Raw genomic sequence first — 111378 nt, 5'->3', positions numbered from 1 at the left:
CAAGGAAGCTCCTGGTCGTCCTCAACGCTATCATTCGCGACAAAACCGCATTCGCGTGAACACAGTTGCCATGCCGTGACGCTAAGGCGTTGCAACGTATACAGAATTCTGCACCGCTGCGCCCTACGGCGTCGGTCACAGAATGGATCCTCGGGTCAAGCCCGAGGATGACGAAGGGATGGGCCTTTGCGCCAATCTCCAGCGTTCGCGATCGCCGCCAAACGGCGGCACACCCGTCAGGACATCGTGTCCAGCTTGCGCTGCATCGCCGCAATCTGCGCCTTCAATTCCTGCAGATCGTCGCCCTTCTCTTCCTTCTTCGCGGGCTCGGCGGCCGGCGCTGAATTGCCGCCGGCGGGCGGGAACGGCGTGAACATGCGCATGGCGTTCTGGAACATCTCGACATTGCGTCGCGTCTGTTCCTCGAGCGCCTTGATCGGCGTCTTCATCATGTCGATCGGCGTTTTCCCGAAGGTACCCTTGAGCTGCTCGCGAAACCGCTCCTGCTCCTTGGAGAAGGCGATCATCGATTGTTCGAGGAAGCTCGGCACGATCATCTGCATCTGATCGCCGTAGAAGGAGATGAGCTGGCGCAGGAACGGGATCGGCAGCATGTTCTGCCCATCCTTGTTCTCCAGCTCGAAGATGATCTGCGTCAGCACCGGGTGCGTGATGTCGTCACCGGTCTTTGCGTCCTGGACCGTGAATTCCTCGCCCTTCTTGACCATCTCGGCCAAGTCCTCGAGCGTCACATAAGTGCTCGTGCCGGTATTGTAGAGCCGGCGATTGGCATACTTCTTGATGACGATCGGGTCGTCTTTTGCGGCCATCCGTATCCTCCCCAGGACACCGGCACCTCTAGGAGTAAGCGGCCGGTAACGATTGCGCCCTTTATCGAGGATACGCGCAAAAGCCTCACAATTCCAAGCGGTTTGTGCACTGCGGCATCAATTAATGCTGCAGGGCATGACAAAATTCGCCGCGCGGTCAACGTCATGTTGCCGCAGCCGGCGCGCGCTCTGCTTGCCACGCATGGCGGCCATGCCCATTTCCGGTTTGACTCGGCTGCCTGAACCGGCAAGAAAGTCTTCAAGGATAGCCTAGAACACGACACCTCGAAGTCTGGAGAAGAAAATGTCCGCTTCCAATTCCATCGTCGTCGCCAGCGCCGCTCGCACCGCGGTCGGATCCTTCAACGGCAGTTTCGCCGCCACGCCGGCACATGAGCTCGGCGCCGTCGTCATCAGGGAATTGCTGGCGCGCGCGAATGTCGAGGCGGCGGAAGTCGACGAGGTCATCCTCGGTCAGGTGCTGACCGCCGCGCAGGGACAGAACCCGGCCCGCCAGGCCTCGATCAATGCCGGCCTGCCGAAGGAGACCACGGCCTGGGGCCTCAATCAGGTTTGCGGCTCGGGCCTGCGCGCCATCGCGCTCGGCATGCAGCAGATCGCCACCGGCGACGCCAAGGTGATCGTCGCCGGCGGTCAGGAATCGATGTCGATGTCGCCGCATGCCGAGCACCTGCGCGCCGGCGTCAAGATGGGCGACTACAAGATGATCGACACCATGATCAAGGACGGCCTGTGGGATGCCTTCAATGGCTACCATATGGGCAACACCGCCGAGAACGTCGCCCGTCAGTTCCAGATCACCCGCGAAACCCAGGACGAGTTCGCGCTCGCCTCGCAGAACAAGGCGGAGGCTGCGCAGAAGGCCGGCAAGTTCAAGGACGAGATCGTCGCCTTCACCATCAAGGGCAAGAAGGGCGACACAACAGTCGATCAGGACGAGTACATCCGGCACGGCGCGACGCTCGACGCCATGACCAAGCTGAAGCCTGCTTTCGACAAGGACGGCACGGTCACCGCCGCCAACGCGTCGGGCATCAATGACGGCGCCGCCGGCGCGCTGCTGATGACCGAGGCCGAGGCCGTGCGGCGCGGCATCACCCCGCTGGTGCGCATCGCCTCCTGGGCGACCGCCGGCGTCGATCCGGCAATCATGGGCACGGGGCCTATTCCCGCTTCGAAGCGGGCGCTGGAGAAGGCCGGCTGGTCGGTCAAGGACCTCGACCTCGTCGAGGCCAACGAGGCGTTCGCCGCGCAGGCCTGCGCCGTCAACAAGGGCATGGGCTGGGATCCCTCGATCGTCAACGTCAACGGCGGCGCCATCGCCATCGGCCATCCGATCGGCGCTTCGGGCGCCCGCGTCTTCAACACGCTGGTCTACGAGATGCGTCGCCGCGGCGCCAAGAAGGGCCTTGCCACGCTGTGCATCGGCGGCGGCATGGGCGTTGCAATGTGCGTGGAAGCGCTGAACTGAGCGAATAGCGAATAGGGAGTAGCGAATAGGGAAAACGGCGTCGGCGCAGCAGGCTTCAATCCCCTACTCGCTATTCGCTACTCCCTACTCGCTCCTCCGATCAACAGGGAGGAGCACACATGACCAAAGTAGCAATCGTCACGGGCGGAACACGCGGCATCGGCGCGGCGATATCGGTCGCCTTGAAGACCGCCGGCTATTCGGTCGCGGCGAACTATGCCGGCAATGACGAGGCGGCCCAGAAATTCAAGGCCGAGACTGGTATCCCCGTCTACAAATGGTCGGTCGCCGACTACGAGGCCTGCGCCGCAGGCATCAAGCAGGTGGAGGCCGATCTCGGCCCGGTCTCCGTGCTGGTCAACAATGCCGGCATTACTCGCGACACCATGTTCCACAAGATGACGCCCGCACAGTGGAAGGAAGTGATCGACACCAACCTGTCCGGCGTCTTCAACATGACGCATCCTTTGTGGAGCGGCATGCGCGACCGCAAGTTCGGCCGCGTCATCACCATTTCCTCGATCAACGGCCAGAAGGGTCAGATGGGCCAGGTCAATTATTCGGCCTCGAAAGCCGGCGATATCGGCTTCACCAAGGCGCTGGCTCAAGAGGGGGCTCGCGCCGGCATCACAGTCAATGTCGTCTGCCCCGGCTACATCGCCACCGACATGGTCATGGCCGTGCCGGAAAAAGTACGGGAGTCGATCATCGCTCAAATCCCGGTCGGTCGCCTCGGCGAGCCGGAAGAGATCGCGCGCTGCGTCGCCTTCCTGGCTTCCGACGAAGCCGGCTTCATCACCGGCTCGACCATCACCGCCAATGGCGGTCAGTATTTCGCCTGACACCCCAGTAGGTCGCCCGACACCATTTACCGCCAAAGGCGGCTCCGGCACCGGAGCCGCCTTTTTTGTTCGCCGGCAGGCCGGCGCGACACCTTGCCTCAATTCGGCACGCAAAAGTTAACGGCCGCAGCCACGCTCTGTGCATAACCGCTGCGACAAGCTGTGAATCCTCGGCGGGCAAGCTGTGGATAACACCATATCTAGGGGTGAACAAACCGGGAAAACCGCCGGATCGCTGATTCGTCGCCGATTCGTTCCGGCTTTGGCCGGAAAGTTAACAGTGGACGGTGCAAACGTCACCGAACTCGTTAAAAGCGATTAAGAAAAATCAACAATTTCATAAACTTGAAGTCGGCCCTCAGGTCGGGCCTGACCATTGCCCGGCAAAGGTTAACGACGACCCCGGTCCGGCCGAGGCCAAGCAGGAATTGGGCCAATTCGGCGATTCAGCATGTGGTGAGACTCACCGTCAAAAAATCCACATATAGCCGTGAACAAACCCTGAATCAGAACGAGTCACCGATTCGTCGCTGATTCGTTCCAGACTCGTTCCAGCTGTTAACAAGCGGCCGATTTTGGCTGCCCCCTCCGGCATAGCCAGTTCGCGAGGGAACATTCCGCTTTCGCTTCACGCCCGAAGTCCCTATGTGTCGCCTGTCACACGCGGCCAGCGCCGTGCTTCAGACTACGAGCGGCAGAAACCTTATTTCCGAGCCGATGAATATCCAGCCGAAACACTCCCAGCCGCTGATCCTTTCGGGCCGCGACGTGACGGCCGTGCTGGGCCCGACCAACACCGGCAAGACGCATCTCGCCATCGAGCGCATGGTCGCGCATGAAACCGGTGTCATCGGCCTACCGCTGAGGCTGCTCGCCCGCGAGGTCTATGCGCGCGTCTGCGAGAAGGTCGGCACCCACAAGGTGGCGCTGATCACCGGCGAGGAGAAGATCGTGCCCGCCGGCGCAAGATATTCGGTTTGCACCGTCGAGGCGATGCCGCGCGAGACCGACGCCGCCTTCGTCGCCATCGACGAGGTGCAGCTCGCCGGCGATCTCGAACGCGGCCATATCTTCACCGATCGCATCCTGCATCTGCGCGGCCGCCAGGAGACGCTGCTCCTGGGCGCGGCCACCATGCATGGCATCCTGCAGCGGCTGTTGAAGGGCGTGTCAGTGGTGACGCGGCCGCGGCTATCGCACCTTGCCTATGCCGGCTCGAAGAAGCTCACCCGGCTGCCGCGGCGCACGGCGATCGTCGCCTTCTCGGCCGACGAGGTCTATGCGATCGCCGAGCTGATCCGCCGCCAGCAGGGGGGTGCTGCCGTCGTGCTCGGCGCTCTTTCCCCGCGCACCCGAAATGCCCAGGTGGAGATCTTCCAGTCCGGCGATGTCGACTATCTCGTCGCCACCGACGCCATCGGCATGGGCCTGAACCTCGACCTCGATCACGTCGCCTTCGCTCAGAACCGCAAGTTCGACGGCTATCAATATCGCAACCTGACCGCCGCCGAGCTTGGCCAGATCGCCGGCCGCGCCGGCCGGCACCTGCGCGACGGAACGTTCGGCGTTACCGGCCAGGTCGACCCGTTCGACGAGGAACTGGTCGCCAAGATCGAGGGACACGATTTCGATCCGGTGAAGGTGCTGCAGTGGCGCACCGCCGATTTCGACTTTTCCAGTCTCGATGCGCTGAAGCGCTCGATCGAGGCCAATGCGCCGGTCGAAGGCTTGACCCGCGCGCTGCCGGCCGTCGACGCGCAGGCGCTGGAACAGCTGTCGCGCGACGGCGACATCCGCGATTTGGCCACCGGCAAGGAGCGCGTGGCGCTGCTTTGGGAAGCCTGCGCGCTCCCCGACTATCGCAAGATCGCGCCGGCACAGCATGCCGATCTTATCGCCTCGATCTATATGGACCTTGCGCGTCACGGCCATGTCGATGAGAATTACATGGCCGAGCAAGTGCGGCGCGCCGACACGACGGAAGGCGATATCGACACGCTGTCACACCGGATCGCGCAGATCCGCACCTGGACTTTCGTCTCCAACCGCCCCGGCTGGCTGGCCGATCAGCTACACTGGCAGGAAAAGACGCGCGAAATCGAAGACAGATTGTCGGATGCGCTGCATGAGCGGTTGACGAAACGCTTCGTAGACCGCAGGACTTCCGTCCTCATGCGGCGCCTTAGAGAAAATACCATGCCTGAAGCCGAAATCAGCCCGTCCGGAACCGTCCTCGTCGAAGGCCATCACGTCGGCGAGTTGCAGGGGTTCCGCTTCACCGCCGACCAGAGCGCCGGCGGCGAGGACGCCAAGGCGGTGCGCACCGCCGCCCAGAAGGCGCTCGCGGCCGAGTTCGAGGCGCGCGCCGAGCGCTTTGCCGCCTGCGCCAATGGCGACCTGGCATTGGGCTCGGACGGTGTCCTGCGCTGGATCGGCGCGCCGATCGGCACGCTGGTCGCCGCCGACGAGGCGCTGAAGCCGCGCCTGGTTCTGCTTGCCGACGAGCAGCTGACCGGCCCCGCCCGCGACAAGGTCGCGGCGCGCGCCGAGCGTTTCGTCAATTTCCAGATCGAAACGCTTTTGAAGCCACTGGTCGACCTGAAGAATGCCGACCAGCTCGCCGGCATCGCGCGCGGCATCGCCTTCCAGCTGGTCGAGCATTTCGGCCTGATCAATCGCCGCGACATCGCGGAGGAGATGAAGTCGCTCGACCAGGAAGGCCGCGCAGCGCTTCGCCGCCTCGGCGTCCGCTTCGGCGCCTACCATGTCTTCGTGCCGGCGCTGATCAAGCCGGCGCCGGCTGGCCTGGTGACGTTGCTGTGGGCGCTGAAGAACGACGGCAAGGACAAGCCCGGCTTCGGCGATGTGGTGCATGCGCTGGCCTCCGGCCGCACCTCCGTGGTCATCGACCCGGCCTTCGACAAGACCTTCTACAAGCTCGCCGGCTACCGCAATCTCGGCCGCCGCGCCGTGCGCGTCGATATCCTCGAGCGGCTTGCCGACCTCATTCGCCCGGCGACCAACTGGAAGCCCGGCCTCGGCCAGCGTCCAGACGGCGCCTATGACGGTCACGCCTTCATGGTGACGCCGCCGATGATGTCGATCCTCGGCGCCACGGCCGACGACATGGAGGAGATCCTGAGAGGTCTCGGCTATCGCTCGGAGGCCAAGCCGGCCGCCGAGGTTAAGGCGAAGCTCGACGCGCTGGACGACGCCGCCCGCGAAGCGGCCGCGGCCAAGCTCGCCGCGGATAATGCCGCGCGCGCCGCGCGGGAGGCAGAGGCACAAGCCGCGGCAACTGATACGGTCGCGGAGGTAACAGTCGGGGGCTCGGAGCCGGCTGCCGCCGAAGCTCCGGCTGAAGCCGTCGCGGACGTGGCGGTGGACGCTGCCACGGCAGAGCCGGCAGAAGCTCCGGCCGAGGTTACGGAAGAGGCCGCAGCGGTGGAAGACGCCGCAGCGGTGGACATTGCGGCAGCGCCCGAGTCGGCCGAAAGCGCCGACGCTCTTACCTCTCCCCACCACCAGGTGGAGGATAGTGCCGGCGGCGAGGCGCCAGCCGAAGCCGAGGAACCAAAACCTGTACTCCTGTGGCGCCAGGCGCGTTTCGACCATCAGCGTCCGCGCCATCGCCACGACAACCGTCGCGACAATCGCCCGCGCGGCGCCCAGCCCGCACGCGAGACAGGCGCCGCAAGCGGTCAGCCCGGCGATCGGCCCGCCCAGGAAGGCCGCCGCGAGCAGCGCGAAGGCGCCGGCAAGCCGCGCTTCGACCGCTCGAAGTTCAAGCCGAGGCCCGAGACGGGCGACCGGCGTGAGGGCGCTGAACGGCGCGAAGGCAAGCCGCAAGGCGAACGCCGCGAAGGCCGGCCGGACTGGAAGGGCGGCAGGCAGGACGGCAAGGGCAACGCCCCGGGCGGCAAGCCAGCCTTCCAGGGCAAGCCGCGCGAGGAACGCCCGCAGCGCTTCGATCCGGATTCGCCCTTCGCCAAGCTCGCCGCCTTGCGCGACCAGCTGAAGAAATAGGCTAGAGCATGATCCCGAAAAGTGGGAACCGGTTTTCGGGCGAGATCATGCTCCATCAAAGAGCCAGCATGATCCCGAACCGAAGGACCGCGTCAGCGAAAAGTGGGAACCGGTTTTCGGATAAGATCATGCTCCACCAAAGCTAGCCGCGATGGTTGGAGAAGGCCGTCAACGCATCGACAAATGGCTGTTCTTCTCGCGCGCGGTGAAGTCGCGGTCCTTGGCGGCAAAGGTCGTCGTCGCGGGACGCGTGCGCATCAATCGCGACAAAGCAGCGCAGGCCTCGGATCTGGTCAAGCCCGGCGACGTGCTCACCATCATGCTCGAGCGCCGTATCCTCGTCTGGAAGGTGCTGAACTGTGGCGCCAGGCGCGGCCCGGCCGACGAGGCGCGGCTGCTTTACGAGGACATGTCGCCGGCGCCGACACCCAAAGGCGAGGCGGTTCCGGACGCCATTCCAGCCTTGCGCGAGGCCGGCAGCGGCCGCCCGACCAAACGCGAGCGGCGGCAGACCGACCGGCTGCTCGGCGACGACTGAGATATAGCCGGGCCGCGGCACGGCTGCAGCAATTCCAGGAAAACTGCGCAAGGGTTGGGCTGGAGGACTTGGCGGAAGCTTTCCGGCTGGAATTCCATTCCGCGACACCGGCTCCGCCTGCAATCCCTGCCCTTGCATGCGGCGGGCAAAGGCGTTACCTCAGCCGAAAAGCCCAGCAAAATGGGACGTTCCGGAGCCTGCAATGACCTATGTCGTGACCGACAATTGCATCAAATGCAAATATATGGACTGCATCGAGGTCTGTCCGGTCGACTGTTTCTACGAGGGCGAGAACATGCTCGTCATCCATCCTGACGAGTGCATCGACTGCGGCGTCTGCGAGCCCGAATGCCCGGCCGACGCGATCAAGCCGGACACCGAGGGCGGCCTCGACAAATGGTTGCAGATCAATTCCGAATACGCCGAGAAGTGGCCCAATATCACCGCTAAGAAGGAGCCGCCGGCGGACGCCAAGACCTTCGACGGCGAGACCGGCAAGTTCGAGAAATATTTCTCGGCGGAGCCCGGCGAAGGCGATTGATATAGCGGCCGGGAATACCGGCATGACGCGGCGTAACCGGACCGATACAATTGCTGTCTTGACGGGCAGCGCTGCCGCTTGGCGTTAGCGAATGCAGCAAAACCTTGATTCTTCCGACTTTTTGTGTTACATCAACGAAACATGCCGGTGACACAACGTCGATTTATGGCGCTAACGCCCCAAATCACTGAAAGGTGAGCTTTTAGATCCGGACCAGAGCGATCTGGGGCAGGCGGTCGCATTCGTGCGATATGCCGACCCTTGGCTTTTCCGGTGGGTTCATCCTGTTGCGCGGCTAACGGTCGGCTTTGCCGACCTCGTGGGTTCGAGCCGGCATGATGCCGGCTGCACAACTTAAGGAGTTCAGGGCGTAATGGCAACGATCACCCCGCAGAAGAAGTCCAACGCGGCTCGCCACGGGTTCAAGACCGGCGAATTCATCGTCTATCCGGCGCATGGCGTCGGCCAGATCGTGGCGATCGACGAGCAGGAAGTTGCGGGTCACAAGCTGGAACTGTTCGTCATCGATTTCCAGAAGGACAAGATGCGGCTGAAGGTGCCGGTCGCCAAGGCGACCTCGATCGGCATGCGCAAGCTGTCGGAAGAGGATTATGTCGACCGCGCGCTGAAGGTCGTGCAGGGCCGCGCCCGCATCAAGCGCACCATGTGGTCGCGCCGCGCCCAGGAATATGACGCCAAGATCAACTCGGGCGACCTGATCTCGATCTCGGAAGTTGTGCGCGACCTCTACCGCGCCGACAACCAGCCGGAGCAGTCCTATTCCGAGCGCCAGCTCTACGAAGCCGCGCTCGACCGCATGGCCCGCGAGATCGCCGCGGTGAACCGCATGTCGGAGACCGAGGCGGTACGCCTCATCGAGGTCAACCTCAACAAGGGTCCGAAGCGCGGTGCCAAGGCCGACAACGAGGAAGCCGAGCAGGAAGAAGCTGCCTGAGCTTTTTCGCCTTTAAGTTTACGAAGAACCCGGCCTCGCGCCGGGTTTTTTGTTTCTGGTACCCAATTCTACACCCCGCTGCCGGCTTCCTTCTGCGCCTCCTCTTGCCTGAGCGAGGCGATGAAGCGCTTGGTGCGCGCGCGCTCCGGATTGTCGAACACGACCGAAGCCGGGCCTTTCTCGACGATGACGCCGGCGTCCAGGAACACCACCTCCTGAGCGATCTTGGAGGCGAGCCTGAGATCATGCGTGGCCATCACCATGGTCGTGCCTTCGCGGGCAAGCTGTCCGAGCACGTCGACCACTTCCTGCGCCAGTTCCGGATCGAGCGCAGAGGTAGGCTCGTCGCAGAGCAGCACGCGCGGCGACGGCGCCAGCGCCCGGGCGATCGCCACGCGCTGCTGCTGGCCGCCGGACAGCGTCGCCGGCCAGGCGTCGGCCTTCTCCGCCATGCCGACCTTTTCGAGCAGCGCCATCGCCCGCTCGCGCGCCCTCGGCTCAGGCCATTTCAGCACAGTCACCAGCCCTTCCATGACATTCTCGATCGCTGTGCGATGCGGGAAGAGCTGGAAATTCTGGAACACCATGCCGGTCTGCAGGCGGATGCGCTGGATATCCTTGGCCGGCACCTTGCCGCCCGGTTGGAACGCAAGCGTCTCGTCGCCGATGCGCAGGGAACCGGAGGTCGGGATTTCCAACAGGTTGATGCAGCGCAAGAGCGTGCTTTTGCCGCCGCCGGAAGGGCCGACCAGCGCAGTCACGCTGCCCTCGTCGATGGTGACGGTCACGCTCTTCAGCACAAGATTGTCGCCGAAGCGCTTTTCGATGTTGCTGAGGCCGATCATGCGTTGGCCTCCAGGAACCCGCCATAGCGGTTGAGCCGCACTTCCAGCCGCGCCTGCAGCGCCGACAGCACCGAGCTCAACGCGAGATAGAGCGCGGCCGCCTCGACATAGAGGATCAGCGGCTCATAGGTGGTGGCGACGATGCGCTGCGCGGCCTGGAACATCTCGGGCACCGTGATCGCCGCCGCCAGCGAGGTATCCTTGACCAGCGAGATGAAGGTGTTGGAAAGCGGCGGCACGGCAACGCGGCCCGCCTGTGGGAGGATGGTGCGCCGCATCGCCTGGCTCCAGGTCATGCCGATCGAATAGGAAGCTTCCCACTGCCCCTTCGGCACCGAGCCGATGACGGCCCGGATGATCTCAGACGTATAGGCGCCGATGTTGAGCGTGAAGCCGATCAGCGCAGCGGGAAAGGCATCGAGCAGAATGCCGACCGACGGCAGGCCGTAGAAGATCAGGAACAACTGAACGAGCAGCGGCGTGCCGCGAAAAATCCAGACATAGAAGCGCACCAGCGCGACCAGCGGCTTCGGGCCGAACAGCCGGATCAGCGCCGTCATCAGTCCGGCGATGAGCCCAAGCGCGAAGGACAGGAGCGTCAGCGGCACGGTGAAGATCAGCGCCGCCCACAACAGCGTCGGCAACGATTCCAGCATCAATTGCAGCCAGTGCGGCACGAAGCGCTTCTCCCTTCCAGATACGGCGGCGCGTCCCCCGTATGGACCGACTATCATGCAAAAACCGGCGGGCCGTCAAAGACGACCCCGATGAATGTCGTGCAAAAACAGCGGGCCGTCGAAGACGGCCCGCCGGTATCCGAGCAAGGGGACGATTGCCTTACTTCGAAACGTCCTGGCCGAAATACTTGTCGGCGATCTTCTGGTAGGTGCCGTCGGCCTTGATGTCGGCCAGCGCCTTGTTGATGGCCGCGACCAGCTCCGGATCGCCCTTGCGCACGATGACGCCGGAATAATCGGCATTCTCTTCCTGCGCCGCGATTTTCACATTGGCGTCCGGCTTGTGCTTCTTGAAATCGAGGAAGGACAGGCTGTCATTGATCGTGGCGTCGGCGCGGCCGGTGAGCAGAAGCTGGATCGACTGGTCGAACCCGTCGGTGCCGACGAGCTCGGCGCCGTTCTTCTCGGCGAGCTTGCCGAAATTGGAGGTCAGCGACTGCGCCGACTTCTTGCCCTTGAGATCGGCGAAGGTCTTGATGTCGGTGTTGTCGCCACGCACGATCAGCACCGCCTTCGAGGCGATGTAGGGATCGGAGAAATCATACTTGGCCTTGCGCGCATCGGTGATGCCGACCTCGTTGATGACGGCGTCGTAGCGGTTGGCGTCGAGGCCGGCGATCAGGCCGTCCCACTTGCCTTCAAGGAACTGAACCTTGACGCCGAGCTTGTCGCCGATGGCCTTGGCGATCTCGACGTCGAAGCCGACCAGCGCGTTGGACTCATCGTGATAGGTGAAGGGCGCATAGGTGCCCTCAGTGCCTACCTTGAGCACCCCGGCCTGCTTGATCTGGTCGAGATTGGCGCCGGCATAGCCGGCGGTGATCGCCAGAACCTGCAGCGTTCCGGCGAGAAGAAGCGGTTTGAGCCATTTCATTTTTCTGTGATCCCGTTTTGACCGGTGTCCCGGCGCGACTGTGCGAGCCGGAAACTGGCAGATAGAAGGCTGCAAAATAAGGAACCAGATTTCAAAAATCGGCTCTTCCAGAAATCTGATTCTCTAAACCGCCGAGAATTCACCAGAAGGCTTTCCCGGCAGATAACAGAATGCTTCCGTCGGCACCATCTACCCCCTCGGGCGGCGGAACCATCCATGCGCCTGACACGTTGCATGGCTGTTGTAGGGCGCGGCGGCATCTTTTCAACCGCTATACGCGCAATCGTCGCAAAAGGAGCCGGCATGATCGAAGACGCGGCAGGACGGACATTGGTCCGGGCGGCAATGAAGGCTCCATACCTCGAGCGCGACGAGGAGCATGTCCTTGCGCTTCGTTGGAAGGAAGAGAACGACCAGCACGCGCTGCACAGGATCACTGTCGCCCATATGCGCCTTGTGATCTCCATGGCCTCGAAATTCCGCCATTACGGCCTGCCGCTCGGCGATCTCATCCAGGAGGGCCATGTCGGCCTGCTGGAGGCGGCCGCCCGTTTCGAACCCGCGCGCGAAGTACGCTTCTCGACCTATGCCACCTGGTGGATCCGCGCCTCGATGCAGGACTACATCCTGCGCAACTGGTCGATCGTGCGCGGCGGTACCAGTTCCGCGCAGAAGGCGCTGTTCTTCAATCTCAGGCGTCTGCGCGCGCGCCTCGCCAACGGCGCCGAGCCGCTCTCCAACGCCTCGCTCTATCGCGAGGTCTCGGCGGCGCTGGGCGTGCCGGAGGCCGACGTGGCGATGATGGATTCGCGCCTGTCTTCCCCCGACAGCTCGCTCAACGCGCCTTTGGCCGACGAGAACGGCGCTGCCGAGCGGATGGATTTCCTGGTCTCCGAAGACCCGCTTCCCGACGAGATCGTCGGCGAGAGGATCGACGTCCAGCGCCGCGCTATCTGGCTGCGGAGCGCGCTCGGCGCGCTCAATGCCCGGGAGCTTCGCATCATCGAGGAGCGCAGGCTGAGCGATGACGGCGCCACGCTGGAATCGCTTGGCGAACAGCTCGGCATCTCCAAGGAGCGCGTCCGCCAGATCGAGGCGCGCGCCATGGAAAAGCTGAAGCTGGCGCTGGTGAAGCAAAATCCTGAATTCCTGGCCGAAGCCGCCTGAAGCTAGTCCGGGCCAAGCTCAAAGATTAAGAAATTTATTAATAAGAGCACGCCGTCATCGGGGCAATTTTCCTCGGCAATAACTAGGATTGTGAGCTCTTTAACAGACTGTTGCGCCGCAATCGGCTTTTTGACTCCTCCAGGTCACACCACATGGGGGATTTGCCATGCTGCGATGCTGCGCGCTGATTGCACTCTTGATCCTCGTGGGTCTCACCACGTTTCAAGCGCATGCCGAGCGAAGGGTTGCCCTTGTGATCGGCAATTCGCAATACCGCGAAATCCCGACGCTCAAGAACCCGGACAAGGACGCGGAGAACGTGTCGAGGACATTCCGGCTGGCCGGCTTCGAGGTGTTCGCCGCCAAGGACCTGACCAAGCTTCAGTTCGAAGAGCGGTTCCGCAACTATCTGGCGGCGGCGGACGGCGCCGATCTGGCGGTCGTCTATTATTCGGGGCACGGCTTCCAGATCGGCGGAGAGAATTTCCTGATCCCGGTCGATGCGTCGCTGAAAGATGCGGCCGACATGGAGGTCCAGGCCATCAAGGTCGACGACATATTGCGGCAGCTGCGCTCGAGATCGAAAGTCCAGATGATCATCCTCGACGCTTGCCGCAACGATCCTTTCCCGCGCAAGGACTATTGGCTGCGCGACCAGTTGATCGTCGCCGGCGGCAGCGGCCTTGCGCAGGTAACGGGCTCGCAGAACACGCTGATTGCCTTTGCCACCGAGCCCGGCGCTGTCGCCTATGACGGGTCCGGCGACCTCAGCCCGTTTTCGTCGTCCTTCTCCCGCCGTGCGCTGGCGCCGGACCAGGAGATACGCTCGGTGATGGCGGCCGTCCGCCGCGACGTGGTCAAGGCCACCAACGGCAAGCAGGTTCCATGGGAGAACTCCTCGCTGATCGAAGACGTCGTGCTGATGCGCGGGGCGGAGGAACCAGCGCCGTCACCGTTGGACGCCGAGCAGGGCCAGCAGACGGCGGAACGCGGAATCCAGGTCGCCGATGCCGCCGAAGCGATTGGAAGTCTCGACATCCGTGTCCCGCTCGGCGTCGGTCCGGTTCCGCTGAAACTGGAGCTTCCGGCCAAGGATGCCTCGGTCAGCCTCAAGCTTGCAAGCTACCCGGCGACCGGCACGCTGTCCCTGCCGGATCGCGTGCTTTCGCCGCAATCGAGCCTGACGGCCGCCGAGGTCGACAAACTGCGCTACGAGCCGCAGATAGGCTCGGTCGCGCCCGTCGAAGTCGGCATCGAGATCCGCGCGGGCAGCGCCGCGAAGCGGTCGACGATGCAACTCTCGCCGAGCGTCGACCCTTGCGACCAAGCCGCCGGCGAGCCGCTCGACCTGCAGGGCGTTGTCTCGGGCCGCTTGCCGAACGAGATCGGCGGCGGAGCTGTCGAAGCTTGCGAGGCGGCGGTGAAGTCCTATCCCGACATTGCGCGCTTCCGCTACGAGTTGGGGCGGGCACTGCTGGCGTCGGGCCGGATTGACGAAGCGAGGAATGTGATCCAGGAGGCGGCCGATAAGGGGCACGTCCGTGCCGTGTACGAGCTCGGCTACATCGCCGCATCCGGAATGAGCGCGGCTCCGGATTTGACCAAAGCCAACAGCCTCTATGCGCAGGCGTCGGACAAGGGAGATCCCTACGGCATGACTGCCTTGGGGCGCGCTTTGTTCGACGGTGTCGGCGTCCAGCGCGACACCGGCAAGGGACTGGACCTGCTGCTCCAGGCAGCGGCGATGGGGCATGTCGATGCCACCAAGGACCTTGCGGTGATCTTCAAGGAAGGCCGCAACGGCGTGCCCGCCGACCCGGCCCGCGCCTTGGCTTTCCTCCGAGCCGGCATCGACCGGCAGGAGGCTTATTCGATGGCCATTCTCGGTCTCTCACCCAAGCGAAGCGAAAAGACGGTCCCGGTGTGCAAGCCCAAGGTGGTGACCAAAGTGGTCACGAAGATAAAGGTGGTCCGTACCCCCGCGCCAAAAGCGCCGCCACCGGTCACCAAGATACCGGCCAAGGGCATACCGAACGGCACCGGATCGGCATCTTGGCGTGGCAATGGCGGCGATCACCCCGAGCCCCGCGGCGGCGGATCTGACAGCGGCAGCACCGACGGTGACAGCACCGGCAGCACCGACTCCGGCAGCACCGACACTGGAAGCACCGGCAGCACTGACTCCGGCAGCACCGGCAGCACTGATTCCGGCGGCACTGATACTGGCAGCACCGGCGGCTCTGACGGGATCAGATAGCAGCATCGATGGCGTGGACGCAGCCAGCCGAACGGCAGCGTCGAGAGAGCATGATCCCGATAAGTGGGAACCGGTTTCGGACGACATCATGCTCCAACAAGGATCGTGATGGCGATTCAACGAAACGCCGTCACCATCAAGCGGCCGCCGGAAAGCGGGGTGTCGGTCTTATTTGTCGGTGACGATCTTGACCTTGTCGCCGGACGACACAGTCGCGCCCGGCGACATGGCGTTGAGCACGCGGAACAGATCGAGCTTGCGGTCGACGCCGACCATCTGCGCGGCGAGCGAGCCCATGGTCTGGCCGGCCTGGACGGTGACGACCCGAATATGCAGCGGCTTCAGCGCCGCCTTCTCGGCCGGGCTCAGCACGCGGAAGGAACCGCTGACCGAGCGCGCCACCGGGTCCAGCGAAGTGCTGGCCGAGGGCGCGGCCGTCAGCAGCCTGTAGACCTGGCCGCCGGCGCGGATCACCGCGATGTCGAACTGCCAGCCTTGCGCGCTGGCATGCGCCGTCGCCGCATCGTTGCCGTTGATCGTGTCCTGGCGCACGCTGGCGTCTTCCAGCCCCGCTACCCAGCCGCTGCGGATGTAATCGGTGAGCGAGACGGACTTGTCGATCGCCACGCCGTCGAAGCGGATGGCGATGTCGCCCGGCCCGGTCGCGGTCACGGCGGCCGCCGAATTGTCGATGACGAAACCGTCCGGCACGGTGAACGAGACGCCGAGATTGGGATGCATGAAGGTCTGGCCGCGCACATAGCCTTCTTCCGGCGTGTCGCCGTAAAGCAGGCCGTCTATGCCGGCCAGAAATGCGTCGCGGTCGCGCGTGCCGACGCCGGGCGGGCCGAAATTGCGCGCCAGCCGCTGCGCCAATTCGATACGCTGCGGCGTGTTCGGGTGCGTCGCCAGAAAGTCGAGGCTGGCGTCGGTGGCGCCGCTCACCGAGCGGAAATCCGTATAGGCCGACATCGACTGCAGGAAGCGGCCGGCGGCATAGGGATCATAGCCCGCCTCGCCGATCGACTTGATGCCGATGGCATCGGCCTGCAGTTCCTGGTTGCGCGAGAATTGCGCGAGCCTGAGCTTGCCGCGGATCAGTGCCGCCTTGGCGGTCGGGCTGTCGCCGAGCACATCGGAAACCACCTTGGTCGCCAGGCCCTCCTCGGCTTCGAGCTGCTGCCGCTGCAGGCCGTGATTCGCGGTGACGTGCCCCATCTCATGCGCGATGACGGCGGCAAGCTCGGAGGAATCGTTGGCCAGCGCCAGCAGGCCCCGGGTCACATAGAGATAGCCGCCCGGCAGCGCGAAGGCGTTGACGTTGGGCGAATTGAGGATGGTGATGCGATAGGTCTGGGTCGGGTTGGCCGACACCACCGTCAGATTGCCGACGACCTTGGCCACCATACGTTCGAGCTTTGGGTCGGAATATTCGCCGCCATAGGTGGCCAAGATGCGCGGGTGCTGCGCCTTCGCCATCTCTGCGAGCTTGGCGTTGGCCACGACATTGTCGACGGTGATCGGCTTGTCAGAAGGTTGGAAGCCGCTCTCCTGCACGTCCGGCGGCGTGAACATCTGGCAGCTCGCCAGCACGGCGACGCTCGCCAGCGCGAGAAATCGTGCCAGCGGCTTCATCCACACCTTCTCAGCGCCGCTCGACAGGTCGGCTTCCTTCCAAATCTTTCGGCAAATCACGGTCCAGCCGGACCAGCATGGCCGGACCTAGCCATACTCCCCCGGACAAGGCAAGCAAACGCCGGATCGCCCATTGCCGGTTTGGCCATAAATTATGTCCGCTTCCGGGCAACATGTTGTGATCCGGCAACGGTGCCGCCTCGATCGCCGATATAGCGTCTGAACGCGTCCGGTCCAGACCGATCGAAGAAATCCTCGGCGGGCCCGGCTGCCGCGATCGTGCCTTCGTCGAGAAATGCCACGTCCTGCCCGACGCGGCGCGCATCTTCCGGCTGATGCGTGACGAACAACACCGTCATTTCGCGCTCGGCATGGATCCCAGCCACAAGGTCCAGCATATCGTCGCGCAGCGCCGGGCCGAGCGACGCGAAAGGTTCGTCGAGCAGCAAAACGGGCCGGTCGCGCAGCAGCACGCGCGCCAGCGCCACGCGCTGCCGCTCGCCGCCGGAAAGCTCGCGCGGCAGCCGCTTTTCCTTACCGGCAAGACCAACCCGCGCCAGCGCCTCGGCGACGTCGGCGCGATCGGCGTCGCCGAGTTTCAGCGACGGCGAGCGGCCGAGCCCGACATTGGCTTCGACGGAAAGATGCGCAAACAAATTGTTTTCCTGGAACACCATCGACACCGGCCGCGCCGAAGGCGGCGTGTTTCCGAGACCGACGCCGCCGATCAGGACCTTGCCCGCATCAGGCGCTTCGAAGCCGGCTATCAGATTGAGCAGCGTCGACTTGCCGGAGCCGCTCGGCCCCATGATGGCGGTGATCCTGCTGGCTGCGAATTCGGCGTCGAAGCGGAAGGAAGATTCGCCATAGCTGAACGAAACGCCATCCAGCGCGACGGGGAGGCCCTTTTGCGCGGCGATGCCGTCGATGGTCGTCGTCATGACTTTCCTTCCCGCCCCAGCCAGTCCGCGGCGACCACCAGCATCAGGCAGACGAGGCCGAGCAGCAAGGCAAGCCCCGCGGCGTCGGCTGTCCGGTAGCTGCTCATGCGCGCCAAAAGCAGATAGGGCAAGGTCTGCACGGAATCGCTGCCGAACAGCGCGATCACGCCGAGATCGCCGAGCGACAGCGCCATGGCGAAGGCGAAGCCGGTGGCCAAGGGCCGCCTGAGCGACGGCCAGTCTATCAGGCTGAGCCGGTTCCAGCCGGTTATGCCGAGCGCAAGGCAAAGCCGCTCGTGGCGCTCGCTCGCCGCGTCATAGGCCGGGCGAACAGCGCGGATGGCGAAGGGCATCGCCATCACTGCGTTGACGGCGACGACCATGACCGGCGCGATGGCAAAGACATCGGTGACGTGGCGCAGCGCCAGGAACCAGCCGGCACCGAGCACGATCGGCGGCACGACGAGCACGAAGCCGGCGCCGGTGTCGGCGGCATATTCGAGCAGGCCCATGGCCCCGCCTGCCCGGCGCCGTAGGGCCAGCGCGCGCCGTGCCGCGATCAGCGCCAGTGACAGCGTCACGCTGAGAAGCGCTGCAAGCAGGGCAAGGCCCGCGCTGGTGAGGGTGGCGCGGCGCACCGCTTCCTCGCCTGCCAGCCGGCCGAGATCGGCCTCCAGGCCTGAAAGCAGCGTCGCCGCCATCGGTCCGGCGACGAACAGCAGGGCAAGCATGATGAGGGCGGCATTCAGCGCGCTTTCGATCCGGCCCGCTGAAAGGTAGCGGCGCGGCGCGACCGGCAGATTGGCGTCGCCGACCGTGTTGGCGCCGAGCCGTGTGAGAGCGACGACCACGATGAAGGTCAGCGCGATCTGCAGCAGCGTCAGCACCACGGCGCGCGCGGGATCGAAATCGAAGCGCAGCGCCTGGTAGATGGCGACCTCCAGCGTCGTCGCGGCCGGACCGCCGCCCAGCGTCAGCACGATGGTGAAGGAGGTGATGCAGAGCATGAAGACCAGCCCGGCAATCCCCGGCAGGGCCGCGCGCACCACCGGCCATTCGATCAGCCGGAAGGCCGGCCAGGCACCCATGCCGAGCTGGCTCGCCAGCCGCCACTGGTCGGCGGGAACGGCGCCCAGCGCCTCGAGGAACAGGCGCGTCGCCAAGGGCAGGTTGAAGAAGACATGAGCGACAAGGATGCCGGAGAGGCCGTAGATCCCCGGCCACTCTCCGGCGCCAAGCCGGGCGAAAGCGCCGGCAAAATATCCGGCGCGACCGTAGAGCGCCAAGACGCCGAGCGCGACGACGATCGCCGGCAAGGCCAGCGGCAGGGTGAACGATTGCAGGATCAGGCCGCGACCTGGAAAGGCCGGATGCCTCGACAGAGCGCGCGCCACGAGCAGCGCCGGCGCGACCGACAGCAGCGTCGACAGAGCCGCCTGCCACAGCGTGAAGCGGGCGACGCGCAGGAGATAATTGTCGAAGGCGGCAGCAGCGCCGGAGAGATCGTGCGCGCCTTCGACGGCGAGGCCGGCGAAGGCACCGCCGATGAGGAGGGCGATGGCCGCCAGCGCGACGACGCCGGCGGTGACGCGGGAGTCACGTGCGGAGTGCACGCTGCACATACAGGGTTCGAGTTAACGCATGCCGCGTTCCTTCGCGCCCCCCTCTGTCCTGCCGGACATCTCCCCCTCTTGGGGGGAGATTGGCAGCTTTGGCGTCCCGCTTTTTCCTGCACTGTCGGCGGTTAGCGAAATCGCCGATGAAAGCTGATCTCCCCCCTAGAGGGGGAGATGTCCGGCAGGACAGAGGGGGGCGCCGTAGAACGATCATCCTTCGATCAATTGTCCAAAGTTATTTGCTCATCACCGCCAGCCACTCATCCACCCACGCCTTGCGGTTGGCGGCGACCTCCTGCGGGCTGAACAGCAAGGTCTTGGTCGGCTTGACCAGTTTGTCGAAGGCCGGGTTGAGCGGCTTGTCGGTCTTGCCGGCCGGGAACATCCAGTTGGTTTCCGGAATGACATCCTGGAATTTCGGTCCGGTCATGAAGGCGATGAACTTTTGCGCCAGCGGGTTCTTCGCGCCCGTCATGGTGATGCCGGCAACCTCGATCTGCAGGTATTCGCCTTCCTCGAACGAGGCGGCCTGGTAGCGCTCGGTGTTCTCGGCCACCATATGGTAGGCCGGCGAGGTGGTGTAGGACAGCACCATCGGCGCCTCGCCCTTGGTGAACAGGCCATAGGCCTCGCTCCAGCCCGGCGTCACCGTCAGGACCTTGGTCTTGAGCTTTGCCCAAGCCTCCGGCGCTTTGTCGCCATAGACTGACTTCACCCACAAAAGCAGCCCGAGACCGGGCGTCGAGGTGCGCGGGTCCTGGATGACGATCTTGTCCGTGCCGGCGCCTTCGATCAGCTCCTTCAGGCTCTTCGGCGGGACTTTAAGCTTCTGCGTGTCATAGACGACGGCGAAATAGCCATAGTCGAAAGGCACGAAAGTGTCGTCGCTCCAACTTCCAGGGACGTCGATGGCGGAGACTTCGCCATGCGGCGCGAACAGACCGCTCGACTTGGCGTCGGCGGTGAGATTGGTGTCGAGGCCGAGCACGATGTCGGCCTTGGTGCCGGCGCCTTCGAGCTTGACGCGGTTGAGGAGCGCCACGCCGTCGGCCACCGAGACGAATTCGAGATCGCAGCCGCATTCGGCCTCGAATTCCTTCTTCACCGCCGGGCCGGGACCCCAATCGGCGGTAAAGCTTTCATAGGTATAGACGGTGAGCTTGTCCTTCGCAGCGGCAGGCGCGACGCCCGCCAGAAGCGAAACAAACCCGGTTGCGAGAATGAGATGGGACAGTATTGCGCGCATATCGGCGCCTCCTTCGTTCGAGTGACAAGGAATTGAGGCGCCGGATGGTCCGAAACGTCTAATCCCTCCGCCGGTACAAACCGGATCAGGTTCAGCGGGTTGGCTTGATCGCCTCTCAGCCGGATCACGTCCGGCACCCCGTTAGAGCGTTTCGACAGATAGGCCCGGCCGAAGCGGCGCGCAAGCGGAAGTTTGCCGGTCAGCTAATGTTCGCCCGCAGGCCCGCAACCGAAGCGCACGGCATCCCGCTTCCGTTTCGCCCGACGGGCTGGTAAGGGCGACGGCCATGGGCACATTCACCATCCTGCTTGGCGGCGAGCTTATCCGCACGCCCCGGCTCGAACGCCAGATCGAAGGCTCGCGCGTCATCGCCGCCGATGCCGGCATCGGCCATGCCCGCATGCTTGGACTTGTCCCCGAACTTTGGGTCGGCGATTTCGACTCGGTGCCGGCGAACCTGCCGGATGATCTCGCCGCCGTGCCGCGAAAAGTCTTTCCGGCCGAGAAGGACATGACCGATGGCGAGCTCGCCATAGCGGAAGCGCTTCAGCGTGGCGCCACCAGCCTCGTGTTGGCCGGCGCCTTTGGCGGCAAGCGCGCCGACCATGCCTTCCTGCATCTGGCGCTGGCCGTGCGGCTGGCCGAGGCTGGCACGACCGTGCTGCTGACCAGTGGCGCGCAGGAAGGCGCTCCCATCCTGCGCGGCAAGGCCAGCTTCGACTATGACGACGGCACCTTGTTTTCGGTGCTCAGCTTTTCCGACCTGTCCGGCCTGACGGTCACCGGCGCCAAATGGCCTCTCGACCGGGTCGAGGTGGCGTTCGGTTCCTCGCTCACTATATCAAATGAGGTCAAAGGGCAGCTTGGCATCGCGCTGGAGCGCGGCCGGGCGCTGCTTCTGGCCCACCCCTATCCTCTTCCAGAAAGTTGACATGGCGCCGCCACTCCTCAACCTCGACGGCATTAAACTGACTTTCGGCGGCACCCCGCTGCTCGACGGCGCGGCGCTCAGCGCATCCGCCGGCGAGAAGATCGCGCTGGTCGGACGCAACGGCTCGGGCAAGTCGACGCTGCTCAAGATCGCCGCCGGGATGATCGAGCCGCAGGATGGCGAGGTGTTCCGCCAGCCTTCGGCCACGGTCCGCTATCTGCCGCAGATGCCGGACATGGACGGCTTCGCCGACGTGCGCGCCTATGTCGAGGCGGGCCTTGGCCCGGCCGACGATCCGCATCGCGCCACCTATCTGATGGACCATCTTGGCCTGACCGGCGAGGAGCGGCCGAACGACCTGTCCGGCGGCGAGGCGCGCCGCGCCGCCCTTGCCCGCGTCATGGCACCGGAACCCGACATCCTGCTCCTCGACGAGCCGACCAACCATCTCGACCTTTCGGTGATTGAATGGCTGGAAGAAGAGCTCGCCCGTACCTCCTCCGCGGTGATCCTGATCTCGCATGACCGCCGCTTTCTCGAGCGCGTCACGCGCGCCACTGTCTGGCTGGACCGCGGCCAGACGCGGCGGCTGGACAAGGGCTTTGCGCATTTCGAGGAATGGCGCGACCAGGTGCTGGAGGAGGAAGAGCGCGATCAGCACAAGCTCGGCCGGCAAATCGTGCGCGAGGAGCACTGGCTGCGCTATGGCGTGACCGCCAGGCGCAAGCGCAACATGCGCCGCCTGGGCGAGTTGCAGACCATGCGCCAGCGCTTCCGCAGCCATCGCGGCGCCGAGGGCACCGCCACCATGGTGGCGAGCGACGCTGCCGAATCCGGCAAGCTGGTGATCGAGGCCAGGAACATCGACAAGAGCTTTGGCGATCTCACCGTGGTCAAGGGGTTCTCGACCCGAATCCAGCGCGGCGACCGCGTCGGCCTGGTCGGCCCGAACGGCGCCGGCAAGACGACATTGTTGAAGATGCTGACCGGCGAGTTGGCGCCGGACGCCGGCACGGTGCGGCTCGGCGTCAATCTCGAGATTGCGACGCTCGATCAGAAGCGCGAGGCCGTCGATCCGCAGGAGACGCTGGCGCATTACCTCACCGACGGACGCGGCGAGAACCTTGTCGTCAATGGCGAGCAGCGTCATGTCGTCTCCTACATGAAGGATTTCCTGTTCAAGCCGGAGCAGGCCCGCACGCCGGTGCGCGAGCTTTCCGGCGGCGAACGCGCGCGGCTGCTTTTGGCCCGCGTGCTGGCTCGGCCGGCGAACCTTCTGGTGCTCGACGAGCCGACCAACGATCTCGACATGGAGACGCTGGAGCTGCTGCAGGAGCTTGTCGCGAGCTTTGCCGGAACGGTGATCCTGGTCAGCCACGACCGCGACTTCCTTGATCGCACCGTCACCAGCGTGATCGCGCCGGACGGCGGCGGCCGCTGGATCGAATATGCCGGCGGCTATTCCGACATGCTGGCGCAACGCGGCGGCTCCAGGCTGGAAGACCGCAAGGCAAGGTCCAAGACCGAGGCGAGCGAGGCTGGATCGAAAGCCGAACCGGCGGCGCCCAAAGGCGCCGCGAAAAAGCTCTCGTTCAAGCAGAAATTTGCACTGGATTCGCTGCCTAAGAAGATCGAAGCGGTGACGGCCTCGATCTCGCGACTGGAGAACAACATCGCCGACCCCTCCTTCTACGAGCGCGATCCCGCCTCGTTCCAGAAAACTGTCGCCGCGCTCGACAAGGAGCGCACGACGCTTGCCGCGCTCGAGGAAGAGTGGCTGGAACTGGAGATGCTGCGCGAAGAGATGGAAGGGTAGGCTTGCCTGCACGTTCTATGCGCTTATATTATGCGCATGGAATAGAGAGGCTGCCGTGCTCCAATCAACTGCGAAACCGCAACGCAAATCGGTAAACACCTCGATCGATTCGAGATTGATCGAGGAGGCCAAGGCATTGGGTATCAATATGTCCCGCGCCGCCGAGCAAGGAATCGCCAAGGCAATTTCTGCCGAGAAGATCCGGCGCTGGCAGGAGGAGAACAAGGAAGCGCTCGAAAGCTCTAACGAATACGTCAAGCGTAACGGTCTGCCTTTGGCCAAGTACCGGCTGTTTTGATGGCTCGCTACGATTTCTACCGAAGCACGGGAAGCGACGGTTATCTCCTCGATGTCCAGTCCGACATACTAGAACAGCTCGATACCAACGTCGTCGTTCCCCTTCTGCCCCCCAACATCGCACCGCTGCCGGCACGCAGGCTGAACCCGATCTTCAGGATCGATGGCAAGGAACACGTTATGGTCACTCAGTTCATTTCGGCTGTGACGGCTTCCGAATTGCGGGCGGCAGAAGGAAACCTTGGCAGGCATCATGACGAGATCGTCGCCGCTCTCGACATGCTGTTTCAGGGCTTCTGAGCGGCGGCTTAAAACCGCCGCTGCCATCACCCCGATGTCTTCGCCGCCCAGGCCTTCAGCGCCTCGTCAAAAACCTTCTCGCCGGGGATGCCCTTTTCCATGGTGAGCAGGGCGCGGCGTCCGGTCTTGTAGACTACTGGCACGTCGATCCAGGCCTGGCCTCTCAGCAGCGTCAGGTTGGCGTCCTCGTCGGCCTTGGTGTCGTTGAGCGCGACGAGGAAGAAGCCGTCGGCGATCTTGGCCGGGATGCCGATCAGCGGGCTGCCGGCATCCTGCTCGGAGCTCTTCATGGCGATGCGCAAGATGTTGTCGACGCCGCCGCCGTCGAACCCTTCCGGCGTTAGGAAGATCATCTCGATGATGTGGCTGGCGGGCAGCGTCTGGTCGGTGTTGCGCCGGATCGTCATGCGCAGCTGGATATTCTTGCCCGGGATCGTCGCCTCGGCGCGGATCGCCGGTTCCGGCGGCAGGTCGCCGCCGGGCGATTCCTGCACAAGCGACCAGACGATGCTGCCGGGCTCGGCCGTACCCTGCTGCGTGCTGGTGCGCTCCTCATAGAAGATCGCCTTCTGCCCGACGGGCACGGTCGCCTCGGCAGTCGCCGGCGCCGGCGCAGCCGGTGTCGCGCCCGCAGGCGGCGGCGTTGTCGCTGCCGCAGGTGGCGTGGCGCCGGCCGCGGGCGGTGTTGCCGCGTTAGCCGCCGGCGGTGTGGTTCCGGCTGCGGGCGGCGTTGGATTGGCCGCGTCAGTCGCCGGCGCTCCGGCGGCAGACGTCTCAGGCGTCGGCGTGGCCGGAGCAGGCGTGGCCGGAGCAGGCGGGGTCGTCACCGGCGTAGCCGGCGGCCGCGAGGTCAGCGCCGCGATGGATTCGCCTTCGCCGATCGTGGGCTGTCCGCCAGCCGGGCCGGGATCCGTCTCCTTGCCCTCGGGCGTCAGGCGTTGCGTGAACTTGTTGGTGTCGGCCGCCTCGCCGGTGCCGGACGCAGCCGGCGCGGCCGCCGTCTCCGTCGCCGGCTTGGCCGGAGCCGGCTTGACCAGCGGCTCTGTCGAGGCCGTCTTGCTGCCACCGCCGCCAAGGCCGAAGAGCGACCCGAACGCATTCTTGTTCAGCCATATGCCGTAGCCGCCGCCGGCCAGCACCAGGAGCGCGACGACGGCGGCGATCAAGCCGCCATAGCTGCGCTTGCGCTTTTGCGGCTGTGGCCGCAGGCGCTGGAAGGTATCGGCCGCCGGCTGCTCGTCATTGGCGAAGACATCGCTGCCGTCATCGGCATCGTCCATGCCCGCCAGGCCTACATCGTCTTCGCGCGGCGAAGGCATCGGCGGCGGCGCCTTCTGCCAGGCTGGTTCCGCCTTTGGCACGGTCTGCCAGTTCGGCTCCGTCCTTGCCGTGTTCTGCCAGGCTGGCTCGTCCTTCGCAGAGGTTTGCCGCGCGGGTTCCGCCTTCGGCCCGCCTTGCCAACTTGGTTCGGTCCTGGCGGGCGCGGGCGACGGCCTGAACGGCTCGGACTTGAACGGATCCGGCTTGGCGGGCTCCGGCGCCGCCGGCTGGCGGGAATGGCTCGGCTGGTTCTTGTTGCGGTCGATGGAGGAGAAAATATGCTCCAGCTCCGCCAGCGGATCCTCGGCCGGAACGCGTTTGACATACTCGCGCTCGACACTGGAAATGGCGTCTTCTAGCGAGCGCTTCTGCTTGCTGACGACATCGGGCGCAAGCGGCGGGGAATACTCGGCCAGTTTCTTTGCCAGCACCGCGCGGGCGCCGTCGTATATCTGCTTGCGCATCTCGAACGAAGGGTCGACCTTCTTGTCGAGCTGCTTTTTCAGAACACTAACGAAATCTGCCATGCGTCAGGTGACCTGCATTCTTTTCCCGCCGACCGCAAATCAGCCATAGCGCCGGGAAGGGCTGTGAAACTAGTCTTGAAATGGGTCGGTCACAAGTATTGTGTCGTCCCGCTCGGGGCTGGTGGAGAGCAACGCCACGGGGGCACCGATCAGCTCCTCGATATGGCGGACATATTTGACGGCTTGCGCCGGCAAATCGTTCCAGCTTCTGGCGCCGGCCGTGGTTCCCTTCCAGCCTTCGAGCGTCTCGTAGACGGGCTCGACCCGCGCTTGCGCGCCCTGGCTGGCCGGCAGGTAATCGATCGTCTCGCCGTCGAGGCGATAGCCCGTGCAGACCTTGATCTCGTCGAGCCCGTCGAGCACGTCGAGCTTGGTAAGAGCGATGCCCTTGATGCCGTTGACAGCGACCGCCTGGCGCACCAGCACGGCGTCGAACCAGCCGCAGCGGCGCTTGCGGCCGGTGACGACACCGAACTCGTGGCCGCGCGTGCCGAGGAACTCGCCGACCTCGTTCATCTGCTCGGTCGGGAACGGCCCTTCGCCGACGCGCGTCGTGTAGGCCTTGGTGATGCCGAGCACATAGCCGATGACGCCGGGGCCTACGCCCGAACCGGCTGCGGCCTGCCCGGCCACGGTGTTGGACGAGGTGACGAAGGGATAGGTGCCGTGGTCGATGTCGAGCAGCGTGCCCTGCGCGCCCTCGAACAGGATGCGTTCGCCGGCGCGGCGCCTGTCGTCGAGCACCTTCCAGACGCGGTCCATGTAAGGCAGGATCTCGGCGGCCACCGAGGTCAATTCCTGCATGATCGCCTCATGCGTCGCTTCCGCATGACCAAGCCCGCGGCGCAGCGCATTGTGATGCGTCAGCAGCCTGTCGACCTTCAAGGGCAGCGTTTCCAGATCCGCCAAATCCATCACCCGCACCGCGCGCCGGCCCACCTTGTCCTCATAGGCGGGGCCGATGCCGCGTCGTGTCGTGCCAATCTTGGTTCCTGAATTCGAGGCTGCGTCTTCGCGCAATCCGTCCAGCTCCCGGTGCAGGGACAGGATAAGCGCGGTGTTTTCGGCTATTTTCAGGCGTTCCGGCGTGACCTCCACGCCCTGCTCCTTGAGCTTCTTGGCTTCGGCGACGAAGGCATGCGGATCAAACACCACGCCGTTGCCGATGATCGAAAGCTTGCCCTGTCTGACCACGCCGGAGGGCAGCAGCGACAGCTTGTAGACCTTGCCGTCGACGACCAGCGTGTGGCCGGCATTGTGGCCGCCCTGGAAGCGCACGACCACATCGGCCCGTTCCGACAGCCAGTCGACGATCTTGCCCTTGCCTTCGTCACCCCATTGCGAGCCGACGACCACCACATTGGCCATGTTCTTTTCCCTTGAAATGCCGCGCGGGCGGCCTGAAACGACAGGCCTCTATAGCGTCAAGCGGAGGCTGGCGCGACCCTTTCTTTGCCGCCGAAACCATCGTTGGAGCATGACCCGAACCGAAGGTCGGCGAACCCAAAAAGCGGGAACCGGCTTCCGCAAGTGACCATGCCCCTCAAGGACTTGGATCAAAATGACGCCAACGCCGAGACGTCAACCTGGTCCAGGCACAACAAATTCCGGCTTTCGCATCATTTACTTGCCGCCGCCGCCACTCTAGGCCGGGCCGAACCCTCGAGCACCCGCAGGGCCGGAACCTCCATGCACCGAGCCGCCTATCTGTTCCTTCTGTCGACCATGCTCTTGTGGGGCGGCAATTCGGTGGCGGGCAAGCTTGCCGTCGGCCATGTCTCGCCGATGACGCTGGTGTTCCTGCGCTGGGTGATGGCGGTGCTGATCCTGCTGCCCATTGGCTGGCGGACGCTGCGTGAGGATTGGCCCGAAGTGCGCAGGCACTGGAGGCTGCTTGCCGGGCTCGGCGCTTGCGGCTTCACCATCTTCAACGTCATCTTCTACACCGCGCTCAACTACACGACCGCCATCAATGTCTCGATCGAGCAGGCAGCCATCCCGATCGTCATCATTCTTGCCAATTTCGTGCTGTTCAGGCTGCGCGTGCAGCCTCTGCAGATCGTCGGCGTCGTGCTCACCATCGCCGGCGTCACGCTGACGGCAAGTCATGGCGACCTCGGCCAGCTGCTGAAGCTCGAGCTCAATTTTGGCGACGCCATCATGCTTGTGGCGGTGCTTTGCTACAGCCTCTATTCGGTGGGACTGCGCCTCAGGCCGGCAATCCGCTGGCAAAGTTTCATGCTGGCGCTGTCGATTGCCGCGCTGCTGGTTTCCCTGCCCTTCTTCGTCTGGGAGGTCGCGTCTGGCCACGTCATCGTGCCGGACGCCCGTGGCTGGGCGCTCACGCTCTACACGGCGCTTGGCGCTTCGGTCGTCTCGCAGGTCCTCTACATCAAGGGCAACGAATTGATCGGCGCCAACCGCGCCGGCCTGTTCATCAATCTGGTGCCGATCTTCGGCACGTTGCTTTCGGTGCTGATCGTCGGCGAGCAGTTTCAGGCGTATCAGGCCTTCGCGCTGGCGCTTGTCCTCGGCGGCATTGCGCTTGCCGAGTACAGCGGCAGCCGAGCAGCGCTGCAGACGGGGTGAATATCTCAACTTCCCGGCAAGCGGCCATCGGGTGACAGCCACCTCATGAATGCCCCGCCTGCTGATGCAAGCGGGGCGTTTTCACGTCCGGACGTTACTCGCCGCCGACGTCGAAGCGCAGCCGCTTCGCCGAGTCGATCGACTTGTGCGCGCGTACCTGCTCCAGCACACTTTCCGGGAAGGGCGCATCGAGATAGAGCAGCGCTATCGCATCGCCGCCCGGTCGGTTGCGGCCGAGCTGGAAGTTGGCGATGTTGACGCCGTTCTCGCCGCACACCGTGCCGAGCAGGCCGATGATGCCGGGCGCGTCGGCATTGGTGGTATAGAGCATGTGCTGGCCGACCTCGGCATCGAGGTTGATGCCCTTGATCTGGATAAAGCGCGGCTTGTGGTCGGAGAAACAGGTGCCGGCGATCGAGCGCGTCATATGCTCGGTCTTGACGGTGAGCTTGATATAGCCGTCGAACACGCCCGACTTGTCGCGCTTGACCTCGGCGACGATGATGCCGCGCTCCTTCACCATGATCGGCGCCGACACCATGTTGACGTCGGAGACCTGCGGCCGGATGAGGCCTGCAAGGGCAGCGCTCACCAGCGCGCGCGTGTTCATCGTCGCGGTCGAGCCGTCGAACAGTATCTCGACCTCCTTGATCGGATCCTCGGTGACCTGACCGACAAAGGCGCCGAGCACTTCGGCAAGCTTGACGAAGGGTTTCAGCCGCGGCGCCTCCTCGGCTGTGATCGAAGGCATGTTGATGGCGTTGGAGACCGCGCCCTTGATCAGGTAGTCGCTCATCTGCTCTGCAACCTGCAGCGCGACATTCTCCTGCGCCTCGGTGGTCGAGGCGCCGAGATGTGGGGTCGCCACGACATTCTCCATGCCGAACAGCGGGTTGTTCTCGGCCGGCTCGACCTCGAACACGTCGATGCCGGCCCCGGCCACCTTGCCGCTCTTCAGCGCCGCGACCAGGTCCGCCTCGACGACCAATCCGCCGCGGGCGCAATTGATGATGCGCACGCCGTCCTTCATCTTGGCGATCGCCGCCGCGTCGATGATGTTGCGCGTCTTGTCGGTCAGCGGCGTGTGCAGCGTGATGAAGTCGGCGCGAGCGAAGAGCTCGTCGAGCTCGACTTTCTGGACGCCGAGCTCCTCGGCGCGGCTGTCCGACAGGAACGGATCGAAAGCGATCACATGCATCTTCAGCCCGACGCCGCGCGTGGCGACGATCGAGCCGATATTGCCGCAGCCGATCACGCCCAGCGTCTTGCTGGTGATCTCGACACCCATGAAGCGGTTCTTTTCCCACTTGCCGGAATGGGTCGAGGCATTGGCTTCCGGTATCTGCCGCGCCAGCGCGAAGATCATCGCCACCGCATGCTCGGCCGTGGTGATCGAATTGCCGAAGGGCGTGTTCATCACGATAATGCCCTTGCGGCTGGCGGCCGGGATATCGACATTGTCGACGCCGATACCGGCGCGGCCGACGACCTTGAGCCTGGTTGCCGCATTGATCAGCTTCTCGGTGACCTTGGTCGCCGAGCGGATGGCGAGGCCGTCATACTGGCCGATCACCTCGGCGAGCTTTTCCTTGTCCTTGCCGAGATCGGGCAGATAGTCGACGTCGATGCCGCGATCCTTGAAGATCTGCACGGCGGTGGTGGAAAGTTTATCCGAAACGAGAACGCGGGGCGCCATTGCGGCCTCCTTGACGTGGGAATGGATGTGTCGGGAAATGGCGGCCCGCGGGCCGCCATGAAACTCAGGCCGCTGCCTTGAGCGACGCCTTCTGCGTGGCGAAGGCCCAGTCGAGCCAGGGCAGCAACGCTTCGAGATCGGCGGTCTCGACGGTGGCGCCGCACCAGATGCGCAGGCCGGGCGGGGCATCGCGGTAGGAGCCGATGTCGTAGGCGACGCCTTCCTTGTCGAGCGCGGACACGATCCCCTTGGCGAAAGCCGCCTGGCTATCGGCGTCGAGCGCCGCCACTTGCGCGTCGGTGAAGGAGAGGCACACTGATGTGTTCGAGCGCGTCGCCGGATCGACGGCGAGGTGGCCGAGCCACGTCGACTTCTCAGCGAACCGGTCGAGCACCGCGGCATTCGCGTCCGCGCGGGCGATCAACGCTTCCAGGCCGCCGATCGACTTCGCCCAGCGGAGCGCATCGAGATAATCCTCCACGCACAGCATCGACGGCGTGTTGATGGTCTCGCCCTTGAAGATGCCCTCGATCAGCTTGCCGCCCGAGGTCAGGCGGAAGATTTTCGGCAGCGGCCAGGCCGGCTTGTAGGTCTCCAGCCGCTCGACGGCGCGGGGCGACAGGATCAGCATGCCATGCGCGCCCTCGCCGCCCAGCACCTTCTGCCAGGAGAAGGTGACGACATCGAGCTTCTCGAAATCGAGCCTTTGCGCGAAGGCGGCCGATGTCGCGTCGCAAATGGTCAGGCCCTTGCGGCTCGCGGGAATGAAATCGCCGTTCGGCACGCGCACGCCCGAGGTCGTGCCGTTCCAGGTGAAGACGACGTCGCGGTCGAAATCGACCTGCGTCAGGTCGGGCAGTTCGCCGTAGCCGGCCTCGAACTTGCGCGTGTCGGCGAGCTTGAGCTGCTTGACGACATCCGTCACCCAGCCGGAGCCGAAGCTCTCCCAGGCGACCATGTCGACGCCGCGCTCGCCTAGCAGCGACCAGAGCGCCATCTCGACCGCGCCCGTGTCCGACGCCGGCACGATGCCGATGCGATAATCTGTGGGAACCTTGAGGATTTCGCGCGTTAGCTCGATAGCCTGCTCGAGCTTCGCCTTGCCGATCTTGGCGCGGTGCGAGCGCCCGAGCGCGGCGGCTTTCAGCGCCTCGACCGACCAGCCGGGGCGTTTTGCGCAGGGACCTGAAGAGAAATTGGGGTTTGCCGGACGGAGTCCGGGCTTGGTAAGCGTCGTCATCGTGGTCTATCCTTCCAGATAGTGGCCCCTCGTTGGGGAGGGGTGGCCCACGGACGGCGATATGCGCTCAGAGCTTCGGCGTCAAGAGCAAAGTTTTTGTCGCGGACGGGATATTCGCTCCAACTCGCGCTCGATCCGAAAGGAGAACGGCGGGCCCTTAGGACCCGCCGTCGAAACCTCTCAGCCTGCGTGGCTCACCAGAGATCGTAACGCAGCCCAAGCTTGATCTGATGATTGCTGATGCCCTTGTGGACAGGGAAGGAATTCAGGCTTGCGGCCGTGACATATTCGGCCTCGGGCGCGGAGAAATACTGATAGCCAAGGTCGATCAGAACATTCTTCGAGACCTGGTAGGCAAGGCCGGCGTTCAATGTGTAGGCCAAGGAATATTTTGTTTTGCTGCTGCGCCGAGAGAAGTCGTCGCTTGCATCCCCGTTGTCGGTGAAATAATCCGCCGAAAGACTGTATTTGCTTTGAACGATACCAATACCCGCGCCGATATAGGGCGTGATGCCGACATATGTGCCAAGATCGACATAGCCGTTCAATATGCCTGAGAAGGCATAGTTCTTGAGGTTTCCATCTCCCACGGTCGCCGTTGCCGGTGCCACCACGGTTGCTGTGTCGTCATAGCTGAAGCTGGCTTTGTTGCCGGGCAGGTAGCCGAGGTTGATGTCGGCGCGAAGGTAATCGTTGAAATGATATCCGAAGCCGATGCTCGCGAAATACGCGTCCTCGCTCTCGCTAAAACTTTCGCTGGCGATCGTCGACGGGAAGGTGAAATCCCCGTTCTTGAAGCTCTTGTTCGCCAGATACGAGACATCGCCGCGCAGGTACCAGCCCGAGCCGATCTCGACCGGCTGATAGTCCGGCGCCTGATCGACATAGATCGGCGGATCGTAATCGGCCGCAAGCGCCGGCGTCATCGGCAACAGGATGATTGCGGCAAGCGCTGACGCGATACGCGATCTTGATATCATGGTCCCCGGCTCCTGAAATTGGCGCCAGCCGCGAACGCGAGCGCCGTTTCAAGGAGCCATTGTTAACCATAGTGGTTAAGTGGCGGTTAAGGATAACGGCCGGTTACCGAATTGATTTCGATGGGATTTTACGGATGACGCGAAAGCGAAAGCCGCCCGGCTGGCGCCGGGCGGCTGACGAATTTCGGGATAATGAAGGCGATTACTTGGTGTAGATCGGTTCCGGTTCCGGCACGTAGGGCTCCGGCGGCGGGGCGCAATCGGACTGGCCGCCGAACTGGTAGCGGAGACCGCCGCGTACCTCATGCACGTTGATGCCACGGTCGTAGCCAGGGCCGACATTGCTGTCCGAAGCGTATTCGAACATCTTGCCGCCATTGATGTGGCTGTAGCGGTAGCCGACGTCCAGCTTGACGCGATCGGTCAGACAGTAGGAGGCGCCGGCCATAAGGGCATAGGCGAAGCGCCAGCCCTTGCCGCCGCGATGAAAGAAGTCTCCGTCGAGATCGCTGTTGTGAAGCGTGTCCCACTTGACCCAGGCGCCGCCGATGCCGGCGCCGACGTAAGGTGTAACCCCATGCCATGTGCCGATGTCGATATAGGCATTGGCCAACAGCAGCAGGGCCGAGTAGGAGGAAGTGTCGACAGAAGTACAAGGCACCCCGCCGGCGCAGAAGCCGTCGGTTGAGCCGCGGAAGTTCGATTTGCCCATCCAGTCGGCCGTGAGATCGGTGCGGAAATACTGGTTCACCTGGTAGCCGACGCCGGCGCCGGCAGATAACGCACCCTTGAGAGAACCGCTGGCGAAGCTGCCTTGGGTCTGAGGTGCGGCACCATAAGTGATGTAATCGCCGCCGCCGAAGCGCGACCAGTGATAGTCGATGTCGCCGCGGATGTACCAACCGCCTACATCGACGGGTTGCACTTCGGCGATGGGCGGCGGTGCCGGCTCGACGGGAAGCGGTTCCGCGAGATCGGCGGCGAGAGCCGGCCCGGCTATCCCCGCGAACAGCGCGGCAAGCAATGCCATTCTTGCTGTCTTGAACATTCTGTCACCCCTAAGAAGCCTCGGGACGACTCCCGCCCGAAGATGATTGACCTCGGGTTTGGATAATGAATTGCAAAGGTTAAAAGCCGTTTAACCGTACCGATTAACCACGAATCTATACAATTTTAGAGGGTAGGTCGTTGTCCGATCGGCCCGCCCGGCGACCAAAAGCCCGCCTGGCGGCGGGCTTGCGGATTTAGAGGAACTGCGGGACGGCGTTCAGGCGGCGCTGCGGGTGTCCTGCAGGATGCCGACGATATCGTTGACGACCGCTTCGACCAGCTGCGGATCATCGCCCTCGGCCATGACCCGGATGAGCGGCTCGGTGCCGGAGGGACGGATCACCAGGCGGCCGGCTTTGCCAAGCCGGTTGCGCGCATCCTCGATGGCCGCCTTGACCGGAGCTTCCTCCAGCGGCTTGCCGCCGGAGATGCGGACATTCTTCAGAAGCTGCGGCACCGGCTCAAACTTCTTCGACAATTCGCTGACCGGCCGGTTCTGCCGCTTGATGCAGGCCAGCACCTGCAGCGCCGAGACCAGGCCGTCGCCGGTGGTCGAGAAATCGGACAGCACGATATGGCCGGACTGCTCGCCGCCGACATTCAAGCCATGCGCGCGCATGTGCTCGACCACATAGCGGTCGCCGACCTTGGTGCGGTGCAGCTGCAGCTTCATGTCGCCAAGAAAGCGTTCCAGCCCGAGATTGGACATTACGGTGGAGACGACGCCGCCGCCGGCCAACCGCCCGCTCTGGTGCCAGGACTCGGCGATCAAGGCCATGATCTGGTCGCCGTCGACGATGGTGCCGTTCTCGTCGACGATCACCACCCGGTCGGCATCGCCGTCGAGCGCGATGCCGATATCGGCGCGCACCTCGTGCACCTTCTTCTGCAGGCCGGCCGGATGGGTCGAGCCGCACTCCTTGTTGATGTTGAAGCCGTTCGGCTCGACATTGATCGCCACCACCTCGGCGCCGAGCTCCCACAGCGCCTCGGGCGCCACCTTGTAGGACGCGCCGTTGGCGCAGTCGACGACGATCCTCAGCCCAGAAAGCGACATTGAGCGCGGCAGCGTGCGCTTGGCGAATTCGATATAGCGGTCATGCACGCCGTCGACGCGCTTGGCGCGGCCGAGCCCGTCGGAATCGGCGAGCGCCAGCTCGATATCCTTGTCGAGCATGCCTTCGATGCGTTCCTCGATCTCGTCGGAAAGCTTGTAGCCGTCGGGACCGAACAGCTTGATGCCGTTGTCGTAGTAAGGATTGTGCGAGGCCGAGATCATCACGCCGATGTCGGCGCGCAGCGAGCGCACCAGCATGGCGACGGCGGGCGTCGGTATTGGGCCGAGCAGGAACACGTCCATCCCGGCGGCGCACAGGCCCGCCACCATGGCGTTCTCGATCATGTAGCCGGAAAGCCGCGTGTCCTTGCCGAGCACGACACGGTGTCGATGATTGCCGCGCTGGAAGGAGAGCCCGGCGGCCATGCCGACGCGCATGGCGACCTCGGCCGTCATCGGAAATTTGTTGGCGCGTCCGCGGATACCGTCGGTGCCGAAATACTGACCTGCCATGTGTCTCAAGTCCCCGTCGGTTTTTCAGCCGCCCGTTTTGCCACAGATTGGGCCGCATCCGATCATCAAATTTCGTGATTGTATATTACCAATTCTTAGAAAAACATTGTAGCGGGCGATGCAAGCGATTCGACAGCCTGTCACCACCTTTGACGTGGCGGCGCTATACCTGCCGGTGCGAGGCTTGTCGGCGCCCTGTTCCCGGCAAAGCCTGGCTGGCGGCAAACCGGCAGGCAATTCATCACCTTATCGCGAATAACACACTTTGTGAGAGCGCCTGTGCCGGAAGCATCTGGCGCAACCGGACATTGAGAGCTATTGATTTGGCATAGGGACACTTATTGGCGGCAGCAAGGGAGAAAACGCCATGCTTATTCATAGACTTGCAGCTTTGACGGGTATCGCCGTCGCAACCTTGTTCCTGGCGGCGCCGGCCAACGCGCTGACCATGGCCGAGTGCAGCACCAAGTATAACGCGGCCAAGGATGCGGGAACGCTCGCCGGCCAGACCTGGAACCAGTTCCGCAAGGCCCAGTGCGGCAGCGACGCCACCGCGACCGACACCAAGGCCGCGACCGACACCAAGGCCGCGACCGATACGAAGGCCGCCGACACCAAGCCCGCCAAGAAGACGAAGGCGGCCGCCGCTGCCGACGCGGCCAAGGGCCTGAGCTCCAAGGAGTGCAGCACCAAATACCAGGCTGCAAAATCCGCCGGCACGCTCAACGGCATGAAGTGGAACGACTTCCGCAAGGCCGAGTGCGGCCCTGGCGCAACCGCTGCGGCTGCCACCGCCCCCGCCACCAAAACCGCCACGACGACCAAGACCTCGACCGCCGCTGCCGATGGCGGCAAGGGCCTGACCATGGCCGAATGCAGCACCAAGTACCAGGCTGCGAAGACCGCCAACAAGCTGAACGGCATGAAGTGGAACGACTTCCGCAAGGCCGAATGCGGCGCAGGTGCCGACGATGACGACACCGTGCCTGCGCCGACTGAGGCGACTTTCACGAAGGAACCGGCCAAGCCGACTGTGACCGCTCCGAAGGGCGTCACTTTCCCGGCCGCCATCTCGCCGAAATTCGCCAACGAGACCCCGGCCAAGGGCCGCATGCATACCTGCCTCGAGCAGTACTATGCCAACAAGGATGCCAACACGCTGAACGGCCTGAAGTGGATCCAGAAAGGCGGCGGCTTCTACAGCCTCTGCAACGCCAAGCTGAAGAGCTGATCGCCTAATTATTCGAAGGGAAAAGGCCCGCGCGTCGCAAGATGCGCGGGCCTTTTGTTGCAGGCGAAGACGCTCGCGGCCTTGCTCGCATCTGCATATGGCGGGACTGTCGGCATCGTCAATTTGCCCACACTGCCCATCGCCAGGTTTTGTCGGCAGCTCGCAAAGATTCCGGTTGAACATATAGGGAACAAACAGTATACAAAAAGATGTCAAACTTATCATCAATCAGGAGGGTCTCAATGTTCAGTTTGAAATTGGCGGCGTTGGCTGTGACGGCATTGGTCGCTTGGAACGCCTCACCTGCGAGCGCGCTGACGATGAAGGAATGCAGCGAGACCTATCGGGCGGCCAAGGAAGGCGGCACTCTGAACGGCATGGAGTGGGCCGCTTTCCGCAAGGAGAAATGCGCGACGTCCGCCGCGGAGAGCGTCAGCCCGGATCCGGTCACATCCGCGGAGCAGCAGAAAACGGAAACCAGCGCGGCGGTCGTCCCCACGGTAGCGCCGGCGGGCGTGACATTCCCAACCACCCTCGCCGCCGAGTTCAAGACCGAAAAGCCCGCTAAGGCCCGGATGAAGACCTGCCTGCAGGGTTACCACAACAACAAGGAAGCGGGTACGTTGAACGGCCTTCGCTGGATCCAGAAAGGCGGCGGTTACTACAGCCTCTGCAATGCGCGGCTGAAAGCTGAATCATAAAAATCAAATATGGCGCATAAAGCGGCTCACCGTTTTTCCCGCAGACGTTGAGCCATCATCCTCGGGAGTATCTGGGATCTGCTGTTGGGCGATATCTACGCGCCAGGACGAGGGAAGCCTCGCCTTGTCTCCAATGCAAACAAAAACGCCGCGGAGCAAGCCGCGGCGTTTCTCGATCAGTCTTTCGCGCACCACCTCAGCTTGAGGGCTGCGGCTCCATGCCGCCTTCGGGCTCGGGGCCCTTCTTGCGGCGGCCGCCGGTGCCGGCCTTCGGCACGGCCGAGCCGCGGCTGGGCGGGGTGTCGTCGCCGAGGTCGCGGGCGGGCTTGTTGCCCGCGATCAGCTGCTTGATCTCGTCGCCGGACAGCGTCTCGTATTCGAGCAGTCCTTCGGCGAGGGCGATCCATTCCTTCTTCTTCTTGGTCAGGATGGTCTTGGCGGTCGAATAGGCGTCGTCGATCAGGCGCCGCACCTCCGCGTCGATGATCTGCGCCGTCTCTTCCGAGATGTTCTGGGTGCGCGCCACCGAATGGCCGAGGAAGACCTCTTCCTGGTTGTCGCCATAGGCGACGTGGCCGAGCTTGTCGGAGAAGCCCCAGCGCGTGACCATGGCGCGCGCCAGCTTGGTCGCCTGCTCGATATCGGAGGAGGCGCCCGACGTGATGTTCTCCTTGCCGAACTTGAACTCTTCGGCGACGCGGCCGCCCATCATGATCGCAAGCCGCGAGATCATGTACTTGTAGCTCATCGAATACCGGTCGCCTTCCGGCAACTGCATGACCATGCCGAGCGCGCGGCCGCGCGGGATGATGGTTGCCTTGTGCAGCGGATCGGCCGACGGCACGTTGAGCGCCAGGATCGCGTGCCCGGCCTCGTGATAGGCGGTCAGCTCCTTCTCGGCCTGCGTCATCGCCGACGAGCGGCGCTCGGCGCCCATCATGATCTTGTCCTTGGCGTCCTCGAACTCGGCCATGGTGACGAGCCGCTTGTTGCGGCGCGCCGCCATCAGCGCGGATTCGTTGACGAGGTTCATCAGATCGGCGCCGGAAAAGCCCGGGGTGCCGCGCGCAACCACCTTGAGGTCGACATTGGGCGCCAGCGGCACGTTGCGCACATGCACCTTGAGGATCTTCTCGCGGCCGACGATATCGGGGTTCGGCACCACGACCTGGCGGTCGAAACGGCCGGGCCTCAGCAGCGCCGGGTCGAGCACGTCGGGCCGGTTGGTGGCGGCGATGAGGATGATGCTCTCGTTGGACTCGAAACCGTCCATCTCGACCAGCAGCTGGTTCAGCGTCTGCTCGCGTTCGTCATTGCCGCCGCCGAGCCCGGCGCCGCGATGGCGGCCGACCGCATCGATTTCGTCGATGAAGATGATGCAGGGCGCGTTCTTCTTGGCCTGGTCGAACATGTCGCGCACGCGGCTTGCGCCTACGCCGACGAACATCTCGACGAAATCCGAGCCGGAAATGGTGAAGAACGGCACGTTGGCTTCACCGGCGACCGAGCGGGCGAGCAGCGTCTTGCCGGTGCCGGGCGGGCCGACCAGGAGCACGCCGCGCGGGATCTTGCCGCCGAGGCGCTGGAACTTCTGCGGATCGCGCAGGAACTCGACGATCTCTTCGAGATCCTCCTTGGCCTCGTCGACGCCGGCGACGTCCTGGAAGGTGACGCGGCCATGCGCCTCGGTCAAAAGCTTGGCCTTCGACTTGCCGAAGCCCATGGCGCGGCCGGAGCCCGATTGCATCTGGCGCATGAAGAATATCCACACGCCGAGGATCAGGATCATCGGCAACCACGAGATCAGATAGCCGAACAGCGAATTGGAGCCGTCGGTCTCGGGCTTGGCGGTGATGGTGACGTTCTTGTCCTGCAGCCTGGAGACCAGCGACGGGTCGCCGGGCGAATAGGTCTGAAAGCCGTTGGCGTTGTCCGTGTAGTTGCCGAAGATGCGGGCGCCGGCGATGGTCACGCTTTTGACCCGGCCCGACGCGACGTCCTGCAGGAACTGCGAATAGGCGATATCCGTGGTGGCGCCGCGCGTCTGCGGCGTCTGGAAAAGATTGAACAGGGCTATGAGCAGGACCGCTATGATCGCCCAGAGCGCGAGGTTGCGATAATTCGGATTCATCTATTGTCCCGTTGGCGTCCGCGCGCGGACCCGCGATGATGGATTAGCTTGGGCCTAACATAGGGAGAGCGCCCCCCCTTGCCAAGCAGAACAGCACGTATCGGTTAAGCTTTCGCCCACCCTCAACCACCATCATGGCGGCGGAATGGCGGTGCCGGCAACGGCGGCGCACCAACCAGGGCCGCCACGGCGGCGGCGGGCTCGATGTCGAAGGACGGCAGGAAGCGCGCGAAAGGAGCCACCGCCGGAGCGATCGAGACCGATCGCGAGCCGGCATTGCCGCCCGCAAAACCAAGGCATTCGCCGGCGGACCACAGCGCGGGCTCCGCGGCAAGCGCGGCGCGCGAAAGGCTCGGCGGGATATCCTCGCTCAAGGGCGCTTTCCCGGCGGCGGCCGCCCCCAGCGGCGCGATCACCAAATCGCCAGGCCCGTCTTTCAAAGTGATGCGCCGCCGATTGTCCCAGAGCCGGTTGTGCTGCGGTGGCGCGGCGGCAGGCAGGTCGCGGTTCTCGCGGCGAAGGAAAATGCCGGTTCGTCGCGCATCGATAACCGTCCGCGACAATGTGGCGCGAAACGGAGCGGACCGCAGGCGCGAAAGCAGCGCAGCGCAGCGCGTCTCGTCGGCGAGAAACGAGACGCCGCCGATGGTGGCCAACAGGATGCGCAGCGCATGGATGGCGGCTTGGCCATCCTCATGTCCGGCAAACTTGCGATCGAGGCGGATGAGGCCCGGAACCGGCCTGCCGGCAAAGGCGTCGATGAGCGTGGCGGCGCGGCGGCCGATTTCCCGGCGCTCGAGAGCCGCCTGGCCCGCCCGTGCCAGCGCCTGCGCGACACGCTGTTCGCCGTCGCCCTGAGCGAGCTTCGCCCGCACGCGCGGCCGCTCGAAGCGGGCATCGGCATTGGTCGGATCCTCGATCCAGCCGATGTCGCGAGCCCGCAGCATCTCGCGCAGTGCCGCGCGCCTTGTGCCAAGCAGCGGCCGGACGATCCATGTCCGCCAGTCGAACAGCGTGGCGGGCGCCATGCCGGCGAGGCCCCGGCCCTCATCGTCGCGCGCCTGCCGCATCAGCACCGTCTCGGCCTGGTCGTCGGCGGTGTGGCCGGTCAGGATCAGCTTGATGCCTTCGGCGCCGGCAGCTTCGGCAAGCAGCCGGTAGCGCGCCTCGCGCGCGGCGGCCGCCAGACCGGTCGCGGGCTTGTCGCCGCGCCAGGCAAGAATGCGATGCGCGATGCCGCGCTCGGCGCAGAAGCGTTGAACGAGCCGCGCCTCAGTGGCCGAGTCCGGCCTCAGGCCATGATCGATGGTCACCGCGAGCAGCCTGGCGGCCGATGCCGTCCGGTCGAGGTGATCTTTGAGGAGAAGGAGAAGGGCGGTCGAGTCGCTGCCGCCGGACACGGCAGCAATGGCGCCGGTCGAAAGATCCAGGTCGGAGAAAAGGCAGTCCAAAAGGTCAGGTTTGCTGTCGGGCGTCAGCACGACGCCAGGGCCCTTTCCTGCTTGATGCGTTCCTTGAGGGCGCCGGAAACATCGGGATAGCGCTTGCCGATTTCACTGAAGGTGGCGCAGGCGACGTCGTTCTGCTTCAGGCCGACCAGCGAAACGCCGAGCTTGAGCAGCATGTCGGGCGCCTTCTTGGCCTTCGGATAGTCCTTGCTGGCGGCGAGGAAGACTTCGGCCGCGTCACGGTATTTCTGCTGCCCGAGCAGCGACTCGCCTAGCCAGTAATGCGCATCAGCCGCCTTGGCGTCCTTGGGGAAGCGGGAAATATGGTCGCGAAAACCCTGCTCGGCGGTCGGATAATCGCCCGACAGGATGAATTGGTAGGAATTGCGATAGAGCTCGTCGGGATTGTTGGTCGACGGCAGTGCCGCCACTTCGGTGCCGCCGGACTTGCTCTTCTTGGCCGGCGTTTCGGCGGAAGGAGCGTTTGCCGTGGCCGCGGGAGCTTCCGCCGGCGCGCTGGCCTGCGGGCCGGTCTCGGCATTGACCACGTTGCCGTTTTTGTCGACGGTGATGGTGCCGAAATTCTTCGGCGGCGCGCCGGTGATCAGCTTGCCGGGATCGCCGGTCTGCGATTCCACGATGACGTCGCCAACGCTTTTGCCGCCGTTTTGCGCACCGGTGCCAGCCGGCGGCTGCGTCGCCGGGGCCTGGGCGACGCTATTGTCGGCTCCGGCGTCGCCGGTGCCGGATTGACCGGTGCCGGCATCGCCGAGATTGGTGTTGCCGTTATTGTTGTCCTGGGGCGCGGCTTCCGATTTCTTCTGCCCGGCCGGCTTGGCGCCTCCTTGGCCCTCCAGCTGCTGGAAACGGAACTCATTGTCTTCCTGCTGCTTGCGGATCTGTTCCTGCATCTGCAGGATCTGGAAATTCATCTCCTCGATCTTGCCGTTCAGCTGGCGCAGCTGGTCTTCCAGACCAGTCACGCCGGCGCCGCCCTCCTGTTGTGCGACCTGCGCCTGTTCCGGCTTCTTCTTGTCGCCGAAGATGCCGAGCGTGGGCAGATGGAAGGTGAACCCGCTGTCGGCGGCCGGCCCGGCACTATCGGCCGGCGCGGCAAGGCTTGGGAGGCTTGATACGAGCAGCAGCGCAAGCGTGCCGCTCAGGACCGTTCTGAAGTGCATTCTGTCTCTCGCGGTGGGTGTTGGCCTGATGCGCCTTTCCAAATCAAACAAGGGAGGAAGCGCCCTCGCGCTCATAGCAGGACGCGAGACTTCGGCCAAATTTTGTTTCGGTTTGTTGCAAAGGAAAAAGGCGGCCCTGAGGCCGCCTTTCATTTTTGGGATGTTGTATTTTTGTCGCCTGGGACGCCGAGCGCCGTTACCGAAAATCGACCCCGATCTTCGGTATCATGCGTCAGGAGCCGGCGCCGGAAAGCGTGGTGACGGCGCGGCGGTTCTGCGACCAGCAGGAGATGTCGTCGCAGACCGCGACCGGACGCTCCTTGCCGTAAGAAATCGTCTTCAGGCGGCCGGCGGAGACGCCCTTGGAGACAAGGAAGTCGCGGGTGGCGGCGGCGCGGCGGGCGCCCAGTGCCAGATTGTACTCACGCGTGCCGCGCTCGTCGGCATGGCCTTCGATGACGATCGCATACTGGCGGTATTGATTCAGCCACTGCGCCTGGCGGGCCAGCGTGGTCTGCGCATCGGCGCGGATCGACGAGGAATCGGTATCGAAGAAGATGCGGTCGCCGATGTTGACGGTGAAGTCCTGCGCCGAACCGGGCGTGGCGGCGCCGGCACCGTTGAGGCCGAGATCGGCCGCGCTGTTCGGGGTCTTCTTCGAGGCGCAACCGGTAATGGCGAGCGCCATCACGAGAGCGATCATCGCTGGGTTTCTGGTAAGTGCTGCGATACGGCCCATGCCGCCTCTCCTTCGCATATGAGTGATTTCGTTGATCACCCAGTAACCACGTTTGGGTTAACCGGCATTCAAGAAACACGGTTAATTTTTGGTTTCGAGCTGCCCCCGCGGCTCTTCTCGTCCCACGCATTTACCAAGGGCAAGACTGGGCGCGGACCCTAGGCAGAAATGCGGCCAAAACGCGACCAAGGGGGAAAGCAGGATTTTGAGCCGCCCGCTTTCTTCAATTCTTCAATTCTTCAATTCCTCAGTTCCCCGCCCCCCTCACTCAAGCAACGGCGACCAAGCCGGGTCCGAAGCATAGTTCGCCGTCGGAATCTGCTGCTCGTTGCGGCCGGTGAGATCGACCGAGACCAGCTTGGGGCCACCGGCGGAGTCGCGGAAGAACATCAGCACGCGGCCGTTCGGCGCCCAGGTCGGACCCTCCTGCTGGAAGCCGGAGGACAGGATGCGCTCGCCCGAGCCGTCGGTCTTCATGACGCCGATCTGGAACTCGCCGCCGCTCTGCTTGGTGAAAGCGATGAGGTCGCCGCGCGGCGACCAGACGGGCGTCGAATAGACGCCGTCGCCGAAGGAGATGCGGTGCGGATTTGAGCCGTCCGCGCCCATGACATAGATCTGCGAACGGCCGCTGCCGCCGCCGCGGTCGGAGGTGAAGACGATCTGCGAGCCGTCCGGCGAATAGGAGGGAGAAGTGTCGATCGCGGTCGAATCGGTGAGCCGCGTCGTCGAGCGGCTCCTCAGATCCATGGCGAAGATGTTGGAGTTGCCGTCGTCGCGCAGCAGGCTCATGATCACCTTCTGGCCGTCGGGCGAGAAGCGCGGTGCGAAGGTCATGCCGGGGAAGTTGCCCACTAGCTCGCGCTGTCCGGTCTCGATCTGCAGCAAATAGACCTTCGGCTGTCCGCTTTCATAGGACATGTAGGTGATTTCCTGCCGGTTCGGCGAAAAACGCGGCGTCAGAACGATCGCGCGACCGTCCGACAGATAGCGTATGTTGGCGCCGTCCTGGTCCATGATGGCGAGACGCTTCTTGCGGGCGTTCTTGGCGCCGGACTCGTCGACGAAGACGACGCGCGTGTCGAAATAGCCTTTTTCGCCGGTGATCCGCTCATAGATGGCGTCGGCGATGATATGGGCGACGCGCCTGGTGTTGGCGTCGTTGGCGAAGAACTGCTCGCCCGCCATCTGCTGGCCCGCAAACGTATCCCACAACCGGTACTGGGCGCGGATGCGGCCGTCGGCTTCCTTGCCGACGCTGCCGGTGACCAGCGCCTGCGCGTTGATCACCTTCCAGTCGTCGAAGCGCGGCGTGGCGTCCGGGCCGGAAATCTTTTCGATGAAAGCGCTCTTGTCGATCGGCGCGAACAGGCCGGAGCGCTTCAGGTCGGCGGTGACGATCTCGGTGATCTGCGCGCCCAGCGCATCATTCGACTGAAAATCCGTGATGGCGATCGGTAGCGGTTCGACATTGCCCTTGTTGACGTTGATCTCGACGAGAGCCCATGCCGGCGCGGCCGCGCCAACGATAGAACCCAGTGCAATTGTCGCGACCATCAGGAGCGGCTTGAGGGTGAATTTCATATCTTCTCGCTTCTCTTCGCTGATTGTGCGGAGGGCAGGCCTCAGAGGCCAAGCATTTCCCTCGGATCGAAAGTGACCTTGATCTGCGCCCAGATGTCCTGTTTTCCGGGAGGAACCTGCAGGCCGGCCATGTTGCATTTCTGGATAGCGCGCACCGCGCTTTCGTCGACCTGGCGGTTTCCGCTCGATTTCTCGACGACAGGCCGGCCGTCCAGCTTGCCGGAGGCGTCGAGGTTGAACGAGATCACGGCGATGAGATCGTCCGAGGCTTCCATGCCCGCCGGGAAGGTCCAGCAACCCGCAAGCTGATCGCGCAGGGCCCCTTCCTCCGACTTCGACAGCTTCTGGCCCTGGTCCTTTTCGCCGCCGAGCGAAGCCTGCTGCGTCGAGCGCTTCGCGCCGCCGCCGGACGGCTTCTGCTTGTCCAGCAGGGCGGAAATCTCATCGGCATTGAACTGCTTGTCGTCCGACTTCGGCTTGGAAGACGCTTCCTTCACCGGCTTGTCGGCGTCCTTGCGGTCCGGCGCCTTGGCGCTTTCGGCCTGGGCCGGCTGCGGCTTCGGCCGCGCTTCCGGCGCAGGCGCGGAGTCCGGAAGCTTGGCCTCGTCGGTGGGTTGCTGCTGGGCGATCGCCTCGGCGACGGCGTCAGGCTTCACCTCGTCCTTCGAGATAGCGGCGGTCGTGTCCTTCGGCGGCGTCGGTGTCTGCTGCTTGGCCGGCGCCGGCTTGGGCTCCGTCTGCTTGACCGGCTCGGGCTTGACCTCTTCCTTCGGCGTCGGAGTCGGCGCGACTTCCGTCGCCGGGGTCGGCTTCGGCTTTTCCTGCGGCTTCGGCACGTCCTCGACCGCCGGCTTCTCGGTCGGCGTCGGCGCGGGCGGCGGCGCCGCCGTCTTCTCGACCGGCTTCGGCTTGGCTTCGTCCGTCACCGGCTTGTCGGTATCGACGGTGTTCTCGCCGACCTTCTGTGCGTTGGGCACGACGTCCGGCCGCTTGGTCGGCAGCGGCGCCGGTTTTTCATGCATCACCGACTTCTTGTCACCTTGCAGCGTCTGCGGCACGGCTTCCATAGGCACGATGTCGACCGCCACCGACTCCACGTCGGCCGCGGGCATTGCAGGTGGCGACGACAGCGTGAACAGCCCGAAGGCCAGCGCCACCGTATGCAAGATCACCGATGAGGTGAGGCCGGTCCGCATTTGGCGTCTACTGATCCTGTTCCTGCAGCGAGACCAGGCCGATATTCTTGTAGCCGGCCGCCGAAATGCGGGCCATCACCTTCATTGCCGTGCCGTAGTCGGTCGACTTGTCGCCGCGGATGAAGATGCGTTCGTCGTAACCGGTCTTCGAGATCGCCTGCAGCTTGGCTACCAGCTCCTCGATCGGGATCTCGGTCTCCTGCAGGAAAATCTTGCCCGTCGAGTCAATCGAGACGGTGATCGGCTGCGTGTCGACATTCATCGCCTTGGCCTGCGTGTCCGGCAGGTCGATCGGAACCCCGACGGTGAGCAGCGGCGCCGCGACCATGAAGATGATCAACAGCACCAGCATCACATCGACCATCGGCGTGACGTTGATCTCGGACATCAGGGCATGGTGACGGCCGCGCCGCCTATGGCCGCGTCCGCCTCGCCCCGAGCCACTTGCGCCTGCAGCAGACATCCCCATGATCGATCCTCAGCCCTTCTGCGCTACTTTTTCATCGATTTGGCGCGAGAGTATGGCGGAGAACTCGTCCGCGAAGCCTTCCATGCGCATGCCGATCTTGTTCGCGTCCGATGACAGCTTGTTGTAGGCGATGACCGCGGGAATGGCCGCGAGCAGGCCGATCGCGGTGGCGAGCAGCGCCTCGGCGATACCGGGTGCCACCACCGAAAGGCTGGTGTTCTTCGAGGCGGCGATCGCCTGGAACGACGTCATGATGCCGATGACGGTGCCGAACAGCCCGATGAAGGGTGCGGCCGAGCCGGTGGTGGCGAGGAAGCCGAGCCGACCCTCCAGCTTCTCCATCTCGCGCGTCAGCGCCAGGTCCATCGCCTTGTCGATGCGGGTCTGCAGCGCCAGCGCCGATTTCGCGCCCTTTTCGAAACTCTTCTTCCATTCGCGCATGGCAGCGACAAAGATCGCGCCCATCCCCGTGGTCTTGCGATCGGCCAGCGTGCGGTAGAGATCCTCCAGCGACTGGCCCGACCAGAACACCTGCTCGAAGCGGTTGAGCGCCAGCCGCATGCGGCTATAGGCGACGAGCTTGTCGATGATGATCGCCCAGGTCCAGATCGAGGCGCAGAGCAGGCCGATCATGACCAGCTTGACCACCCAGCCGGCCTGCATGAATAGGGCCCAGAGCGACAGATGCGCGCCCGGTTCGGCGAGTGCGATATTTTCCATGACTTACGTCCTTAAGATTTTCCGGGCATCGCTGGCGGCTGGCCCATGGGCATTCCTTTGGTCCGATCGCGCGAAGCTAGAAGCTTGCGGATAGCCCCGAATGCACCGTTTCGCGGCCTTTTCGAGGCAAATATTGGTGAAAGGAAGGCGCACGGATTGCGCCAATCTTCGCCAATTCCTTCATGAACCGTTATGGTTAAGGATGGGTTAGGGGATCAGGCGCGGCGCATTGCCGCGCATGGCTGGGCCGCCGGCAACCGGAGCCGTCCGGTTGAAGCCTTCAAGATGGGCCTCGCGTGGAAGCTTCAGGCTTTTGCCTTCGGCATGAAAGCCGCGATCCATTCCTTTGGGAAACGCTTTGGCCGGCCGCTTTCGCCGACGATCGCCGCTTCGACCTTGGCCTCGACCAGCACATCGCCGCCACGCTTCAATTGCTGGCCCATGAAGATGCGGGCGCCGGAAATATCGTCGGTGCGCGTGTCGATGGTGAGGATATCGTCCATACGCGCCGGCGAACGGAAGTCGATCTCCATGCGCCGCACCACCCAGACGATGCGCTCGCCATGCTTGCCGTCCAGGAGTTCGGTGTGGTGGACGCCGGTCAGTCTCAGATAGTCGGAGCGCCCGCGTTCGAGGAATTCGAGATAGCGCGCATGGTAGACGACGCCGGAGAAATCCGTGTCGGCATAATAGACCCTCGCCATCAGCCGGTGGCCGAAGTCCGTCAGCGCGCCGGAAAGCCCGGCGCCGAGCGCCGCCGATTCACCATGATCGTCCATCGCGCTTTCCTTTTCAGGCCCGAACAGGCACCTAAAGCCCTCGGACTTTAGGCATTTTTCTGTGCGTGTCGTTGTCCCAAAAACCGCTGCGCACTTTTGGGCGATACGCACTGTTTTCGCGCGGGAACGGGATGGCATTGTTGGGCACGATGATCAAGACCTTGATGGCGGCGCTGCTTGCGCTTGGCCCATTGGCGTTGCCCGCCGCAGCGGCGACCTTCTCGATGAAGCGCGGCCTCAATCTCGACCAGTGGGTCACCTGGCCGGTCGAGGACACATGGGGCGAGCGCCAGGCGATCCTGCCTTACCCGGAATGGCGTAAGTTCCTTAAGGAGGACGACCTCAAGGCGCTCAAGGGCGCCGGCCTCGACTTCCTGCGCATGCCGGTCGATCCCTCGCCCTTTCTTTCGGACCGCACCACAGCCCTTCGCGACGACCTCTATGCCAGCGTGCTGGCCTCCGCGCGCATGATCAACCGTGCCGGCCTGAAGGTGATCGTCGACCTGCATCTGATCCCCGCCGGCGGCAACCGCAAGATCGGCATGAGCGAGGTGATGCATGACGCGGCCGTCTTCGATGCCTATGCCGAGCTGGTGCGCAAGATGGCGCGGACGCTGGCCAAGGAAGATCCGAAGCTTGTCGCGCTGGAACTGATGAACGAGCCGCTGGCCGATTGTGAGGCGAACGGCACCAACCTTTGGCCCGACCGCCAGAAGCAGCTGTTCGCCGCCGCGCGCGCCTCCGCCACCAGGCTCACGCTGGTGCTGAGCGGCGGCTGCTATTCGAACGCGGAGTCGCTGGCCAGGATCGACCCCAAGACGATCGCCGATGACAACATCATCTGGACCTTCCATTCCTACGACCCGTTCCTTTTGACACATCAGGGCGCAAGCTGGGCCGGCGACTTCATCCCCTACGTAACCGGCCTGCCCTATCCGTTGACGGCTGTCCCGAAGGCGCAACTCGACATGGCGCTGGACGCGATCCGCGACCGGATCAGGGCCGAGGCGCCCTGGGCGCGGCGAAGCGGCCTGCTTAGCTATCTCGACGAGCAGGTGGCGACGACGGACAGTCCTGAAAAGCTGCTTGGCGTGATGGATGCGCCGTTCGCGACGGTCGACGCCTGGGCGAAAGCCAACGGCGTCAAGCCGCAGGACATCACGCTCGGTGAATTCGGCATGATCCGCAAGGAATACGGCAACGGCTTCGTCATGCCGGCCGCATATCGCGCAGCCTATGTGCGCGACATGATCGTCCGCGCCGAGGCGCATGGCTTTTCCTGGTCGCTGTGGAGCTATGGCGGCGCCTTCGGCATCGTCGATGCGTTCGACGGCGAGAAGGCGGAACCGGACGTGATGGACGTGATCAGGTCGCTGCGCTGAGGCGGCGGGCCGGGGCGACACGCCTCAGCCCAGATCGATCTGCAGGATCTCCGGCCGCACCCCGAGACGAACCGGCAGAATGCTGAAGCCCAGCCCGCCCGACACAATCAGGTTGCGGTCATTCTCCACGACATGGCCGTAGGCGAAGCGATTGCCATAGTCCGAAGGCACGACCGGCGAATAACCAAACAGCCGCACCTGTCCGCCATGCGTGTGGCCGGACAAGGTGAGCGATATCCGCGAGGGCACCTTTGGAAAGATGTCCGGTTCATGTGCAAGCAGGATGATCGGCTCGCTCCCCTGGATCTTGGCCAAGGTGCCCGGGAGATCGTCGAAGCCCTGGAAACTGTCGCGTCCCTTGGCCTTGTTCGGCAGCAGCGCGAGTTGATCGGCTAGCCCGGCGATCCAGAGACCATGCCCGTCCTTTTCCAGCCGCACGACGTCGTTTTCCAGCACCGGGATGCCGACATGCTCGAGCGCCTTGCGCGACTGGGTCGGGCCGGCTTCCGCTCGCTGGGCGAAGAAATCGGTCCACCAATCGTGATTGCCGAGGATCGACAGCACGCCGAGCGGCGCCTTCAGCCCCGACAATGCCTCGGCCCACTCCTCCACCCGCACCCGGCCCGTCACCAGCTTTGTCCCGGCGGTATAGTCACCGAGCAGCACGATCAGATCCGGCTGCAACGCGTTGGCCTCCTCGGCAAGCGCTGCGATCCGTTCCGGCGTCATCCAGGGCCGGCAGGAGTGGATATCGGCAAGCGCCACGACGCGCAGCTTGAGCCCGGCCGGCCAGTGCGGCGGCGTCAATGTGTAGCGCTTCACATGGGTGAGCAGCATCGGCTCGATGCCGACCGCATAGGCGCTGAGCGACACCATGGCGAAGGCCGAGCCGCCGACAAGGCGCAGGAAAGCGCGTCTGGTGATCATAGGTCGCCCCAAGCCCTAGGATTGCGTCAGATAGCCTATCTTAAAGGATGCAATTGCGCCCTCAGTCGGGCCGAGGCGCGCAGATTCTGCGCAGATGGACCGTTGCGCCGCCGAAACGGCGAACAAATCTGCGTTACTCTTCCTGGAACAGGCTGATCTGCTGCTGGGCGATATCCTTGGGCGGGTCGAGGCCCAGATGGCGCCAGGCATTGGCGGTCAGCACGCGGCCACGCGGCGTGCGCTGGATGAAGCCTTGCTGGATGAGATAGGGCTCGATGATGTCCTCGATCGCGTCGCGCGGCTCGGAGAGCCCGGCGGCGATCGTCTCGATGCCGACCGGGCCACCGCCGAAATTGCGCGCGATCATCGAAAGGTAGCGGCGGTCGAGCGCATCGAGGCCGAGCGCGTCGACCTCCAGCCTGGTCAGCGCCTCGTCGGCGATCCTCCTGTCGACATGACCGTCCCCGGCGACCGAAGCAAAATCGCGCACCCGGCGCAGCAGTCTGCCGGCGATGCGCGGCGTGCCGCGCGCGCGGCGCGCGATCTCCACCGCGCCGTCGTCGCCGAGCGGCATCGACAGGATACGGGCGCCGCGCCGCACGATCTGCTCCAGTTCCTCGACCGTGTAGAAATTGAGCCGGACCGGGATGCCGAAGCGGTCGCGCAGCGGATTGGTCAGGAGCCCAAGCCTCGTTGTCGCCGCGACCAGCGTGAAACGGGCGAGGTCGATCTTGACCGAGCGCGCCGCCGGCCCTTCGCCGATGATGAGATCCAGCTGGAAATCCTCCATCGCCGGATAGAGGATTTCCTCGACCGCCGGATTGAGCCGATGGATCTCGTCGATGAAAAGGACGTCGCGCTCCTCGAGATTGGTGAGCAGCGCGGCGAGATCGCCGGCCTTGGCGATGACCGGACCCGAGGTCGAGCGGAAATTGACGCCGAGCTCGCGCGCCATGATCTGCGCCAGCGTCGTCTTGCCGAGCCCCGGCGGCCCGACGAACAGCACATGGTCGAGCGCCTCGCCGCGGCTCTTGGCGGCATCGACGAAGACCTTGAGATTGGCGCGCACCGCCGCCTGGCCGACGAACTCATCGAGCGACTGCGGCCGCAGCGTCTGGTCGGCATCCTCGCCACGCTTGTCGGGGGCAATGAGGCGGGGCGAAAGGGTCATGCCGCCTTCCTTGCATAGGACCGATGGCGGGACAAGCGTCGCTTCACCGCGCCAGTTCCTTCAGGCCGAAACGGATGAGCTTGGACGCATCCGCACCCTCGCCGGCCGATTTCAGCGCAGCCGCGACCGCGTTCGCCGCGATGTCGCGCGAATAGCCGAGATTGACGAGCGCCGAGACCGCATCGGTGATCGGTGCGGCCGCGACACCTTCGCCAAGCTCCTGCTTGAGTCCGATCGTACCGCTGGCCGCGCCCGCATAGGCTGGCGCTTTGGTGCGCAGTTCGGTGACGATGCGTTCCGCCACCTTCTTGCCGACGCCGGGCGCGCGGGAAACCATGGCGATGTCGCGCAGCGCGATCGCGTTCGCGAGGTCGGCCGGCGCCAGCGTCGACAGGATGGCCAGCGCCACCTTGGCGCCGACGCCCTGCACGTTGTTCATCAAGAGGCGAAACCACTCGCGCTCCAGCCCGGTCTGGAAGCCATAGAGCCGGATCATGTCCTCGCGCACATAGGTCTCGATGAACAGCACCACCGCCTCGCCGGGCGACGGCAAGGCGGCTAGCGTGCGCGCCGAGCAGTGCGCGACGTAGCCGACGCCATGCACGTCGATGACGCAGCTATCTTCGTCGATCTCGTCCAGCGTGCCTTTCAGCTTGCCGATCATGATTGTCCCCTCACGCCAGAGCGGCCATGCGGTAGGCCGTGCTCGGGCGGTGATGCGCATGGCAGATGGCAATGGCCAGAGCGTCGGCGGCGTCGTCGGTGTCGAAGACAGCCTTCGGCATCAGCACCTTCACCATCATGTGGATCTGCTTCTTCTCGCCGTGGCCGACGCCGATAACTGCCTTCTTGACGGCATTAGGCGCATACTCGGCCACCACCAGCCCGGCGCGCGCCGGCACCAGCATGGCGATGCCGCGCGCCTGGCCGAGCTTCAGCGTCGCCGTCGCATCCTTGTTGACGAAAGTCTGCTCGACCGCCGCCTCATGCGGCATGGCCTGGTGCAGCACCTCGGCCAAGCCGTCATGCAGCTGGCAGAGTCTTGTCGCCAGCGACTCCTTGTCGTCGGACCGCACCGTGCCGGATGCGATGAAGCGCAGCGAATTGCCCACGCTGTCGATAATACCCCAGCCGGTGCGCCTCAGGCCCGGATCGATGCCGATGATGCGAATCGCTTCCCCCATGCGCCAAGTCTAGCCGTGGCGGCAAGCGATGCCAGCGAAATGTGAACAAACCGGAAACAATTGCAATCTCGGCTATGCGCCGTTTCCGTACAACAGCGAGATGCCTAATTCGTCACGCGGCGGATGGTTTTCGACAGTCGCGTGAGAAATGCCGGCCTGGACGATGCGACCAGCTTCCACGCCAGGACTGCATTGCCCATGCGCCGCGGCAGGATTCCGATGCAAAGGAACCAGGCCGCCAGAGCAGCCCGCCGCCGCCAGGATGCGTTCATTTCCAGGCTGGCGGCGGCCCCCGCTCTTGCCAGTCCCAGCCGGGAGTCGGTGGCGACCGGATGCTGGGGCTCGTCGACGCAGAGCGAAGCCAGCCGCTCTTCCAGATGCACTGGATCGCGAAGGCCGGCATCCGGCGGCACGGTCAAGCCGATCTCGGCCGCCCGGCCGGACAAGGCCTCGAGGCGCCGGAAATCATGCTGCACGCGCCAGCGCGCTCGCTCGGCAAGCTTTTCGGCAAAGATCGAATGATTGGAGCCGTGGATGCGGTAGGCGCCAAGGCAGGTATCGATGGATTTCACCTCTCCGTGCAGCGGCGCCAGCGTTGCGAGATAGCCGTCGGCGCCTTGCCGGAAATCGCTTTCAGGCATCGGCATTATCGTTTCCAGGGCCTCGCGGTCGAACGCCAGCCCGCTTGTTACCGTCGTACGGTACCGCCCTTTGCGCAGCAATTCCGGCACGACGTCGCCTGAATCGAACGGCTGTTCCGGTGGTGGAAAGACATCCTTGATATGCTGGTCCTCATCAACGAGATGCAATCTGAATTGCGCCTGGGCGACATCCGCATCCCACTCGTCCAACACCTCTGAAACGGCGTTCGGATAGAGATAGTCGTCGGCGTCGAGGAAAAGGACGATCTCCCCGGTGCTCGCCTCGAACCCGGTATTGAACGCAGCCGCATGTCCGCCATTCCTGCGCCTCAGGCACGGACGGATTTTGTCGCCGTAGGATTCGATTACGGCCACCGATGCATCCGTCGATGCGTCGTCGACGACCACGACCTCGACATTTCGGTGGTCCTGCTCCAACGCGCTGTCGATGGCGCGTCCTAGAAACTGTTCGTAATTGTAGTTGGGGATGATGATCGATACCGGGATGCGGTCCAATGGCGAATGCACGGGATCAAGCCTCGCAATCTGCTTTGGTCACAGTGACGGTGGTTTTCTTGCAGAACCGGCTCGGGTCGACCCGGCTGCGGCGAACGGCTCCAACTAGGGGCCTATCGCTTCAAGGCAAGTGTGATCTTTCCCGCGAAGGCCGGCATGGCCTTCAATACGGCGATGGCTGCCGCAGGTTCGACGAGCGGCCGGAGTCGCAAGCGTTGAACTGCAGCCAAAGCCACGGCCAAATTACCGCCCAATCAAGGATATGCCGCTACCGCTATCGTTTTTTTGCAAACGCGGTTTCAGCCGCGCGCGAACGCCGTATTCAAAAGGCTGATCTGGTCGGACACCGGGTTGGCACGCCGACCGGGCGCGTGCGTCTCGCTGATGACGCCGCCATAGATTTCCTCGTCCATGCGCCGCACCAGCGACTGCAGGCGCAGCGAGCGCGTCACGAGGTCCAGAAAATCCTTGGGGAGCTCGTTCCAGCCAAGCGCCTCGTCATGCGCGGAGGCGGTGTCGAGACGCACCTTGGATTTCTCCGAAGCCACTTGGTCGCGCGTCATCTCGCCGGAATTCGCCGCCCGCTGCAAAAGCAGCCAGGAGGCGACCTGCATAAGCCTTGTGGTCAGCCGCATCGATTCGGCCGCATAGAGCGTCGCTGCCGTGCGCGACAATTTCTTGGCTTCGAGCCTGCCCTTGCCATCGAGATATTCGGCGGCCTGTTCGACCAGCCCCATGCCTTCCTGGTAAAGCGGCTTGAAGGATTGGGAGAAAACCCGGCGCTCCGCCAGTTTTATGGTTTTCGCGCTGCCCTTCGAAGGCTCGTTCATCGATACGCCCCTGCACTGCCGCAAGCCGATTCGGCATCCTTGCCGACGCGGCCCGCACCCTAAATGACTGAGGCTTGAAAATGCGCTTCGATGCCAATGAAGGCAAGCGCATGTTTAACAAACGGTTAACGCCGGGCCGCTTCCGGCCATCCGCAAGCGGATGGCATCAGCCAGCCGGCAGCGGATAAAAAAAGAGCCGCGGATAAGGCGGCTCTCAGGAGTTTAACAGGGAGGCGTCAAACAAAGTGGCTCCAACCACTCGGTAAGAATCCAGCAAAACTGGATGGGTGTAGTAAACGCCTGTAAAGCTTAATGAACCCTTAACGCGGCGGCGATTTTTTAAGCGAACGCGCGTTCCTGTGCCGGAACAGGACAGCGGCTTCGCCGCCCGGATCGTCCGAGCACCGGATTTCGGGCGCCGATCATGGCGCCGTAACATGTTTGTTGCTGCCGCGGCATCGTTCCGAAACACGCGCCACGCAAAAGGCCGCTCCACAAAGGCGGCGCGCAAATCCGTGCCGCTTGAAATCAGGCAGGATATCCGGAGCAAACCATGGATTGGTATTCGATCGTTAAATTTCTTCACGTCGTCTCGGCTATTTTGTGGGTCGGCGGCGGCTTCGTGCTGTTCCTGCTCGGCGTGCTGGCCGAGCGCGCCGGCAACATCGAGGACAAGCTGCTGGCTATACGCGCCAGCGGACAGCTCGGCGGCCGGTTCTTCGCGCCGATGTCGATGCTGACGCTGGTCTTTGGCCTCATCATGTGCGGCTTCTGGGTCGGCTTTGCCGACCTGTGGATCGTCATCGGCCTCGTCGGCTATGCCACGACCTTCTCGATCGGCATGCTGATCTTCAAGCCGACCGGCGAGCGCATGGGCGCCATGATCGCCGAGCAGGGCGTGACGCCGGCCGCCCTCTCCATCGGCCAGCGCATGATGAACTGGGCGCGCCTCGATTATGCGGTGATGCTGGTGATCATCGCCGACATGGTGCTGAAGCCCACTCTGCACGACGTCGGCATTCTTGCCGGCATGGCGATGGTGGTCGCGCTGGGCGCCGCGCTCGCCTTCGGCGGCAGCCGCCAGATGGTACCGAGCGCCGCGTGACATTAAGGCGCTCGCCCGAAGGCGCGTTGAGATTCAGGTCAGGCCGAGTCGAAAGTGGTGATTTCCGAGAACGGGAGCGGAGCGTACTTTAAGTACGTGAGCACCGGAAGCGCAGGAAATCGCCATTTGCAGGCCGGCCTCACCTGAATATCGACGCGCCTCACATCAGGCCGGCAATGCCGTCCCAAAGCAGCTTGACGGCGACCACCGCGACGGTGGCGTAGGTGAACGGATAGAAGATCTCCGGCCGCATGCGGCGCACCAGCCACGCACCGGCGATGGTCGACAGCGGCGCCAGCGGCATCAGCACCGCCGAAGCGGTGAGATTGGCGGTGTCGAACTGGCCGAGCGCGAAATAGGGGATGAGCTTCAGCGCATTGGTGGCGGCAAAGAAGATCGCCGCCGTTCCCGACAGCACTTTCGGATCGAGCCGTATCGGCAGCGCATAGACCTGGAAGGGCGGGCCGCCGACATGGGCGACGAAGCTGGTGAAGCCGGCGACAGCGCCCCAGAAGGCGGCGGCAATGCGGTTCGGTTCCGCCACATGATCGGCGCCGTGACGGAACTGCAGGTAGATCCAGCGCAGCACGAACACCAGCGCGACGGCGCCGACGATCAGCCGCACTATCTCCTCTGTGACCAACGCCGCGGTCAACCAGCCGAGCCCGATGCCGATGACGGCGCCGGGCATCATGTCAACCAGCATCCTGCGGTCGTAGACGCCCCACCAGGTCCACACTGAAACCACGTCCATCAGGCACAGGATCGGCAGCAGGATGGCGGCCGCCTGAACCGGCGGGATGGTCAGAGCCATCAACGGCACGCCGACGAAACCGACAGCGCCGCCGAAGCCGCCTTTCGACAGGCCGACAAGGATCACCGCCGGAATGGCAGCAGCATAGAACCACGGGTCGCTGAGCAGGCCTGACATCGGCAAAGGAAGGTTGGAGGGGGCGGGAATTCAGCCATAGCGCAGAACGGCGCCGCCGGGATAGTCATTAATGCCGGCATCCGCTATTGCCAGCCCGATATCGACGTGCGCGACGATGCTCGACCGGTCCTCATGCGCCGCATAGCCGACTGTTCAAGCCGCTCCCTTTGCTCTATGCCGCAATGCAACCATCTTCGCCCGGCATAGGCGAAACCGGGATCGAAGGCCAATGAACGAAGCAACTCCTCCCAACCGCTGCCGCATCGTGCTGATCGCGCCGCCGCTCGTGCCGGCGGAGCAAATCTGCGCGGCGTTCGACGGTGGCGACGTCGCCTCGTTGATCCTGCCCGACAACGGCATGGACGATGCCTCCTTCCAGGCCTTCGCCGAAAGGATCGTGCCGATCGCTCAAAGTGCCGGCGTCGCCGTCATCATCGCCGGCGACAGCCGCATCGCCGGGCGCGTCCAGGCCGACGGCATCCATGTCGAAGTGAAGCCCGCGGAACTCGCCGAGACGATCGAGCGCGTGGCCGGCAAGATGATGGTCGGCGCCGGCGGCGCCAAGACGCGCGACGAGGCGCTGGGGCTCGGCGAGGAGCGGCCCGACTATATGTTCTTCGGCCGTTTCGGCTATGACAACAAGCCGGAGCCGCACCACCGCAACCTCGCGCTGGGCGAATGGTGGGCGGAGATGATTTCGATCCCCTGCATCGTCATGGCCGGCTCCGAGCTTGCCTCCGTCGAGACGGTGGCCGCGACCGGCGCCGAGTTCGTGGCGCTGTCCAGCGCCGTCTTTGCCGACGGACGCGATCCGCGCGCCGCGATCGCCGCCGCCAACGCGTTGCTCGATGAAACCGCGCCGCGTTTCGAGGACTGACATGCGCCTGCGTGGCCTTTGCCTGACGGTTCTGGCCGGCTTGTTTGCGCAGGCCGCGATGGGGGCTGAGACCGTCCCGCTGCCGCAGCCGCGGCCGGAGACGAGCGCACCGGACAAGAGCGCATCCGACGCAACCAAGCCGGATACAAGCACGCCAGATGCTGGCACGCCGGATAAGGGCACGCCGGATAAGGGCAAACTGGACACGACCGCGCCGGACGCCGGCGAGCCGGATCCGAACAGGTTCGGCACCGGCGCGCATATCGACAAGCCGATCCAAAACACCTTGCCGCAACCGGCGACCATGACGCCGCCATCGGCCGACGCCGTCAATCCCGACCGCTTCGGCGCCAAGCAGCCGGACGCCGCCTACGGCGCCTTCCAGCGCGGGCTTTACAAGACCGCCTACAACCTCGCCATGGAGCGCGCCAAGAACGGCGATCCGGCGGCCGAGACGCTCGTGGCCGAAATCCTGTCGCGCGGGCTGGGTGTGCCGCTCAATCCGGCCGAGGCCGCGAAATGGTATGCGCTGGCCGCCGAACAGGGCGTGCCGGAGGCTCAGTTCCAATACGCGCTGGCGCTGCTGGACGGCCGTTATGTGAAGAAGGATGAAAAGGCCGCTTTCGCGCTGATGCAGGCCGCGGCCGAGGCCGGCAACCGGCTTGCGCAGTTCAACTTCGCCCAGTTGCTCGTCCAGCAGGATCCCGGCGACGACGGCCTTGTGAAGGCCGCCGCCTATTACGAACGCGCCGCCGCCACGGGACTTGCCGATGCGCAATATGCGCTGGCGCAGCTCTACGCCAATGGCGTCGGCGGCAAGCCGCATGACGACGCTCAGGCGCGTCTTCTCCTGGCTCAGGCCGCGAGACAGAACTACGACACCGCGCAGATCGACCTCGCCGCCTGGATGATCGAGGGACGCGGCGGCGGGCGCGACCTGAAATCGGGCTTTGCCTGGATGAAACGGGCGGCGGAAGGCGGCAACGTCGCCGCCCGTAACCGTCTCGCCAAGCTCTATATGGGCGGCATCGGCACCGATCCGGACCTGATCCTGGCCGGCGCCTGGTACATCGTCGCCCGCCGCGCCGGGCTGATCGACCCGCAGATGGACGATTTCCTGCAGGGCCTCGACGACGAACAGACCAAGCAGGCGCTGCAGAAGGCAAATCGCCTGCCTTGACGCATGGCGTCACGGACAGCATGTCCGGGCCACCTTGGGGTCCCTCCCTTGCCTCCCCGGGCAATTTGTGGTCTTGGAGGCGCCAAATCGCGACCCGCGCCAGAAAAATCTCATTCCGGATCAGTTCATCATGGCCAAGATCAGTGGCAACGAAATCCGTCCCGGCTATGTCATCGAGCATGATGGCGGGCTTTGGGTGGCGGTCAAGACCAACACCGTCAAGCCGGGCAAGGGCGGCGCCTACAATCAGGTCGAGCTGAAGAACCTGATCAACGGCACCAAGCTCAACGAGCGCTTCCGCTCGGCCGAGACCGTCGAGCAGATCCGGCTCGACCTGAAGGATTTTTCGTTCCTCTACGAGCAGGGCGACGCGCTGGTCTTCATGGATACCGAAAGCTACGAGCAGCTTGAGCTGGCGAAAGACTTCGTCGGCGAGCGCGCTGCCTTCCTGCAGGACGGCATGATGGTGACGGTGCAGCTTTACGAGGAGCGGCCGATCGGCATTTCGCTGCCCGACCAGGTGACGCTGGCCATCACCGAGGCCGACCCGGTGGTGCGGGGCCAGACGGCCGCCTCCTCCTACAAGCCGGCGGTGCTGGAGAACGGCATCCGCGTGCTGGTGCCGCCGTTCATCTCGGCCGGCGAGCGCATCATCGTCGACACCAACGAAATCACCTACGTGCGCCGCGCGGATTAACGGCAAGAAAGCAGGAAGAAAAAATGGCGCGTTCCGCTCTCCTCAACGTCATGGTCCAGGCTGCGATGAAGGCCGGCCGCTCGTTGTCGCGCGACTTCGGCGAGGTGCAGAACCTGCAGGTCTCGATGAAGGGCCCGGGCGACTATGTCAGCCAAGCCGACCGCAAGGCCGAAGAGATCGTCTTCGCCGAGCTTTCCAAGGCGCGGCCGGGCTATGCCTTCCTGATGGAGGAGCGCGGCGCCGTCGAAGGCGAGGACGCTCAGCACCGCTGGCTCGTCGATCCGCTCGACGGCACCACCAACTTCCTGCACGGCATTCCGCTCTTCTCGGTGTCGATCGCGCTCGAGCGCCAGGGCCAGATCGTCGCCGGTGTCGTTTACAATCCGGCGATGGACGAGCTCTACACGGCCGAGCGCGGCGGCGGCGCCTTCATGAACGACCGGCGGTTGCGTGTTGCCGGCCGCTCCAAGCTGACCGACGCGGTGATCGGCTGCGGCGTGCCGCATCTCGGCCGCGGCCAGCACGGCAATTTCCTGATCGAGCTGCGCAACGTCATGGCCGAAGTCTCCGGCGTCCGCCGCCTGGGCTCGGCGGCGCTCGACCTTGCCTATGTCGCGGCCGGACGCATGGATGGGTTCTGGGAGACCGGCCTGTCGTCCTGGGACGTCGCCGCCGGCATCCTTCTGGTGCGCGAAGCCGGCGGCTTCGTCTCCGACATGGATGGCGGACAGGGCATGCTGGACAGCGGCGAGGTCGTCGCCGGTAACGAGCTCATCCAGCGCGCGTTGCTGAAAACTGTGAAGAAGCCATTGGCTGCTCGCTGACTAATGCATGTCGCCCAGAAGTGTGCAGCGGTTCTGGGGCAACGACATCAAAACGAAGACTTAAAGCGCGTCGCCTGAATCCGGTCCAGCGCGACGCGCTTTAAGGCGTTCTTTGCGTCGAAAGGACGCGCGGCTTTCGTCGCAAAACCGGAACCGAAGCTTGAAATACTGGTCCGCGACTGCCCAGATTAGGCGTTGCAGGATCATTCATGAACGACGTGCATCCAGATACAAAGCTTGAGATCCCCTTTGTCGGGCGCTGGCACTATTCGCGCGCCGAAATGATCGCCGACGGCATCGTTCACGCGGTGGGCATCGTGCTGGCGATCGCCGCCGGCTCGACTTTCCTGGCCCTGGCCGCCTTCCACTCCGGCCCGGGCGAATATGTCGCCGCGGTGTTCTATGTGGTGTCGCTGCTCACCGTGCTCTCGGTTTCGCTGGCCTATAATCTGTGGCCGGTCTCGTGGCCGGCGAAATGGATCCTGCGCCGCTTCGACCATGCCGCGATCTATCTCCTGATCGCCGCGACCTACACGCCCTTCCTCGCCCAGCTCGACAACTCGCCGCTGGCGCTTCCCATGATCGTTATCGTGTGGAGCGCGGCAGCGGCCGGCATCGCCATCAAGATGTTCCTGCCCGGCCGGTACGACCGGCTGGCGATCGTCTTCTATCTCGCCATCGGCTGGAGCGGCGTCGTGCTGGCCGGTCCGCTGGTCGCGACGCTGCCGACGACCTCGGTCGCGCTGCTCGTCGCCGGCGGCATCGTCTATTCCTGCGGCGTCGTCTTCTTCGCCTGGAAGGGCCTGCGCTTTCACAATGCCGTCTGGCACGGCTTCGTCGTCACCGGCGCCGGCCTCCATCTGGCCGCCATGGTAGACTGTCTCGTCGTTAACCGGTTTTAGCCCTGTGGCGCGGGCCTATCGGCCATATTGCCAAGCGCCATTCAATTTGGTCACAATTCCGTTTAGAGTCGCGGCAATTCTGCGGCGGTGGCATCGGAAACGGGGCACGGATGGCTTTTCTCAGATCCTTCGGCAGGCGATCGGACGTCCTGGTCTATGATCCGCACAAGCTGTCGAGCCCGCAGGTCTTCCTGCTCACCATGGTGATCTTCCTGATCATCGTCGCTTTCATCGCCGCCATCCTCACCCGCCAGATCTCGACCGCCTTCTCCAGCAATCCGGGGCTCAACGGATTGATCGTCGGCGTGCTGGCGGTCGGCATCCTGCTTGCCTTCGCCCAGGTCGGGCGGCTGTTCCGCGAGGTGCGCTGGGTCAATTCCTTCCGCGCCGGCTCCGAAACCACCGAGCCAGTGCTTTTGGCACCGATGAAGGCGATGATCGGCCGCTCGTCGACGATCGCGTTTTCGACCTCGTCGATGCGCACGATGCTGGATTCCATCGCCACCCGGCTCGACGAGAGCCGCGACACCTCGCGCTATCTGGTCGGCCTGCTTGTGTTCCTCGGCCTGCTCGGCACCTTCTGGGGCCTGCTCAACACCATCGCCTCGATCCGCGAGACGATAGAGGCGCTGGACCCGGGCACCGGCGATGCCGCCGCCGTGCTCGACGCGCTCAAGCAAGGCCTGTCGGCGCCGCTTGCCGGCATGGGCACCGCGTTTTCGTCCTCGCTGTTCGGCCTTTCCGGCTCGCTGGTGCTCGGCTTCCTCGACCTGCAGGCAGGCCGCGCCCAGACCCGCTTCTACACCGAGCTTGAGAACTGGCTGTCCTCGGTCACCGATCTGTCGTCGGACATAGTCGTGTCCGAGACGTCGAAAGCAGCCGAATCCTCCGAGGACATCCGGCTCTTGTCGGAGCGGCTGCGCAGCCTGCAGGAGAATGGCGGCGGCTCCAATCCGCGCGTCGCCACCGCCATGGCCAACCTTGCCGACGGCATCTCGGGGTTGGTGAAGAACATGCGCTCCGAGCAGCAGATCATGCGCGACTGGGTCGAAGCCCAGTCCGACGAGCAGAAGGCCATGCGCAACACGCTGGAAAAGATCGCCGACGCGCTGAAGAAGCAAGGGGTCCACTGACGTGGCGCTGGCAAGACGGCGCGCCGACCGCCGCATCGACTATTGGCCGGGCTTCGTCGACGCTTTGTCGACGCTGCTGCTGGCGATCATGTTCCTGCTTACCGTCTTCGTGCTGGCGCAGTTCCTGCTCAGCCGCGAGATCTCCGGCAAGGACGCGGTGCTGAACCGCCTCAACTCGCAGATCAACGAGCTGACCCAGCTGCTCGCCCTGGAACGCACGAACAGCCAGGACAAGGAGGATTCGCTCGCCAACCTGCAGGCGTCGCTGTCGGCGGCGCAAGCCGAAAAGAGCCGCCTCGAACAACTGCTGGCGCAGGGCGCCGGCGCCGGCGACGCGGCCAACAAACGAGCGGACCAGCTTTCGGGCGAGCTCAGCAACCAGCGCCAGATCAGCCAGCAGGCGTTGAGTCAGGTCGAGATCCTCAACCAGCAGATCGCGGCGCTGCGCAAGCAGATCGGCGCGCTGGAAGACGCGCTCAACGTCTCCGAGCAGCGCGACCGCGACTCCAACACCAAGATCGCCGATCTCGGCCGCCGCCTGAACGTCGCGCTGGCGCAGCGCGTGCAGGAGCTCAACCGCTATCGTTCCGACTTCTTCGGCCGGCTGCGCGAGATCCTCGCCGACCGCGAGAACATCCGTATCGTCGGCGACCGCTTCGTCTTCCAGTCGGAGGTGCTGTTCCCGACCGGCTCCGACGTGATCAACGACGCCGGCAAGGTCGAGATGAAGAAGCTCGCCGACGCCATCATCGAATTGCAGAAGGAAATCCCGCCCGAGATCAGCTGGGTGCTGCGCGTCGACGGCCATACCGACAACAAGCCGCTGTCCGGCACCGGCCGCTATCGCGACAATTGGGAATTGTCGACCGCCCGCGCCACCTCGGTGGTGAAGTTCCTGATCGAGAACGGCGTGCCGGCCAACCGGCTGGTGGCCGCCGGCTTCGGCGAGTTCCAGCCGCTTGATCCCGCCGACACTGATGAGGCGCGCAGCAAGAACCGCCGCATTGAACTGAAGCTCACCGAACGGTGAGCTATGATCACGCCAAGTCACGGGAAGTTGTTCGCCGGCTGAATACTTAGAGCGCCAAGTCACCGCGACAAGCGCCGAAAACATTATCTTTTTTTAATTACACATCGCAAATCGACGCACCTAACTTGCCGCGCAGGGCCGGGGTCCGCCGGCGATGCCCCGCATCGCGACGCGACGGAACTGGACGGCCCGTAAGGTCGGAAGACGAAGCGGCGCGGCCGCTCTCTTCCTGGTAGGAGGATGCGCCGCCATGCGCGTTTCAACATCTCTCAAGACTGCAACCCTCGCTGCGGTTCTGATCGCGGCTCCGCTCGCCGGCGCCTATGCGGCCGGACATCACAGGGGCGGCGCCCTGGACACGCCCGATCCGACCGTTATGACCGGACCACGCGTGACGAGCCTGATCGAGCAGATCCAGGGCGTGAACCAGGGCATCACCGACGCCCGCGAAGCGAACAGCATCTCGGCCTCGGAAGCGCAGCACCTGCATATGCGCGCCGCGCATATCAGCAAGGCCGCGGAACATGTCGCGGCTTCGGATCACGGCAGGATACCGTCCCCGCAATACCATGAGCTGCTGCGCAGGCTCGACAATGTCGACCAGAGACTGATGAACGACACCGGCAGCAGCTTCATGATGGGCGACGGTTCCGACGGCGGGAATTACCCGAACGGCTAGAGCATTTGCTCCGATCGCAGAGGAAGGGACGACCTGGCGCCCGCGGGACCTGGCCCCGAGGGCGCCCTTTTTCGATCGCGCCCTGCTTCGATTACAGACCGAGCCAAAGCGCGACGATGGCGAGCACCGCCGGCGCCGTCTGGATGAACAGGATCTTGCGGCTGACGGTCGCGGCGCCGTAGAGGCCGGCGATGGCGACGCAGAGCAGGAAGAACATCTTGATCTGGAACCCGCCAGCGCCGAGATAGAGGCCCCAGATCAGGCCCGCGGCGAGAAAGCCGTTATAGAGGCCTTGGTTGGCGGCAAGCACCTTCGAGGCGCTGGCTAATTCCGGCGTCAGGCTGAACGCCTTGCGGCCGCGCGGCGTATCCCACAGCACCATCTCCAGATAGACGATATAGCAGTGGATCAGCGCCACCAGCCCGACCAGGATATCGCCGACCATTGTCCCCTCCGCCCTTCGGACAAGCATTGACCACACGTCGACGCCGCCGCGCAAGATAGGCTGACCCTGGATCGCCAACCAGGGTTGCCAAGCTTCGCGCCTTGGTATCTTTTCGCGCCAGCCCCTTTGCAGCCGGAACCCGCCATGTCATTCCAGAAACTCGACCAACTCGGCCACAAGCTCGAAGCGCTGGAGCATGCCTTGGCGATCCTCGGCGCCGACGAAGCAACGCATATGGCGGTCGGCGGTGGCGAGAAGCGCGCCGAGGCGATGTCCTCGCTTGCCGGCATGCTGCACCGCCAGGCCACCGCGCCCGAGATCGGCGACTGGATTTCAGCGGCCGAAGCCGAGCCGCTCGGCGAAGAGCAGCAGGCGGCGGTGCGGGAACTGCGCCGCCAATACACCAATCTCACCTGTCTGCCGGTCGAATTCGTCGAGCGCCAGACGGTGGCGCGCATGCGCTCCGAGCAGCTTTGGCGCGACCTGCGCGCCAAGAACGACTGGGCCGGCTTCCTGCCGGCGCTGGAAGGCGTCGTGACCTTGGTGCGCGAGGAAGCGGCGCTGCGCGCCGACGCGCTCGGCCTCGCCCCTTATGACGCGCTGATGGAACAGTACGATCCCGGCAACCGCGCCGCCGACATCACGCCGGTGTTTGCGGAGCTGAAGGCCTTCCTGCGCGACTTCCTGCCGCATGCGCTGGCCGTGCAGGATGCCCGGCTGGCGAAGCACCCGCTGAAGCCGCTCTCCGGTAGCTATGCCGTCGAGCGCCAGCGCGAGCTCGGCCTTGCCATGATGGCTGCCGTCGGCTTCGACCTGACCCACGGCTCGCTCTCGGTATCGCATCATCCCTTCTGCGGCGGCGTGCCGACCGATGTGCGCATCACCACCCGATACAAGACCTCCGACTTCCTGTCGGCGCTGATGGGCGTGCTGCACGAGACCGGCCACGCCCTTTACGAGCAGAACCTGCCGAAAGCCTGGTCGCATTGGCCGCTCGGCAAAGCACGCGGCATGGCCGTGCATGAGAGCCAGAGCCTGTTTGTCGAAAAGCAGATCGGCCGCAACCCGGCTTTCTGGCGCTGGGCGCTGCCGGTGGTCGAAAAACATCTCGGCGAAGCCTGGTCGATCGACGACATCCTGCCGCATGTCCACCATGTCGAGCGCGGCCTGATCCGCGTCGACGCCGACGAAGTCACCTATCCGCTGCATGTCATCCTGCGCTATGAGCTCGAGCAGGAACTCGTGTCCGGCCAGCTGGAGGTCGCCGATCTGCCCCAGGCCTGGGATGCCAAGATGCGCGATTATCTCGGGCTCTCGACCATCGATAATCCGGCTGACGGCCCGATGCAGGACGTGCATTGGCCGGGTGCCGCCTTCGGCTATTTCCCCTCTTACACGCTGGGCGCCATGATGGCCGCGCAGCAGTGGGCGGCTCTGACAAGGGAGCATCCGTCCGCCGACCAGGATCTCGCCAAGGGCGATTTCACCGCCATCAACGAGTGGCGTCGCGCAAAGATCTGGTCGCAGGGCTCGCGCTGGTCGACGCCGGACCTGCTCGAGCGCGCCACCGGCGAGAAGCTCAACGCTGCTTACTTCACCGAGCACTTGAGCAGGCGCTACGGCAACTGACCGCGGGTCGAAACCGGCTGGGTGCGGCGTGCCTACTCCGCCGCGCCCTTGAAGGCGCTGGCTCCGGTCTCGAACTGCAGCTTGGCGAGCCGCGTGTAGATGCCGCCCTTGGCGACCAGGCTCTGATGCGTGCCTTCCTCAACAATGCGCCCGCCGTCCATGACGAGGATGCGGTCGGCCTTGAGCACTGTCGCCAGCCGGTGCGCGATGACGATGGTGGTGCGGCCGCGCATCAGCCGCTCCAGCGCTCTTTGCACCAGCGTCTCGCTCTCGGCGTCGAGCGCCGAGGTCGCTTCGTCGAGCAGGAGGATTGGCGCGTCGCGCAGGATGGCGCGGGCGATCGCGATGCGCTGGCGCTGCCCGCCGGACAGCGTCACGCCGCGCTCGCCGACCTGACTGTCATAGCCCTTGTCGAGCCTGGCGATGAATTCGTCGGCAAGCGCTGCCTTGGCCGCGGCCTCGATCTCGGCACCGCTGGCGCCCTGCCTGCCGAAGCCGATATTGTCGCGGACGCTCGCCGCGAAGATGGTCACGTCCTGCGGCACGATCGCGGTGCGTTGGCGGATCGCGGCCGGATCGGCCTCGCGCACGTCGACGCCGTCAATGACGACGCGGCCGGTCTCGGGATCGTAGAAGCGCAGGATCAGTGAGAAGACGGTGCTTTTTCCCGCACCCGAAGGCCCGACGATCGCCACTGTCTCGCCTGGCTTCACCTGGAAGCTCAACCCATGCACCGCAGCGCGGTCCGGCCGCGCCGGATAGGAGAAGGACACATCGTCGAAGCTGATCGCGCCCTTGGCCGTTGCCGGCAAGGGAAGCGGATCGACCGGCGGCCGGATCGCCGGCGTCTCTGCCAGGATCTCCGTCAGCCGCTCGGCGGCACCCGCCGCCTGCGACAGCTCACTCCACACCTCCGACAGCGCGCCGAGCGCGCCGGCGGCAAACACCGAATAGAGCAGGAACTGGCCGAGCGTGCCCGGCGACAGCGTGCCGGCAAGCACGTCGCGCGAACCGAACCACAGCACCGCGACTACCGAGGAGAAGATCATGAAGATGGCGAAGAAGGTGAGGAATGAGCGCGCGAACACCGATGCGCGCGCCGCCTCGAAGGCGGCGTCGACAGCGTCCGCAAAGCGGCCGGTGACGAGCTTTTCGTTGGTGAAGGCCTGCAGCGTGCGCACCGCGCCGATCTGCTCGCTGGCATAGGCGGTGGCTTCAGCGAGCGTGTCCTGCGCTTGCCGGGACTTGCGCCGCACCGAGCGGCCGAAGGCAACCAGCGGCAGCACGATCACCGGAATGGCTGCAATGACCAGGCCGGAAAGTTTCGGGCTCGTGACCACCATCATCGCCACCGCGCCGAGGCCGAGGATGAGATTGCGCAACGCGACCGAGGCGGTTGCGCCGACCGCCGACTTCACCTGCGTGGTGTCGGCGGCAAGCCGCGACACGATCTCGCCCGAATGCGCGCGATCGAAGAACGCCGGCGACAGCGTGGTAACATGCGAAAAGACGTCGCGGCGAATGTCGGCCACGACCCGCTCGCCGAGCGTGATGACGAAATAGTAGCGGCTGGCCGAAGCGGCTGCCAGCAAGGCCGCCATCAGAACCAGCGCCGCGAAATATTCCGCGATGAAGGTGGAGCTTGCGGCCTGGAAACCATGGTCGATCATGCGCCGCACGGCCATCGGCAAGGCAAGCGTCGTCACCGCCGCCACGATCAGTGAGATGACGGCGCCTATTACCAGCTTCCGGTAGCGGGTAACGTACGGAAAGAGGCTGCGGAGCGGCCGGACCGAGCGTCTGCGCTCGCTTGCGCTGCCACCGATTTCCGCCATGAGCGTTTCCTCTGGCCGCTTGGCGGGACCGCGCTTCAATATGCGCCCGCCGCGGCCTTGTGATTCAATTCCGGCTGATGTATAGGCTCGCCGACCGTTTTAGAAGCCGTGGCTTTTCATTAGCTGCGGCTTCGAGTTTTAAAAAGGGGCGCATCGACGCAGGCCTTCAGGCCCGTTGCCAGCGCCGGCAGCCAGGAAACACGACAATGAAGGCCGATATCCATCCCGACTACCACACCATCAAGGTCGTCATGACCGATGGCACCGAATACCAGACCCGTTCGACCTGGGGCAAGGAAGGCGATACGATGAACCTCGACATCGACCCGACCACGCACCCGGCCTGGACCGGCGGCCAGCAGACCCTGCTCGACCGCGGCGGCCGCCTGTCGAAATTCAAGAAGCGTTTTGAAGGTTTCGGCCTCTAAGCCGCATACATCGGCAGATTTCGAGAAACCCGCCTTCGAGGCGGGTTTTTTGTTGCCAGTTTCGTCCTTCTCCCCGTTCTACGGGGAAGGGGTGCCCGAAGGGCGAATGAGGGGCAGCGCCGGCGCTTGAAAGTTCAAGGTTCCTCGCCCCACGAAGTGGGGAGAGGTGGCTCGGCGAAGCCGAGACGGAGAGGGGAGCGCCCTACGAGGCCCCCGCTCCGTCCGCTTCGCGGACACCTCTCCCCCGCCCCCTGGCGGGGGCGAGGAACCCAAGCCTTGCGACGCTGCGGATATCGTTCCTACCCGCCCACCAATTCCCTCAGCGCCATTCGCTTGTAGGCCTCAACCAGCCTGTCGCCCTCCTCCCGATCGACCGAGATCGCCAGCCGCACCGCGGCCTCGCCCATCTGCCAGACGAGAAACGCGGCCGTCTCTAATTCGATCGGATCGGCATCGGGGCGAATCCGCTTCAGCACCGCGAGCAGGAAATCGGCATTGGCGCGACTGTCGGCGAGCTCCAGTTCGCGCAGCGCCTTGTCGGCTTGCGTGCCCGACCAGATGTCGCGCATCACCGGCTCGGCCAGGAACAGCCGGTAATAGATATCGACCAGCTCCGAAAACGACCTGCACAGGCCTTCAGCATCGCTGACATCCTTCAGCGCCGCGGAAATACAGGCCTGGCTTTCGGCCGTGTAGCGCTCGGCCAGCGCCCAGACCATCGCTCGCTTGTCCGGGAAGAACTGGTAGAGCGAGCCGATCGACACCCCCGCCCGTTCCGCCACCTCGCCCATGCGCATCGCATCGCTGCCTTGCTCGGCAATCAAGGCCGAGGCGGCGGCAAGCATGCGCTCGACCCGCTCGCGGCTGCGCTGCTGGCTCGGCGACCGGCGCGGCGCAGCAATGTCCGCCTGGTTTGGCCTCGCGGCGGTTTTCTCATCCATGGCTCTCTCCTTGGGCGATTTCTCGGAAACCGGCTTGACTCACAAAATACGAGGGTTTATCACGTTTTGCAAATGTGAGGATTACTCGCATTTAGGAATCGAGCAGAACCCGGCATCTGGAGCAACTGAGATGATGAAACTTCTTCCTACCCTTACCTTTGTCGCCGCGATCGGCTCCGGCGTCGTCGGCGGCGTCTTCTTTGCCTTCTCGAATTTCGTCATGGCAGCACTTGCCCGGCTGCCCGTCCCAAGCGGCATCGCGGCGATGAATTCGATCAACGTCACGGTGATCACGCCGACCTTCATGACGGCGCTGTTCGGCACCGGCCTCATCTGCCTCGTGCTGATTGCCGGCGTCTTCTTCGGCTGGAGCCAGTCCGGCTCGTACTGGCTGCTTGCCGGTGCCGTGATCTATTTCGTCGGCAATCCGATCGTGACCATGGTCTTCAACGTGCCGCTCAATGACGCCTTAGCCGCCGTCGATCCTGCCAGCGCCAACGGCGCCGCCGTGTGGGCAAACCACCTGAGCGAGTGGGTGATGTGGAATCACGTCCGCACCGTCACCGCGATAGTCGCGATGGCTTGCTTCATCATGGCATTGATCTGAAAAACGGCAGCCCGCGAATGCAACCCCCGAAGGCTGCGTCCAACTTTCGGGGAGTTCGTCAGGCGGGGTCTTTTTTGCGATCCTTGCGATCGGCGTGGCCGAGGTCGCGGTCGGGATCGATGACATCGCGAACCAGCTGCTTGAGCCTTGCCGCGTCCGGAAAACCGCCGTCGCGCTTGCGCTCCCAGATAAGCACGTCGTTGCAGGAAATGGTGAAGATGCCGCCGGTGCCCGGCACCAGCGTCACTTCGCCGAGATCCGTGCCGAAGGTCGAGAGCAGCTCCTGCGCCATCCAGCCGGCCCGCAACAACCACTGGCACTGCGTGCAATAGGTGATGCGGATGATGGGCAGCGGCTTCTCGCTCATATCGTATCGCGTGGCCGGTCAGGCCGCGCTGAGCTTGGCCATCGTCTCGTCGTCGACCTCGAAATTGGCGTAGACGCTCTGCACGTCGTCATCGTCCTCGAGGGTGGCGACCAGCTTCATCAGCGACTGCGCCCGTTCTTCGTCGACCGGGACGTTGTTCTGCGGCTGCCAGATCGGCTTCACCGATTCCGCCTCGCCGAGCGCGGCCTCGAGCGACTTCGAAACGTCGCCGAGATTCTCGAAGGCGCAATAGATGGTGTGGCCTTCCTCGTCCGATTCCACGTCGTCGGCGCCGGCCTCGATCGCTGCTTCCATCACCTTGTCGGCGCTGCCGGCCGAGGCCGGATAATAGATCTCGCCGACACGGTTCCACATGAACGACACCGAGCCGGTTTCGCCGAGCGCCCCACCGGCCTTGGTGAAGGCGGCGCGCACATTGGAGGCCGAGCGGTTGCGGTTGTCGGTCAGCACTTCCACGATCAGCGCCACGCCGCCGGGGCCGTAGCCCTCATAGCGCACGGCCTCGTAATTTTCGGCGTCGCCTGCGGAAGCCTTGTTGATGGCGCGCTGGATGTTGTCCTTCGGCATCGACACCGCCTTGGCGTTCTGCACGGCAAGCCGCAGCCTCGGGTTCATCGCCGGGTCCGGCGTGCCGGTCTTGGCGGCGACGGTTATTTCGCGCGCCAGCTTGGAAAACATTTTCGACCGCACCGCGTCCTGGCGGCCCTTGCGGTGCATGATATTCTTGAACTGCGAATGGCCAGCCATGGCACCCCTGTCGTGTTCGGCTAGAGCACCGCGGCGCGCGAGACCGCTCGCCATCCGCAAAATGCTCGAATTCAAATTTTCAGAACGCCCCGGGCATGCCTGCGAAGGCGCGCGGCGCTCTTTGTCGGAATGGCCGGCTTATAGATAAATCGGCTCAATTCGTCCAGACGCACCGTCATGCCAACGCCGAAGAGGGCGGTTCACCCCTCCAGATCGGACTTCAGCCGATCGAGAATGCTGATGGCGTGGCCGGCATACTGGCTGATCCAGCGGTCGTGAATCTGTTTGATCGGCAAGGCATTGAGGTGGTTCCAGCGTTCGCGTCCCTCGCGCCTCGCCACCACCAGATCGGCCTCCTCCAAGACTTTCAGGTGCATCATCACCGTGCAGCGGTCCATATCCGGGAAAGCCTCGCACAGCGCGCCGGTGGTCTGCGGCTCATCCTTCAGGCGATCCAGCAATTCGCGCCGGCGCGGATGCGCCAAGGCCTTGAAAACATGGTCGTCGGAGGTTTGACTTGACATGTTATATTTCTATAACATATCGTTTCAAGCAGCAAGGAAGGAGCTGTGGATATGGCCCTTGGTTTCAGGATTTCCGGACGCATCGGCAAACCGGTCGCCGAGGTCTTCGACGCGGTCGTCAATCCGACAAAGCTCAGCGGCTATTTCACCACCATCGGCGGCGCCTCGGCTCCGCTTGTCACCGGCACTACCGTCACCTGGTGGAAGTCCGTGCCGGTGGAGGTCGACGAGGTAACCAAGGACAAGCGCATCGTGCTGCGCTGGGACGCCACCGATGACGATGGAAAGCCCGCCTACAAGACCCGCATCGAGATGAATTTCGAGCCGCTTGAGGACGGCGGCACCTTCGTCACCATCGCTGAAGAAGGTTGGCACGAAGGCGAGGCCGGCCTGAAGAAATCCTACCTCAACTGCGAGGGCTGGTCGCAGATGCTGGCCTGCATGAAGGCCTATCTCGAATATGGCATCAATCTGCGCGACGGCTATTACCGCAGCGAGCTGCGCGGCGAGCCGGCCAACGAGACCAACATCTGAGGCCGACATTCAGGTCCCGATATTCGGCAGGAGGAGGTCGCCCGATGACGAAAGCAACGCCATTCCTGATGTTCGAGGGAAAGGCCGAGAAGGCCATGACCCTCTATTGCGAGACCATTCCGGAGAGCCGTGTGCTCGACATCACGCGCTATGGCTCGGGCGAGGACGGGGCGGAAGGAACGCTCAAGCTGGCGCGCGCATTGATCGGCGGCGTCGAGGTCAGGATCTACAACAGCCCCGTCCACCACGCCTTCACCTTCACGCCGTCCTTTTCCTTCTTTGTCGACTGCTCGTCCGAAGAGGAGCTCGAACGGATTGTCGGCGTACTCTCGGAGGGCGGCGGCTTCCTGATGCCGGCCGGCAATTACGGCTTCAGCCAGCGTTTCGCTTGGCTCAACGACCGGTTCGGCGTCTCCTGGCAGATCAACCTGCCGTAACGACATCCAACGCAATCGAGAGGATCGGCAATGGACACCGAGATTATCGGCGGCATCAACATCGCCATGAAGGTGCCCTCGCACCAATACGAGGCAACGATCGCCTTCTATCGCGATGTTGTGGGGTTGAAGCCGTTTACCGCCAAGGCGCCGGCGATCGGTTTCGAACTTGGTCCCAATCGCCTCTGGATCGACGAGGCGCCGATGATGAGCCAGGCCGAAATCTGGCTGGAGCTTTTCACACCGAACTTCAAGAGCGCGGCCTCCCATCTTGCCAGGGCCGGTGTCGTGCGCTGCGACGCAATAGAACCTCTGAGCGAAGGCTTTCGTGGCGGCTGGATCACCAACCCGGCCAACATCATTCACTTGGTGCGGGAGCCGGACGCCTGGTGAATCCTGCCGGAAAGGAGAACCGTATGGAGCTCAGAGAATCTCCCATCGCCGAAACCGCCATGCTGATCCGTCGGCCGCTCGCCGAGGTGTTCGAAGCGATCGTCGATCCGGCGGTCACCACGAAATTCTGGTTTACGCATTCCAGCGGTCGCCTGAATGAGAGCAAGCCAGTCGAATGGGAATGGCGCATGTATGGCGTCTCGACCAAGGTCGAGGTGAGCGAGATCGTCCCCAACGAGATGATCATCATGCAGTGGAGCGATCCGCCGACCACCGTCGTCTGGACATTCACCGAGATGCCGGATGAAGCGACCTTCCTCGAAATCCGCAATTTCGGCTTCGCCGGTTCCGCCGATGAGCAGGTGAAGCAGGCTGTCGAATCCACCGGCGGCTTCGCGCTGGTGCTTGCCGGCGCCAAGGCCTGGCTGGAACAGGGCCTGACGCTCGGCTTGATCGGCGACCGTCACCCGAAGGGTGTTTCGGCCTAGCGGCTCACCGGCGCGGTGGCGAGCCTCAGTGCCCCTCCCCCGACCCCTGCCTCTTACGCCGTCGCGCCAGCATGTTGAGGCCTTCGACCAGCGCGGAAAAGCCCATGGCGGCGTAGATGTATCCCTTGGGCACATGATACCCCATGCCGTCGGCGATCAGCGTCATGCCGATCATCAAAAGGAAGCCGAGCGCCAGCATAACGATAGAGGGGTTCCTGGCGATGAAATTGGCAAGCGGCGTCGCCGCCAGCATCATCGCGCTCACCGCCACGATTACCGCGATATACATGATGGCGATCTCGTCGGTCATGCCGACGGCAGTGATGATGGAATCGATCGAGAACACGAGGTCGAGCAGGAGGATCTGGAAGATCGCTCCGGCAAGGCTCATCTGCAGCGTGCCGCCGACCATCGTGTCCTGATGATCCTGCGGGTCGACCGTGTGATGGATTTCCTTGGTCGCCTTCCAGACCAGGAACAGGCCGCCGGCGATCAGGATCAGGTCGCGCCAGGAAAAGCCGTGGCCGAGGGCGGTGAACACCGGCGTCGTCAATTGCACGATGATCGAGATCGTGGCGAGCAGGATCAGTCGCATGATCAGCGCCGCCGAAATGCCCAGCCGGCGTGCGCGGGCGCGCTGCGCCTCCGGCAGCTTGTTGGTCAGGATCGAGATGAAGATCAGATTGTCGATGCCGAGCACAATCTCGAGCACCACCAGCGTCAAAAGCGCGACCCACGCAGTCGGATCGGAAACAAAATGAAAGTGCGGCGCCAGAAATTCGACAAGCTGCATGAAGGTCGTCCCCTCTACGATCTAGAGCAGTTTTCGCGGGTTTCGTCGCCAGTTAGGTATTGATCTCGCTTATATCAATGTCACGACCAGAAGGACGGCGCCGTCTCTTCCAGCCGCGGCCCGCGACGAAACGGCGCGATTTTTTCGGCAAGCCCGGTGCGGTCCGAAATATCGACGCCGACGCCGCAGAGCGTCGCGGGCCCTGACGACGCCTCGAAACGGCCCTTCGGCACCTTGGAAAGGAACCGGTTGAGCGGCTCTTCCTTATCCATGCCGAGCGAGGAATCATAATCGCCGCACATGCCGGCGTCCGAAATATAGGCGGTGCCGCCATTGAGGATCTGATGGTCGGCGGTCGGCTGATGTGTATGCGTGCCGACCACCAGGCTGGCGCGGCCGTCGACGAAATGCGCGAAGCACATCTTCTCCGAGGTCGCCTCGGCGTGGAAATCGATGATGGCCGCATCGGCCTGCTCGCCGAGCGGGCAGGCGGCAAGCTCACGCTCGCCGGCCTGGAAAGGGTCGTCGAGCTCGGGATGCATGAAGACGCGGCCCATGATGTTGGCGACCAGCACGCGCGCGCCATTGCGGGCGATATAGACGCCCGAGCCACGGCCCGGCGTGCCCCTGGGAAAATTGGAGGGACGCAGGAAGCGCTCCTCGCGCGGCGCGAAGATCAGCGCATCGCGCTGGTCCCAGACATGGTTGCCGGTTGTGACGACATCCGCGCCGGCCGCGAGCGTCTCGCGAAAGATCTCTTCGGTGATGCCGAAGCCGCCGGCCGCGTTCTCGCCATTGACGATGACGAAATCGAGCTTGAAGTCGGAAATCAGCCCCGGCAACTGCTCCCAGACTGCCGTGCGCCCCGTCTTGCCAACCATGTCGCCGAGGAAGAGAAGTCTCATGCGGCGCTGCGCGTACCGAGCGCCCGCGATACCGTTTCCGGCTCCTTGGCGATGACCTGCAAATAGGCCTGTGCCGCCTGGTCCGGCTCTGTTCTGCCCTGCTCCCAGTCTCTAAGCGTGCCGAGCGGAATGCGATAGCGGACGGAAAATTCCTCCTGGGTAAGATGCAAGGCCCGGCGGATCACTTTGACACGGGCAACAGATGCCACTCCCGGCCGATCCGTGCTGAGCGGTGGATTGTCCTTATCCGCCAGGGCGCCAGCCTCCGCCTCCGCGTCGCTCATGCTGCGCAGACGCTCCCAATCGGATTCAGTCCCTGCGTGCTTGATCATATGCTTTCTGCTCATGGCGCGTCGCCTTTCTGGCGGAGATCAGTCTTATTCGGTCGCCGCGTTCAGTGTAAACCACCGTCAGCACCAATCCATTGACGATTCCGATGCCAATGAAGCGCTCCTCTTCGTAATCCATGGAGCGATCCTAATAATGCAGAGCACGGATGTCGTCGAACAGGCGTTTGGCATCCGCAAATGCCACACCGTGCTTGGCAAGATTGCTCGTCGCCTTCTGGTCGTCCCATTCGAATTCAAGCATGCTAGCCTACTGGAATTCAGTAGTATTTGCCAGGTGGGCGCCCGCGTCAAGTCGTGAACCGGCGCAACCCGCTCTCGGTCAGTATTTCCGGAATGATGACGTCATGGTTCTCATCCGGCACCCGCTCGACTTCCTGGCAATCGAAGGCGATGCCGATCAGCCTCGGCGTGATGCCCTTGTCGGCCAGCCTGGCAATGGCGCGGTCGTAGTAGCCGGCGCCGTAGCCGATACGGTGGCCGCGGCCGTCGAAGGCGGCGAGCGGCACCAGCATGAGCGTCGGGTCGAGCACTTCCGCCTCTTCATGCGGCCCGACCGTGCCGAATCCCATCTCGACCATCGGCGCGCCGCGCACCAGCTCGCGAAAGACGATCGTGGTCTTGTCGAGGATCGCCGGCAGGCAGAGCCTTGCGCCCTTCTCGCGCAGCGCGAACATCAGCGGCCGCACATCGACCTCGGAGCGCATCGGCCAGAAGCCGGAGACGACCCGACCGGGTTCAAAGTCGATTTTTTCCTTCGCGGTCTCGGCCATTTCGAGCGCGATCTCGACGCGCCAGAACTCGTCGAGCGCATCGCGGCGCGCCAGCGCCTCCTTGCGAAGCTGTTTTTTCAGATCTTTGGAAGGTGACATGCGCCGACGCTAGAAAGGGTCAGATTGGATGGAGATTTAGGAGCGACGCTTTCTAGCGCAATTCCAGGAAAAGTGCGCAGCGGTTTTTCCGTCCGGAATTGCGTCAAAACGGAGAGAAGGCGCATGTCTCCCGAAAACGGGAGAGCGGCGATCCACACAACCGGTGGAGAGGTCGATCCCGGGTGCCTACAAAGTAGGTGGGCGCCGTGTGAGAAAACCCACGGGTCTTCCCAGGGACAGCTCCCTAAGGATCGATAAGGCCCCGGGGATAAGTTTCTCCTGCCGGGAAGCGCAGACCGCCGTCGACAAATATAGGCCGATGATTAGCCGTGCGCCAGAGAAACGGGTCACCATTTGCGCATAATTCGTCTTGCGGACCGTCCCGATGGGAAGCTGTCCGGCAACCGCCCTTGCGCGGCCCGTCCAGCCTCCTTACGGTCCGCCGCACGGACAGGAGAAAAGATGCGTTTCGAAGGCACTGCGGCCTATGTCGCCGACAAGGATCTGATGGTTGCGGTCAATGCCGCGATCGCGCTGGAGCGGCCCTTGCTGGTCAAGGGCGAGCCCGGCACCGGCAAGACCGAGCTTGCCCGCCAGGTGGCTTCGGCGCTCGGGCTGGAGTTCATCGAATGGAACGTCAAATCGACCACCAAGGCGCAACAGGGCCTCTACGAATATGACGCCGTCTCGCGGCTGCGCGACAGCCAACTCGGCGACGAGCGCTTCAACGACATCGCCAATTACATCAAGCGCGGCAAGCTGTGGGATGCCTTCGCTGCGCAGAAAAAAGTCGTGCTTTTGATCGACGAAATCGACAAGGCCGACATCGAATTCCCCAACGACCTCCTGCAGGAGCTCGACCGGATGGAGTTCTTCGTCTACGAGACCGGCGAGACGATCCGCGCCGAGTTCCGGCCTATCGTCATCATCACCTCGAACAATGAGAAGGAACTGCCGGACGCCTTCCTGCGCCGCTGCTTCTTCCACTATATCCGCTTCCCCGATATCGACACGCTGCACCGGATCGTCGAGGTGCATTATCCCGGCATCAAGCAGAATTTGGTGCGGGCGGCACTGAGCCAGTTCTATGAGATCCGCGATGTGCCGGGCCTGAAGAAGAAGCCGTCGACCTCCGAAGCGCTCGACTGGATCCGCCTGCTGGTCGCCGACGACATCGCGCCCGAGGACCTGCGCGCCGATCCCAAGAACATGCTGCCGAAGCTGCACGGCGCGCTGCTCAAGAACGAGCAGGACGTGCACCTGTTCGAGCGGCTGGCCTTCATGGCCAGACGGCAGCAATAGCGCTTTCCCCGTCCGTGGACCGTTGCCGGCAATCGGTCGCTGCCGCAGCTTCGGACCGGAAGCACTGGAGGAGAAAAGATGTCCGAGATCGCCATTCGCCCGTTCGCGCAGTCCGACCACGCCGACTGGCGGCGCTTGTGGACTGCCTACCTCACCTTCTACGAGACCAAGCTGCCGGACGAGGTCTACGACGTCACCTGGAAGCGTTTGTTCACGGCAGGCGAATTCGAGCCGAAAGGTTTCATCGCCACGTTCGACGGTAAAGCGGTTGGGCTGACCCACTACCTCTACCATCGCTCCTGCTGGTCACTGGTCAACAACTGCTACCTGCAGGATCTGTTCGCCGATCCGGAGGTGCGCGGCAAAGGCGTGGGCGCGGCGCTGATCAAAGCGGTGCGGGACGAGGCCGGCAAGGTCGGCGTCAAGAATGTCTACTGGATGACGCACGAGACCAACGCCACGGCGCGCCGGCTCTACGACCATGTGGCAAGGCGGACCGGATTCATCGAGTACGATTTGCTATAAGGGACTGATGTTCATCCCCTTCTTCCTAGAACTGAAGGCCGCGCGGGTTCCTGTTTCGCTCAGGGAATATCTGTCGCTGCTGGAGGGACTGGAAGCGGGGCTGGTCGACTATGACGTCGAGGCTTTCTACTACCTCGCGCGCTCGGCCCTGGTGAAGGATGAGCGTCATATCGATCGTTTCGACCAGGTCTTCGCGCATGTCTTTAAGGGTGTCGAGGCGCTCGGCGGCCCCGATGCCGTCGATATCGCCAACATCCCCGAGGAATGGCTGCGCCGTTTGGCGGAAAAGCACCTGACCGAGGAGGAAAAGAAGCTGGTCGAAGCGCTGGGCGGTTTCGACAAGCTGATGGAGACCTTGAAGCAGCGCCTCGAGGAGCAAAAGGGGCGCCACCAGGGCGGTTCGAAATGGATCGGCACCGGCGGCACCTCGCCCTTCGGCGCCTATGGCTACAACCCCGAAGGGGTTCGCATCGGCCAGCATGAAAGCCGGCATCGCCGCGCGGTGAAGGTCTGGGACAAGCGCGAATTCCGGAACTTCGACGACACCGTCGAGCTCGGCACCCGCAACATCAAGGTGGCGCTGAAGCGGCTGCGCCGCTGGGTGCGCGAGGGCGCCGAGGAGGAGTTCGACCTGCCCGGCACCATCCACGCCACTGCCGAGCACGGCTATCTCGACGTCAAGACCCGGCCCGAGCGGCGCAATGCCGTGAAGCTTCTGATGTTTTTCGATGTCGGCGGCTCGATGGACGACCATATACGCGGCGTCGAGGAACTGTTTTCCGCCGCGCGCGCCGAGTTCCGCCAGCTCGAATATTTCTACTTCCACAACTGCCTTTACGAGCGCGTCTGGAAGGACAATCACCGGCGGCTGGCCGAGACAATCCCGACCTTCGATCTCATCCACAAATACGGGCCGGACTATAAGGTGATCGTTGTCGGCGACGCCTCGATGAGCCCTTACGAGATCGCCCACCCCGGCGGCTCGGTCGAGCACTGGAATCCCGAGGCCGGAAGTGTGTGGCTGGCCCGCCTGCTGCAGCAATGGCCGAACGCGATATGGCTCAATCCCGAAGCTGAGAAGAACTGGCGCTACACGCACTCGATCCAGTTGATCAGCGACATCTTCGGCGGCCGCATGTTCCCGCTGACATTGGCCGGGCTTGAAGCTGCGACCAGGCAGTTGTCGCGCAAGCACTAGCTCGCTTTCACTGGCGGCATTTGTAACAGATGCCTATGTTTGTGCGAATAACCGTTGCAAGCAACAACGAGCCGCCAAGGCCGAGGAGATTTCATGGACACCCACGCCTATCCCGTCACCCGCACCGATGCCGAGTGGCGCGCCCGGCTGACGCCGGAGCAGTATGCCGTGATGCGCAACCATGGCACTGAGCGCCCCGGCAGCTGCGCCCTGCTCTACGAAAAGCGCGCCGGCACCTTCTATTGCGTCGGCTGCGACCAGCCGCTGTTCGAATCCAAGCTGAAGTTCGAGAGCGGCACCGGCTGGCCGAGCTTCAACGATCCGGTCCCGGGCTCGATCGAGACCACCGTCGACCGCAGCTACGGCATGGTCCGCACCGAATGCCATTGCGCCCGCTGCGGCAGCCATCTCGGCCATGTCTTCGAGGACGGCCCGCCGCCGACCGGCCTGCGCTACTGCATCAATGGCGTGGCGCTGCGCTTCGAGCCTGCGGTCTGACCGGGGTTTCCAGTCTTCGCAAAGGGCGGCCTCGGCCGCCCTTTTTCATGCTCCATCCGGCTCTACACAACGACCGTTGTGATCAGCCAGAGCGCGGAACCGAGCATCATCAGCTGCGCCTTGAAACCCCCGGCCTTCTCCGCGGTCCGCCAGACAGCGACCGTCAGAAAAATGGTGTAGGGAACAGGGAGGAAATGCACCGCCAGCACCAGCCAGAGCGGCAGCTTCAACCCGAGCAGGACCAGCGCCAGCACCGAAGAGGCGATGCTCAGAATGGTACCGACCAGCAGCATATCGCGCCAGAACAGCCGGTCGAGCGGAACCTGGCCTCTCCAGCGCGAACGGAAAAAATCCCTCATCGCCCGCGACCTATCGCTGCCCGAGAATTTCGGTCACGGCTTCTTCGAAGCGTGAGCATTCCCGCACCAGCCAGTCGCTCATGGCCGGCCAATTGTCCTCGGCGTAGCAGTTCACCCGCCACATCGAGTTGATGCCGAGACCTTCGCAGCTCTGCTCGGGCCTGAGCTTCAGTCTGGACTCGATCGCCGGCTGGAACGGTTTCAGCCGCGACCAGGATTCCGTGGCGCCGAACTTCTCGTTGCGCCCGAAGAAGACGCCGACATGGTTCTGCGCCGGCGCGACATACATCGAAAGGACCAAAGCGAAATCCGGCAGCCCGCGCTGCCAGAACCATGGCCCGCGCCGAGCGAGCCTTTGCCTTTCTTGCGGGTGCCGTTCGGCGAACAGCGCCCAGAAGCCGCGGTGGCGGAACTCCGAGGCGCGACGGCCGCCGAAGTCGAATTCGTTCATGGCCGGCCTCCGGCCATGGGGCTTACGCCATTCCGAGAGCGGCCTTGTAGAGATCGAGGATGGACTCCTCTTCCTGGCGCTCGGCCTGATCCTTCTTGCGCAGCCGCACGATGGTGCGGATCGCCTTGGTGTCGAAGCCGGTGCCCTTGGCTTCGGCATAGACATCCTTGATGTCGTCGGAGATCGTCTTCTTCTCTTCCTCGAGCCGCTCGATGCGCTCGATGATGGTGCGCAGCTGGCCGGCGGCTACAGTCTGGCTGGTCTCGGTGATTTCGTCGGCCATTTTTTCTCCGCGTCTTCTGGAGCAGTGGCGATTCCCGCCACGGCAAATTGGAGCCGGTTCACTGCCCGAGCGGGCGCGGCGGGTCAAGACACTTGTCGAGCACCTGTGGACGGCTGTGCACATCCAAAGGTGTGCCGAGATTCAGGTCAGGCCGAGTCGAAAACGACGGTTCCGAGAACCGGAGCGGAGCGTACTTAAGTACGTGAGCATCGGAAGCGCAGGAGGCCGGCGTTTGCAGGTCGGCCTGACCTGAATATCGGCACACCTTATTTGAATGCGATCAACAGATCCTTCGCGTCGATCTGATCGCCGGCCTTCACCAGCACCTCGGCGATCTCGCCGTCGCGTTCGGCATGCAGCGCGGTTTCCATCTTCATCGCCTCGATCGAAAGCAGCACGTCGCCCGCCTTGACCGCCTGTCCGGGCGCGACGGCAAGCGCCGATACGACGCCGGGCATCGGCGCGCCGACATGTCCCTCATTGCCGGGCTCGGCCTTGCGGCGTGCCTTGGCCGCGGAAGCGCCATGCGCCCTGTCCGGCACCTTGACGCGGCGTGGCTGGCCGTTGAGCTCGAAGAACACGGTGACCATGCCCTTGTCGTCGACATCGCCGAACGCCTGGCAGCGCACCACCAGCGTCTTGCCCTTCTCGATGTCGAGGAAGATCTCGTCTTCCGGCTTCATGCCGTAGAAATAGGTCGGCGTCGGCAGCACGCTCACCGGCCCGTAGGTCTCCTGCGCGGCCGCGAAGTCGGTGAACACCTTCGGATACATCAGCCAGGAGGCGAATTCGTATTCGGACAGCTTTCGGTCGAGCTTGCCCTCGATGTCCTTGCGGCTCGCCTTGAGGTCAGCGGGCTTTAGCAGCGAGCCCGGTCGAACCGTAATCGGCTTCTCGCCCTTCAGCGCCTTCTTCTGCAGCGCAGCCGGCCAGCCGCCAGGCGACTGGCCGAGATCGCCGCGCAGCATCGACACGACGGAGTCCGGGAAGGCGATGTCCTTGGCCGGGTTCTCGACATCGGCGACGGTGAGATCCTGGCTGATCATCATCAGCGCCATGTCGCCGACCACCTTGGACGAGGGCGTCACCTTGACGATGTCGCCGAACATCAGGTTGACGTCGTGATAGGCCTGCGCCACCTCGTGCCAGCGCGTCTCGAGCCCGAGCGAGCGCGCCTGTTCCTTGAGGTTGGTGAACTGGCCGCCCGGCATCTCGTGCAGGTAGACCTCCGAGGCTGGTCCCTTGAGATCGCTCTCGAAGGCTGCGTACTGGTTGCGCACCGCTTCCCAGTAGAAGGAAATGCGGCGGATCCATTGCGGATCGAGACCGGGGTCGCGCTCGGTGCCCTTCAGCGCCTCGACGATCGAGCCGAGGCAGGGCTGCGAGGTGTTGCCGGAGAAGGAATCCATCGCTGCGTCGATAGCGTCGGCGCCGCTCTCCACCGCCGCCAGCACCGTCGCCGCCGACAGCCCTGACGTGTCGTGCGTGTGGAAATGGATCGGCAGGTCGGTCGCCTCGCGCAGCGCCTTGAACAGCACGCGCGCCGCGGCCGGCTTCAAAAGGCCGGCCATGTCCTTGACGGCGATGATATGCGCGCCGGCCGCCTCCAGCTCCTTGGCCAGCCCGACGTAGTATTTGAGGTCGTATTTGGCGCGGGCCGGATCAAGGATATCGCCGGTATAGCACATCGCCGCCTCGACCAGCTTGCCCTCGGCGCCGACCGCGTCCATGGCGACGCGCATGTTCTCGACCCAGTTAAGGCAGTCGAAGACGCGGAACAGATCGACACCGCCGGCCGCCGCTTGGGCGACGAAATGCTGGACGACATTGTCGGGATAATTGGTGTAGCCGACGCCGTTGGCGCCGCGCAAAAGCATCTGCAGCAGAAGGTTGGGCGCGGCCTCGCGCACTTTGCTCAGCCGCTCCCACGGATCCTCGGTGAGGAAGCGCATGGCGACGTCGAACGTCGCGCCGCCCCAGCATTCCAGCGAGAGCAATTGCGGCAGCGCCCGCGCATAGGTGCCGGCGATGCCGGCGATGTCATAGGTGCGCATTCGCGTGGCGAGCAGCGACTGGTGGCCGTCGCGCATCGTCGTGTCGGTGACCAGCACCTGGCGCTCTCCGCGCATCCAGGCCGCGAATTTCTCCGGGCCTAGCGCATCGAGCCTCTGCTTGCTGCCGTCCGGAACATGGCCGTTGAGATAAGGCACCACGGGTGCCGCCGCATTCGCCTTCGGCATCGGCCGCCCGCGCGTCTCGGGGTGGCCGTTGACGCTGACATCGGCCAGGTAGTTGAGCAGCTTGGTGGCGCGGTCCTGCCGCTTCACCTGCTCGAACAGTTCCGGCGTCGTGTCGATGAACCTCGTCGTGTAGGAATTGTCGGCGAAGCGCGGGTGGTTGATGATCGCTTCGAGGAAGGTGAGGTTGGTCGCGACGCCGCGGATGCGGAACTCGCGCAGCGCCCGGTTCATGCGCGAGATCGCCTCGCCGGGCGTCGGCGCCCAGGCCGTCACCTTTTCGAGCAGCGGATCGTAGAAGCGGGTGATGACCGCGCCCGAATAGGCGGTGCCGCCGTCGAGCCGGATGCCGAAGCCCGCCGCCTCGCGATAGGCGGTGATGCGGCCATAGTCCGGAATGAAATTGTGCTCCGGATCCTCGGTGGTGATGCGGCACTGCAGCGCGTGGCCGTTCAGCCTGATGTCCTTCTGCGCCGGCACGCCCGATTGCTTCGTGCCGATGGCGAAGCCGTCGAGGATGTGGATCTGCGCCTTGACGATGTCGATGCCGGTCACCTGCTCGGTGACGGTGTGCTCGACCTGGATGCGCGGATTGACCTCGATGAAATAGAACTTGCCGGTGTCGGCGTCCTGCAGAAACTCGACCGTGCCGGCGCCGATATAGCTGGTCTCGCGCGCGATCTTCAGCGCATAGCCGCAAAGCTCCTGGCGCAGCTCCTCGCTGAGATAGGGGGCCGGCGCACGCTCCACGACCTTCTGGTTGCGGCGCTGGATCGAGCAGTCGCGCTCGAACAGATGCACGGCATTGCCATGCGTGTCGCCCAGCACCTGCACCTCGACATGGCGGGCGCGCTCGATCAGCTTTTCGAGATAGACCTCGTCCTTGCCGAAGGCGGCTTTGGCCTCGCGCTTGCCTTCCATCACCTCGCGCGCGAGGTCGGCCTCGGCGCGGATGGCGCGCATGCCGCGGCCGCCGCCGCCCCACGAGGCCTTGAGCATCACCGGATAGCCTATTTGGGCGGCGAGCTTCTTGACCTCCTCCATGTCGTCCGGCAGCGGATCGGTTGCCGGAACGACCGGGACGCCGACTTCAATCGCCAGGTTGCGCGCGGCGACCTTGTTGCCGAGCCGGCGCATCGTTTCCGGCTTGGGTCCGATGAAGGTGACGCCGGCCTCGGCGCAGGCCTCGGCGAATTCCGGGCTTTCCGACAGCAGGCCGTAGCCGGGATGGATGGCATCGGCGCCCGACAGCCTGGCGACCCGGATCACCTCCTCGATCGACAGGTAGCTCTCGATCGGACCCATGTCCTTGGCCAGATGCGGTCCGCGGCCGACCTGATAGCTCTCGTCGGCCTTGAAGCGGTGCAACGAATATTTGTCCTCCTCCGCCCAGATCGCCACGGTTTTGAGGCCGAGCTCGTTGGCCGCGCGGAACACGCGGATGGCGATTTCGGACCGGTTGGCGACGAGGATCTTCGTGATGGCCAAGGAGTAGGCTCCAGCAGCGGAAGGGAGATGAACCGGCGCAATGATTAACGTGAAAATGCTGCAGCGCAAACAAATTTGCGCGACAGCTAAAACGATTTAAGTCGCCTGTTTGCGCCAAATCGTCATTGCTGTTCTTCGAACACGGATCATGGGTGGTGGACGGGTATTGCCCGAGGCGCGGCGCGGAGCTTCCGGTTGGCCTCGCCCGCAAACGAAAATGCCCGGCGCGAGCGCCGGGCATCCCCGAAAAGTCGGCTCGAGTTTGCCGGCTTATTTCTCGAAGTAGCTGTACTTGCCGTCGTCGCCCTTCTTCCATTCATAGATGACATAGTCAGGACGGGTGATGTCGCCCTTGCTGTCGTAGCCGATGTCACCGATGGCGGTCTTCCAGGTGTTGGCCCTGATCGTCTCCGCAACCTTCTGCGCGTCGTCGGCCGAGCCGGTCTTGGCGATGGCCTGGGCGATGATCTGCACCGCGGCATAGGAGTAGAGCGTGTAAGCTTCCGGCTCGAAGCCGTTGGCGCGGAACTTCTCGACCACTTCCTTGGCGGCCGGATTCTTGCGCGGATCCGGAGCGAAGGTATTGAGCGTGCCGGCAACGGCGTCGCCCGCGATCGAGGCCAGTTCGTTGGAGACGATGCCGTCACCCGAGAACAGCGGCGCCTTCAGGCCCTGATCGGCCGACTGACGGATGATCAGGCCGGCTTCGGTGTGCAGGCCGCCCCAGTAGATGAGCGTGACGCCGTTTTCCTTCATCTTGGCGATGAGGGCCGAGAAGTCCTTGTCGCCGACATTCACGCCTTCGTACAACACTTCCGTGATGCCGTTGGCGTTGAGGTTCTTCTTGGTCTCGTCGGCGAGGCCCTGACCATAAGGCGTCTTGTCGTGGATGATGGCGATCTTGGCATCCTTGAAGTTCTTGGCGATGTAGTCGCCGGCCACCTTGCCCTGCTGGTCGTCACGACCGCAGGTGCGGAAGGTGTTCCACATGCCGCGCTCGGTGAACTTCGGGTTGGTCGCAGCCGGCGTGATCTCGAGCATGCCGTTTTCCTGGTAGACTTCCGAGGCTGGGATCGACACGCCGGAGTTGAAGTGGCCGTCGACGAACTTGACGCCGTCGGCGACGAACTTGTTGGCGACCGAGATGCCCTGCTTGGGATCGGAGACATCGTCACCGATCTCGAGCTTGAGCTGCTGGCCGAGGATGCCGCCCGCCGCGTTGATGTCGGCGACCGCCTGTTCCGCGCCCTTCTGCAACTGCGCGCCGAAGGCGGCGTTCGGGCCGGTGATCGGACCGGCGACGCCGATCAGGATGTCGGCCCACGCGCTGCCGCTGAACGCGACGAACGCGGTCAGCGCCACGGCGGACAAAAGTGATTTTTTCATTGAAACGCTCCCATTTACGGAGTGGGCGTGGATGATACTTTCATGCGATGCCCACCCTTATCGCAGAAAGCATAGAATGCCGATTTTCAGGCACTTGTCACGCCGATTCATCCCCGAAACGGCGTAATGGTGAACGTCAACCTTTCGGTTTCCAGCTTAACAAGGAAGCTCTTTCATAGAGCCAGTTATACTGCGTGACCATTTGGTTGGTGCGCGTGTATTGATAGCCGAGGAAGCCCAGTATCATCAGGACGATGGTGTCGACGATATAGTAATGCAGCGAGAACATCGTGCCGCCGAACAAGGCGTGATGGATGAACCTGACGCCGATACCGAGTCCGAGCAGGAAGAAAAACAGCCGCAGATACGTGCTCCAGGTCTGAGCCGCCGCTTTGCCTGTCATCCATGCCGCCCCGCCGCCAAGCAGGCCTGTGACGAACAGAAACTGCCAGATCGAGGCTTCTTCGTAGATAATGCCCTGCATGATCGATGTCCCCAGATCTTAGCATGATCCCGAAAAGTTGCAGACTTTTCGGAGAAGATCATGCTTCAAGAACAAAACCTTAGAGCGAGATGGCGATCCTGGGAAAGTCATCGCGCTCTAATGATGTCCGCCTTCGAGATAGGCGGCGCGCACTTCCGGATTGGCGAGCAATTCCTTGCCGGTGCCGCTCATCGTCACATTGCCGTTGACCATGACATAACCGCGCGTGGCCAGCTTGAGCGCGCCGAAGGCGTTCTGCTCGACCAGGAACACGGTCAGCCCCTGCGTCTTGTTGAGCTCGCGGATGGCGTCGAAGATCTGCTTGACGATCAGCGGAGCGAGGCCCAGCGAGGGCTCGTCCAGCAACAAAAGCTTCGGCCGCGCCATCAGCGCGCGCCCGATCGACAGCATCTGCTGCTCGCCGCCCGACAGCGTGCCGCCGCGCTGGGCGATGCGCTCTTTCAGCCGCGGGAACAGCGTGAACACCCTCTCGACGTCCTCGTCATAATGCTTGAGGTTGTCGAGGCTGGCGCCCATCTGCAGATTTTCCATCACCGTCATGCGCGGAAAGATGCGTCTGCCTTCCGGGGATTGCGCGATGCGCAGGCGTGCGATCTCATGCGTCGGCATCTTGGTGATGTCGGTACCGGCGAAGGTGATGGTGCCGGTGCGGGCGCGCGGCGCGCCGAAGATGGTCATCATCAGTGTCGACTTGCCGGCGCCGTTGGCACCGATCAGTGCCACGATCTCACCCTGGTTGACGCTGACATCGACGCCGTTCAGCGCCCGGATGTTGCCGTAGTAAGTCTCGACACCCTTGATGTCGAGCAACGTTGTGCCGGCCATTATTTGCGCCCTCCACGCTTGCCCGCTGTGGGCTTGGCCGCTGTGTCCTTGCCCTTCGAAGCACTGCCGGCTTTCGCGGCTGGAGCCTTGGCAGCCGGCTTGTTAGGTGCCGCTTTCGCAGTGCCGGATTTCGCGGCCGGCTTGGCTGCCGATTGGGGCTTGCTGGCTATCGATGCAGCGCCCGCGTCGACTTGCGCCGCCTTCGAGGCGCCCTTCGAGACCGTGACCCGCTCGCCCTCATTCCCATGTTCGACCGAATCGGAAACCGGCCCCGCCATCATCGAAGCGGAATTTCCCGGCCCATGCGCGGAATCGGGGCCGGTATCGAGCTGCTCGATCACGTCCTCATCGCCGACCTCGGTCAGCACCGTCTCGACCTCCTCGTCGTCGACGCCGAGATAGGCAGCGATGACGCGCGGATCGGTGCGGACCGACGCCGGATTGCCGTCGGAGATCTTGCGGCCGTATTCGAGCACGACGACATGGTCGGAGATCTGCATCACCACCGACATGTCGTGCTCGATGAGCAGGATCGACGTGCCGGTGCTCTTGATGCCCATCAACAGCTCATTGAGCGCCGCAGATTCCTTCGGATTGAGGCCGGCGGCCGGTTCGTCGAGGCACAGGAGCTCCGGCCCCGTGCACATGGCGCGCGCGATTTCCAGGCGCCGCTGCGCGCCATAGGGCAGGTCGCCGGCCGGATCGTCGGCGCGATCGACAAGATCGGCCTTCTCCAGCCAGTGCCTGGCGAGCTCGATCGACTCGGCCGAGGCCTGGCGATAGCTCGGAAAGCCGAACAGGCCGAGGAGAGTATAGCCCGATGCCTTCATCAGCTTGTTGTGCTGCGCGACCAGGAGGTTCTCCAGCAGCGTCATGCCCGAGAACAGGCGGATGTTCTGGAAGGTGCGCGCCACCTTGGCTCGCGCCGGGATCTCGTGGTTGGGCAGGCGCTCGAGCAGATAGGTCGAGCCGTCCCCCCGGTTCAGCGTGATCATGCCTTCAGACGGCTTGTAGAAGCCGGTGATGCAGTTAAACACCGTGGTCTTGCCGGCGCCGTTCGGGCCGATCAGCGCGGTGATCTCGCCGCGCCTGGCCTGGAACGACAGGTCGCCGATGGCGACCAGGCCGCCGAACTTCATCGACAAATGCTCGACCTGCAGGATGAAGTCGTTCGAGGAAGGGGTCGCGTTCATCAGCCGTGCCCCTCCTTGGTGAAGGAGCTTGAAACCGCTCTTCGCTCCTTCAGGAAGGCCGTCGGCTCGCGGCTGCCGACGAAGCCGCGCGGCTTCCACAGCATGACGATGACCATGGCCATGCCGAAAAGCAGCATGCGGTAGAGTTCAGGCGTGAAATCGGGACCGAAGACCCGCTTCAGGAAGTCGAGCTCCCGCAACGCTTCCGTGCCGCCGATCATCACCAGCGCCGCTACGGCGATGCCGACCAGCGAACCCATCCCGCCGAGCACGACGATGGCGAGGACAATCGCCGATTCCAGGAAGACGAAGGATTCGGGGCTGACGAAACCTTGCCGTGCGGCGAAGAATGAGCCGGCGAAGCCGCCGAACATGGCGCCGGTGGCGAACGCCGTCAGTTTGGTGGTGGTGGTGTTGATGCCGAGCGAGCGACAGGCGATCTCGTCCTCGCGCAGCGCTTCCCACGCCCTGCCGACCGGCAACCGCCGCAGCCTGATGGTAACGAAGGCGGTCAAAAGACAGAGTCCGAGGATCAGATAGTAAAGGAAGATCTTGTAATAGGCGCTCGATGTGGCGATGTGCAGCACCTTGGCGATGTAGTTCGGGTCCGAGACGTTGAACGACATCAGGCCGAAGAAGGAGACCTTTGGAATGCCGGAAATGCCGGCAGAACCGTTTGTCACCTCGCGCCAGTTGATCAGGACGAGGCGAATGATCTCGCCAAAGGCAAGGGTGACGATCGCCAGATAGTCGCCGCGCAGCCGCAGCACCGGGAAGCCGAGCATGACGCCCCAGAAGGCGGCCATGCAGCCGGCGGCCGGAAGCAGGATCCAGAAGGACAGGCCGAAATGCGTGCCGAGCAGCGCGTAGGCATACGCGCCGACGGCATAGAAGGCGACGTAGCCGAGATCGAGCAGGCCGGCGAGGCCGATGACGATGTTCAGCCCCCAGGCCAGCATCACATAGATCAGGATCTGGATGCCGAAATTGTCGACCCACTTCAGAGAGCCCTGAAACCCTCCCGCTATCGATCCTGTTACCAGCGCGAGCACCAGCACGACGATGATCGGATAGAGCGCCAGCGCGCTGATGCCCAACGCCGAGAAGTGGGCGTGGATGAAGGCCCGGAAATAATACATAACCCAGGCGACGGCATAAATGATCGCCAGCGCCCGCACAAAGCGCGCGTAGCCGGCAAGGTCGGGTCCGAGCAGCCCGTCAAGCGAGCCGGCCAGCACGAACAGCAAGGCTGCGACAGCGACCGCGGCTATAAAATAAGGCATCCTGAAGAAGCGTGCCGCCATGGTGTCGGGCAGCAGGCCTGTGTCGATGTCGGCGATCTTCAGGCTGGCTACGAAGGGCTGGCCATAGGCGACATACAGGAAGCGGCCCCCGGCGGTGGCGATGACCACCAGGGCGAGCAGGCCCCAGCGCTGCACCAGAATCAGTTCGTTGGAGATATTCTGGTCGGTCCTGAGACCGATAAACAGCACGAACAGGCCGAGCGCGATGGCGCCTGCATAGAGCGCTTCGCGAAAAGCGCGCTGAACTGGAGTGGCGACGGTGTCGCGCTCCGAAGACACGGTAACGGCCATCAGGATCAGACCTTTTCGACTTCAGGCCGGCCGAGGATGCCGGAGGGCAGGAAGATGAGCACGATCGCCAGGATCGAGAAAGCGGCGACGTCCTTGTAGTCGATCGAGAAATAGGCCGACCACATGCTCTCGATGAAGCCGATGAGCAATCCTCCGAGCACGGCGCCGGGCAGCGAGCCGATGCCGCCGAGCACGGCCGCCGTGAAGGCTTTCACGCCCGGCACGAAGCCGTCCGAGAACACCACGACGCCGTAATACATCAGGAACAGCGTGCCGGCGACGGCGGCAAGGGCCGCGCCCATGATGAAGGTGATGGAGATGGTGCGGTCGACGTCGATGCCGAGCAGCGCGGCCATCTTGCGGTCCTGTTCGCAGGCGCGCTGCGCCCGCCCGAGCGCTGTCCGGTTGACGAGATACCAGAAGATCGCCAGCAGCACGATGGTGACGATCACGATGAGGATTTGCTTCAGCGAAACGCTCACACCATCAACAGTGTAGACTTGGCTGACCAGCGGCGGGATCGGCTTGTTGCGCGGCCCTTGCGTGACCTGGACGAAGTTGGACAGCGCGATCGACATGCCGATGGCGGTGATCAGCGGCGCCAGCCGGAACGAGCCGCGCAGCGGCCGGTAGGCCACCTTTTCGATCGTCCAGTTGTAGAGGCTGGTGAGAAGCATGGCGACGATCATCATGATCAGAAGCGCCACCACGACCGGCACCGAATAGAACAACGCGCCGAGGATCAGGAAGACGATGAGGGCGGTGAAGGCGCCGACCATGAAGATATCGCCATGGGCGAAATTGATCATGCCGATGATGCCGTAGACCATCGTGTAGCCGATTGCGATCAGGCCATAGATAGATCCCAGCGTCAGCCCATTGATAAGCTGCTGGACGAAATACTGCATATTTACGCGGCTCCCCTGGAATGTCGCCCGTTTCCGGGTCGCACTCCTTTTCGTATTTCCCCTAGTCGTAAAGTCTCGAGCCCGGATTGCAACGTGATTTTTCAATCGCCGGGCGTGTTTTGGAAGCACGCCGCCCGATTGTCCGTTTTTCGTACCCGGCCCCCTGGACTATCGCGGACCCTATCATTGGCACAACGCAATGTCTTTGACGATTCAGCCCTACAATGCCCACCCGCTCGAAGAAATCGCCGTCAAAATAAGTTGATGAGAAGATTTCTTGCGCGAACAGAGGCGGTCCATTTTGGGCGGCACGCCTTCCGTTGCGTGAGGCTGTGACGCTTATGTGACGATGAATCCATGCGCGAACGGATCGCGGTCGTCGATGAAGATGGTGTTCAACCCCGTCATCCGTGCCCAGCCGCCGATCGAGGGGATGATCGCCGGCTTGCCGGCCACGCTGACCTCCTTTTCGACCCTGCCCTTGAACAGCGAGCCGATGATCGATTCATGGACGAAACTGTCGCCGGCCTTGAGCTTACCCTTGGCATGGAGCTGCGCCATGCGCGCCGAGGTGCCCGTGCCGCAAGGGCTGCGGTCGATCGCCTTGTCGCCGTAGAAGACGGCGTTGCGCGCATCGGCCTCGGCATGTTTCGGCTTGCCCGTCCACAGAAGATGCGACAGCCGGTTGATGCCGGGATTCTCCGGATGCACGAAGGAGTATTTCTCGTTGAGGCGCTGGCGCACCACCGGGCTCCAGGCGATGAGGTCGCCGGCGGAGTAATCGGCCATGTCCCGGTAATTCTTCTGCGGCTCGACGATGGCGTAGAAATTGCCGCCATAGGCGACGTCGACGCTGATCTCCCCAAGCACCGGGCAGTCGACGGTCAAACCTTCGGCATAGAGGAACGACGGAACATTGGTGATGCGCACCTCCTCGACATATTCGCCGACCTGTTTGTATTCGGCGATGACCAGACCGGCCGGCGTGTCGAGCCTGAGCACGCCCGGCGTCTTCGGCTTCACCAACCCGTGCTCGATCGCCATCGTGACGGTGCCGATCGTACCATGGCCGCACATCGGCAGGCAGCCCGAGGTCTCGATGAACAGGATGGCGATGTCGCAGTCCTCGCGCGTCGGCGGGTAGAGGATCGAGCCCGACATCACGTCATGGCCGCGCGGCTCGAACATCAGCCCGGTGCGGATCCAGTCATATTCGGCGAGGAAATGCGCCCGCCGCTCCATCATGGTCGCGCCCTCGAGCAGCGGCCCGCCGCCGGCGACCAGGCGGACCGGGTTGCCGCAGGTGTGGCCGTCGATGCAGAAGAAGGATTTTTTCGCCATGATGGACTCTTTTTCAGAAACGCTGCGGACTGAAGGGCGTGAGATCGAGCGGCGGAGTCTGCCCGAGAACGAGATCGCGGATCAAGCGGCCGGTCGCCGCCGACTGGGTCAGGCCGAGATGGCCGTGGCCGAAGGCATAATAGACGTTCGGCGCGCGCGCCGCGCCGATGACCGGCAGGGAATCCGGCAGCGACGGACGATAGCCCATCCACTCGCGGCCGCCGGACGGGTCGAGCCCGGGCAGGAAACGCTTCGCCTTCTCCAGCATCGCCTTGGAACGGGCGAAATTTGGTGGCCGCTCGATGCCGCCGAGCTCGACGGCGCCGCCGACGCGCAAGCCGGTCTCGAGCGGCGTGATGACGAAGCCATGGCCGGAAAAGATCAGCTGCCGCCTCACGTCGAAAGCCGACACCGGCAGCGTCGTGTTGTAGCCGCGCTCGGTTTCGAGCGGGACGCGATCGCCGAGATTTCTTGCCAGGAGATGCGACCAGGCGCCGGCGGCGATCAGGAGCTTCTTGGCCGTGCGCCTGCTGCCGTCGGCCAGGATGATCGTCGCACCGTTTGTGTCGGCCTCTATGCCCTCCACCCGCGCATGCTCAAAACGGGCGCCGAGCTTTTCCGCATAGGCCCACATCGCCTTGCCGAGCAGCTTCGGATCGGCGACCGTCTTCCAGCCCGGCACGAAGGTGGCCTTGACGAAGCGCCGCGAAAGACCCGGCTGGAGCCCAGCCATCTCTTCGCCCTCGACATGACGGAAGCCGATGCCGAAACGCTGGCGTTCGGCCCAGCCGGGCAGCGAGGCGCGGAACTCCGCCTCGCTCTCATAGAATTCCAGCGAACCGTCCTCGCGCAGCATCGGCCGCGTGCCGGAGCGGTCGAGCAGCGCCATCCATTCGGCCTCGGCCAAGCTCATCATGCCGGCCTGCGTGGCAAGGCTCGCTTCGTAGTGCTTGGGCGCGCCGGCCCGCCAGAAGCGGATCAGCCAGGGCAGGAGTTTCGGCAGATAGGCCGGCGGAATGGTCAAAGGCCCGAGCGGGTCGGCGAGCCATTTCGGCAATTGCCGGATCATCCCCTTATGCGCCAGCGGCAGCACGTCGGAGAAGGCGAAGGCGGCGGCATTGCCGGAGCTCGTCTCCTCGCAGATGCCGGTCCGGTCGAAGACGGTGACGCTGCGCCCCGCTTCCGAGAGCAGGGTTGCAGCACAGATGCCGATGATGCCGCCGCCAATGATGGCGATGTCGTCCGCTTCTCCCCGTGCACCGGCAGAAGATGCCCCGGTGGCTGAGGGCCGCTCCTGTTCCCAGAATTTGGAATTTCGTTGCACGTCAGGGCTGTCCCTTATTCGGCCGCCGCCAAGCTGTCCGTCGATCGAGGAGACGTCTGCAGCGGCGGCAGCTTCGGCCGCACCGCCAGCGCATCCCGGACGATCTTTTCGACCGCCTTGCGGCGTTCACCCGACAGCGGCTGGCGCGGCATGCGCACGCGATCATTGGTACCGATCGCCAGCACTTCGGCAAGCTTGATGTTTTGGACCAGATAGGTCGAGACATCGAGGTCGAGCAAGGGCCGGAACCAGCGATAGATCGCCAGCGCCTCGTCGCGGCGGCCCTGTTGCATCGACTGGTAGATCGCGACCGTCTCGCGCGGGAAGGCGGTGACGAGGCCGGCGACCCAGCCGATGGCGCCAACCGACAGCGCCTCGAAGGCAAGGTTGTCGACGCCGGTGAAGAGGTCGTAGCGGGTGCCGAACCGGTTGATGATCTCGGTCGAGCGGCGGATGTCGTCGGAGGATTCCTTGATGGCGACGAAACGCTTGTCCGACGCCAGCTCCTCCATCAGGTCGACGGTGACGTCGACGCGATAGGCGAGCCGGTTGGAATAGATCATGACCGGCAGGTCGCCGGCTTCGGCGACGGCACGAAGGGCGGCGACCGTCTCTTGCGGGTCGGTGTGATAGATCGGGCTCGGCACCACCATCAGCCCGTCGGCGCCTTCCTTGGCGGCGCGTTTGGCGATAGCAGCCGCCTCACGCGTGCCGGGCTCGTTGACGGTCAAGAGCACCGGCTTCTTCCCGGCAACTTTCTGCGCCGCCTTCAGCACCTCGATTTTCTCGTCGGGCGACAGCATGGGTCCTTCGCCGAGCGAACCGCATACGATGATGCCGTCGCAGCCGGCCTCCATCTGCAGCCCGTAGCAGCGCTCCATCTCGGCATGGTCGAGACGGTCGTCGGCGGTGAATTTGGTCGTGACGGCGGGGAAAACTCCGGCCCACATGGCTACTTCTCCTCTGATATATCAGTCGTATATCTATTAAGAATTAGCCTGTCAACGCTGAATCACTTATGATATATGAAAAATATATCAGGAGCCCGCCATTGATCTCCCCGCTGATATCCGTCGAGGCGAACGCGACCTTCGAGCCGGCGGCGACCAAGGCCTATCGCGCGCTTGAGCATATGATCGTCACGCTCGAGCTGGCGCCGTCGGGCTTCGTCACCGAAGGCGCGCTGATCGAGCGGCTGGGTCTCGGACGCACCCCTGTGCGCGAGGCTATCCAGCGGCTCGCCTGGGAAGGGCTTCTCGACATCAGACCCCGTGCCGGCATCGCGGTCGCGCCGCTTCACGCCGGCGACTGGCTGCGGGTGCTGGATGCGCGGCGCGGCATCGAGGTGGTGCTCGCCCGCTCGGCCGCCCGCTTCGTCACCCGCGAGGCCGCCGACCTATTCCATGAAGCGGCCCTGGCCATGCAGAAGGCGGTGATCTCAAGCAATGTGCTTGCCTTCATCCAGGCCGACAAGGCGCTCGACGAAGCGCTGGCCATCGCCGCCGACAACCCCTTCGCGGCGCGTGTGGCAGGCCCCTTGCAGACCCACAGCCGCCGCTTCTGGTATCGCTACAAGGCCGACACCGGTCTCGCCGAATCGGCCGAGCACCACGTGGCGCTGATCCGTTCCATCCTCGACGGCGACGAGGAAGCCGCCGCCAAGGACGCCAAGAAGCTGATAGCGCTGCTGCGCGGTCATGCCGAGGTGGCCGCCACGCGCTGAGCAGGACCAGCGCCTGCTCGAGGCGCTTCAGCCACCCGGCTGCCCGACCGCGGTGGCCAGCGTGTCTTCCCACCCCTCGCCGGCGGCCAGGATGCAGCTCTGGCCTTTGACGTCCGTCATCAGTATGGTCCAGGTTCCGCCTGCCGAGACGAACACCTCGAAGATGGCGACTTGTCCGGCCACGCCATAGCCCAGCCGCTTCTCCTCGAATGCCTCCGCCAGCCTCGCGACCAGATAGTCATGGCCGCCGCAGATGACTTGCGCCCGCGCCGGAACTGCCGACAGCGCCATCATGGCGCCAACGGCCGCAAGCTTGACCCATCGAAACGAAAATTCGCGTGCCATGGGGCACCTCCTTTGCCGTCGCATTCCGGCAAAGGGAGGCACATTCGGCCGCCTCAGTGTGCCGGAAGGCTCCAGGCCGGATTGGACGTCTTCATCGCGTCACTCCTTCTGGCTTCCGGTCTGTCGTCGGGAGATCATGACTCCCTGGATTCGATATGGTGAAGCTCCGCTCCGTAAACAAGCGGCGCCGCGGAGAGCGCCTTGCTTGGCGCCACTTGACGCCCGACCGTGAGAGCCGTTGTGGCGCGCACCCCGGCTCCCTGCCGGTTTCAGGCGCCCGGCATCGCCGCGGTAATCGTCGGGCTGTCCCAGCCCTCGCCGACGGAAAGCACGCAGCTCTGGCCTTTGGTATCGGAGGCAAGTACCGTCCAGCTTCCCTGGTCGGAGACGAATATCTCGAGCACGACGTTCGGATTGATCAGGCCGCGCCCAGCCTCGGTTTCGTGGAACTTGTCGCCAAGCGCCTTGATGATGTCGGCGCGCGCCGCGCATTGCGCCGCCGCGCTCGCCGGCGCGGCTCCAACGGTCATCGCCGTCGCCGCCAATATTGCCGCCACAACAAATCGTGTCATCTGACACCTCCTCGCGCCAGACGAGAACCCCGGCTTGAACCGGCGCTGCTTGGTTGCCTGCACGCATGGCAGGAATAAAGCCTAAGGCAGATGGTGGTCTGTTGGTTCCATCACACGGCGATGGAATTATTAGAATATGCGGACGCACGCATGACGCGATGCGCCGGAATTCATGCGCCTGAAGTTGTGCTTCGCCTTCGTCCATAAAAAGAAAGCGCGGCTTACGCCGCGCCTTCTCAATGTTGGTTTGGACGACCGTTCGGGCTAGTTCATCGTCGGGATGACAAACTCGGCGCCGTCCTTGATACCCGACGGCCAACGCGAGGTGACCGTCTTGGTCTTGGTATAGAAGCGGAACGCGTCCGGACCGTGCTGGTTGAGGTCGCCGAAGGACGACGCCTTCCAGCCGCCGAACGTGTAATAGGCGATCGGAACCGGGATCGGCACGTTGATGCCCACCATGCCGACCTGGACTCTGGACGCGAAATCACGCGCGGCGTCGCCGTCGCGGGTGAAGATGGCGACGCCGTTGCCCATCTCGTGGTCATTGGCGAGCTTGATGGCGTCCTCGTAGCGCGGCGCGCGCACCACCGAGAGCACCGGCCCGAAGATCTCTTCCTTGTAGATGCGCATGTCGGCCGTCACGTCGTCGAACAGGCAGCCGCCCATATAGTAGCCGTTCTCATAGCCCTGCATCTTGAAACCGCGGCCGTCGACGACGAGCTTGGCGCCTTCCTTGACGCCGATATCGACATAACCCTTCACGCGCTCCAGCGCCTGCGCCGTCACCAGCGGGCCGAAATCGGCGGAAGAGTCGGTCGAAGGGCCGACCTTGAGGCTCTCGACGCGCGGCACCAGCCTTTCCATCAGCCGGTTGGCGGTGTCGTTGCCGACCGGGACAGCCACCGAAATCGCCATGCAGCGCTCGCCGGCCGAGCCGTAGCCGGCGCCGATCAGCGCATCGACGGTCTGGTCCATGTCGGCATCGGGCATGATGATCATGTGGTTCTTGGCGCCGCCGAAGCACTGCACGCGCTTGCCCGATGCCGTGCCGCGCGAATAGATATAGTGCGCGATCGGCGTCGAGCCGACGAAGCCGATGGCCTTGATGTCCGGATCGTCGAGAATGGCGTCGACAACTTCCTTGTCGCCATTGACGACGTTGAGGATGCCGGCCGGCAGGCCGGCCTCGATGAACAGTTCGGCAATGCGGATCGGCACGCCCGGATCGCGCTCCGACGGCTTCAGGATAAAGGCATTGCCGCAGGCGATGGCCGGCGCGATCTTCCACAGCGGGATCATGGCCGGGAAGTTGAACGGCGTGATGCCGGCGACGACGCCGAGCGGCTGGCGCATCGAATAGACGTCGATGCCGGGGCCGGCGCCGTCGGTGAACTCGCCCTTCATCATGTGCGGAGCGCCGATGCAGACCTCGACCACTTCGAGACCGCGCTGGATGTCGCCGCGCGCATCGGCAATAGTCTTGCCGTGCTCGCGCGCCAATATGTCGGCCAGCTCGTCATAGTCGCGCTGGACCAGCTCGAGGAACTTCATCAGCACGCGCACGCGGCGCTGCGGGTTGGTGGCCGCCCATTTCGGCTGCGCCGCCTTGGCGTCCTCGACCGCGGCGCGCAGCTCCGCCTGCGAGGCCAAAGCCACCGTGCCGCGCACGGACCCGTCCATCGGCTGCATCACATCCTGCTTGCGCCCGCTGGTGCCGGCGACACGCTTGCCGCCGATGAAATGACCGTATTCGATCATGCCTTCTCTCCCGTGTTTGGTGATGATGCATTGTCCGCCTTTGCGACAGCGATGGCAACGCGAGGAAGATCGCAACCGTTGTGCGGAAAATAGACAACAATGGCAGACTGTGCATTAATTGCCGCAAATGAGGGATTGCCTGCCGTGAAGGATTTCATAGGTTGAGTTTTGTCGCGCCCCCCTCTGTCCTGCCGGACATCTCCCCCTCTTGGGGGGAGATTAGCAGCTTCACCGACAGCGCTTTCGGCGGTTGGCGAAATCCGCCGCGACATCTGATCTCCCTCCTAGAGGGGGAAATGGCCGGCAGGCCAGAGGGGGGCGCCAAGGAACGCAGCGTTGACAATCACAGAGCGGACCACTCCCATGAACTGGGATGATGTCCGCATCTTCCTTGCAGTCGCCCGCGCCGGCCAGATCCTCGGTGCGGCGAAACGCCTTGAGCTCAACCACGCCACCGTTTCGCGCCGCATCGCCGCGCTTGAGGAGGCGCTTCGCACAAAACTCTTCCGCCGCCTGACCACCGGCAGCGAACTGACGCCGGCCGGCGAGCGCTTCCTCGACATAGCCGAGCGCATGGAGAGCGACATGATCGCCGCGCGCTCGACCATTGCCGGCGAGGGCGACGACGTTTCGGGCACGGTGCGCATCGGCGCGCCGGACGGATTTGGCGTCGCCTTCCTGGCAAAGCGGCTGGGCGAGCTGACTGCGCTGCACCGCGAGCTCACCATCCAGCTGGTGCCGGTGCCGCGCTCCTTCTCGCTGTCCAGGCGCGAGGCCGATATTGCGATCACCGTCGAGCGGCCGAGCGAAGGGCGGCTGGTGGCGGGCAAGCTGGTCGACTATACGCTCGGCCTCTTCGCCTCCCGCGCCTATGCCGAAGCCAACGGCCTGCCGAAAGCGCCGGCCGAGCTCGGCCGGCACACGCTGATCGGCTATGTGCCGGACCTCATCGTCAGCCCCTCGCTGGACTATGCCGCCGAGTTCAGCCCCGAATGGCGCACCAGCTTTGCCATCTCCTCGGCGCTCGGCCAGGCCGAAGCGGTGCGCTCCGGCGCGGGCATCGGCATCCTGCACACGTTCGTCGCCCGTTCGATGCCGGAGCTGGTGCCGGTCGACATCGTCGCGCCCATCCGCCGCGCCTACTGGCTGGTCTATCATGAATCGGTCAGGCCGCTGCGCCGCGTGCAGCTGGTCGCCAACTTCATCACCAAGGCCGTGGAACGCGAGCGCGGCCTTTTTGTCTAGAACACGATCTAGGACCGCTTGACCAGAACGTTCCCGGGACAGAAATCTGACCGGTGTTCGCGTTGACAGATGGTATGCCTTGGAGATTGGCCGAAACGGTCCGGCCTCGTCATCCACGGGCGGAGCAAGGAGCGAAGCGACGCGCGCAGACCCGAGGATCCATTCCGTGTCGCATGAGCGCTGCCGCGGTGCAGAATTCTGCTCAGCTGCACTCTTTGATCAGAATCACGGAATGGATTCCAGGGTCTCCGCGACGCCGCTCCGCGGCTGCTCCGCCCTGGAATGACGAGGTTGAGAGGCTTCAGCCAATTCCCAACGTCTGCGCTGATTCACCGAAATGGACGGTAAAAATCTTGCCGCTGACAAGCCCGCAACCCTTCAAATGCCTGCAGTGAGGAATTAATCCGCGTCGAGCACGAACGAGCTCACGATCTTATTGGCCTCGTCTGCAAGCGGCGCCCATTTCCGCTCCACCTCTTCGGAGTTGTCGCCCGCGACCCCGCAATCGACGAAGCCGTAATGCGAGCTGCGCAGCGTCAGCGCGATGCGGGAATGGCCGTAGAAGCTGACATTTTCGTCGGCATAGTGGAAATCCATCTCGGCCATGCGCACCGGATAGCCGTCCGGAAAATGCGCCAACCTGTCCTGGCGGAAGGCGGCCGACTGATAGGCGACGCCGACCATGGTCTGCCAGTTGCTCACCTTCCAGTCTTCCTCCATGAACGCCCTGACATCGGGCGGATTGTCGGGAGCGGTCGGATCATAGGCATTTTCCGACACGCGGCAGGTGAGCCCTCCTTCGCCGGATTTGATCTTGAGCCGAATGGTGTTGTCAAAGGCGGTTTCGCTCGCCCATTGCTCGGGATAGGTCAGCGAAAAGCCGTGCTCCTTGTCGTGAACGGTTTTGTCCGCTGCCAGCGCCGCCGGGGCGCAGGTCAGATAGGCGGCCGCCGCAAAAAGAAAAAGACGCATCCAAAGTCCCCTCGCTGCGGCCGATCCTATCACAGGCAGTTGGTCGCCGCCGCCTTGCAGCGCCCGGCACTACCAGCAGCTGTTCGGCGACAGCTGGGTCGGGGAAGCGTTCCGAGGCAAGCCCGCCGAAGCAGATGCAAAGCCCCTCAGACAGGTTTGAGATACCGCTCCGGGCTGAGGTCGCGCGCGTTGATCTCCGGCACCCGGTTGGACATGATGTCGGCGAGCACCTTGGCCGAGCCGCAGGCCATGGTCCAGCCGAGCGTGCCGTGGCCGGTGTTGAGATAGAGGTTGGCAACCTCGCTTTGCCCGATCAAGGGCGGTCCATCCGGCGTCATCGGCCGCAAGCCGCACCAGAAGCTCGCCGCCTTGAGATCGCCGCCGCCGGGGAAGAGATCGCCGACCGAGTGTTCGAGCGTGCGGCGGCGCGATTCCTGCAGGCGAAGGTCATAGCCCGAAATCTCCGCCGTGCCGCCGACCCGGATGCGGTCGCCGAGCCGGGTGATCGCCACCTTGTAGGTCTCGTCCATGACGGTCGACACAGGCGCGGCCTCGACATTGTCGATCGGCACGGTGATCGAATAGCCCTTGACCGGATAGACCGGTATCGGCCGCCCCAGCGAGCGCATGAACTGCGCCGAATAGCTGCCCATCGCCATCACGAAGGCGTCCGCGGATTTCCATCCACCCTCCGTGAGTACGTTGGTGAGGCGATTGCGGTTCCTGACGATGCGCCGGATGGTCGAGCCATATTCGAAGGTCACGCCGCGCGCCACGCAAAGTTCCGCGAGCTTGTCGGTGAACATCTTGCAGTCGCCGGTCTCGTCGCCCGGAAGCCTGAGGCCGCCGACGAATTTCTCGCGCACCGCCGCAAGGGCCGGCTCGGCGGCGATACAGCCGTCGCGGTCGAGGATCTCATAGGGCACACCGTATTTCTTCAGCACCTCGACGTCGCCGCCGGTGCCGTCGAGCTGCTTTTGCTTGCGGAACAGCTGCAGCGTGCCTTTGGTCCGTTCGTCGTAAGTGATGCCGGTCGCCTCGCGCAGCGCCTTCAGCGTGTCGCGGCTGTATTCGGCAAGCGGCACCATGCGCGACTTGTTGAGCGCGTAGCGCTCGGCCGTGCAGTTGCGCAGCATCTTGAGGAGCCAGGTCCACATATTCGGGTCGAAAGCCGGCCGCACGACCAGCGGGCCGTATTTCATCAACAGCCATTTGACGGCTTTGACCGGGATACCGGGCCCGGCCCAGGGCGAGGCATAGCCCGGCGATACTTCGCCGGCATTGGCGAAGCTGGTTTCGAGCGCCGGCCCCGGCTGGCGATCGTAGACGGTCACTTCATGACCGGCCTCGGCGAGGAAGTAGGCGGTGGTGACCCCGATCACGCCGCCGCCCAGCACGATAACTTTCATTCAAGGCTCCCTCAAAGGCCGATCATGCCGCCCGAGGCATGGCCATTCCCTGTCTGCCGGATTTTGCGGCACCCGCCAAGTGCTGCGTTATCCGCCGATGTAACGGCGGTGAAAGCGCGCGCCCAGACTAGTCAATATCTCATAGCCGATGGTGCCGGCATGGCCGGCCGCGTCGTCGACGCTTTGCGACGGACCGATGAGCTCGACGAGGTCGCCTTCGCCGAGCCGACCTGCCGGAAGCGCCGAAATGTGGAGGATGATCGAGTCCATCGACACGCGCCCGACGAAGGGCAATCGCACGCCTTCGAACCAGGCGGCCGAAGCGGCGCGCCGGTGCCAGCCGTCGCCATAGCCCAGCGAAATGGTCGCGAGATCGAGCAGCCCGTCCGCTTGGTGGGTATGGCCATAGCCGATGCCGGCGCCGGCGCCGACCTGTCGCGTCTGCGCCACCTTGGCTTGCAGTCGTATGACCGGCAGCATCGGATTGGGCGCGGCGGGCGTCGGGTTGACGCCGTAAAGCGCGGCTCCCGGGCGGGCCAGATCATAGTGATAGGCCGGCCCGAGAAAGATGCCGGACGAGTTGGCCAAGGAGACGGGCGCCGCGGGCAGCATCCTGCGCAGCCTTTCGAATTCGTGCCGCTGCCTCTCGTTCGCCGCCTCTTGCGGCTCGTCGGCGCGGGCGAGATGGCTCATGACAAAACGAATGTCGACGCCATCGAAGGCGCCGGTCTCCCCCGCGACCGCCTCGACTTCCGCCGGCGCCATGCCGAGCCTTGCCATCCCACTGTCGACCTGGATGGCGGCGGCAAGGCTTTGGCCCATGCCTCGCGCGGTCTCGCGCCAGGCCTTCAGCTGCATGGCGCTGTTGATGACCGGCCAAAGCCCGGCAGCCGCGGCTTCCGGTTCAGAACCCGGAGGCAGCCCGTTCAGCACGAAGATGTCCGGCCCCGGGCCGATCGCCTTGCGCAGCGCGATGCCCTCGCCGAGCAGTGCGACGAAGAAGATGTCGCAGCCCTCTTTCGCCAGCGCCGATGCCACTTGTGCGGCGCCAAGTCCGTATCCGTCAGCCTTGAGCACCCCGGCGCAGCGGACGCCGTCCAGCCGCGCCTTCAGCCGGCGGTAGTTTTCCCGGATGGCGCCGAGGTCGATCGTCAGGATCGCGCCGGCGGCGGCCTCGCTCACCGTCGAGCCACTGCTTGTATTATGTGCCGGAAACCCGCGTCCGGTGTCGTCGCTCATGGCGACCCCCGCTCATTGCACCGGCAATCAATACGGCCATGGGGCGCCCGCGACAACCGGGACAGATGGCGGCCACTCAGGGGACGAGATGCTGGAACGCCGCCACCACCTGCTCGTAGACCTTGCGCTTGAACGGCACGATCAGGTCGGGCAGCTCCCGCATCGGCCGCCAGGCCCATTCATCGAACTCTGCCTTGTGGCCACCGGGCGGCGGATTGATCGCGATCTCGCCTTCGTCGCCCTCGAAGCGGTAGGCGAACCATTTCTGCGTCTGGCCGCGATAGCGGCCCTTGAAGGCGACGCCGACCAGATGCTCCGGCAGGTCGTAATTGATCCAGCGCGGCGCCTCGGCCAGCAGCGACACGCTGCGCATGCCGGTCTCCTCGTAGAGCTCGCGCCCGGCGGCCTCGATCGGCTCTTCGCCCTTGTCGATGCCGCCTTGCGGCATCTGCCAAAGCTGCGTCGTGTCGGCGAACTCGCTGTCCGGTTCGGCGATGCGGTGCCCAACCCAGACCAGACCTGCTTTGTTGAGTATCATCAGCCCGACGCACGGACGGTAAGGCAGCGTTTCGGGATCGATCGTCTTGGCCATATGTCAGCGTTCCAGCTGTCTTTGAGAATGGAGTTCGGCGAGGCGGGTAGGGTTAGCCTTTTTGCGGATCGATCGCCACAGCCGAGATCGGCACGATCTCAATGCCGCGCTTCTTCGCTTCGGCAATCCACGACGTCACCGTGTCGACGGTGATATCGAAGGCCGAACCGATGCCGACGGCGCTGCCCTTGGCCCGCGCCGTGGCTTCGAGGCTGTCCAGCTTCTTGAGGATTTCGCCGCGATCCTGCACGGCATCGATCGCCATGTCGCCAGCAACGAACGGCACACCGTCTTTCAACGCCAGGTCGGGCGCCACACTGCGCGAGGACGAGCCGTCATCGATATAGGCAAGCCCCCGCTTGCCGAGCTCGGCCATGAACGGCTCCATCGCCGCGGCGTCGGCCGAGAAGCGCGCGCCCATATAGTTCATGACCCCGGTATAGTTGGTCGTGCGCGACAGGGCCCAGTGAAGGCTCTTCAGGTTCTCGTCCGGGCTGGCCGCGACAGTCAGCGTGTTTCGGCCGGGATTGACGTTGGGATAATCGAACGGCTCGAGCGGCACCTGCATGACGATCTCATGCCCGCTTTGCCTTGCCGTCTGCATCCAGCGGCCGATACTGTTGCCTTGCGGCGCGAAGGCCAACGTCACTTCGGCCGGCAGCTTGGCGATCGCCGCTTGCGTGCCGGTCTGCGAGACGGCAAGTCCGCCGATGACGATCGCCACCCGCGCCCCGCGCGCGCCTGACCAAGGCCGCGCATAAACGTCGAACGGCCGCCGGCCGTCGGCGCTGCGGATCGGCAGCGGTCCGGTGTCGGTGGCCTCGATCAGCGCCCTGTCCGGGATATGGGCAACCTTCAGGTTCTGGCCGAGCGTCGACGGATCGCGAATCACGATAGCGGCCTTCGGCGGGCCGTCGCCCTCTTCGGTCTGGACGTGGATGATCTGCGGACCGCCGCTCTTCATCGGCGTGCTGGCCTGTGGCGCCGCCGCCATGGGAGCCGGTGCGGGTGCCGCTGTCGCCGCAGGAGCAGCCTCGGCGGTGACCTTCGGCGTCGAAACGGCGACTTCTTCCGGCTTGCGGAACGGCCTTTCACGCAGCGCAATAGCGCCGGAAACACCGACCACGCCAAGCACGGCCAGCACCGCGATGAGGGAGCCGGAGCCGATGCCGCGCGAGGCCTTGCGCTGAGGCCGGATGGTCTGTCCGAGCGGGCGTTCGATGTCCTTGCCGATCTCAGCCAAGTCGTGTTTCCCCGGAAGCACGCCAGAGTCACGTTTTTCGTGACATCTCGCGTGAACTTCGCAATCGCCGGCGCGATACCTAGACGCGTGGCGCCCCGACCGCGGTCCCCGAATCAAACTGCCGGAACCTCGCGGCCCCGGCAGCATTGCATTGCCTCTCGCAGCCGGCCAGAGCCGGACCGCATTACTGGTTCAGCACGGCCTTGTCCGGGTTCGGCGGGAACGACGGATCGGTCTTTTCGCCGCGCAGAAGCTGCTCGGCATAGATCAGCTGCAGGTCGTTCTTCGGATCCGGCGGCACATAGGCGGCCGAGCCCGAGCCGGTGGAGCTCTCGTCGGCGCCCTTGATATGGCCCTTGAGGTCGGATTCGCCGCGGGTCAGGTCGCGGCCCTGCAGATCCGGGGGCAACGGCTGGTCGACCTTGATGTCTGGCGTGATGCCCTTGCCCTGGATCGACTTGCCCGACGGCGTGTAATAGAGCGCCGTCGTCAGCCTGAGCGCGCCGTTCTCGCCGAGCGGGATGATGGTCTGCACCGAGCCCTTGCCGAAGGACTGCGTGCCGACCACCGTGACGCGGCGCAGGTCCTGCAGCGCGCCGGCGACGATTTCCGAGGCGCTCGCCGAGCCGCCATTGACCAGCACGATCATCGGCTTGCCGTTGATGTCGTCGACCTGCTTCGGCTTGGCGTCGAAGCGGGTGACGTCCTTCGGATCGCGGCCGCGCGTCGAGACGATCTCGCCGCGCTTGAGGAAGGCGTCCGACACGCTGACCGCCTGGTCGAGCAGGCCGCCCGGATTGAGGCGCAGATCGAGCACATAGCCCTTCAGCTTGTCGTTCGGCACCTGCTTCTTGATGTTCTCGATGGCGTTCTCGAGATCGTCATAGGTCTTCTCGGTGAAGGAGGTGATCTTCATGTAGCCGATGTCGTTCTCGACCCGGTACTTCACCGCCTTGACCTTGATGATGTCGCGCACCACCGTCAGCTCGATCGGCTTGTCGGCGCCCTGGCGCAGGATGGTGAGCTTGATCGGCGTGTTCACCGGCCCGCGCATCTTCTCGACCGCGTCGTTGAGGGTGAGGCCGCGAACCTCCTCGCCGTCGATCTTGGCGATGTAATCGCCGGAAAGCACGCCCGCCTTGGCGGCCGGCGTGTCGTCGATCGGCGTGATCACCTTGACGAGGTCGTTTTCCATGGTGACCTCGATGCCGAGTCCGCCGAACTCGCCCTTTGTCTGCACGCGCATGTCCTGCGCCTGCTCGGCATTCATGTAGGAGGAGTGCGGGTCGAGCGAGGACAGCATGCCGTTGATGGCGTTCTCGACCAGCGATTTGTCGTCCGGCGGCGTCACGTAATTGGCGCGCACGCGTTCGAAGATGTCGCCGAAGATCGCCAGCTGCTTATAGGTTTCCGAACCCGCAGCATTCGCCGCCGAACCCGGTGCGCCGTAGACCAGGCTCATTGCCGATGCGCCCATCAGCGCGCCGGCAAACAGAAGCGACAGTTTCCGCATCATTTCACGTCCTTCCAGAAAATCGGTCCGCCCACCATGGGGCCGGATCGACGGGTTTTCCATCCTTGCGGAACTCAACATAGAGTTCCAGCGCCGCATTTCCATTTCGCGAGGCCGAAGTGCTTGCCACCCGGGCCTCTCCCATCGCGCCGATCGGCTCTCCTGCGAGCACCGACTGTCCGGTCGCGACGCTGATTCTGCTCATCCCCGCCAGAACGACATGATACCCGTCGCCTGCGTTGAGGATCAAGAGTTGACCATAGGAGCGAAACGGCCCCGCATAAAGCACGTTTCCGTCCGCCGGCGCGGTGACGATGGCTCCCGATTGTGTCGCAACCATGTCGCCTTGCATCGCCGCGCCATTGCCATCGTCGGCGCCGAAACGCAGCTTGATCTTGCCGATGACAGGCAGCGCGATCTGGCCTTGCAATGCCGAAAACGGCGCCGATCCCGTGAGACGGTTCGCTTCCGGCACCGACAGCGCAGCGAGCTCGGTGGTCGAGGCCGTGGTGTCGTTGTCCGCCGATTTGCGCTCGCCCGCCTTGGCCTGGTCCTGCGCCTTGCGCGCCTTGTCGGCTTCGAGCGAGGCGATCAGGTCCTTGAGGCTGCTCGCCTTCGCCGCCAGCTGCTGCGAGTGCTGCTGCTCTGCCGCCATCGCGGCCTGGGTATCAGCCTGCAGTTTTTTCTTGGCTTCGAGCAGCATGGTGAGTCGCTTCTTCTCCGCCGTCTGGTCGGTGACGGCGGCGGTCAACCTGGCCCGCTCGGCCTCGATCGAGGCCGTCACACGCGTCTGCTCCTTGAGATCGGCCATCAGCCGGTCGGTCTGCTGGCGCAGTTCCGGCACCACGGCGCCGAGCAGGATGGCGCTGCGCACCGACGACAGCGCATCCTCGGGCTTGACCAGGATCGCCGGCGGCGGATTGAGCCCCATGCGCTGCAATGCGCCGAGCACTTCGGCCAACACGTCGCGCCGCGCCATCAGCGAGGCGCGCAGCTTATTTTGCTCGGCCTTCAGCCCTTCGAGCTTGGCGCCGATGTCCTCGATGTCCTGACCGAGCTTCTGCTCCGTCATCGCCGACTGGATGAGCGCCGCGGTGATCGAAGCATAGTCCTTGCGCACCGAGGCGATGTCGGCGGCGAGCTTGCCCAGCCGCTCCGACGAGAGCGTGATCTCCTTGGAAACCTGCTCGTATTCGGCCCGGCTCTGATCCGGGTCGGGCGCAAGGTCGAGCGAATTTTCGGCCGCCTGGACCGGACCGAGCGCGACCAGGGCGGCGACAAGGGTCAAGCCGCAGCGGACGCGCCAGGCGCGCGTAATCGGGTACCAGCCTTCAGACATCAGGCCTCTAACCTATCCGCCGCTTCGTTAACGAACCATCAACCATGTTGGAAGCGCCGCTCAGAGCAATTCCAGGAAAAGTGTGTAACGGTCTTCCGTCCGGGATTGCGTAAACCAGAATACCCCGTTGCCGCGCGATTGAGGCAGAAATCCTGGCGTGGGCCGGCAATCCCCAGCTTCTTGGCCGTCGAGCCATTCACGAACGATGATAGGGGTGACCCGCCAGGATCGTCGCTATCCGGTAAAGCTGCTCGCCCAGCATGACGCGCACCAGCTGGTGCGGCCAAGTCAGCGCGCCGAAGGACAGCACCAGGTCGGCCTGCTCGCGCAAGGATCTGTCATGGCCGTCGGCACCGCCGATCGCGACGACCAGCGCCTTGCGGCCGTCGTCGCGCAACTGGCCGATGCGGGCGGCCAGGTCTTCCGAAGAAAGCGATTTGCCGCGTTCGTCGAGCAGGATGAGAACGGTGCCGGACTGCAATTGCGCCTGCAGCTTCTGGGCTTCCTCACGGCGGCGCTCGTCGGCGCTCTGTCCGCGGCTCTCGGGGATTTCGACAATGCCGGCAAACTCCAGCCCGACCGCGGGCCCGCTCTTGGCGAAGCGCTCGAAATAGCGGTCGGCGAGTTCTCTCTCGGGGCCGGTCTTCATCCGGCCCACGGCATGAACGGTGATCTTCATCCTCGCCCCGGCGAGCTTGTCCTAACGCGCACCGTGACGGTTCACGGCACGCGGATCAGGCTCAGTGCAAGGTTTCTTCCTCGAGATCCGGCGCCTGCCACATCTTTTCGAGATTGTAGAATTCGCGGACTTCGGGGCGGAAGACGTGGACGATGATGTCGCCCGAATCGATCAGGACCCAGTCGGCGCTGGCCAGCCCCTCGACGCGCGCATTGCCGAGGCCGGCATCCTTCAGCGCCTTGAGGAGATGATCGGCGACAGCCGAGACATGACGGTGCGATCGGCCCGAGGCGATGACCATATAGTCGCCGAGGCTCGATTTTCCCTGGATGTCGATTGAGACGATGTTTTCGGCCTTGGAGTCTTCCAGACTGGCAAGGACTGTGTCGATGGCGAGGGACGCGGCGTCGTTTCCGCTGATCCCTGCCGGCGAAGGCATGATGTCAGCCTTCTTCCGCAGTGCTGTTCTCAGTGTATTTCCTTTCCCAACAAGAACAACCAAATCACCAGGCAAATCAGGTGACACCACTTAGATAGGCAGAGTTCCGTTGCAGTTTCAAGACGGGCGCCTTCGAAGCGTGATCTCCGCGCGATGTTGAGGAGGCGCTCCGCCAAGCCGCAAAAGGCGGGAACCGATGCCAGACGCACGGGTTATCGGCGCATTGACCAACGGGATACCCGCCATGCCCACCGACCCGCAGAGCGCCCTCATCACCATCCAGGCCGGGCTTGCGCAGCTGAGCACGCTGATCGTCTCCTATTCCTTCTCGGCCGTCGGCGCCGTCATCCTCCTGGTTGTCGGATATCTCGTGGCCGGGCTTGCCGAGCGCTCGATCTATGCCGGCCTCGGCCACATCCACGGCTTCGATGAGACCTTGCGGCATTTCTTCTCGCAGATCGTGCGTTACGCCATCCTGATCCTTGTCGTCATCATGGTGCTCGGCCAATTCGGCGTGCAGACCGCCTCCATCATTGCGGCAATAGGCGCTGCCGGCCTGGCCATCGGGCTGGCGCTGCAAGGCACGCTGCAGAACATCGCCGCCGGCATCATGCTTCTGGCGCTCAGGCCCTTCCGCATCGGCGAATATGTCGAGGTCGGCGCGATTGCCGGCACCATCGAGGAGATCGGTCTCTTCGCCACCAAGCTGCGCTCCGTCGACGGTGTCTATGTGATGGCGCCCAACTCGACGCTGTGGAACCAGCCGGTGCGCAATTTCACCCGCAACGGCGTGCGGCGCACCGACGTCACCTTGAGCATCGGCTCGTGGAATGACATCGACCGCGCGCAAAAGACGCTGCTTGCCATCGCCGCCGCCGAAAAGCGCATCCGGCGCGAACCGGCGCCAATCGCCTTCGTGGCCAGTCTCGGCGACACCACCGTTTCGCTCACCTTGCGCTACTGGACGTCGGCCGCCGACTATTTCTCGACCCAGATCGACATGACCAAGCGCGCCAAGCAGGCTTTCGATACCGAGGGCATCTCGATCCCGCTGCCGCCTCCGGAAATGCCGGCGCCGGAGGCGCGCAAGCAGTAGCCCGATCGGTGCTTCCCCGATCAGTGCTTGGTCGCCGTCTCGTCGGGCGCGAAGGCAAGCTCCACCGGCAGGGGCGTCTGCGCCGACATCGGCGCGAAACTGCCGCTTATGGCCGCAGGTGTCGGCCGGCCGGCCATCACGCGCCACAGCACGAACAGGCAGAAGGCCGATGCGATGACGATGCCGACATAGATGAAGGTCGCGGTGCCGAAGACGGCGGAAAGCGCCGTCACGATGCCGGGCACGATGAAGCCGGCCAGCGACCAGGCGAACAGCATCGAGCTCGACAGCGCCAGAAGCTCGTCCTTGCCGGCGCGGTCGGCGGCATGCGCGCTGGAGAGCGCGTAGATCGATTCCGACGCTCCGTCCCAGATGAGATAGATCACCACCAGCGCCATCAGCGCGCCACCGTCGAAGACGATGGCAAGCACGCTGGCGATCGCCGCGAGCGCCGCCGCACCCGCCAGCACGTAGCGCCGGTCGGTGCGGTCGGATATCCAGCCGAGCGGAATCTGCAGGATCAGCGTGCCGACCGGCATTGCCGACAACAGCAGCGCGACATCGGCCTGGCTGTAGCCCTTGGCGGTGGCATGGATCGGCGCGAAGCCGGAGACGATCATCGACAGGCCGCCGACGGCGAGCATGCCGGCGACACCGACCGGCGAGATGCGCCAGGCACGGCGCAACGCCACCGATGCGGCCTGCGGCGCCGGCGGCTGGGCAAGCCGCGTCATGCCGACCGGCAGGATGGAAAGCGCCGTGAAGGTGATGCCGATCAGCGCCGCCGCGGCCGTGTGGATGTCGATCGCGGCGAGCGTCGCATAACCCACGCCTAGCCCGCCTATATAGGCGACATAGAACACCGCCATCACCCGGCCGCGGATCGAATTCGGCAAGGCATCGTTCAGCCAGCTCTGCGCGACGATGAACAGCCCGCAGATGGCGAAGCCGTAAAGCGCCCGCGCGGCGATCCATAGAAGCGGTATCGGCCCGGCTCCGATCGCGGCATTGGAAAGCGCGATCAGCGCCGAAAGCACCATGAAGGCGCGGGCGTGACCCACTCGCTTGACGAGCGGCCCGGTCAGGATGCAGCCGGCCAGCCCGCCGGCCGAAAGCCCGGTCACGATCAGCCCGGCCCAGGTCGGGTCGAACCCGTCGGCGCCGAGACGCACCGGGATATAGGCAAACATCAGTCCATTGCCGATCGCGATCAGCGCCATCGACACGATGACGCTGGCAATGGCGATCAGCGGCGCCGATTGCGCGGCGCGGGCGGGTTCGGTTGTGGTGGGGTTCTGCTTCAGCATGCTTGTGCAGCTTGGTCTACGGACAGGAAAAAAGCCGCCGTAAAAGCGACATGGCCGGACTTCCCTTCCCCCCTTGTGGGGAAGGTGGATTGCCGCGAAGCGGCAAGACGGATGAGGGGTGTTCCAGCGGAGTGAGACGTCGGCGACCTCGTCGCTAGACAAAACGGTGTCGCCAAGCTGGAACACCCCTCATCCGTCTCGGCGCTATCGCGCCGATCCACCTTCTCCCACAAGGGGAGAAGGGGAAGCTCATCTATCCTTCGCCGCCTTGCGGAGCGCGGTGGAGGAGAGCGAGGAGCGCGGACCGTGGATGAAGGTCCAGGCCGGCGCCGGCATGCGGGCAAGCAGCGGCGCGTCGCCCTCGTCGATACGGGCATAGTCGAAGGTCTTGGCGACGACCGACGACAGGAAGGAGAGCGTGGCGCCCGGACGGTCGATGACCGCGATCGGGAAGGTCAGCACGATCTCGCGCCAGCGCTGCCAGCGGTGGAAGTCGCGCAATGAGTCCGCGCCCATGATCCAGACGAAATCCACACCCGGGTTGCGCGCCTTGACCAGGGCAAGCGTGTCGGCGGTGTAGCGCGCATGCTGCGCCGCCTCGAAGGCGGTGACCTTGATCTTCGGGTTCCTGGCGATCTTTTCGGACAGCTCGACACGTTCGGCGAGCGGCGCCAGTTCGCGCGCGCTTTTCAGCGGGTTGCCGGGCGTCACCATCCACCAAAGCTGGTCGAGCGCGAGCCTTCTCAACGCGATCTCGGCGACCAGCGCATGGCCGGCATGCGGCGGATTGAACGAGCCGCCGAACAAACCGACCGTCAGCCCCCTGGCGGCATGGGGCATGCGGAGGTAGCGAGCGGGAACGATGGGCTGAGGGGACGAAAGCATGGTGCTAGGCCCCCCTCTCTGGCCTGCCGGCCATCTCCCCCTCAAGGGGGGAGATCAGATGTCGCCGCGACTTTCGCCAATCACCGGCGTTGCAAGCCGAGCGCCGGCGCCGAAGCTGCCAATCTCCCCCCTTGAGGGGGAGATGGCCGGCAGGCCAGAGAGGGGGGCCTGGGCGCAAGCTTCAACCCCTCAAGGCGAACGGCTTCAAGGCCTCACCTGTCCAGACCCGCGCACGCGGTATT

106 protein-coding genes, 1 other RNA gene, 2 pseudogenes and 1 riboswitch are annotated in these 111378 nt (G+C 64.1%); of the genes and pseudogenes, 39 read left to right on the top strand and 70 right to left on the bottom strand.

Annotated elements, in window-relative coordinates; all coding sequences use genetic code 11:
- Positions 1 to 236: 236 nt before the first annotated feature.
- Positions 237 to 830: a polyhydroxyalkanoate synthesis repressor PhaR gene (gene phaR / locus LB529_RS23385; RefSeq protein ID WP_095767308.1), complete on the bottom strand. Its 594-nt coding sequence runs from the start codon at positions 828 to 830 to the stop codon at positions 237 to 239.
- Positions 831 to 1134: 304 nt separating this feature from the next.
- On the opposite strand from phaR, the gene LB529_RS23380 reads away from it, so the two are divergent.
- From LB529_RS23380 to LB529_RS23355, 6 genes are all read left to right on the top strand, one after another.
- Positions 1135 to 2322 carry an acetyl-CoA C-acetyltransferase gene (locus LB529_RS23380; protein ID WP_095767307.1) on the top strand — a complete coding sequence of 396 codons (1188 nt, stop codon included), beginning with the start codon at positions 1135 to 1137 and terminating at the stop codon, positions 2320 to 2322.
- A 119-nt stretch (positions 2323 to 2441) separates the two neighbouring features.
- Positions 2442 to 3164 carry a beta-ketoacyl-ACP reductase gene (locus LB529_RS23375; protein WP_224637054.1) on the top strand — a complete coding sequence of 241 codons (723 nt, stop codon included), beginning with the start codon at positions 2442 to 2444 and terminating at the stop codon, positions 3162 to 3164.
- A 717-nt stretch (positions 3165 to 3881) separates the two neighbouring features.
- Complete coding sequence (locus tag LB529_RS23370) at positions 3882 to 7190, top strand: helicase-related protein (protein ID WP_224712412.1); 3309 nt, start codon at positions 3882 to 3884, stop codon at positions 7188 to 7190.
- Between the two features lie 151 nt (positions 7191 to 7341).
- Positions 7342 to 7728 carry an RNA-binding S4 domain-containing protein gene (locus LB529_RS23365; protein ID WP_224712410.1) on the top strand — a complete coding sequence of 129 codons (387 nt, stop codon included), beginning with the start codon at positions 7342 to 7344 and terminating at the stop codon, positions 7726 to 7728.
- A gap of 202 nt (positions 7729 to 7930) precedes the next feature.
- The gene (gene fdxA / locus LB529_RS23360; RefSeq protein WP_095767304.1) at positions 7931 to 8269 is read left to right on the top strand and encodes a ferredoxin FdxA; all 339 of its coding nucleotides are present in this window, start codon (positions 7931 to 7933) and stop codon (positions 8267 to 8269) included.
- Positions 8270 to 8642: 373 nt separating this feature from the next.
- Entirely contained in the window at positions 8643 to 9224 is a 582-nt protein-coding gene (locus LB529_RS23355) for a CarD family transcriptional regulator (RefSeq protein WP_040991750.1), read from the top strand.
- 68 nt (positions 9225 to 9292) lie between these two features.
- On the opposite strand, the gene LB529_RS23350 is transcribed toward LB529_RS23355, so the two are convergent.
- The 3 genes from LB529_RS23350 to LB529_RS23340 all read right to left on the bottom strand — a co-directional run bounded on the left by LB529_RS23350 (position 9293) and on the right by LB529_RS23340 (position 11680).
- The gene (locus tag LB529_RS23350) at positions 9293 to 10069 is read right to left on the bottom strand and encodes an amino acid ABC transporter ATP-binding protein (RefSeq protein WP_224712409.1); all 777 of its coding nucleotides are present in this window, start codon (positions 10067 to 10069) and stop codon (positions 9293 to 9295) included.
- Positions 10066 to 10746: an ABC transporter permease subunit gene (locus LB529_RS23345; protein ID WP_224712408.1), complete on the bottom strand. Its 681-nt coding sequence runs from the start codon at positions 10744 to 10746 to the stop codon at positions 10066 to 10068. The genes LB529_RS23350 and LB529_RS23345 overlap by 4 nt, the downstream gene beginning before the upstream one ends.
- A 160-nt stretch (positions 10747 to 10906) precedes the next feature.
- The gene (locus LB529_RS23340; RefSeq protein ID WP_095767302.1) at positions 10907 to 11680 is read right to left on the bottom strand and encodes an amino acid ABC transporter substrate-binding protein; all 774 of its coding nucleotides are present in this window, start codon (positions 11678 to 11680) and stop codon (positions 10907 to 10909) included.
- Positions 11681 to 11983: 303 nt separating this feature from the next.
- Here LB529_RS23340 and LB529_RS23335 point away from each other — a divergent pair, with 303 nt between their 5' ends.
- Together LB529_RS23335 and LB529_RS23330 are read left to right on the top strand one after the other, a co-directional pair.
- Positions 11984 to 12847 carry an RNA polymerase factor sigma-32 gene (locus LB529_RS23335; RefSeq protein WP_095767541.1) on the top strand — a complete coding sequence of 288 codons (864 nt, stop codon included), beginning with the start codon at positions 11984 to 11986 and terminating at the stop codon, positions 12845 to 12847.
- Positions 12848 to 13013: 166 nt separating this feature from the next.
- Entirely contained in the window at positions 13014 to 15104 is a 2091-nt protein-coding gene (locus LB529_RS23330) for a caspase family protein (RefSeq protein WP_224712407.1), read from the top strand.
- A gap of 168 nt (positions 15105 to 15272) precedes the next feature.
- Here LB529_RS23330 and LB529_RS23325 read toward each other — a convergent pair whose 3' ends face one another.
- From LB529_RS23325 to thiB, 4 genes are all read right to left on the bottom strand, one after another.
- Positions 15273 to 16739, bottom strand: a complete 1467-nt coding sequence (locus tag LB529_RS23325) for a M48 family metalloprotease (RefSeq protein WP_140841608.1) — start codon at positions 16737 to 16739, stop codon at positions 15273 to 15275.
- Between the two features lie 152 nt (positions 16740 to 16891).
- Positions 16892 to 17680, bottom strand: a complete 789-nt coding sequence (thiQ, locus tag LB529_RS23320; RefSeq protein WP_224712406.1) for a thiamine ABC transporter ATP-binding protein — start codon at positions 17678 to 17680, stop codon at positions 16892 to 16894.
- Positions 17677 to 19302, bottom strand: coding sequence for a thiamine/thiamine pyrophosphate ABC transporter permease (gene thiP, locus LB529_RS23315; RefSeq protein ID WP_224712405.1), 1626 nt, complete (start codon positions 19300 to 19302; stop codon positions 17677 to 17679). The genes thiQ and thiP overlap by 4 nt, the downstream gene beginning before the upstream one ends.
- 229 nt (positions 19303 to 19531) lie before the next feature.
- Positions 19532 to 20542, bottom strand: a complete 1011-nt coding sequence (gene thiB, locus LB529_RS23310) for a thiamine ABC transporter substrate binding subunit (RefSeq protein ID WP_224712404.1) — start codon at positions 20540 to 20542, stop codon at positions 19532 to 19534.
- A 45-nt stretch (positions 20543 to 20587) separates the two neighbouring features.
- Positions 20588 to 20693: riboswitch (TPP riboswitch) on the bottom strand.
- Positions 20694 to 20828: 135 nt separating this feature from the next.
- Between thiB and LB529_RS23305 the strand changes: the two genes are divergently transcribed.
- The 4 genes from LB529_RS23305 to LB529_RS23290 are packed head-to-tail and all read left to right on the top strand — an operon-like array spanning position 20829 to position 23886.
- Complete coding sequence (locus tag LB529_RS23305; protein ID WP_224712403.1) at positions 20829 to 21473, top strand: thiamine diphosphokinase; 645 nt, start codon at positions 20829 to 20831, stop codon at positions 21471 to 21473.
- A 1-nt stretch (position 21474) separates the two neighbouring features.
- A complete protein-coding gene (locus LB529_RS23300; RefSeq protein WP_224712402.1) occupies positions 21475 to 23289 on the top strand; it encodes an ABC-F family ATP-binding cassette domain-containing protein in 1815 nt (604 codons plus the stop codon).
- Positions 23290 to 23344: 55 nt separating this feature from the next.
- Positions 23345 to 23587, top strand: a complete 243-nt coding sequence (locus LB529_RS23295; protein ID WP_095767295.1) for a type II toxin-antitoxin system CcdA family antitoxin — start codon at positions 23345 to 23347, stop codon at positions 23585 to 23587.
- The gene (locus LB529_RS23290; protein ID WP_095767294.1) at positions 23587 to 23886 is read left to right on the top strand and encodes a CcdB family protein; all 300 of its coding nucleotides are present in this window, start codon (positions 23587 to 23589) and stop codon (positions 23884 to 23886) included. The genes LB529_RS23295 and LB529_RS23290 overlap by 1 nt, the downstream gene beginning before the upstream one ends.
- A gap of 26 nt (positions 23887 to 23912) precedes the next feature.
- Here LB529_RS23290 and LB529_RS23285 read toward each other — a convergent pair whose 3' ends face one another.
- Together LB529_RS23285 and LB529_RS23280 are read right to left on the bottom strand one after the other, a co-directional pair.
- Complete coding sequence (locus tag LB529_RS23285) at positions 23913 to 25733, bottom strand: hypothetical protein (protein WP_224712401.1); 1821 nt, start codon at positions 25731 to 25733, stop codon at positions 23913 to 23915.
- Between the two features lie 69 nt (positions 25734 to 25802).
- Positions 25803 to 27101 (bottom strand): adenylosuccinate synthase, encoded by a 1299-nt coding sequence (locus LB529_RS23280; protein WP_224712400.1) that lies wholly within the window; start codon positions 27099 to 27101, stop codon positions 25803 to 25805.
- Positions 27102 to 27422: 321 nt separating this feature from the next.
- Between LB529_RS23280 and LB529_RS23275 the strand changes: the two genes are divergently transcribed.
- Positions 27423 to 28322, top strand: coding sequence for a DMT family transporter (locus LB529_RS23275; RefSeq protein WP_224712399.1), 900 nt, complete (start codon positions 27423 to 27425; stop codon positions 28320 to 28322).
- 94 nt (positions 28323 to 28416) lie between these two features.
- Here LB529_RS23275 and serA read toward each other — a convergent pair whose 3' ends face one another.
- The 5 genes from serA to glmM all read right to left on the bottom strand — a co-directional run bounded on the left by serA (position 28417) and on the right by glmM (position 34858).
- Positions 28417 to 30018: a phosphoglycerate dehydrogenase gene (serA, locus tag LB529_RS23270; protein WP_095767291.1), complete on the bottom strand. Its 1602-nt coding sequence runs from the start codon at positions 30016 to 30018 to the stop codon at positions 28417 to 28419.
- A 64-nt stretch (positions 30019 to 30082) separates the two neighbouring features.
- Positions 30083 to 31258, bottom strand: a complete 1176-nt coding sequence (locus LB529_RS23265) for a phosphoserine transaminase (RefSeq protein ID WP_224712398.1) — start codon at positions 31256 to 31258, stop codon at positions 30083 to 30085.
- A 194-nt stretch (positions 31259 to 31452) separates the two neighbouring features.
- The gene (locus LB529_RS23260) at positions 31453 to 32238 is read right to left on the bottom strand and encodes an outer membrane protein (protein WP_095767289.1); all 786 of its coding nucleotides are present in this window, start codon (positions 32236 to 32238) and stop codon (positions 31453 to 31455) included.
- A 202-nt stretch (positions 32239 to 32440) separates the two neighbouring features.
- Positions 32441 to 33286: an outer membrane protein gene (locus LB529_RS23255; RefSeq protein WP_224549290.1), complete on the bottom strand. Its 846-nt coding sequence runs from the start codon at positions 33284 to 33286 to the stop codon at positions 32441 to 32443.
- A 219-nt stretch (positions 33287 to 33505) separates the two neighbouring features.
- Positions 33506 to 34858, bottom strand: coding sequence for a phosphoglucosamine mutase (glmM, locus tag LB529_RS23250; protein WP_140841636.1), 1353 nt, complete (start codon positions 34856 to 34858; stop codon positions 33506 to 33508).
- Positions 34859 to 35225: 367 nt separating this feature from the next.
- Between glmM and LB529_RS23245 the strand changes: the two genes are divergently transcribed.
- Entirely contained in the window at positions 35226 to 36089 is an 864-nt protein-coding gene (locus LB529_RS23245; protein ID WP_224712397.1) for a hypothetical protein, read from the top strand.
- Positions 36090 to 36331: 242 nt separating this feature from the next.
- Positions 36332 to 36790, top strand: coding sequence for a hypothetical protein (locus LB529_RS23240; protein ID WP_224712396.1), 459 nt, complete (start codon positions 36332 to 36334; stop codon positions 36788 to 36790).
- 196 nt (positions 36791 to 36986) lie between these two features.
- On the opposite strand, the gene ftsH is transcribed toward LB529_RS23240, so the two are convergent.
- From ftsH to ybgC, 9 genes are all read right to left on the bottom strand, one after another.
- Entirely contained in the window at positions 36987 to 38921 is a 1935-nt protein-coding gene (gene ftsH / locus LB529_RS23235; protein ID WP_095767284.1) for an ATP-dependent zinc metalloprotease FtsH, read from the bottom strand.
- A gap of 122 nt (positions 38922 to 39043) precedes the next feature.
- Positions 39044 to 40402, bottom strand: a complete 1359-nt coding sequence (gene tilS / locus LB529_RS23230; RefSeq protein ID WP_140841642.1) for a tRNA lysidine(34) synthetase TilS — start codon at positions 40400 to 40402, stop codon at positions 39044 to 39046.
- A complete protein-coding gene (gene ybgF, locus LB529_RS23225; RefSeq protein ID WP_095767282.1) occupies positions 40396 to 41550 on the bottom strand; it encodes a tol-pal system protein YbgF in 1155 nt (384 codons plus the stop codon). The genes tilS and ybgF overlap by 7 nt, the downstream gene beginning before the upstream one ends.
- A 232-nt stretch (positions 41551 to 41782) precedes the next feature.
- Positions 41783 to 42289, bottom strand: a complete 507-nt coding sequence (pal, locus tag LB529_RS23220; RefSeq protein WP_095767281.1) for a peptidoglycan-associated lipoprotein Pal — start codon at positions 42287 to 42289, stop codon at positions 41783 to 41785.
- Positions 42290 to 42553: 264 nt separating this feature from the next.
- A complete protein-coding gene (tolB, locus tag LB529_RS23215) occupies positions 42554 to 43846 on the bottom strand; it encodes a Tol-Pal system beta propeller repeat protein TolB (RefSeq protein ID WP_224528395.1) in 1293 nt (430 codons plus the stop codon).
- 68 nt (positions 43847 to 43914) lie between these two features.
- Positions 43915 to 45069, bottom strand: a complete 1155-nt coding sequence (locus tag LB529_RS23210; protein WP_224712395.1) for an energy transducer TonB — start codon at positions 45067 to 45069, stop codon at positions 43915 to 43917.
- Between the two features lie 7 nt (positions 45070 to 45076).
- Entirely contained in the window at positions 45077 to 45538 is a 462-nt protein-coding gene (gene tolR, locus LB529_RS23205; protein ID WP_411909045.1) for a protein TolR, read from the bottom strand.
- 9 nt (positions 45539 to 45547) lie between these two features.
- Positions 45548 to 46258, bottom strand: a complete 711-nt coding sequence (tolQ, locus tag LB529_RS23200; protein ID WP_095767277.1) for a protein TolQ — start codon at positions 46256 to 46258, stop codon at positions 45548 to 45550.
- Positions 46259 to 46563: 305 nt separating this feature from the next.
- A complete protein-coding gene (gene ybgC, locus LB529_RS23195; protein WP_095767276.1) occupies positions 46564 to 47037 on the bottom strand; it encodes a tol-pal system-associated acyl-CoA thioesterase in 474 nt (157 codons plus the stop codon).
- A 131-nt stretch (positions 47038 to 47168) separates the two neighbouring features.
- Between ybgC and LB529_RS23190 the strand changes: the two genes are divergently transcribed.
- Positions 47169 to 48419, top strand: a complete 1251-nt coding sequence (locus tag LB529_RS23190) for a glycoside hydrolase family 5 protein (protein ID WP_224712394.1) — start codon at positions 47169 to 47171, stop codon at positions 48417 to 48419.
- A 24-nt stretch (positions 48420 to 48443) separates the two neighbouring features.
- On the opposite strand, the gene LB529_RS23185 is transcribed toward LB529_RS23190, so the two are convergent.
- The 6 genes from LB529_RS23185 to LB529_RS23160 all read right to left on the bottom strand — a co-directional run bounded on the left by LB529_RS23185 (position 48444) and on the right by LB529_RS23160 (position 53688).
- Complete coding sequence (locus LB529_RS23185; protein ID WP_224712393.1) at positions 48444 to 49346, bottom strand: metallophosphoesterase; 903 nt, start codon at positions 49344 to 49346, stop codon at positions 48444 to 48446.
- Between the two features lie 133 nt (positions 49347 to 49479).
- On the bottom strand, positions 49480 to 50517 hold the full coding sequence (gene ruvB / locus LB529_RS23180) for a Holliday junction branch migration DNA helicase RuvB (protein ID WP_224528031.1): 1038 nt from the start codon (positions 50515 to 50517) through the stop codon (positions 49480 to 49482).
- Positions 50518 to 50560: 43 nt separating this feature from the next.
- Positions 50561 to 51181 carry a Holliday junction branch migration protein RuvA gene (ruvA, locus tag LB529_RS23175; protein ID WP_224633589.1) on the bottom strand — a complete coding sequence of 207 codons (621 nt, stop codon included), beginning with the start codon at positions 51179 to 51181 and terminating at the stop codon, positions 50561 to 50563.
- A gap of 10 nt (positions 51182 to 51191) precedes the next feature.
- The gene (gene ruvC / locus LB529_RS23170; RefSeq protein WP_095767269.1) at positions 51192 to 51701 is read right to left on the bottom strand and encodes a crossover junction endodeoxyribonuclease RuvC; all 510 of its coding nucleotides are present in this window, start codon (positions 51699 to 51701) and stop codon (positions 51192 to 51194) included.
- 104 nt (positions 51702 to 51805) lie between these two features.
- Positions 51806 to 52870 (bottom strand): glycosyltransferase family 2 protein, encoded by a 1065-nt coding sequence (locus tag LB529_RS23165; RefSeq protein WP_140841685.1) that lies wholly within the window; start codon positions 52868 to 52870, stop codon positions 51806 to 51808.
- A gap of 287 nt (positions 52871 to 53157) precedes the next feature.
- Positions 53158 to 53688: a DUF1465 family protein gene (locus tag LB529_RS23160; RefSeq protein WP_140841690.1), complete on the bottom strand. Its 531-nt coding sequence runs from the start codon at positions 53686 to 53688 to the stop codon at positions 53158 to 53160.
- Positions 53689 to 54241: 553 nt separating this feature from the next.
- On the opposite strand from LB529_RS23160, the gene LB529_RS23155 reads away from it, so the two are divergent.
- On the top strand, positions 54242 to 54793 hold the full coding sequence (locus tag LB529_RS23155) for a DUF2269 family protein (protein ID WP_140841692.1): 552 nt from the start codon (positions 54242 to 54244) through the stop codon (positions 54791 to 54793).
- A 160-nt stretch (positions 54794 to 54953) separates the two neighbouring features.
- Here LB529_RS23155 and LB529_RS23150 read toward each other — a convergent pair whose 3' ends face one another.
- Positions 54954 to 55724 (bottom strand): sulfite exporter TauE/SafE family protein, encoded by a 771-nt coding sequence (locus LB529_RS23150; RefSeq protein ID WP_224712392.1) that lies wholly within the window; start codon positions 55722 to 55724, stop codon positions 54954 to 54956.
- Positions 55725 to 55953: 229 nt separating this feature from the next.
- Between LB529_RS23150 and LB529_RS23145 the strand changes: the two genes are divergently transcribed.
- From LB529_RS23145 to LB529_RS23110, 8 genes are all read left to right on the top strand, one after another.
- Complete coding sequence (locus LB529_RS23145) at positions 55954 to 56601, top strand: thiamine phosphate synthase (RefSeq protein WP_095767264.1); 648 nt, start codon at positions 55954 to 55956, stop codon at positions 56599 to 56601.
- A 1-nt stretch (position 56602) separates the two neighbouring features.
- Complete coding sequence (locus LB529_RS23140; protein ID WP_224712391.1) at positions 56603 to 57781, top strand: tetratricopeptide repeat protein; 1179 nt, start codon at positions 56603 to 56605, stop codon at positions 57779 to 57781.
- A gap of 130 nt (positions 57782 to 57911) precedes the next feature.
- Positions 57912 to 58478, top strand: a complete 567-nt coding sequence (efp, locus tag LB529_RS23135) for an elongation factor P (protein WP_095767538.1) — start codon at positions 57912 to 57914, stop codon at positions 58476 to 58478.
- A gap of 23 nt (positions 58479 to 58501) precedes the next feature.
- Complete coding sequence (locus tag LB529_RS23130; protein ID WP_224602199.1) at positions 58502 to 59302, top strand: inositol monophosphatase family protein; 801 nt, start codon at positions 58502 to 58504, stop codon at positions 59300 to 59302.
- A gap of 209 nt (positions 59303 to 59511) precedes the next feature.
- On the top strand, positions 59512 to 60204 hold the full coding sequence (gene trhA / locus LB529_RS23125) for a PAQR family membrane homeostasis protein TrhA (RefSeq protein WP_224712390.1): 693 nt from the start codon (positions 59512 to 59514) through the stop codon (positions 60202 to 60204).
- 110 nt (positions 60205 to 60314) lie between these two features.
- Positions 60315 to 61337: a MotA/TolQ/ExbB proton channel family protein gene (locus LB529_RS23120; RefSeq protein WP_095767261.1), complete on the top strand. Its 1023-nt coding sequence runs from the start codon at positions 60315 to 60317 to the stop codon at positions 61335 to 61337.
- 1 nt (position 61338) lies between these two features.
- On the top strand, positions 61339 to 62367 hold the full coding sequence (locus LB529_RS23115) for a peptidoglycan -binding protein (RefSeq protein ID WP_140841706.1): 1029 nt from the start codon (positions 61339 to 61341) through the stop codon (positions 62365 to 62367).
- A gap of 250 nt (positions 62368 to 62617) precedes the next feature.
- Entirely contained in the window at positions 62618 to 63046 is a 429-nt protein-coding gene (locus tag LB529_RS23110) for a hypothetical protein (RefSeq protein ID WP_224627888.1), read from the top strand.
- A 91-nt stretch (positions 63047 to 63137) separates the two neighbouring features.
- Here the strand turns inward: LB529_RS23110 and LB529_RS23105 are convergent, their stop codons facing one another.
- Entirely contained in the window at positions 63138 to 63491 is a 354-nt protein-coding gene (locus tag LB529_RS23105; protein WP_224712389.1) for a DUF1304 domain-containing protein, read from the bottom strand.
- 144 nt (positions 63492 to 63635) lie between these two features.
- Here LB529_RS23105 and LB529_RS23100 point away from each other — a divergent pair, with 144 nt between their 5' ends.
- Entirely contained in the window at positions 63636 to 65120 is a 1485-nt protein-coding gene (locus LB529_RS23100; RefSeq protein WP_224627889.1) for a carboxypeptidase M32, read from the top strand.
- Between the two features lie 32 nt (positions 65121 to 65152).
- Here the strand turns inward: LB529_RS23100 and LB529_RS23095 are convergent, their stop codons facing one another.
- Positions 65153 to 66955, bottom strand: coding sequence for an ABC transporter transmembrane domain-containing protein (locus tag LB529_RS23095; protein WP_224712388.1), 1803 nt, complete (start codon positions 66953 to 66955; stop codon positions 65153 to 65155).
- A gap of 206 nt (positions 66956 to 67161) precedes the next feature.
- On the opposite strand from LB529_RS23095, the gene rpmE reads away from it, so the two are divergent.
- On the top strand, positions 67162 to 67383 hold the full coding sequence (rpmE, locus tag LB529_RS23090; protein WP_027166741.1) for a 50S ribosomal protein L31: 222 nt from the start codon (positions 67162 to 67164) through the stop codon (positions 67381 to 67383).
- 299 nt (positions 67384 to 67682) lie between these two features.
- Here rpmE and LB529_RS23085 read toward each other — a convergent pair whose 3' ends face one another.
- On the bottom strand, positions 67683 to 68324 hold the full coding sequence (locus LB529_RS23085) for a TetR/AcrR family transcriptional regulator (RefSeq protein WP_224602194.1): 642 nt from the start codon (positions 68322 to 68324) through the stop codon (positions 67683 to 67685).
- A gap of 130 nt (positions 68325 to 68454) precedes the next feature.
- Between LB529_RS23085 and LB529_RS23080 the strand changes: the two genes are divergently transcribed.
- On the top strand, positions 68455 to 68931 hold the full coding sequence (locus LB529_RS23080) for a DUF1772 domain-containing protein (protein WP_140841718.1): 477 nt from the start codon (positions 68455 to 68457) through the stop codon (positions 68929 to 68931).
- Positions 68932 to 68989: 58 nt separating this feature from the next.
- Here LB529_RS23080 and LB529_RS23075 read toward each other — a convergent pair whose 3' ends face one another.
- The 3 genes from LB529_RS23075 to LB529_RS23065 all read right to left on the bottom strand — a co-directional run bounded on the left by LB529_RS23075 (position 68990) and on the right by LB529_RS23065 (position 70590).
- Positions 68990 to 69298 (bottom strand): SelT/SelW/SelH family protein, encoded by a 309-nt coding sequence (locus LB529_RS23075; RefSeq protein ID WP_224546719.1) that lies wholly within the window; start codon positions 69296 to 69298, stop codon positions 68990 to 68992.
- 18 nt (positions 69299 to 69316) lie between these two features.
- Positions 69317 to 70066, bottom strand: coding sequence for a YebC/PmpR family DNA-binding transcriptional regulator (locus LB529_RS23070; protein ID WP_140752658.1), 750 nt, complete (start codon positions 70064 to 70066; stop codon positions 69317 to 69319).
- 200 nt (positions 70067 to 70266) lie between these two features.
- Positions 70267 to 70590: an ArsR/SmtB family transcription factor gene (locus LB529_RS23065; protein ID WP_224546717.1), complete on the bottom strand. Its 324-nt coding sequence runs from the start codon at positions 70588 to 70590 to the stop codon at positions 70267 to 70269.
- A 51-nt stretch (positions 70591 to 70641) separates the two neighbouring features.
- Between LB529_RS23065 and LB529_RS23060 the strand changes: the two genes are divergently transcribed.
- Genes LB529_RS23060 through LB529_RS23045 form a run of 4 tightly spaced genes read left to right on the top strand, consistent with a single transcriptional unit; the run spans position 70642 to position 72442 of the window.
- A complete protein-coding gene (locus LB529_RS23060; protein WP_095767252.1) occupies positions 70642 to 71124 on the top strand; it encodes an SRPBCC domain-containing protein in 483 nt (160 codons plus the stop codon).
- A 44-nt stretch (positions 71125 to 71168) separates the two neighbouring features.
- Positions 71169 to 71561, top strand: coding sequence for a VOC family protein (locus LB529_RS23055; protein WP_224546715.1), 393 nt, complete (start codon positions 71169 to 71171; stop codon positions 71559 to 71561).
- Between the two features lie 30 nt (positions 71562 to 71591).
- On the top strand, positions 71592 to 71954 hold the full coding sequence (locus tag LB529_RS23050; protein WP_224546712.1) for a hypothetical protein: 363 nt from the start codon (positions 71592 to 71594) through the stop codon (positions 71952 to 71954).
- A gap of 23 nt (positions 71955 to 71977) precedes the next feature.
- Positions 71978 to 72442 (top strand): SRPBCC family protein, encoded by a 465-nt coding sequence (locus tag LB529_RS23045; RefSeq protein WP_224712387.1) that lies wholly within the window; start codon positions 71978 to 71980, stop codon positions 72440 to 72442.
- Positions 72443 to 72467: 25 nt separating this feature from the next.
- On the opposite strand, the gene LB529_RS23040 is transcribed toward LB529_RS23045, so the two are convergent.
- The 6 genes and pseudogenes from LB529_RS23040 to ssrS all read right to left on the bottom strand — a co-directional run bounded on the left by LB529_RS23040 (position 72468) and on the right by ssrS (position 75660).
- Positions 72468 to 73235 (bottom strand): TerC family protein, encoded by a 768-nt coding sequence (locus LB529_RS23040; RefSeq protein WP_095767249.1) that lies wholly within the window; start codon positions 73233 to 73235, stop codon positions 72468 to 72470.
- Between the two features lie 80 nt (positions 73236 to 73315).
- Positions 73316 to 74140, bottom strand: coding sequence for a YmdB family metallophosphoesterase (locus LB529_RS23035; RefSeq protein ID WP_095767248.1), 825 nt, complete (start codon positions 74138 to 74140; stop codon positions 73316 to 73318).
- Positions 74137 to 74472, bottom strand: coding sequence for a helix-turn-helix domain-containing protein (locus tag LB529_RS23030; RefSeq protein WP_224546708.1), 336 nt, complete (start codon positions 74470 to 74472; stop codon positions 74137 to 74139). The genes LB529_RS23035 and LB529_RS23030 overlap by 4 nt, the downstream gene beginning before the upstream one ends.
- Positions 74450 to 74731 (bottom strand): annotated as a pseudogene (locus tag LB529_RS29245) (BrnT family toxin). The gene LB529_RS23030 and the pseudogene LB529_RS29245 overlap by 23 nt, the downstream one beginning before the upstream one ends.
- Positions 74732 to 74777: 46 nt before the next feature.
- Positions 74778 to 75359: a 5-formyltetrahydrofolate cyclo-ligase gene (locus LB529_RS23020; protein ID WP_224546703.1), complete on the bottom strand. Its 582-nt coding sequence runs from the start codon at positions 75357 to 75359 to the stop codon at positions 74778 to 74780.
- Between the two features lie 145 nt (positions 75360 to 75504).
- Positions 75505 to 75660: non-coding RNA, 6S RNA (gene ssrS / locus LB529_RS23015), on the bottom strand.
- Positions 75661 to 75821: 161 nt separating this feature from the next.
- Here ssrS and LB529_RS23010 point away from each other — a divergent pair.
- The 4 genes from LB529_RS23010 (at position 75822) to msrB (ending at position 78882) form a co-directional block, all read left to right on the top strand.
- A complete protein-coding gene (locus tag LB529_RS23010; RefSeq protein WP_095767244.1) occupies positions 75822 to 76661 on the top strand; it encodes an AAA family ATPase in 840 nt (279 codons plus the stop codon).
- A gap of 78 nt (positions 76662 to 76739) precedes the next feature.
- Positions 76740 to 77186: a GNAT family N-acetyltransferase gene (locus LB529_RS23005; RefSeq protein ID WP_224712386.1), complete on the top strand. Its 447-nt coding sequence runs from the start codon at positions 76740 to 76742 to the stop codon at positions 77184 to 77186.
- Between the two features lie 7 nt (positions 77187 to 77193).
- Positions 77194 to 78384, top strand: coding sequence for a vWA domain-containing protein (locus LB529_RS23000; RefSeq protein WP_224712385.1), 1191 nt, complete (start codon positions 77194 to 77196; stop codon positions 78382 to 78384).
- Between the two features lie 93 nt (positions 78385 to 78477).
- On the top strand, positions 78478 to 78882 hold the full coding sequence (gene msrB / locus LB529_RS22995; protein ID WP_224528136.1) for a peptide-methionine (R)-S-oxide reductase MsrB: 405 nt from the start codon (positions 78478 to 78480) through the stop codon (positions 78880 to 78882).
- Positions 78883 to 78944: 62 nt separating this feature from the next.
- On the opposite strand, the gene LB529_RS22990 is transcribed toward msrB, so the two are convergent.
- The 13 genes and pseudogenes from LB529_RS22990 to LB529_RS22930 all read right to left on the bottom strand — a co-directional run bounded on the left by LB529_RS22990 (position 78945) and on the right by LB529_RS22930 (position 93727).
- Entirely contained in the window at positions 78945 to 79241 is a 297-nt protein-coding gene (locus tag LB529_RS22990; RefSeq protein WP_224712384.1) for a hypothetical protein, read from the bottom strand.
- A 10-nt stretch (positions 79242 to 79251) separates the two neighbouring features.
- Positions 79252 to 79692: a hypothetical protein gene (locus LB529_RS22985; RefSeq protein WP_224546681.1), complete on the bottom strand. Its 441-nt coding sequence runs from the start codon at positions 79690 to 79692 to the stop codon at positions 79252 to 79254.
- Between the two features lie 22 nt (positions 79693 to 79714).
- The gene (locus tag LB529_RS22980; RefSeq protein WP_095767239.1) at positions 79715 to 79975 is read right to left on the bottom strand and encodes a DUF2312 domain-containing protein; all 261 of its coding nucleotides are present in this window, start codon (positions 79973 to 79975) and stop codon (positions 79715 to 79717) included.
- Between the two features lie 266 nt (positions 79976 to 80241).
- On the bottom strand, positions 80242 to 83700 hold the full coding sequence (gene pyc / locus LB529_RS22975) for a pyruvate carboxylase (RefSeq protein WP_224712383.1): 3459 nt from the start codon (positions 83698 to 83700) through the stop codon (positions 80242 to 80244).
- 270 nt (positions 83701 to 83970) lie between these two features.
- On the bottom strand, positions 83971 to 85086 hold the full coding sequence (locus LB529_RS22970; RefSeq protein WP_095767237.1) for a branched-chain amino acid ABC transporter substrate-binding protein: 1116 nt from the start codon (positions 85084 to 85086) through the stop codon (positions 83971 to 83973).
- 136 nt (positions 85087 to 85222) lie between these two features.
- Positions 85223 to 85570 (bottom strand): DUF6867 family protein, encoded by a 348-nt coding sequence (locus LB529_RS22965; RefSeq protein WP_095767236.1) that lies wholly within the window; start codon positions 85568 to 85570, stop codon positions 85223 to 85225.
- 117 nt (positions 85571 to 85687) lie between these two features.
- Positions 85688 to 86416, bottom strand: a complete 729-nt coding sequence (locus LB529_RS22960; protein WP_095767235.1) for an ABC transporter ATP-binding protein — start codon at positions 86414 to 86416, stop codon at positions 85688 to 85690.
- Positions 86417 to 86433: 17 nt separating this feature from the next.
- Positions 86434 to 87609 (bottom strand): annotated as a pseudogene (locus LB529_RS22955) (ABC transporter ATP-binding protein); the annotation flags it as partial.
- On the bottom strand, positions 87609 to 89204 hold the full coding sequence (livM, locus tag LB529_RS22950) for a high-affinity branched-chain amino acid ABC transporter permease LivM (RefSeq protein ID WP_224712382.1): 1596 nt from the start codon (positions 89202 to 89204) through the stop codon (positions 87609 to 87611). The gene livM and the pseudogene LB529_RS22955, both read right to left, overlap by 1 nt.
- Positions 89205 to 89209: 5 nt before the next feature.
- On the bottom strand, positions 89210 to 90112 hold the full coding sequence (locus tag LB529_RS22945) for a branched-chain amino acid ABC transporter permease (RefSeq protein WP_224528143.1): 903 nt from the start codon (positions 90110 to 90112) through the stop codon (positions 89210 to 89212).
- A 339-nt stretch (positions 90113 to 90451) separates the two neighbouring features.
- Positions 90452 to 91453: a 4-hydroxyproline epimerase gene (locus tag LB529_RS22940; protein WP_224712381.1), complete on the bottom strand. Its 1002-nt coding sequence runs from the start codon at positions 91451 to 91453 to the stop codon at positions 90452 to 90454.
- Between the two features lie 13 nt (positions 91454 to 91466).
- Positions 91467 to 92777, bottom strand: a complete 1311-nt coding sequence (locus LB529_RS22935) for an NAD(P)/FAD-dependent oxidoreductase (protein ID WP_224712380.1) — start codon at positions 92775 to 92777, stop codon at positions 91467 to 91469.
- Between the two features lie 14 nt (positions 92778 to 92791).
- Entirely contained in the window at positions 92792 to 93727 is a 936-nt protein-coding gene (locus LB529_RS22930) for a dihydrodipicolinate synthase family protein (RefSeq protein WP_224712379.1), read from the bottom strand.
- A gap of 68 nt (positions 93728 to 93795) precedes the next feature.
- Between LB529_RS22930 and LB529_RS22925 the strand changes: the two genes are divergently transcribed.
- On the top strand, positions 93796 to 94500 hold the full coding sequence (locus tag LB529_RS22925; protein ID WP_224712378.1) for a GntR family transcriptional regulator: 705 nt from the start codon (positions 93796 to 93798) through the stop codon (positions 94498 to 94500).
- Positions 94501 to 94527: 27 nt separating this feature from the next.
- On the opposite strand, the gene LB529_RS22920 is transcribed toward LB529_RS22925, so the two are convergent.
- The 3 genes from LB529_RS22920 to LB529_RS22910 all read right to left on the bottom strand — a co-directional run bounded on the left by LB529_RS22920 (position 94528) and on the right by LB529_RS22910 (position 97178).
- Complete coding sequence (locus LB529_RS22920) at positions 94528 to 94845, bottom strand: hypothetical protein (RefSeq protein WP_095767227.1); 318 nt, start codon at positions 94843 to 94845, stop codon at positions 94528 to 94530.
- Positions 94846 to 95114: 269 nt separating this feature from the next.
- Positions 95115 to 95417 (bottom strand): hypothetical protein, encoded by a 303-nt coding sequence (locus LB529_RS22915; RefSeq protein WP_140841768.1) that lies wholly within the window; start codon positions 95415 to 95417, stop codon positions 95115 to 95117.
- Between the two features lie 264 nt (positions 95418 to 95681).
- Positions 95682 to 97178, bottom strand: a complete 1497-nt coding sequence (locus LB529_RS22910; protein WP_224712377.1) for a CoA-acylating methylmalonate-semialdehyde dehydrogenase — start codon at positions 97176 to 97178, stop codon at positions 95682 to 95684.
- 363 nt (positions 97179 to 97541) lie between these two features.
- On the opposite strand from LB529_RS22910, the gene LB529_RS22905 reads away from it, so the two are divergent.
- Complete coding sequence (locus LB529_RS22905) at positions 97542 to 98423, top strand: LysR family transcriptional regulator (protein ID WP_095767223.1); 882 nt, start codon at positions 97542 to 97544, stop codon at positions 98421 to 98423.
- A gap of 399 nt (positions 98424 to 98822) precedes the next feature.
- Here the strand turns inward: LB529_RS22905 and LB529_RS22900 are convergent, their stop codons facing one another.
- From LB529_RS22900 to rsfS, 9 genes are all read right to left on the bottom strand, one after another.
- A complete protein-coding gene (locus tag LB529_RS22900) occupies positions 98823 to 99395 on the bottom strand; it encodes a hypothetical protein (RefSeq protein WP_224637117.1) in 573 nt (190 codons plus the stop codon).
- A gap of 146 nt (positions 99396 to 99541) precedes the next feature.
- Positions 99542 to 100804: a D-amino acid dehydrogenase gene (locus LB529_RS22895; RefSeq protein WP_224712376.1), complete on the bottom strand. Its 1263-nt coding sequence runs from the start codon at positions 100802 to 100804 to the stop codon at positions 99542 to 99544.
- Positions 100805 to 100891: 87 nt separating this feature from the next.
- Positions 100892 to 102043: an alanine racemase gene (gene alr / locus LB529_RS22890; protein WP_224712375.1), complete on the bottom strand. Its 1152-nt coding sequence runs from the start codon at positions 102041 to 102043 to the stop codon at positions 100892 to 100894.
- Between the two features lie 76 nt (positions 102044 to 102119).
- Positions 102120 to 102635, bottom strand: coding sequence for an RNA pyrophosphohydrolase (locus LB529_RS22885; protein ID WP_224712374.1), 516 nt, complete (start codon positions 102633 to 102635; stop codon positions 102120 to 102122).
- Positions 102636 to 102687: 52 nt separating this feature from the next.
- Positions 102688 to 103878 carry a divergent polysaccharide deacetylase family protein gene (locus LB529_RS22880; RefSeq protein WP_224712373.1) on the bottom strand — a complete coding sequence of 397 codons (1191 nt, stop codon included), beginning with the start codon at positions 103876 to 103878 and terminating at the stop codon, positions 102688 to 102690.
- Positions 103879 to 104062: 184 nt separating this feature from the next.
- The gene (locus tag LB529_RS22875) at positions 104063 to 105394 is read right to left on the bottom strand and encodes a S41 family peptidase (RefSeq protein WP_176477009.1); all 1332 of its coding nucleotides are present in this window, start codon (positions 105392 to 105394) and stop codon (positions 104063 to 104065) included.
- 1 nt (position 105395) lies between these two features.
- Entirely contained in the window at positions 105396 to 106730 is a 1335-nt protein-coding gene (locus LB529_RS22870) for a murein hydrolase activator EnvC family protein (RefSeq protein ID WP_224528193.1), read from the bottom strand.
- 196 nt (positions 106731 to 106926) lie between these two features.
- Positions 106927 to 107409: a 23S rRNA (pseudouridine(1915)-N(3))-methyltransferase RlmH gene (gene rlmH / locus LB529_RS22865; protein WP_224712372.1), complete on the bottom strand. Its 483-nt coding sequence runs from the start codon at positions 107407 to 107409 to the stop codon at positions 106927 to 106929.
- Positions 107410 to 107470: 61 nt separating this feature from the next.
- Positions 107471 to 107848, bottom strand: coding sequence for a ribosome silencing factor (gene rsfS, locus LB529_RS22860; protein ID WP_095767215.1), 378 nt, complete (start codon positions 107846 to 107848; stop codon positions 107471 to 107473).
- Between the two features lie 244 nt (positions 107849 to 108092).
- Here rsfS and LB529_RS22855 point away from each other — a divergent pair, with 244 nt between their 5' ends.
- Positions 108093 to 108944: a mechanosensitive ion channel family protein gene (locus LB529_RS22855; protein WP_224712411.1), complete on the top strand. Its 852-nt coding sequence runs from the start codon at positions 108093 to 108095 to the stop codon at positions 108942 to 108944.
- Between the two features lie 20 nt (positions 108945 to 108964).
- On the opposite strand, the gene LB529_RS22850 is transcribed toward LB529_RS22855, so the two are convergent.
- Entirely contained in the window at positions 108965 to 110251 is a 1287-nt protein-coding gene (locus LB529_RS22850; protein WP_224712371.1) for an MFS transporter, read from the bottom strand.
- 249 nt (positions 110252 to 110500) lie between these two features.
- The gene (locus LB529_RS22845; protein ID WP_095767212.1) at positions 110501 to 111091 is read right to left on the bottom strand and encodes a nicotinate-nucleotide adenylyltransferase; all 591 of its coding nucleotides are present in this window, start codon (positions 111089 to 111091) and stop codon (positions 110501 to 110503) included.
- Between the last annotated feature and the right edge of the window lie 287 nt (positions 111092 to 111378).

The sequence above is a fragment of the Mesorhizobium sp. CA5 genome (genome assembly GCF_020165105.1).
Classification (GTDB): domain Bacteria; phylum Pseudomonadota; class Alphaproteobacteria; order Rhizobiales; family Rhizobiaceae; genus Mesorhizobium.
This window is presented reverse-complemented; position numbering and strand designations above follow the sequence as displayed.

Excerpts from the sequence above, each read along its gene's own strand:
- phaR (WP_095767308.1), bottom strand. The coding sequence starts at position 830 with ATGGCCGCAAAAGACGACCCGATCGTCATCAAGAAGTATGCCAATCGC.
- LB529_RS23380 (WP_095767307.1), top strand. The coding sequence starts at position 1,135 with ATGTCCGCTTCCAATTCCATCGTCGTCGCCAGCGCCGCTCGCACCGCG.
- LB529_RS23375 (WP_224637054.1), top strand. The coding sequence starts at position 2,442 with ATGACCAAAGTAGCAATCGTCACGGGCGGAACACGCGGCATCGGCGCG.
- LB529_RS23370 (WP_224712412.1), top strand. The coding sequence starts at position 3,882 with ATGAATATCCAGCCGAAACACTCCCAGCCGCTGATCCTTTCGGGCCGC.
- LB529_RS23365 (WP_224712410.1), top strand. The coding sequence starts at position 7,342 with ATGGTTGGAGAAGGCCGTCAACGCATCGACAAATGGCTGTTCTTCTCG.
- fdxA (WP_095767304.1), top strand. The coding sequence starts at position 7,931 with ATGACCTATGTCGTGACCGACAATTGCATCAAATGCAAATATATGGAC.
- LB529_RS23355 (WP_040991750.1), top strand. The coding sequence starts at position 8,643 with ATGGCAACGATCACCCCGCAGAAGAAGTCCAACGCGGCTCGCCACGGG.
- LB529_RS23350 (WP_224712409.1), bottom strand. The coding sequence starts at position 10,069 with ATGATCGGCCTCAGCAACATCGAAAAGCGCTTCGGCGACAATCTTGTG.
- LB529_RS23340 (WP_095767302.1), bottom strand. The coding sequence starts at position 11,680 with ATGAAATGGCTCAAACCGCTTCTTCTCGCCGGAACGCTGCAGGTTCTG.
- LB529_RS23335 (WP_095767541.1), top strand. The coding sequence starts at position 11,984 with ATGATCGAAGACGCGGCAGGACGGACATTGGTCCGGGCGGCAATGAAG.
- LB529_RS23330 (WP_224712407.1), top strand. The coding sequence starts at position 13,014 with ATGCTGCGATGCTGCGCGCTGATTGCACTCTTGATCCTCGTGGGTCTC.
- LB529_RS23325 (WP_140841608.1), bottom strand. The coding sequence starts at position 16,739 with ATGAAGCCGCTGGCACGATTTCTCGCGCTGGCGAGCGTCGCCGTGCTG.
- thiQ (WP_224712406.1), bottom strand. The coding sequence starts at position 17,680 with ATGACGACGACCATCGACGGCATCGCCGCGCAAAAGGGCCTCCCCGTC.
- thiP (WP_224712405.1), bottom strand. The coding sequence starts at position 19,302 with ATGTGCAGCGTGCACTCCGCACGTGACTCCCGCGTCACCGCCGGCGTC.
- thiB (WP_224712404.1), bottom strand. The coding sequence starts at position 20,542 with ATGCGCGCAATACTGTCCCATCTCATTCTCGCAACCGGGTTTGTTTCG.
- LB529_RS23305 (WP_224712403.1), top strand. The coding sequence starts at position 20,829 with ATGGGCACATTCACCATCCTGCTTGGCGGCGAGCTTATCCGCACGCCC.
- LB529_RS23300 (WP_224712402.1), top strand. The coding sequence starts at position 21,475 with ATGGCGCCGCCACTCCTCAACCTCGACGGCATTAAACTGACTTTCGGC.
- LB529_RS23290 (WP_095767294.1), top strand. The coding sequence starts at position 23,587 with ATGGCTCGCTACGATTTCTACCGAAGCACGGGAAGCGACGGTTATCTC.
- LB529_RS23285 (WP_224712401.1), bottom strand. The coding sequence starts at position 25,733 with ATGGCAGATTTCGTTAGTGTTCTGAAAAAGCAGCTCGACAAGAAGGTC.
- LB529_RS23280 (WP_224712400.1), bottom strand. The coding sequence starts at position 27,101 with ATGGCCAATGTGGTGGTCGTCGGCTCGCAATGGGGTGACGAAGGCAAG.
- LB529_RS23275 (WP_224712399.1), top strand. The coding sequence starts at position 27,423 with ATGCACCGAGCCGCCTATCTGTTCCTTCTGTCGACCATGCTCTTGTGG.
- serA (WP_095767291.1), bottom strand. The coding sequence starts at position 30,018 with ATGGCGCCCCGCGTTCTCGTTTCGGATAAACTTTCCACCACCGCCGTG.
- LB529_RS23265 (WP_224712398.1), bottom strand. The coding sequence starts at position 31,258 with ATGACGACGCTTACCAAGCCCGGACTCCGTCCGGCAAACCCCAATTTC.
- LB529_RS23260 (WP_095767289.1), bottom strand. The coding sequence starts at position 32,238 with ATGATATCAAGATCGCGTATCGCGTCAGCGCTTGCCGCAATCATCCTG.
- LB529_RS23255 (WP_224549290.1), bottom strand. The coding sequence starts at position 33,286 with ATGTTCAAGACAGCAAGAATGGCATTGCTTGCCGCGCTGTTCGCGGGG.
- glmM (WP_140841636.1), bottom strand. The coding sequence starts at position 34,858 with ATGGCAGGTCAGTATTTCGGCACCGACGGTATCCGCGGACGCGCCAAC.
- LB529_RS23245 (WP_224712397.1), top strand. The coding sequence starts at position 35,226 with ATGCTTATTCATAGACTTGCAGCTTTGACGGGTATCGCCGTCGCAACC.
- LB529_RS23240 (WP_224712396.1), top strand. The coding sequence starts at position 36,332 with ATGTTCAGTTTGAAATTGGCGGCGTTGGCTGTGACGGCATTGGTCGCT.
- ftsH (WP_095767284.1), bottom strand. The coding sequence starts at position 38,921 with ATGAATCCGAATTATCGCAACCTCGCGCTCTGGGCGATCATAGCGGTC.
- ybgF (WP_095767282.1), bottom strand. The coding sequence starts at position 41,550 with ATGCACTTCAGAACGGTCCTGAGCGGCACGCTTGCGCTGCTGCTCGTA.
- pal (WP_095767281.1), bottom strand. The coding sequence starts at position 42,289 with ATGGGCCGTATCGCAGCACTTACCAGAAACCCAGCGATGATCGCTCTC.
- tolB (WP_224528395.1), bottom strand. The coding sequence starts at position 43,846 with ATGGTCGCGACAATTGCACTGGGTTCTATCGTTGGCGCGGCCGCGCCG.
- LB529_RS23210 (WP_224712395.1), bottom strand. The coding sequence starts at position 45,069 with ATGCGGACCGGCCTCACCTCATCGGTGATCTTGCATACGGTGGCGCTG.
- tolR (WP_411909045.1), bottom strand. The coding sequence starts at position 45,538 with ATGGGGATGTCTGCTGCAGGCGCAAGTGGCTCGGGGCGAGGCGGACGC.
- tolQ (WP_095767277.1), bottom strand. The coding sequence starts at position 46,258 with ATGGAAAATATCGCACTCGCCGAACCGGGCGCGCATCTGTCGCTCTGG.
- ybgC (WP_095767276.1), bottom strand. The coding sequence starts at position 47,037 with ATGGACGATCATGGTGAATCGGCGGCGCTCGGCGCCGGGCTTTCCGGC.
- LB529_RS23190 (WP_224712394.1), top strand. The coding sequence starts at position 47,169 with ATGGCATTGTTGGGCACGATGATCAAGACCTTGATGGCGGCGCTGCTT.
- LB529_RS23185 (WP_224712393.1), bottom strand. The coding sequence starts at position 49,346 with ATGATCACCAGACGCGCTTTCCTGCGCCTTGTCGGCGGCTCGGCCTTC.
- ruvB (WP_224528031.1), bottom strand. The coding sequence starts at position 50,517 with ATGACCCTTTCGCCCCGCCTCATTGCCCCCGACAAGCGTGGCGAGGAT.
- ruvA (WP_224633589.1), bottom strand. The coding sequence starts at position 51,181 with ATGATCGGCAAGCTGAAAGGCACGCTGGACGAGATCGACGAAGATAGC.
- ruvC (WP_095767269.1), bottom strand. The coding sequence starts at position 51,701 with ATGGGGGAAGCGATTCGCATCATCGGCATCGATCCGGGCCTGAGGCGC.
- LB529_RS23160 (WP_140841690.1), bottom strand. The coding sequence starts at position 53,688 with ATGAACGAGCCTTCGAAGGGCAGCGCGAAAACCATAAAACTGGCGGAG.
- LB529_RS23155 (WP_140841692.1), top strand. The coding sequence starts at position 54,242 with ATGGATTGGTATTCGATCGTTAAATTTCTTCACGTCGTCTCGGCTATT.
- LB529_RS23150 (WP_224712392.1), bottom strand. The coding sequence starts at position 55,724 with ATGTCAGGCCTGCTCAGCGACCCGTGGTTCTATGCTGCTGCCATTCCG.
- LB529_RS23145 (WP_095767264.1), top strand. The coding sequence starts at position 55,954 with ATGAACGAAGCAACTCCTCCCAACCGCTGCCGCATCGTGCTGATCGCG.
- LB529_RS23140 (WP_224712391.1), top strand. The coding sequence starts at position 56,603 with ATGCGCCTGCGTGGCCTTTGCCTGACGGTTCTGGCCGGCTTGTTTGCG.
- efp (WP_095767538.1), top strand. The coding sequence starts at position 57,912 with ATGGCCAAGATCAGTGGCAACGAAATCCGTCCCGGCTATGTCATCGAG.
- LB529_RS23130 (WP_224602199.1), top strand. The coding sequence starts at position 58,502 with ATGGCGCGTTCCGCTCTCCTCAACGTCATGGTCCAGGCTGCGATGAAG.
- trhA (WP_224712390.1), top strand. The coding sequence starts at position 59,512 with ATGAACGACGTGCATCCAGATACAAAGCTTGAGATCCCCTTTGTCGGG.
- LB529_RS23120 (WP_095767261.1), top strand. The coding sequence starts at position 60,315 with ATGGCTTTTCTCAGATCCTTCGGCAGGCGATCGGACGTCCTGGTCTAT.
- LB529_RS23110 (WP_224627888.1), top strand. The coding sequence starts at position 62,618 with ATGCGCGTTTCAACATCTCTCAAGACTGCAACCCTCGCTGCGGTTCTG.
- LB529_RS23105 (WP_224712389.1), bottom strand. The coding sequence starts at position 63,491 with ATGGTCGGCGATATCCTGGTCGGGCTGGTGGCGCTGATCCACTGCTAT.
- LB529_RS23100 (WP_224627889.1), top strand. The coding sequence starts at position 63,636 with ATGTCATTCCAGAAACTCGACCAACTCGGCCACAAGCTCGAAGCGCTG.
- LB529_RS23095 (WP_224712388.1), bottom strand. The coding sequence starts at position 66,955 with ATGGCGGAAATCGGTGGCAGCGCAAGCGAGCGCAGACGCTCGGTCCGG.
- rpmE (WP_027166741.1), top strand. The coding sequence starts at position 67,162 with ATGAAGGCCGATATCCATCCCGACTACCACACCATCAAGGTCGTCATG.
- LB529_RS23085 (WP_224602194.1), bottom strand. The coding sequence starts at position 68,324 with ATGGATGAGAAAACCGCCGCGAGGCCAAACCAGGCGGACATTGCTGCG.
- LB529_RS23080 (WP_140841718.1), top strand. The coding sequence starts at position 68,455 with ATGATGAAACTTCTTCCTACCCTTACCTTTGTCGCCGCGATCGGCTCC.
- LB529_RS23075 (WP_224546719.1), bottom strand. The coding sequence starts at position 69,298 with ATGAGCGAGAAGCCGCTGCCCATCATCCGCATCACCTATTGCACGCAG.
- LB529_RS23070 (WP_140752658.1), bottom strand. The coding sequence starts at position 70,066 with ATGGCTGGCCATTCGCAGTTCAAGAATATCATGCACCGCAAGGGCCGC.
- LB529_RS23065 (WP_224546717.1), bottom strand. The coding sequence starts at position 70,590 with ATGTCAAGTCAAACCTCCGACGACCATGTTTTCAAGGCCTTGGCGCAT.
- LB529_RS23060 (WP_095767252.1), top strand. The coding sequence starts at position 70,642 with ATGGCCCTTGGTTTCAGGATTTCCGGACGCATCGGCAAACCGGTCGCC.
- LB529_RS23055 (WP_224546715.1), top strand. The coding sequence starts at position 71,169 with ATGACGAAAGCAACGCCATTCCTGATGTTCGAGGGAAAGGCCGAGAAG.
- LB529_RS23050 (WP_224546712.1), top strand. The coding sequence starts at position 71,592 with ATGGACACCGAGATTATCGGCGGCATCAACATCGCCATGAAGGTGCCC.
- LB529_RS23045 (WP_224712387.1), top strand. The coding sequence starts at position 71,978 with ATGGAGCTCAGAGAATCTCCCATCGCCGAAACCGCCATGCTGATCCGT.
- LB529_RS23040 (WP_095767249.1), bottom strand. The coding sequence starts at position 73,235 with ATGCAGCTTGTCGAATTTCTGGCGCCGCACTTTCATTTTGTTTCCGAT.
- LB529_RS23035 (WP_095767248.1), bottom strand. The coding sequence starts at position 74,140 with ATGAGACTTCTCTTCCTCGGCGACATGGTTGGCAAGACGGGGCGCACG.
- LB529_RS23030 (WP_224546708.1), bottom strand. The coding sequence starts at position 74,472 with ATGATCAAGCACGCAGGGACTGAATCCGATTGGGAGCGTCTGCGCAGC.
- LB529_RS23020 (WP_224546703.1), bottom strand. The coding sequence starts at position 75,359 with ATGTCACCTTCCAAAGATCTGAAAAAACAGCTTCGCAAGGAGGCGCTG.
- LB529_RS23010 (WP_095767244.1), top strand. The coding sequence starts at position 75,822 with ATGCGTTTCGAAGGCACTGCGGCCTATGTCGCCGACAAGGATCTGATG.
- LB529_RS23005 (WP_224712386.1), top strand. The coding sequence starts at position 76,740 with ATGTCCGAGATCGCCATTCGCCCGTTCGCGCAGTCCGACCACGCCGAC.
- LB529_RS23000 (WP_224712385.1), top strand. The coding sequence starts at position 77,194 with ATGTTCATCCCCTTCTTCCTAGAACTGAAGGCCGCGCGGGTTCCTGTT.
- msrB (WP_224528136.1), top strand. The coding sequence starts at position 78,478 with ATGGACACCCACGCCTATCCCGTCACCCGCACCGATGCCGAGTGGCGC.
- LB529_RS22990 (WP_224712384.1), bottom strand. The coding sequence starts at position 79,241 with ATGAGGGATTTTTTCCGTTCGCGCTGGAGAGGCCAGGTTCCGCTCGAC.
- LB529_RS22985 (WP_224546681.1), bottom strand. The coding sequence starts at position 79,692 with ATGAACGAATTCGACTTCGGCGGCCGTCGCGCCTCGGAGTTCCGCCAC.
- LB529_RS22980 (WP_095767239.1), bottom strand. The coding sequence starts at position 79,975 with ATGGCCGACGAAATCACCGAGACCAGCCAGACTGTAGCCGCCGGCCAG.
- LB529_RS22970 (WP_095767237.1), bottom strand. The coding sequence starts at position 85,086 with ATGAAAAAATCACTTTTGTCCGCCGTGGCGCTGACCGCGTTCGTCGCG.
- LB529_RS22965 (WP_095767236.1), bottom strand. The coding sequence starts at position 85,570 with ATGCAGGGCATTATCTACGAAGAAGCCTCGATCTGGCAGTTTCTGTTC.
- LB529_RS22960 (WP_095767235.1), bottom strand. The coding sequence starts at position 86,416 with ATGGCCGGCACAACGTTGCTCGACATCAAGGGTGTCGAGACTTACTAC.
- livM (WP_224712382.1), bottom strand. The coding sequence starts at position 89,204 with ATGGCCGTTACCGTGTCTTCGGAGCGCGACACCGTCGCCACTCCAGTT.
- LB529_RS22945 (WP_224528143.1), bottom strand. The coding sequence starts at position 90,112 with ATGCAGTATTTCGTCCAGCAGCTTATCAATGGGCTGACGCTGGGATCT.
- LB529_RS22940 (WP_224712381.1), bottom strand. The coding sequence starts at position 91,453 with ATGGCGAAAAAATCCTTCTTCTGCATCGACGGCCACACCTGCGGCAAC.
- LB529_RS22930 (WP_224712379.1), bottom strand. The coding sequence starts at position 93,727 with ATGTGGGCCGGAGTTTTCCCCGCCGTCACGACCAAATTCACCGCCGAC.
- LB529_RS22925 (WP_224712378.1), top strand. The coding sequence starts at position 93,796 with ATGATATATGAAAAATATATCAGGAGCCCGCCATTGATCTCCCCGCTG.
- LB529_RS22920 (WP_095767227.1), bottom strand. The coding sequence starts at position 94,845 with ATGGCACGCGAATTTTCGTTTCGATGGGTCAAGCTTGCGGCCGTTGGC.
- LB529_RS22915 (WP_140841768.1), bottom strand. The coding sequence starts at position 95,417 with ATGACACGATTTGTTGTGGCGGCAATATTGGCGGCGACGGCGATGACC.
- LB529_RS22910 (WP_224712377.1), bottom strand. The coding sequence starts at position 97,178 with ATGATCGAATACGGTCATTTCATCGGCGGCAAGCGTGTCGCCGGCACC.
- LB529_RS22905 (WP_095767223.1), top strand. The coding sequence starts at position 97,542 with ATGAACTGGGATGATGTCCGCATCTTCCTTGCAGTCGCCCGCGCCGGC.
- LB529_RS22900 (WP_224637117.1), bottom strand. The coding sequence starts at position 99,395 with ATGCGTCTTTTTCTTTTTGCGGCGGCCGCCTATCTGACCTGCGCCCCG.
- LB529_RS22895 (WP_224712376.1), bottom strand. The coding sequence starts at position 100,804 with ATGAAAGTTATCGTGCTGGGCGGCGGCGTGATCGGGGTCACCACCGCC.
- alr (WP_224712375.1), bottom strand. The coding sequence starts at position 102,043 with ATGAGCGACGACACCGGACGCGGGTTTCCGGCACATAATACAAGCAGT.
- LB529_RS22885 (WP_224712374.1), bottom strand. The coding sequence starts at position 102,635 with ATGGCCAAGACGATCGATCCCGAAACGCTGCCTTACCGTCCGTGCGTC.
- LB529_RS22875 (WP_176477009.1), bottom strand. The coding sequence starts at position 105,394 with ATGATGCGGAAACTGTCGCTTCTGTTTGCCGGCGCGCTGATGGGCGCA.
- LB529_RS22870 (WP_224528193.1), bottom strand. The coding sequence starts at position 106,730 with ATGTCTGAAGGCTGGTACCCGATTACGCGCGCCTGGCGCGTCCGCTGC.
- rlmH (WP_224712372.1), bottom strand. The coding sequence starts at position 107,409 with ATGAAGATCACCGTTCATGCCGTGGGCCGGATGAAGACCGGCCCCGAG.
- rsfS (WP_095767215.1), bottom strand. The coding sequence starts at position 107,848 with ATGCCTTCGCCGGCAGGGATCAGCGGAAACGACGCCGCGTCCCTCGCC.
- LB529_RS22855 (WP_224712411.1), top strand. The coding sequence starts at position 108,093 with ATGCCCACCGACCCGCAGAGCGCCCTCATCACCATCCAGGCCGGGCTT.
- LB529_RS22850 (WP_224712371.1), bottom strand. The coding sequence starts at position 110,251 with ATGCTGAAGCAGAACCCCACCACAACCGAACCCGCCCGCGCCGCGCAA.
- LB529_RS22845 (WP_095767212.1), bottom strand. The coding sequence starts at position 111,091 with ATGCCCCATGCCGCCAGGGGGCTGACGGTCGGTTTGTTCGGCGGCTCG.